At 64.2% G+C, this 108,485-nt stretch carries 85 protein-coding genes, 1 pseudogene and 1 riboswitch; of the genes and pseudogenes, 35 read left to right on the forward strand and 51 right to left on the reverse strand.

Annotated elements, in window-relative coordinates:
* Nucleotides 1-285 (reverse strand): UbiA family prenyltransferase (locus VFW93_RS08625; RefSeq protein WP_414639625.1); only part of this gene is annotated, 285 nt, incomplete at its 3' end.
* A 120-nt stretch (nucleotides 286-405) separates the two neighbouring features.
* Here VFW93_RS08625 and VFW93_RS08630 point away from each other — a divergent pair.
* Nucleotides 406-1,176, forward strand: coding sequence for a SapC family protein (locus VFW93_RS08630; RefSeq protein WP_329693589.1), 771 nt, complete (start codon nucleotides 406-408; stop codon nucleotides 1,174-1,176).
* A gap of 7 nt (nucleotides 1,177-1,183) precedes the next feature.
* On the opposite strand, the gene VFW93_RS08635 is transcribed toward VFW93_RS08630, so the two are convergent.
* Genes VFW93_RS08635 through VFW93_RS08645 form a run of 3 tightly spaced genes read right to left on the reverse strand, consistent with a single transcriptional unit; the run spans nucleotide 1,184 to nucleotide 7,149 of the window.
* Nucleotides 1,184-2,707, reverse strand: coding sequence for an efflux transporter outer membrane subunit (locus tag VFW93_RS08635; protein WP_329693590.1), 1,524 nt, complete (start codon nucleotides 2,705-2,707; stop codon nucleotides 1,184-1,186).
* Nucleotides 2,700-5,840: an efflux RND transporter permease subunit gene (locus VFW93_RS08640; protein ID WP_329693591.1), complete on the reverse strand. Its 3,141-nt coding sequence runs from the start codon at nucleotides 5,838-5,840 to the stop codon at nucleotides 2,700-2,702. The genes VFW93_RS08635 and VFW93_RS08640 overlap by 8 nt, the downstream gene beginning before the upstream one ends.
* 13 nt (nucleotides 5,841-5,853) lie before the next feature.
* Nucleotides 5,854-7,149: an efflux RND transporter periplasmic adaptor subunit gene (locus tag VFW93_RS08645; protein WP_329693592.1), complete on the reverse strand. Its 1,296-nt coding sequence runs from the start codon at nucleotides 7,147-7,149 to the stop codon at nucleotides 5,854-5,856.
* 124 nt (nucleotides 7,150-7,273) lie between these two features.
* On the opposite strand from VFW93_RS08645, the gene VFW93_RS08650 reads away from it, so the two are divergent.
* Nucleotides 7,274-7,882 (forward strand): TetR family transcriptional regulator, encoded by a 609-nt coding sequence (locus VFW93_RS08650; protein WP_329693593.1) that lies wholly within the window; start codon nucleotides 7,274-7,276, stop codon nucleotides 7,880-7,882.
* Here the strand turns inward: VFW93_RS08650 and VFW93_RS08655 are convergent.
* The 3 genes from VFW93_RS08655 to VFW93_RS08665 form a co-directional block, all read right to left on the reverse strand.
* Complete coding sequence (locus VFW93_RS08655) at nucleotides 7,866-8,540, reverse strand: histidine phosphatase family protein (RefSeq protein ID WP_329693594.1); 675 nt, start codon at nucleotides 8,538-8,540, stop codon at nucleotides 7,866-7,868. The two genes, VFW93_RS08650 and VFW93_RS08655, sit on opposite strands and share 17 nt — an antisense overlap.
* Nucleotides 8,541-8,590: 50 nt before the next feature.
* Nucleotides 8,591-8,929: a DUF1840 domain-containing protein gene (locus VFW93_RS08660; protein ID WP_329693595.1), complete on the reverse strand. Its 339-nt coding sequence runs from the start codon at nucleotides 8,927-8,929 to the stop codon at nucleotides 8,591-8,593.
* A 79-nt stretch (nucleotides 8,930-9,008) separates the two neighbouring features.
* Nucleotides 9,009-12,059: a hypothetical protein gene (locus VFW93_RS08665; RefSeq protein WP_329693596.1), complete on the reverse strand. Its 3,051-nt coding sequence runs from the start codon at nucleotides 12,057-12,059 to the stop codon at nucleotides 9,009-9,011.
* Nucleotides 12,060-12,101: 42 nt separating this feature from the next.
* On the opposite strand from VFW93_RS08665, the gene VFW93_RS08670 reads away from it, so the two are divergent.
* Entirely contained in the window at nucleotides 12,102-12,725 is a 624-nt protein-coding gene (locus VFW93_RS08670) for a YqiA/YcfP family alpha/beta fold hydrolase (protein ID WP_329693597.1), read from the forward strand.
* Here the strand turns inward: VFW93_RS08670 and VFW93_RS08675 are convergent.
* Entirely contained in the window at nucleotides 12,706-14,928 is a 2,223-nt protein-coding gene (locus VFW93_RS08675; protein WP_329693598.1) for a right-handed parallel beta-helix repeat-containing protein, read from the reverse strand. The genes VFW93_RS08670 and VFW93_RS08675 overlap by 20 nt on opposite strands.
* 72 nt (nucleotides 14,929-15,000) lie before the next feature.
* Nucleotides 15,001-15,609, reverse strand: a complete 609-nt coding sequence (locus VFW93_RS08680) for a GNAT family protein (RefSeq protein WP_329693599.1) — start codon at nucleotides 15,607-15,609, stop codon at nucleotides 15,001-15,003.
* Between the two features lie 105 nt (nucleotides 15,610-15,714).
* Here VFW93_RS08680 and VFW93_RS08685 point away from each other — a divergent pair, with 105 nt between their 5' ends.
* The 4 genes from VFW93_RS08685 to VFW93_RS08700 are packed head-to-tail and all read left to right on the forward strand — an operon-like array spanning nucleotide 15,715 to nucleotide 20,428.
* Entirely contained in the window at nucleotides 15,715-17,775 is a 2,061-nt protein-coding gene (locus tag VFW93_RS08685) for a ribonuclease catalytic domain-containing protein (RefSeq protein WP_329693600.1), read from the forward strand.
* Between the two features lie 43 nt (nucleotides 17,776-17,818).
* Nucleotides 17,819-18,724 (forward strand): energy transducer TonB, encoded by a 906-nt coding sequence (locus VFW93_RS08690; RefSeq protein WP_329693601.1) that lies wholly within the window; start codon nucleotides 17,819-17,821, stop codon nucleotides 18,722-18,724.
* Between the two features lie 11 nt (nucleotides 18,725-18,735).
* Nucleotides 18,736-19,596 (forward strand): shikimate dehydrogenase, encoded by an 861-nt coding sequence (gene aroE / locus VFW93_RS08695; protein ID WP_329693602.1) that lies wholly within the window; start codon nucleotides 18,736-18,738, stop codon nucleotides 19,594-19,596.
* A 31-nt stretch (nucleotides 19,597-19,627) separates the two neighbouring features.
* A complete protein-coding gene (locus tag VFW93_RS08700) occupies nucleotides 19,628-20,428 on the forward strand; it encodes a transglycosylase domain-containing protein (RefSeq protein ID WP_329693603.1) in 801 nt (266 codons plus the stop codon).
* A gap of 28 nt (nucleotides 20,429-20,456) precedes the next feature.
* On the opposite strand, the gene VFW93_RS08705 is transcribed toward VFW93_RS08700, so the two are convergent.
* The 6 genes from VFW93_RS08705 to VFW93_RS08730 all read right to left on the reverse strand — a co-directional run bounded on the left by VFW93_RS08705 (nucleotide 20,457) and on the right by VFW93_RS08730 (nucleotide 23,647).
* Nucleotides 20,457-20,672, reverse strand: coding sequence for a hypothetical protein (locus VFW93_RS08705; protein ID WP_329693604.1), 216 nt, complete (start codon nucleotides 20,670-20,672; stop codon nucleotides 20,457-20,459).
* Nucleotides 20,673-20,690: 18 nt separating this feature from the next.
* Nucleotides 20,691-21,206 carry a DoxX family protein gene (locus VFW93_RS08710; RefSeq protein WP_329693605.1) on the reverse strand — a complete coding sequence of 172 codons (516 nt, stop codon included), beginning with the start codon at nucleotides 21,204-21,206 and terminating at the stop codon, nucleotides 20,691-20,693.
* A gap of 51 nt (nucleotides 21,207-21,257) precedes the next feature.
* Nucleotides 21,258-21,494 carry a zf-HC2 domain-containing protein gene (locus VFW93_RS08715; protein WP_329693606.1) on the reverse strand — a complete coding sequence of 79 codons (237 nt, stop codon included), beginning with the start codon at nucleotides 21,492-21,494 and terminating at the stop codon, nucleotides 21,258-21,260.
* Between the two features lie 12 nt (nucleotides 21,495-21,506).
* The gene (locus tag VFW93_RS08720) at nucleotides 21,507-22,166 is read right to left on the reverse strand and encodes a sigma-70 family RNA polymerase sigma factor (RefSeq protein WP_329693607.1); all 660 of its coding nucleotides are present in this window, start codon (nucleotides 22,164-22,166) and stop codon (nucleotides 21,507-21,509) included.
* A 42-nt stretch (nucleotides 22,167-22,208) separates the two neighbouring features.
* Nucleotides 22,209-22,379: a rubredoxin gene (locus VFW93_RS08725; RefSeq protein WP_329693608.1), complete on the reverse strand. Its 171-nt coding sequence runs from the start codon at nucleotides 22,377-22,379 to the stop codon at nucleotides 22,209-22,211.
* A gap of 74 nt (nucleotides 22,380-22,453) precedes the next feature.
* Entirely contained in the window at nucleotides 22,454-23,647 is a 1,194-nt protein-coding gene (locus VFW93_RS08730; RefSeq protein WP_329693609.1) for an alkane 1-monooxygenase, read from the reverse strand.
* A gap of 209 nt (nucleotides 23,648-23,856) precedes the next feature.
* Between VFW93_RS08730 and VFW93_RS08735 the strand changes: the two genes are divergently transcribed.
* Nucleotides 23,857-24,840: an AraC family transcriptional regulator gene (locus VFW93_RS08735; protein ID WP_329693610.1), complete on the forward strand. Its 984-nt coding sequence runs from the start codon at nucleotides 23,857-23,859 to the stop codon at nucleotides 24,838-24,840.
* A gap of 50 nt (nucleotides 24,841-24,890) precedes the next feature.
* On the opposite strand, the gene VFW93_RS08740 is transcribed toward VFW93_RS08735, so the two are convergent.
* The 3 genes from VFW93_RS08740 to VFW93_RS08750 form a co-directional block, all read right to left on the reverse strand.
* Nucleotides 24,891-25,514 carry a PEP-CTERM sorting domain-containing protein gene (locus VFW93_RS08740; protein ID WP_329693611.1) on the reverse strand — a complete coding sequence of 208 codons (624 nt, stop codon included), beginning with the start codon at nucleotides 25,512-25,514 and terminating at the stop codon, nucleotides 24,891-24,893.
* 152 nt (nucleotides 25,515-25,666) lie between these two features.
* Entirely contained in the window at nucleotides 25,667-27,259 is a 1,593-nt protein-coding gene (locus tag VFW93_RS08745; protein WP_329693612.1) for a DEAD/DEAH box helicase, read from the reverse strand.
* Nucleotides 27,260-27,328: 69 nt separating this feature from the next.
* Nucleotides 27,329-28,447, reverse strand: coding sequence for an aminoglycoside phosphotransferase family protein (locus VFW93_RS08750; protein WP_329693613.1), 1,119 nt, complete (start codon nucleotides 28,445-28,447; stop codon nucleotides 27,329-27,331).
* A gap of 174 nt (nucleotides 28,448-28,621) precedes the next feature.
* Between VFW93_RS08750 and VFW93_RS08755 the strand changes: the two genes are divergently transcribed.
* The 3 genes from VFW93_RS08755 to rsmA are packed head-to-tail and all read left to right on the forward strand — an operon-like array spanning nucleotide 28,622 to nucleotide 33,432.
* Entirely contained in the window at nucleotides 28,622-31,180 is a 2,559-nt protein-coding gene (locus tag VFW93_RS08755) for an LPS-assembly protein LptD (RefSeq protein WP_329693614.1), read from the forward strand.
* A complete protein-coding gene (locus VFW93_RS08760) occupies nucleotides 31,173-32,603 on the forward strand; it encodes a peptidylprolyl isomerase (protein ID WP_329693615.1) in 1,431 nt (476 codons plus the stop codon). The genes VFW93_RS08755 and VFW93_RS08760 overlap by 8 nt, the downstream gene beginning before the upstream one ends.
* The gene (gene rsmA / locus VFW93_RS08765; protein WP_329693616.1) at nucleotides 32,593-33,432 is read left to right on the forward strand and encodes a 16S rRNA (adenine(1518)-N(6)/adenine(1519)-N(6))-dimethyltransferase RsmA; all 840 of its coding nucleotides are present in this window, start codon (nucleotides 32,593-32,595) and stop codon (nucleotides 33,430-33,432) included. Before VFW93_RS08760 ends, rsmA begins: the two co-directional genes overlap by 11 nt.
* A 6-nt stretch (nucleotides 33,433-33,438) precedes the next feature.
* On the opposite strand, the gene VFW93_RS08770 is transcribed toward rsmA, so the two are convergent.
* Nucleotides 33,439-33,864, reverse strand: a complete 426-nt coding sequence (locus tag VFW93_RS08770) for a PEP-CTERM sorting domain-containing protein (RefSeq protein WP_329693617.1) — start codon at nucleotides 33,862-33,864, stop codon at nucleotides 33,439-33,441.
* A 137-nt stretch (nucleotides 33,865-34,001) separates the two neighbouring features.
* On the opposite strand from VFW93_RS08770, the gene VFW93_RS08775 reads away from it, so the two are divergent.
* Together VFW93_RS08775 and VFW93_RS08780 are read left to right on the forward strand one after the other, a co-directional pair.
* Entirely contained in the window at nucleotides 34,002-35,225 is a 1,224-nt protein-coding gene (locus tag VFW93_RS08775) for a multifunctional CCA addition/repair protein (RefSeq protein ID WP_329693618.1), read from the forward strand.
* 77 nt (nucleotides 35,226-35,302) lie between these two features.
* Entirely contained in the window at nucleotides 35,303-37,090 is a 1,788-nt protein-coding gene (locus VFW93_RS08780) for a long-chain-acyl-CoA synthetase (protein ID WP_329693619.1), read from the forward strand.
* A 139-nt stretch (nucleotides 37,091-37,229) separates the two neighbouring features.
* Here the strand turns inward: VFW93_RS08780 and ftsZ are convergent, their stop codons facing one another.
* The 15 genes from ftsZ to VFW93_RS08855 all read right to left on the reverse strand — a co-directional run bounded on the left by ftsZ (nucleotide 37,230) and on the right by VFW93_RS08855 (nucleotide 56,740).
* Complete coding sequence (gene ftsZ, locus VFW93_RS08785) at nucleotides 37,230-38,492, reverse strand: cell division protein FtsZ (RefSeq protein WP_329693620.1); 1,263 nt, start codon at nucleotides 38,490-38,492, stop codon at nucleotides 37,230-37,232.
* A gap of 57 nt (nucleotides 38,493-38,549) precedes the next feature.
* Entirely contained in the window at nucleotides 38,550-39,779 is a 1,230-nt protein-coding gene (gene ftsA, locus VFW93_RS08790; protein ID WP_329693621.1) for a cell division protein FtsA, read from the reverse strand.
* Nucleotides 39,780-39,792: 13 nt separating this feature from the next.
* Nucleotides 39,793-40,689, reverse strand: a complete 897-nt coding sequence (locus VFW93_RS08795; RefSeq protein WP_329693622.1) for a cell division protein FtsQ/DivIB — start codon at nucleotides 40,687-40,689, stop codon at nucleotides 39,793-39,795.
* A gap of 35 nt (nucleotides 40,690-40,724) precedes the next feature.
* On the reverse strand, nucleotides 40,725-41,696 hold the full coding sequence (locus VFW93_RS08800) for a D-alanine--D-alanine ligase (RefSeq protein WP_329693623.1): 972 nt from the start codon (nucleotides 41,694-41,696) through the stop codon (nucleotides 40,725-40,727).
* 201 nt (nucleotides 41,697-41,897) lie between these two features.
* Entirely contained in the window at nucleotides 41,898-43,307 is a 1,410-nt protein-coding gene (gene murC, locus VFW93_RS08805; protein WP_329693624.1) for a UDP-N-acetylmuramate--L-alanine ligase, read from the reverse strand.
* Entirely contained in the window at nucleotides 43,304-44,413 is a 1,110-nt protein-coding gene (gene murG / locus VFW93_RS08810; RefSeq protein ID WP_329693625.1) for an undecaprenyldiphospho-muramoylpentapeptide beta-N-acetylglucosaminyltransferase, read from the reverse strand. The genes murC and murG overlap by 4 nt, the downstream gene beginning before the upstream one ends.
* Nucleotides 44,410-45,699, reverse strand: a complete 1,290-nt coding sequence (gene ftsW, locus VFW93_RS08815) for a putative lipid II flippase FtsW (protein WP_414639627.1) — start codon at nucleotides 45,697-45,699, stop codon at nucleotides 44,410-44,412. The genes murG and ftsW overlap by 4 nt, the downstream gene beginning before the upstream one ends.
* Nucleotides 45,696-47,528, reverse strand: a complete 1,833-nt coding sequence (gene murD / locus VFW93_RS08820; protein WP_329693626.1) for a UDP-N-acetylmuramoyl-L-alanine--D-glutamate ligase — start codon at nucleotides 47,526-47,528, stop codon at nucleotides 45,696-45,698. The genes ftsW and murD overlap by 4 nt, the downstream gene beginning before the upstream one ends.
* 25 nt (nucleotides 47,529-47,553) lie before the next feature.
* A complete protein-coding gene (gene mraY, locus VFW93_RS08825; RefSeq protein ID WP_329693627.1) occupies nucleotides 47,554-48,732 on the reverse strand; it encodes a phospho-N-acetylmuramoyl-pentapeptide-transferase in 1,179 nt (392 codons plus the stop codon).
* Nucleotides 48,722-51,703 (reverse strand): bifunctional UDP-N-acetylmuramoyl-L-alanyl-D-glutamate--2,6-diaminopimelate ligase MurE/UDP-N-acetylmuramoyl-tripeptide--D-alanyl-D-alanine ligase MurF, encoded by a 2,982-nt coding sequence (murF, locus tag VFW93_RS08830; RefSeq protein ID WP_329693628.1) that lies wholly within the window; start codon nucleotides 51,701-51,703, stop codon nucleotides 48,722-48,724. The genes mraY and murF overlap by 11 nt, the downstream gene beginning before the upstream one ends.
* Nucleotides 51,704-53,656: a penicillin-binding protein 2 gene (locus VFW93_RS08835; RefSeq protein ID WP_329693629.1), complete on the reverse strand. Its 1,953-nt coding sequence runs from the start codon at nucleotides 53,654-53,656 to the stop codon at nucleotides 51,704-51,706.
* Entirely contained in the window at nucleotides 53,653-53,958 is a 306-nt protein-coding gene (gene ftsL / locus VFW93_RS08840) for a cell division protein FtsL (RefSeq protein ID WP_329693630.1), read from the reverse strand. Before ftsL ends, VFW93_RS08835 begins: the two co-directional genes overlap by 4 nt.
* On the reverse strand, nucleotides 53,955-55,010 hold the full coding sequence (gene rsmH / locus VFW93_RS08845; RefSeq protein WP_329693631.1) for a 16S rRNA (cytosine(1402)-N(4))-methyltransferase RsmH: 1,056 nt from the start codon (nucleotides 55,008-55,010) through the stop codon (nucleotides 53,955-53,957). The genes ftsL and rsmH overlap by 4 nt, the downstream gene beginning before the upstream one ends.
* A gap of 4 nt (nucleotides 55,011-55,014) precedes the next feature.
* Nucleotides 55,015-55,452, reverse strand: coding sequence for a division/cell wall cluster transcriptional repressor MraZ (gene mraZ / locus VFW93_RS08850; protein WP_290672910.1), 438 nt, complete (start codon nucleotides 55,450-55,452; stop codon nucleotides 55,015-55,017).
* Between the two features lie 307 nt (nucleotides 55,453-55,759).
* Nucleotides 55,760-56,740 carry a hypothetical protein gene (locus VFW93_RS08855; RefSeq protein WP_329693632.1) on the reverse strand — a complete coding sequence of 327 codons (981 nt, stop codon included), beginning with the start codon at nucleotides 56,738-56,740 and terminating at the stop codon, nucleotides 55,760-55,762.
* 528 nt (nucleotides 56,741-57,268) lie between these two features.
* Here VFW93_RS08855 and VFW93_RS08860 point away from each other — a divergent pair.
* On the forward strand, nucleotides 57,269-58,294 hold the full coding sequence (locus tag VFW93_RS08860; RefSeq protein WP_329693633.1) for an AraC family transcriptional regulator: 1,026 nt from the start codon (nucleotides 57,269-57,271) through the stop codon (nucleotides 58,292-58,294).
* Here VFW93_RS08860 and VFW93_RS08865 read toward each other — a convergent pair.
* Entirely contained in the window at nucleotides 58,275-61,547 is a 3,273-nt protein-coding gene (locus VFW93_RS08865) for a DUF6701 domain-containing protein (protein WP_329693634.1), read from the reverse strand. The two genes, VFW93_RS08860 and VFW93_RS08865, sit on opposite strands and share 20 nt — an antisense overlap.
* A gap of 276 nt (nucleotides 61,548-61,823) precedes the next feature.
* Between VFW93_RS08865 and VFW93_RS08870 the strand changes: the two genes are divergently transcribed.
* The 10 genes from VFW93_RS08870 (at nucleotide 61,824) to VFW93_RS08915 (ending at nucleotide 72,669) form a co-directional block, all read left to right on the forward strand.
* Nucleotides 61,824-62,105 (forward strand): FeoA family protein, encoded by a 282-nt coding sequence (locus VFW93_RS08870; protein WP_329693635.1) that lies wholly within the window; start codon nucleotides 61,824-61,826, stop codon nucleotides 62,103-62,105.
* A gap of 16 nt (nucleotides 62,106-62,121) precedes the next feature.
* Nucleotides 62,122-64,011, forward strand: a complete 1,890-nt coding sequence (feoB, locus tag VFW93_RS08875) for a ferrous iron transport protein B (RefSeq protein ID WP_329693636.1) — start codon at nucleotides 62,122-62,124, stop codon at nucleotides 64,009-64,011.
* A gap of 2 nt (nucleotides 64,012-64,013) precedes the next feature.
* Nucleotides 64,014-64,268 carry a hypothetical protein gene (locus tag VFW93_RS08880; protein ID WP_329693637.1) on the forward strand — a complete coding sequence of 85 codons (255 nt, stop codon included), beginning with the start codon at nucleotides 64,014-64,016 and terminating at the stop codon, nucleotides 64,266-64,268.
* Nucleotides 64,269-64,427: 159 nt separating this feature from the next.
* Nucleotides 64,428-64,667 carry a hypothetical protein gene (locus VFW93_RS08885; RefSeq protein ID WP_329693638.1) on the forward strand — a complete coding sequence of 80 codons (240 nt, stop codon included), beginning with the start codon at nucleotides 64,428-64,430 and terminating at the stop codon, nucleotides 64,665-64,667.
* A 62-nt stretch (nucleotides 64,668-64,729) separates the two neighbouring features.
* Nucleotides 64,730-64,842: riboswitch (TPP riboswitch) on the forward strand.
* Between the two features lie 139 nt (nucleotides 64,843-64,981).
* A complete protein-coding gene (gene thiC, locus VFW93_RS08890) occupies nucleotides 64,982-66,883 on the forward strand; it encodes a phosphomethylpyrimidine synthase ThiC (protein ID WP_329693639.1) in 1,902 nt (633 codons plus the stop codon).
* Nucleotides 66,884-66,885: 2 nt separating this feature from the next.
* Complete coding sequence (locus VFW93_RS08895; RefSeq protein ID WP_329693640.1) at nucleotides 66,886-68,043, forward strand: FAD-dependent oxidoreductase; 1,158 nt, start codon at nucleotides 66,886-66,888, stop codon at nucleotides 68,041-68,043.
* Between the two features lie 8 nt (nucleotides 68,044-68,051).
* The gene (thiS, locus tag VFW93_RS08900; RefSeq protein WP_329693641.1) at nucleotides 68,052-68,294 is read left to right on the forward strand and encodes a MoaD/ThiS family protein; all 243 of its coding nucleotides are present in this window, start codon (nucleotides 68,052-68,054) and stop codon (nucleotides 68,292-68,294) included.
* Between the two features lie 28 nt (nucleotides 68,295-68,322).
* Entirely contained in the window at nucleotides 68,323-69,123 is an 801-nt protein-coding gene (locus tag VFW93_RS08905) for a thiazole synthase (RefSeq protein WP_329693642.1), read from the forward strand.
* Nucleotides 69,124-69,128: 5 nt separating this feature from the next.
* The gene (gene thiD, locus VFW93_RS08910; protein ID WP_329693643.1) at nucleotides 69,129-70,727 is read left to right on the forward strand and encodes a bifunctional hydroxymethylpyrimidine kinase/phosphomethylpyrimidine kinase; all 1,599 of its coding nucleotides are present in this window, start codon (nucleotides 69,129-69,131) and stop codon (nucleotides 70,725-70,727) included.
* A gap of 76 nt (nucleotides 70,728-70,803) precedes the next feature.
* Complete coding sequence (locus VFW93_RS08915) at nucleotides 70,804-72,669, forward strand: PAS domain-containing sensor histidine kinase (RefSeq protein ID WP_329693644.1); 1,866 nt, start codon at nucleotides 70,804-70,806, stop codon at nucleotides 72,667-72,669.
* Here VFW93_RS08915 and VFW93_RS08920 read toward each other — a convergent pair.
* Nucleotides 72,655-73,140, reverse strand: a complete 486-nt coding sequence (locus VFW93_RS08920; protein ID WP_329693645.1) for an AtaL-like protein — start codon at nucleotides 73,138-73,140, stop codon at nucleotides 72,655-72,657. The two genes, VFW93_RS08915 and VFW93_RS08920, sit on opposite strands and share 15 nt — an antisense overlap.
* Nucleotides 73,141-73,397: 257 nt before the next feature.
* On the opposite strand from VFW93_RS08920, the gene bioB reads away from it, so the two are divergent.
* From bioB to ppk2, 3 genes are all read left to right on the forward strand, one after another.
* The gene (gene bioB, locus VFW93_RS08925) at nucleotides 73,398-74,366 is read left to right on the forward strand and encodes a biotin synthase BioB (protein WP_414639630.1); all 969 of its coding nucleotides are present in this window, start codon (nucleotides 73,398-73,400) and stop codon (nucleotides 74,364-74,366) included.
* A gap of 84 nt (nucleotides 74,367-74,450) precedes the next feature.
* Nucleotides 74,451-77,378 carry a PAS domain S-box protein gene (locus VFW93_RS08930; protein WP_329693646.1) on the forward strand — a complete coding sequence of 976 codons (2,928 nt, stop codon included), beginning with the start codon at nucleotides 74,451-74,453 and terminating at the stop codon, nucleotides 77,376-77,378.
* Between the two features lie 108 nt (nucleotides 77,379-77,486).
* Nucleotides 77,487-78,737 (forward strand): polyphosphate kinase 2, encoded by a 1,251-nt coding sequence (gene ppk2, locus VFW93_RS08935; RefSeq protein WP_329693647.1) that lies wholly within the window; start codon nucleotides 77,487-77,489, stop codon nucleotides 78,735-78,737.
* Nucleotides 78,738-78,750: 13 nt separating this feature from the next.
* Here the strand turns inward: ppk2 and VFW93_RS08940 are convergent, their stop codons facing one another.
* The 11 genes from VFW93_RS08940 to VFW93_RS08990 all read right to left on the reverse strand — a co-directional run bounded on the left by VFW93_RS08940 (nucleotide 78,751) and on the right by VFW93_RS08990 (nucleotide 95,945).
* Nucleotides 78,751-79,248, reverse strand: coding sequence for a DUF4442 domain-containing protein (locus VFW93_RS08940; protein ID WP_329693648.1), 498 nt, complete (start codon nucleotides 79,246-79,248; stop codon nucleotides 78,751-78,753).
* Between the two features lie 38 nt (nucleotides 79,249-79,286).
* A complete protein-coding gene (locus VFW93_RS08945) occupies nucleotides 79,287-80,699 on the reverse strand; it encodes a DUF1501 domain-containing protein (RefSeq protein WP_329693649.1) in 1,413 nt (470 codons plus the stop codon).
* 13 nt (nucleotides 80,700-80,712) lie between these two features.
* Nucleotides 80,713-82,392: a DUF1800 domain-containing protein gene (locus VFW93_RS08950; RefSeq protein ID WP_329693650.1), complete on the reverse strand. Its 1,680-nt coding sequence runs from the start codon at nucleotides 82,390-82,392 to the stop codon at nucleotides 80,713-80,715.
* Between the two features lie 105 nt (nucleotides 82,393-82,497).
* Complete coding sequence (locus tag VFW93_RS08955; protein WP_329693651.1) at nucleotides 82,498-83,925, reverse strand: DUF1501 domain-containing protein; 1,428 nt, start codon at nucleotides 83,923-83,925, stop codon at nucleotides 82,498-82,500.
* Between the two features lie 16 nt (nucleotides 83,926-83,941).
* Nucleotides 83,942-85,723 (reverse strand): DUF1800 domain-containing protein, encoded by a 1,782-nt coding sequence (locus VFW93_RS08960; RefSeq protein WP_329693652.1) that lies wholly within the window; start codon nucleotides 85,721-85,723, stop codon nucleotides 83,942-83,944.
* A gap of 113 nt (nucleotides 85,724-85,836) precedes the next feature.
* Nucleotides 85,837-89,148 carry an acetyl-CoA carboxylase family protein gene (locus VFW93_RS08965; RefSeq protein WP_329693653.1) on the reverse strand — a complete coding sequence of 1,104 codons (3,312 nt, stop codon included), beginning with the start codon at nucleotides 89,146-89,148 and terminating at the stop codon, nucleotides 85,837-85,839.
* Nucleotides 89,149-89,285: 137 nt separating this feature from the next.
* On the reverse strand, nucleotides 89,286-91,193 hold the full coding sequence (locus VFW93_RS08970) for a right-handed parallel beta-helix repeat-containing protein (RefSeq protein ID WP_329693654.1): 1,908 nt from the start codon (nucleotides 91,191-91,193) through the stop codon (nucleotides 89,286-89,288).
* 93 nt (nucleotides 91,194-91,286) lie between these two features.
* A complete protein-coding gene (gene metE / locus VFW93_RS08975; protein WP_329693655.1) occupies nucleotides 91,287-93,575 on the reverse strand; it encodes a 5-methyltetrahydropteroyltriglutamate--homocysteine S-methyltransferase in 2,289 nt (762 codons plus the stop codon).
* Nucleotides 93,576-93,697: 122 nt separating this feature from the next.
* Complete coding sequence (locus VFW93_RS08980) at nucleotides 93,698-93,943, reverse strand: hypothetical protein (protein ID WP_329693656.1); 246 nt, start codon at nucleotides 93,941-93,943, stop codon at nucleotides 93,698-93,700.
* A gap of 146 nt (nucleotides 93,944-94,089) precedes the next feature.
* The gene (locus tag VFW93_RS08985) at nucleotides 94,090-94,458 is read right to left on the reverse strand and encodes a hypothetical protein (protein WP_329693657.1); all 369 of its coding nucleotides are present in this window, start codon (nucleotides 94,456-94,458) and stop codon (nucleotides 94,090-94,092) included.
* Nucleotides 94,459-94,478: 20 nt separating this feature from the next.
* Entirely contained in the window at nucleotides 94,479-95,945 is a 1,467-nt protein-coding gene (locus VFW93_RS08990) for a methyl-accepting chemotaxis protein (RefSeq protein WP_329693658.1), read from the reverse strand.
* A 240-nt stretch (nucleotides 95,946-96,185) separates the two neighbouring features.
* Between VFW93_RS08990 and VFW93_RS08995 the strand changes: the two genes are divergently transcribed.
* A complete protein-coding gene (locus VFW93_RS08995; protein ID WP_329693659.1) occupies nucleotides 96,186-96,761 on the forward strand; it encodes a YceI family protein in 576 nt (191 codons plus the stop codon).
* Between the two features lie 22 nt (nucleotides 96,762-96,783).
* On the opposite strand, the gene VFW93_RS09000 is transcribed toward VFW93_RS08995, so the two are convergent.
* The 3 genes from VFW93_RS09000 to VFW93_RS09010 all read right to left on the reverse strand — a co-directional run bounded on the left by VFW93_RS09000 (nucleotide 96,784) and on the right by VFW93_RS09010 (nucleotide 100,378).
* The gene (locus tag VFW93_RS09000) at nucleotides 96,784-97,674 is read right to left on the reverse strand and encodes a plasmid replication/partition related protein (protein ID WP_329693660.1); all 891 of its coding nucleotides are present in this window, start codon (nucleotides 97,672-97,674) and stop codon (nucleotides 96,784-96,786) included.
* Nucleotides 97,675-97,821: 147 nt separating this feature from the next.
* Nucleotides 97,822-99,036: an acyl-CoA dehydrogenase family protein gene (locus tag VFW93_RS09005; protein WP_329693661.1), complete on the reverse strand. Its 1,215-nt coding sequence runs from the start codon at nucleotides 99,034-99,036 to the stop codon at nucleotides 97,822-97,824.
* 31 nt (nucleotides 99,037-99,067) lie between these two features.
* Nucleotides 99,068-100,378 (reverse strand): acyl-CoA dehydrogenase family protein, encoded by a 1,311-nt coding sequence (locus VFW93_RS09010; protein WP_329693662.1) that lies wholly within the window; start codon nucleotides 100,376-100,378, stop codon nucleotides 99,068-99,070.
* A gap of 206 nt (nucleotides 100,379-100,584) precedes the next feature.
* Between VFW93_RS09010 and VFW93_RS09015 the strand changes: the two genes are divergently transcribed.
* Together VFW93_RS09015 and VFW93_RS09020 are read left to right on the forward strand one after the other, a co-directional pair.
* Nucleotides 100,585-101,574 (forward strand): AraC family transcriptional regulator, encoded by a 990-nt coding sequence (locus tag VFW93_RS09015; protein ID WP_329693663.1) that lies wholly within the window; start codon nucleotides 100,585-100,587, stop codon nucleotides 101,572-101,574.
* 58 nt (nucleotides 101,575-101,632) lie between these two features.
* Nucleotides 101,633-102,700, forward strand: a complete 1,068-nt coding sequence (locus tag VFW93_RS09020) for an RNA methyltransferase (RefSeq protein WP_329693664.1) — start codon at nucleotides 101,633-101,635, stop codon at nucleotides 102,698-102,700.
* A 161-nt stretch (nucleotides 102,701-102,861) separates the two neighbouring features.
* Here VFW93_RS09020 and VFW93_RS09025 read toward each other — a convergent pair whose 3' ends face one another.
* Nucleotides 102,862-104,856, reverse strand: a complete 1,995-nt coding sequence (locus VFW93_RS09025) for an acetoacetate--CoA ligase (RefSeq protein ID WP_329693665.1) — start codon at nucleotides 104,854-104,856, stop codon at nucleotides 102,862-102,864.
* A gap of 108 nt (nucleotides 104,857-104,964) precedes the next feature.
* On the opposite strand from VFW93_RS09025, the gene VFW93_RS09030 reads away from it, so the two are divergent.
* The 5 genes and pseudogenes from VFW93_RS09030 to VFW93_RS09050 form a co-directional block, all read left to right on the forward strand.
* Nucleotides 104,965-106,158 (forward strand): serine hydrolase domain-containing protein, encoded by a 1,194-nt coding sequence (locus VFW93_RS09030; RefSeq protein ID WP_329693666.1) that lies wholly within the window; start codon nucleotides 104,965-104,967, stop codon nucleotides 106,156-106,158.
* An 81-nt stretch (nucleotides 106,159-106,239) separates the two neighbouring features.
* Nucleotides 106,240-106,515, forward strand: a complete 276-nt coding sequence (locus tag VFW93_RS09035; RefSeq protein ID WP_329693667.1) for a DnaJ domain-containing protein — start codon at nucleotides 106,240-106,242, stop codon at nucleotides 106,513-106,515.
* Between the two features lie 88 nt (nucleotides 106,516-106,603).
* The gene (locus VFW93_RS09040; protein ID WP_329693668.1) at nucleotides 106,604-107,182 is read left to right on the forward strand and encodes a hypothetical protein; all 579 of its coding nucleotides are present in this window, start codon (nucleotides 106,604-106,606) and stop codon (nucleotides 107,180-107,182) included.
* 14 nt (nucleotides 107,183-107,196) lie between these two features.
* On the forward strand, nucleotides 107,197-107,946 hold the full coding sequence (locus VFW93_RS09045) for a hypothetical protein (RefSeq protein WP_329693669.1): 750 nt from the start codon (nucleotides 107,197-107,199) through the stop codon (nucleotides 107,944-107,946).
* Nucleotides 107,947-107,964: 18 nt separating this feature from the next.
* Nucleotides 107,965-108,485 (forward strand): annotated as a pseudogene (locus tag VFW93_RS09050) (hypothetical protein); the annotation flags it as partial.

The following is a 108,485-nucleotide window of genomic DNA, read 5'->3' on the forward strand; positions in this document are numbered from 1 at the left end:
CTCCTTCACGGACAAGCGCCCGCTGGTGATCGGCCGCTGCGCCGTGCGCGCCACATGCAGATCGAAATCCTTGTCGGCCACATCGTTGACCGCGCAACCCGCGCTGCGCATCAGGATCGTGCCCAGCGTGAACACCAGCAGCAGGTGCCAACCCGGAAAGCCCCCCGCCGCCAGCCACAAGGCGGACAAGGTAGGCCACAGCAGCAGGAGCCAGCCCTGAGGCCGGTTCCAGCGGATCAGATCAAGGTATAGCGACCAGCGGTCGCGCAAGGTCAAGGTGTTCACGGCGCCCATTATCGCGGCCCCGCCGGGCTGCGGCCTGGGGGCAGCACTCATCAATCTGTCATCCAATCGGACTATGCTCGGTGTCCATGCGCCTTGGTGCGCCTACTGCCCGGAACGATCATGAAAACTTTGCTGATGTACGAACGCGTGGCCCCCCTGGACCGCGAGCAGCACCGCAACCTGCGCATTCACCAGGGGCCCAGCCGCCTGGCTTTCGCCCGTGAAACCAATTCCATGTTGATGGCCGCCGCCGAGCTGCCACTGGCCGCGCTGGACTACCCCTGCGTGTTCGTCCCGGCTGGCGACACCCACTCTCTGGTGGCCATCGTGGGCCTGCGCGACAAGGAAAACCTGATGATTGACGGCGCGGGCAACTGGGCTGACGAGCACTACGTGCCCGCCTTCGTGCGCCGCTACCCCTTCGTGCTGGCCGAGCAACCTGGCACCGACCAGATGACCCTGTGCATCGACGAAGCCTTTGACGGCATCGACCAGGCTCAAGGCGAAGCGCTGTTTGACGCCCAGGGCCAGGACACGCCCTATCTGCAGCAATTGCAACAGTTCCTGCTGTCCTTCCACCAGGACATGCTGAGCACCGCCCGTTTTGCGCAGCGCCTGGCCGAATTGGGCCTGCTGGTCGAACGCTCGATCGACTGCCACATCCAGGGCGAAAAACTCACGCTCAACGGTTTCAAGGTGGTCGACGAGAACAAACTGCGCGCCCTGCCCCCTGATACCGTGCAGGAGCTGTTCGGGTCAGGCGCGCTGGGCTGGGTGCACGCCCACCTGCTGTCGCTCAACAACGTGAACAAGCTGGGCAACCGCCTGGGTCAGCGCCTGCTGGCGGCTCGCACGGCCGCAGAAGCCGGCGAGCCGCACCTGACTCACTGAGCCTGACTCACTGAGCCTGACTGCGCGGCGGGGTGACTTCGGTCGGCACTCTGCCGCCCTGCCCCGCCTGCCAGCCACCACCCAGCGCCCTGTAGACACCGATGTGGGCCTGCTGGCGGGCCAGTTGCGCCGCGATCAAGGCCTGCTGAGCCGAGAACAGCGCACGCTGCGCATCCAGCAGATCCAGCTGGCTGGCCACGCCGGCGTCATAGCGCATGGTCGACAAGCGCAGACGCGCCGCTTCTGCCTGCGCCTGAGCCAGTTGAGCCTGAGCCTGATCGGCGTAGGTGCGCCGCGCCACCAGGGCGTCCGAGACTTCCTTGAAGGCCGTCTGGATGGCCTTGTCGTACTGCGCCACAGCGATGTCGCGCTTGACCTGGGCCGACTCGACCCCCGCCTGCGTACGGCCCGCATCAAAGATGGGCACGCTGATGGATGGCGAGAAGCTCCAGGCATTGCGCCCATCGTCAAACAGGCCGGACAAGGAATCGCTGACCACCCCGGCACTGGCCGTCAGGCTGATGCGAGGAAAGCGCGCCGCACGGGCCGCTCCGATGTTGGCGTTCGCACCGATCAGCTGCTGCTCGGCCTGCGCGATGTCCGGGCGCTGCAGCAGCACCTCGGACGACAAGCCCACCGGCAGCTCGCTCAGATCAGGCCACAGGCTGGCCGACACCACTTGCGCGGCTTCGGCGCTGCTCTTGCTGTTGACCAGCACCTGCATCTTCACATCGGGCACAGGCGGCAGAAGATCTGCGGGCGCCGCGCTACCCAGCAGCAGGTTCAAGGCATTGAGATCCTGCGCCCATTGGCGTTGGGCTTGCGCACGGGTCACACGAGCGGCTTCGACCGACGATTGCGCCGAGCGCAGATCCAGCTCGTTGAGCACGCCGTTGTCGAACTTGAGCTGCAGCAGCTTGAACGAGTCCTGACGCGTTTGCAGCGTCTGCTCGCTCAAGGCCACCTGCCAGCGATCTGCCCACAATGCGTAATAGGCATTGGCCACCGAGGCCACCAGGCCGATGTGCACCGTCTTGCGGGCCTCTTCGGACGCCACCACCTGTGCGGCGGCCGCTTCGCTCAGCGCCTTGACGCGGCCAAACAGGTCCAGCTCGAAGGCCGACACAGTGACGCCACCGGTCACCGTGGTGGTCAGCGGATACGGCGAAGCCGATGAAGGCTGGCGCGTGCCACTGATGCTGCCATTGAGCGTCGGGAAGCGATCGGCGTTCTGGACCTGGTACGCAGCGCGCAATTGATCGATGTTGAGCACGGCCACGCGCAAGTCGCGGTTGTGGTCCAGCGCCAGCTTGATCAGGCCTTGCAGCTTCGCATCAGGGAAGTAGCTCGCCCAGGGCAGATCGGCTACCGCGCGCGCTGCCTGGGCATCTGCGGCCTTCGCGTCTTCGGCCGAGAGCTGCGCAGGTACAGCCAGCGCAGGGCGTTCATAGGTCGGGATCAGCGAGCAGCCCGACAAGGTCAGCAGGGCCGCAGCAGCCACGGCATGCAGTGCCGTCAAAGACTTATTCATGAGAAGGCTCCACTGAGTGGCTGGCGGCTTCCACACGAGCCGGCTTGGCGGGGAAGAAGCGGCGCACCACCACAAAGAACACGGGCACGAAGAACACGGCCAGCACGGTGGCGGCGATCATGCCGCTCATCACGCCGGTGCCAATGGCACGCTGGCTGGCCGACCCTGCACCGCTGGACACCACCAGAGGCAGCACGCCCAGGATGAAGGCCACGGACGTCATGATGATCGGGCGGAAGCGCAGGTGGCAGGCCTGCAAGGTGGCGTCCAGCACGCTCATGCCCTTGCTTTGCAGCTCACGCGCAAACTCGATGATCAGGATGGCGTTCTTGGCCGACAAGCCGATGATGGTGATCAGACCCACCTTGAAGAACACGTCATTGGGCAGGTCACGCAGGTTGGCACCCAGCAGCGAGCCCAGGATGCCCAGAGGCACCACCAGCATCACCGCAAACGGGATGGACCAGCTTTCATACAAGGCAGCCAGGCACAGGAACACGGCGAGCAGCGAGAACACCAGCAGCGTCGTGGCCTGCGAGCCAGACAACTGCTCTTCACGCGACAGCCCTGTCCACTCGATACCGATGCCGGCTGGCAACTTGGCCGCCAAGGCTTCCATCTCGGCGATGGCCTGCCCCGTGGAGAAACCCGCAGCCGCATCACCCGCCAGACGAATCGACGGATAGCCGTTGTAGCGCACGGCCTGCATCTGCCCCGTCACCCAGCGTGTGCGCACAAAGGCCGACAGCGGCACGCTCTGCCCTTGCGTGTTGGTCACGTTGAGCTGCAGGATCTGTTCGGGCTGCATGCGTGCCTGGGCATCGGCCTGCACCACCACGCGCTGCAGGCGTGCCTGGTTGGGGAAGTCGTTGATGTAGGCCGAACCCAAGGCGGTCGACAAGGTCGAGCTCAGCGCATCGAAGCTCACGCCCAAGGCATAGGCCTTGTCGCGATCGATGTCCAGTTGCAACTGCGGCGCGTCTTCCAGACCATCCGGGCGCACGCCCGTGACCACCTTGCTCTCGCGCACCATACCCAGCAGCTGGTTGCGTGCGGCCAGCAGGGCGTCATGCCCCAGGCCGGCGCGGTCCTGCAGACGCAGCGAGAAGCCGGTTGCATTGCCCAATTCGCGGATCGGCGGCGGGTTGAGCGGGAAGATAAACGCATCGCGGATGCCCATCAAGGCACCAAACGCACGGCCCGCCAAGGCCTGCGACGAATGCGCCTCACCCTTGCGTTGATCGAAGTCCTTGAGCGTCACGAAACCCAGCGCGGCGTTCTGGCCCGTACCCGAGAAGCTGAAGCCCACCACACCCACAACCGATTGCACCTCGGGTTGCTTCATGAAGTAGTCCTCGACCTGCGAGATCACGGCTTCGGTACGCGGCGCGGTGGCGCCGGGCGGCAACTGCACGTTGACGATCAGGTTGCCCTGGTCTTCATTGGGCAGGAAGGCAGATGGCATGCGCACATACAACCAGCCCACCACGCCCACGATCAGCACATACAGAATCAGCACACGGCCACCGCGACGCACCAGCTTGCCCGCCACGCTTTCATAGCCGTGCGTCGTCGAGGTGAAGAAGCGGTTGAACCAGCCGAAGAAACCACCCTTTTCATGGTGATCGTCAGGCACGGGCTTGAGCAGGGTGGCGCACAAGGCAGGTGTCAGCGACAAGGCCAGGAAAGCCGAGAACAGCATCGAAGCCACCATCGACAGCGAGAACTGGCGATAGATGTTGCCCACCGAGCCGGCAAAGAAGGCCATCGGGATGAACACCGACACCAGCACCACGGTGATGCCGATGATGGCGCCACTGATCTGGCCCATGGCCTTCTTCGTGGCCTCGTAAGGTGACAAGCCCTCTTGCGCCATCAGGCGCTCGACGTTTTCCACCACCACGATGGCATCGTCCACCAGGATACCGATGGCCAGCACCATGCCGAACATGGTCAGCACGTTGATCGAGAAGCCCGCCACCGACATCACGCCGAAGGTACCCAGCAAGGCCACAGGCACCACCAGGGTGGGGATCAGGGTGTAGCGGAAGTTCTGCAGGAACAGGTACATCACCAGGAAGACCAGCACCACGGCTTCGACCAGGGTCTCCACCACCTGGCTGATCGAGATCTGGATGAAGCCCGAGGTGTCGTAGGGGAAGGAGTAGCTCACGCCCTGCGGGAAGTACTTCTGCAATTCGACCATGCGGGCCTTGACCAGCTTGGCCGACTCCAGCGCGTTACCCGTGGGCGACAGCTGCACGGCCATGCCGACAGCCGGCTTGCCGTTCAGGCGCGCATAGGTGCCGTAGGTCTGCGCACCCAGCTCGATGCGGGCCACATCCTTGAGGCGCACGGTCGAGCCATCCGACTTGGCGCGCAGCACGATGTTGGCAAACTGATTGGCGTTCTCCAGCTGGCCATTGACCACCACCGTGGCCGTCATGGTCTGGTCGATCAGATTGGGGCGATCACCCAGTGCGCCAGCCGGTACCAGGGCGTTCTGCGCCTTGATCGCCGCATTGACGTCCGACAGGCTCAAGCCATAGGACACCAGCCTGGCCGGGTCCACCCAGATGCGCATGGCGCGCTCGGTACCGAACAGCTGCACCTGACCAATGCCGGCCACACGCTGCAATTCAGGCATGACGTTGCGAGATGCATAGTCGCCCAGCGCCACCGGATCAAACGCCGGGTTGGTGGACGACAGCATCACGAACATCAGCACGTTGCTGCGTGACTTGTCGACTTTCACGCCTTGCTGCGTCACGGCAGCCGGCAGACGTGGCGTGGCACGTGAGAGGCGATTTTGCACATCCACCTGGGCCAGGTCGATGTTGGTGCCGGTCTCGAACGTCACGGTGATCGAACCCGTGCCATTGGCCTGGCTGACCGATTCGATGTAGGCCAGACCAGGCGAGCCGTTGAGCTCCTGTTCGATCACGCTGATGACGCTCTCGTCCAGGGTCTTGGCGGAAGCGCCGGGGTACGTGGCACTGATGACCACGGAAGGCGGCGCCACCGTGGGGTACTGCGCAATCGGCAGCTTGGTGATCGCGACCCCGCCAAAGACGAGGATGAACAGCGCGATCACCCAGGCAAAGATGGGCCTGTCAATGAAGAAGCGTGGCATGAGGGTGCTCCTCTCAGCGTGAAGCAGCAGCCGATGCCGGCGCAGCGCCTTGCGGCACCCATGGCACAGCCTTCACAGGCGCCTTGGGGTTCATCATCTTCTGGAAGCCATCCACCATGACCTGCTCGCCGGACTTCAAGCCACCGAGCACGATCCACTGGTTGCCACGCGCGCCACCCAGCTTGATCGGGCGGGGCGAGACCTTGCCTTCGGCATCCACCACCATCACGGTGTCACCCTGGCTGCCGCGTGTCACGGCCTGCTGCGGCAGCAACATGCCGCCATCCACTTCGGCCTGCTCCAGACGCACGCGCACATACATGCCGGGCAGCAGCATGCCTTGCGGGTTGGGCAACTCGGCGCGCAAGGACACCTGGCCGGAGCTAGGGTCCACGCTCAGATCCGAGAACAGCAGCTTGCCTTGCAACGGGTACTCGGTACCGTCATCCAGCACCACACGCACGGCCGCAGCCTGATTGCCAGCCTTCTTGATGGTGCCGGCTTCCAGCGCCTTCTTGAGCTTGATGACCTCGTTGGCCGACTGCGTGAAGTTCACATACAGCGGGTTGACCTGCTGGATCAGCGCCAACTGGGTCGCTTCGCCCTGGCCCACCAGGGCACCTTCGGTCACCAGCGCACGGCCGATGCGCCCTGAGATGGGCGCCGTCACCGAGGCGTAACCCAGGTTGATGCGCGCCGTCTGCACGGCGGCCTTGGCGGAGGCCACGTCGGCCTGCGCCTGGCGTTGCGCCACCTGCGCGTTCAGAAATTCCTGCGGGCTGATGGCCTTGGCGGCTTGCAGCGGTTGATAACGGTCCACCAAGGCAGTGGCTTGCGCCAGATTGGCTTCGGCCTTGGCCTGGGTGGCCTGCGCGCTGTCCAGCGCGGCCTTGTAGGTGCTCGAATCGATCTGGAACAGGGGCTGACCGGCCTTCACGTCCGCGCCTTCCGTGAACAGGCGCTGCTGCAGGATGCCGGCCACACGGGCACGGACCTGCGCGATGCGCAAGGCTTCCAGACGACCGGGCAGTTCGGCCATCACCGGCACGCTCTGGGTCTGCACCGTCACCACGCCCACTTGGGCGGGCGGCATGCCCCCACCAGGCTTGGCCGCGCCAGCGCCCGCGCCAGCCGCCTGGTCCTTCTGCCCGCAACCGGTCAGAAAGGAGGCCGCCACGGCGCACAGGGCCAGTACGCCCACGGCGTTGGCCGTCCAGTGCCACAGCTTGTCCTTCTTCAGCAGAGGCGCTCGCACCTCGGAGATCGCGTCATTTTCTTCTTGTTCAACCGTCAGTTCACGACTCGCCATGGGGCACCTCTTCAAATACTTGCCTGGTCAACAATATAGTTGCGGAGTATACATACATGCTTGTATGTATGCACCCGAATCTGCGAGAATCCCCCCGGGAATTCACGGTTTTTCACAACTCGTCATGCGCCGAACCAAAGAAGATGCACAACAGACACGCGAGAGCCTGCTGGACGCGGCAGAGCGCCTGTTTGCCGAGCGTGGCGTGTCCAGAACGTCCCTGCAGGACATCGCCAAGGCCGCCGGCGTGACGCGCGGCGCGGTTTACTGGCACTTCGAAGACAAGACTGAATTGTTCAACGCCATGATGTCGCGCACCACGCTGCCGATGGAAGACACGCTCAAATCCATCGACACGGAACGCGAAGCCCAGCCCCTGGTTGAACTCAAGGCCTCCATGATGGACGTGATGCAGCGCATCGCGCATGACCCGCGAACACAACGGGTCTTTGACATCGCCACGCTGAAAGTCGAGTACATCGACGAGCTGTCAGGCATCCGCGAGCGGCACCTGAACGTGCACGGCTCCTGCCAGAGCCACGTCGAGGCCACGTTCCGCAGAGCGCAGGCGCTGGGCCACATCCGACCTGATCTGAACCTGCATGTGCTGGCCGTGACCTATATGGCGCTCGTCAACGGCCTGATCCACAACTGGATGCTGGATCAGTCAAGGTACGACCTGGTGGCCGCCGCCGATGCCGGCCTCGACGTGTTCCTCAGCGGGCTGCGCTGACGGCGCCATCGCTACGTTCGTCCAGGCTGGCAGCCTCATCTTCTTCCAGATGGCGGTTGTCGGCCCACCCCACCAGGCTGAAGCCTTCGCCATTGAAGATCAGGCGGTTGACGCTGGCATTGGTGATCTTCCAGCTGCGCGGCAGATCCAGCTCCAGGCCATTGGCGGCGCGGTAGAAACAATCGAGCACACCGCCGTGTGCCACCAGGGCGATGTTCTGCCCGGGGTGCTGACGTGCCAGCCGCGTGATGGCCTCGATGCAGCGCTCGTAAAAGGCCTCCAGTGTTTCGCCGCCTTCCGGGCCGTAGGCCGGATCGCGCTCGCGCCACCTGCGCGCCTCTTCAGGCCATTGCGCAGCCACCTCTTCCTGCGTCATGCCCTCGAAACGCCCGAAATGGCGCTCACGCAGGCTTTGATCCAGGCTCAAAGGCAGGCCGACCACCTCGGCAATGGCTTCGGCAGTATGCCGGGCACGTTGCAGATCGCTGCTGTAGATGGCGTGCAACGCTTCATCGGCCAGGGCCTGCGCCACGCGCTCGGCCTGCCAGCGCCCCTTCTCATTCAGGGGGATGTCGATGTGGCCCTGGATGCGGGCTTCGGTGTTCCACGGTGTTTCGCCGTGGCGAATGACGAGCAGGCGGGTGACTTGATCTGGCATGGGAAAGATGATGCCTCAGGATTGCTGCGGCGCACAACTCCCCACCCGATTCACACACCCCAGACGATGGGTTTGTCTGCGGCCAGAGCCTCTTCGATCATCTTGATCAAGGGCCAGGCGCGTTTGCGCAAGCTGACGGCTTCGTCCTGAAAGGACACCGACGCCGGCTCCTCGCGCGGGGCGGCATCACCGCCCCCATCTGCACTGGCGCCCGCCGTCGGGCTCTCGTCGGGCAAGGCCTTCAGCACTTCCAACGCCACCGGCATGCTCTGAGGCTCCAGGATGCCCGGCGCATCAAAGCGCTTGTCGAGCACCTTTGCCAGCGCCTTGGCCAGATCCCCCGTCAACAACAGATCACCCGTTGCCGCACTTCGCAGTTTGACCAGCATGGCCTACCTCCATCAAAAGAGGCAGTTTACGCCCCTCAAGCAGCATGAGGGGCGACGAGGCATGACCACTTAATGCAGGTCAATTGAGGGCGCAACCGTTTTCCTTGACCGACAGGCCATCACCTGTGGACGTGCAGACATCCAGACGACTCGGGTAGGTGATGGCGGTGTCACCGGGGATGCCATCACGATCCTTGTCGACCCACAGCGGATGGGTCGTCACCAGAACCTTGGAAGAGTGCGCAGGCAGGCTCAGGGGGAAACTCACGGCAGCCCCGGTTCTCAGGTCCACATATGAGTTGCACAAGGCGGCGTTCGCATTGGGACAGGCTTTGCTGGCCGCCACGTCGCTCGTGTTGACCATGCCCTTGGGCCCCGCATCAGCCTGCACCAGTTCCGCCTTGGTGAGAGAGAAGTTGGCCACGCTCACCTTGAAGCCGCCTGCGGCCAGGTAGGCCGGCTTGTTCACGTAGACCGGGTCCATGAAGAAGTTCGTGGCCAAGGTCGCGCCGGACAAGGTATTGGGCACATCGGTGACGGCACCCGGCACCTTGATCAGGCGACTGAAGCTCTGCCAGCGCTTGCTCAACACCAACACCGCGGGCGGCGTGAGATCCTGCCAGGGACCGTCGATCTGAGCAAAGCGCAACTCCATACGGGCAAGCGGTGCAGGCGTCACATCCTTGAGCCTGGTCGCATCGGCCACATCCACCTTGGCGTCAAATGTCAGCCAGTAAGACTGACCCTTCTCGATGGTCATCCTGATCCCTGGCGACACAAAGAAGTTGCACCAGCCCACCTCGGTGACCGGACAGCTGGCAGCTTTCCCCAGATAGTCACGCGCGGGATAGATGGACAGCGCATTACCGCCGGGCGCCGGCCCTTCCACATACGTGTTCTTGTCGGAGTACCAGCCATTGCCCCCGGTACTGCTGGAGAACACGCCGTTGGGCAACATCTGCGTGGCACCACTGGCCGGCCTGATGCCGAAGCCAGTCGCCCGCAACAAACCGCCAGATGCCGCGGTATCTCGGCCGCTGGCTTGCCACTGCGCAAACGTCTTGTAGGGGCTGACACCCTTCAGCCCGTTGTCTTCCTCGGCAAACACCGTCGCGCGGTAGCTGGCATAGCGGTTGTTCGAGAACGTGGCCAGATTGGCGGTGCGCCCTGCCTGTCCGGCGGTACTGTCCAGCTTGACCAAGGCATCCGATGACGAGGTGGCAAACACGTTGTCACGCACCGTGTTGCCCTGCATCAGGACGTTGGCAGTGTCCAGGTTCTCCTGCATGAACATGGCCTTGCGGCATGCGCTCACCTCGTTCCTCTCGAAGAGGTTGAAGCTGCCGTGGTGAACCGTGAAGGCGTGATTCACACCCTCCACATAGTTGCCGCTGACGACGTTGGGCGTCGCCGCATCCACACCGCTGGCGTAGTCATCCAGGTAGATGCCGCCGTCGTTGGCATGGCGCGCGCCATCGCCCAATCCATTGCCATAGAAGGAGCCATCCAGCCTGTTGTCACTGGCCAGGTTGCCGATGACCGTGTTGCCGGTGATCGAGGCCCGCACGGCATAAGGACCATCCGTGGTCGAAGGTTCCTCATCCTTGATGTTGTAGTAAGAGCCACTGATGTAGATGGCGCCGCAATCATCAAAGGCCATGCAACTGTTGCGCACCACGTTGCCGCTGATCGTGTTGATCTTGCCGCCATGCAGGCCGATGTAGCCCGAGTTCTCGATGGTGTTGTTCAGTGCATCACCACGGTGGCCCAGCAACAAGGCGCCCCGCGCGTAGTAGGACATGCCGGCGCCACGCACCACACTGTTGGTCACACTGATCTGGTTGCTTCGGGTATCTGCCCAGCGACGATCGCCACTGAGGTCAATGCCCTCGTTGATGCTGCCCTCGACGATGGTGTTGGTGATGCTGCCAACGGGCGTCGACGATGGCTGGGTCGCCATGATGTTGATGCCCTTGCGACCGGCCTGATACGCACGAACACTGGCAATGCTCAAGGATGCCAGTTGACGCGCGCCATCGATCATGATGGCATCGCTGCGTGTCTCGCGCACTTCGATGTTATCGATGTCGACCGAGGTGATCTGATAGCCCGTGATGGCATGCAGGCGCACGCTGGCGGTCAGCTTGGCCCCCACGGGCGAGGCCCCTGCGGCCATCATGATGTACAACTTGCGCGTCGCCGGCTCATAGACCCATTCACCCGGGTTGTGCAGCATCCAGCGCTTGCCCTCCAGCCAGAAGCCGTAGTTCTTGCTGATGCCCTGGTTGCGCACACCAGGCCAGTCCAGCGCACGCGCACTGTATCGATTGGATGTGTAGCACGCGCCGGAGAACCGGTCGGCCACGCAAGCGGCACTTTCTGGCCCGTCATCTTCCAGGACCAGCGTCGTGGAGGCGCTGGTCAAGGAGGTGCTGATCTTGTAGCGCCCCATGAACCAGTCATTGTTCTTGACGAAGGCTTGCGCGCCCTGCAAATCCTTGTCCGCCAGCAAGGCCGCCAGGGTCGGCGCCGTACCGTCGTCCAGTGACTGCGACTGGGTCGCATCCAGGGTCTGGCTGTAGGCATCCGTGTTCGGGGATAGCGGCACGGCGCGCAAGTACCGGTTGGCGCCCAGCTTGAACACCCCGCCACCAGCGTAAGGGAAGCGCGCACGTGCCAGACGCTCGCCATTGAGATACAGCTGCGAGATCCCGGCGGGCAAGACGTTCCCGTAAGCATCCTTGTCGTCCACCAACACGCTGGACGCATCGGCCACCCACACGTTGCCACCTTCTGGCGTCCAGTTCAGCCCGCCCACATGGACCGATCCGCGGATCACTGGCTTGACGGCCGTGCCCGCCCCGACGGGAAAGCTGCTGTACTTGACGCCCGATTGCAAGCGCAAGGTGCCTTCAAATACATCACCGGCACGCAGGTACACCACGTCCCCACTGTTGAAAGTCTTGCCGTTGACTTTGTCCAGCGTGCGCCAGGGTTGCTGCTCGGTCCCGAGCCCGGCGTTGTCGCCACTGGTGGACACGTAATAGCTGGCCGCATGAGCGGAAAGCGCCATCCACAGCGCCGCCAACGGCACCGCACGAAGCCCGAGGGCTGACAAACGTATTTTCATGATTTCCCTTTTTTGAAAATGGCAGGCGCTATGCTGTTTCGCATGCCCGCATCAACGCACATCCTCTATCTGCACGGCTTTCGCTCCTCGCCCCAGTCGTTCAAGGCTCAAATGCTCGCTGGCCACCTGGCGCAACTCAAGCGCCAGGGTGCCGAGCTCGTCTGGTGCTGCCCCCAGTTGCCCCCTTCGCCAGCCGATGCCTGGGCCCTGATCCAGCAGCTCACAGCTTCATGGCCGACGAGCGACATGGTCGTGATCGGGTCTTCGCTGGGTGGCTTCTACGCCACCGTGCTGGCCGAGCAACGCGGCTGTCGGTGCGCCGTGATCAATCCGGCGGTCGAACCTGCCCGCGATCTGGCGCGCTACATCGGCGAACAGACTTCCTTCCACAACCCGGACGATCACTTTTTCTTCCGCCCCGAGTTCATCGAGCAATTCAAGGCCATCGCGCCCTACCCGATCACACGGCCCGAGCGCTACTGGGCCCTGATTGCCAAGGGTGACGAGGTGTTGAGCTGGCCGGAGATGGCCGCCCGCTACCAGGGTGCACAGTTGCACCTGCTGGAAGGCAGCGACCATGCCGTGAGCGACTTCGCCGTGCATCAGGCAAGCCTGCTTGAATGGCTGGGCCTGCCTGACACCCCGATCACATCGGCGCCAGAATGACCGCACCCCATGCAGGCAAACGCAAGGGGAAGACCACCGGGTTGCTCGTCTTCACGTTACGGTACTGCTTGCAGGCCAGCGCATCCGTGACCGGACAGGACACCAGCTTGCTCAAGGCACTGTAGTTGTTGAACGCCACAGGCGGCAGCTTGACCGATCGCAAGTAAGACGAGCCCGCATCCTGACCGGCTTGCTGCCAGCTCTGGAAAGACTGGCGCGTCTGCACACCCTTGACCTCGTTCTGGAAGAACAGCGAGGCATCGCCCAGCACGGCGTACTTGTTGTTGCCATAGCTGGCGAAATCGGCCGTGCCATCGTAATCGGTGGTGTGGCGCAAGAGGCTGGGGCGGCTTTGCGCGGAAGCCATCACGTTGCCGGTGAACCGGTTGAGCATCAGGTAATTGGTGGCATTGCAGGCCTCGCCGCTCACGAGAATGTCTGCACAAGACAAAGGCGTCTGCCCGTCGGGGTTGTCTTCCTGCATCCAGACCTGGCTGCGCGCAGCGCCGAACACCAGGTTGTTCGAGATGGTGTTGGAGCGCCCCAGATGGAGCATGACACCATAGTCGAATCCGCTGACGAAGTTGCTGTCCACCGTGACACGCCCCGCCTTGTCATCCAGGTAGATGCCTTTGACCGCGCCCTCGCCACCGACCACGCCATCACGGCGATCCGGGGCCAGGTTGGTCGTGGCGCCCACCACGTGATTGCCCGTTACCGTGGCCAGGATGTCATGGGTATTGGCGCCAGCCGGCACGCTGGACTTGTAGTCCTTGCCGCGCAGGTAGATGGCCCCGCAATCGTCAAACTCCAGGCAGGCATTGACCACGCTGTTGCGCTTGAGCGTGTCTCGCAGGGTGCCGGTGATGCCCAGGTAGCTGGCACCGTCCACCACGTTGTCCACGGCCTCGGCCTCTTCGCCCATCCAGATCGCCGCAAAGGCGTAGGCACCCACACCTGTGCGGCGAACGATGTTGCGACGAACATGGATGCGCTTGGTGGAGTCGCCGATCAAATAGATGCCGCCAGCCTGGTTGTCACTCACGATGGAATCGGTGACTTCGCCCAGGCCCGCTGTCGCGTTCTTGATGCTGATGCCCGCATCGCCGGCGCGAGACACCAGCAAGTTGCTCAACACGATGTTGGGCGTGGCAGGCAAGGCGCCGGGGTTGGCGCGGTTGATGGCCACGGCATCGCTGCGAGACTCGGCGAACGCCAGGCCTTGCACCTTCACGTTGGCCACGCCGTCAGCGCGCGCGGCATACACACGAACCGAGACACGCAAGTCCCTGGGGGTGTTGGCGCTCAGATCGGCACTGTCGGGCAACCACACGTACAGCAGGCCGCTGGATGCTTCATACACCCACTCACCCGGCGTATCCAGCATCCACCGCTTGTTTTCCAGCCAGTAGCCCCGGCCCGGATTGAGCCCCGAGGCTTCGCCGCCCTTGAGCGGATCCCACGTGAACACGGCCTTGGCAGCCGAGCCGTCCGCAGAGGTGACGTTGAAGCGCTTGAGCTCGTAGTCATGCGTTTTCACGAAGGCGACCGCGCCGTTGAAATCCAGCACTTCGGCCGGGTCCTTCACAAAGGACGTGCGCGCATCGATGCCCAGACAGCCTGTGCTGCATTCACCTGGCAGGTTGGCATTGAGATGCAGGAAACGGTTTTGCCCCAGCCCGAACTCACCTGCACCCGGCGTCGATACCGGCAGGCCCAGGTTCGGATAGCGCGCCCTTTGCAGCCTCACCCCTTTGTAGAACAGCTGATCGACCGCGGCAGGGAAGGTGCGGCCTTCGTTGTCCTGTTCGGCCGGCACCAGCGACCGGGCATTGGCCACGAAGATCTGCCCGCGGTAGCGCGACCAGGCCAGCTGGCCAATATTGGTCGACGCACTGATGAGTGGCGCCGCCAAGGTGCTGCCCGTCTCCGGGTAGCGGGAATAGGTGACGCCATCCTGGATGGTCAGCGTGCCCTCCCAGGTGTCGCCAGACTTGAACAGGACACGGTCACCGGCGCTCAATGCAACCTTGGTGTTGACCTTGTCCAGCGACTTCCAGGGCTGGGCTTCGGTGCCCGAGTTGGTGTCGTCGTTGCCCGTGCTGCTGCTGACGTAATAGGTGTTGGCAGCCAGCCCCAGCGTGTGCGCGCCAAGGCACAGCAAGGCCGCGCCAAGATGGCGCACCTGTAAGCGATTGTTCATCGCGTGTCCTCTCTGAGAATTTATGGATTTATGCGAGCGGCATTGTCGGCAGAACGCCGCCCGAAGGTCAAGTCAGGCAAGCCCTGAATTGTTCCCTGCATGACCGGAGCGCCAATCGTCACGCGACACGGCATACACCCAGGCATCACGCGGCTCATCCGACACGTTGGGATGCACGACACCTCGGCGCATGCAGCCTTCCCTTGCCAGCCCGATGCGCGCCAGCATGGCAGCGGAGGCTTGGTTGTCCACGTCGCACAAGGCGTCCACCCGCCAGACACGAGGCTGCGCAAAAGCGGCATCCAGCACGGCATGCGCGGCCTCGGCCATCAAACCCTGCCCCCAATGGCTCGGGGCCATCAGGTAACCCAGGCGCAAGTGATGGGCCTCATCGGACGGAAAGCTCATGGGCACCAGTTCGATCTGACCAAACACCCGCCCGGCTTGCGGATGAGCCGCTTTCATCGTCAGCCCCCAGACCCAGGCGCTGCCCTTCAGCCATCGGTAGATGTCGAAGCTGATGCGCTGGCGCGTGTCCTCCACCGTCTCGTGGCGGGTCCATCCCAGAAAGCGCAAGACAGCCGGGTCGCTGGCGTAGCGGTCGAACACGTCCTGGGCATCGCCCGCGCGCATGTCACGCAATTGCAGGCGAGGGGTGTCGATCAGACGAGGCCAGTCCATGGGGTGCACGATGCCGCATCCCCGAAGCCCTGTCAGCCCTCTTGCGCATGCCCCAGCGACAAAATGGGACAATCACGGTCTGACACCAGAAAAGACCCCCATTCGATGTTTGCCCTTTTTGACGACGCCGGTAAATTCCAGGCCGGCCGTGTGATGTCCGAAGCCGACAGTTCGATGCAGATCGAGCTCGATTCGGGCAAGCGCGTGAAGGTGAAAGCCGCCAACGTGCTGATCAAGTTCGCCAAGCCCTCACCGTCCGAGGTCCTGGCGCAGGGTGCGGCCCAGGCGGCTGACATCGATGTGGACCTGATCTGGGAAGTCGCCCCGGAAGACGAGTTCAGTTTCGAGGACCTGGCCAAGGAATACTTCAGCGCCAATGCCGACCCCGTGCAGCAGGCTGCCATGCTGATGCGCCTGTTCGACACGCCGCACTACTTCCACCGCCGAGGCAAGGGCCGTTTCCGCAAGGCGCCCGAGGACATCCTCAAGCAGGCCCTGGTGGCCATCGAGCGCAAGAAGCAGCAAGCCTTGCAGATCGCACAATGGGCGCAGGATCTGGCTGCCGGCCAGTGCCCGCAGCCCATCAAGGATCAGCTCTACAAGATCCTCTTCAAGCCCGACAAGAATGGCCCTGAATACAAGGCCGTGGTCGAGGCCGCCAAGACAGCGCAACGCGCCCCGCTGGACCTGCTGAAGGATGCAGGCGCCATCGACAGCCCCTACCAGTTCCACTACAAGCGCTTCCTGTTCGAGCACTTCCCCAAGGGCTCGGGCTTCCCTGCCGTGGAGGCGCCCCCGATCAAGGACGAACTGCCCCTGGCCGCTGTGAAGGCCTTCTCGATCGACGACTCGATGACCACCGAGATCGACGATGCCCTGTCGGTGCAAGGCCTGGGCAGTGGCAGCGTGACCTACGGCATCCACATCGCCGCGCCCAGCCTGGCCATTGCACCGGGCTCGCCCGTGGATGCGCTGGGCCGCGCCCGCATGTCGACCGTCTACATGCCGGGCCACAAGATCACCATGCTGCCCGATGACGTCGTGCAGACCTACACACTGATCGAAGGCCGTGACTGCCCTGCCGTGTCGCTGTACGTCACCTTTGACGAAGCCACGCTGGCCGTGACCGGCAGCGAGACCAAACTGGAGCGGGTGCCCATCGTGGCCAACCTGCGCCACGACAAGCTCGACGGCATCATCACCGATGCCACGCTCAGCGGCGAGGCTCCGGCGGACTACGCCTTTGCGCCAGAACTGGCCTTCGCCTTCCGCCTGGCCAGGCACCTGAAAGCCCAGCGCGAAATCGTGCGCGGCAAGCCCGAGACCTTCAACCGCCCGGACTACAGCTTCAAGCTCATCGGCGCCAATGGCGAGAACACCATGAGCGACGGCATCGAGCCGACCGGGCAAGAGCAGGTGGTGATCGGCACCCGTGCCCGTGGCTCGGCGCTGGACCTGATCGTGGCCGAAGCCATGATCCTGGCCAACAGCACCTGGGGTGGCTGGCTGGCCGAACTGGGCGTGCCCGGCATCTACCGCAGCCAGGCCAGCCTGCAACCGGGCATCAAGGTGCGCATGAGCACGAAGCCAGCACCGCACGCCGGCATGGGTGTGGCGCAGTACACCTGGGCCACCTCGCCCCTGCGCCGCTATGTGGACCTGGTCAACCAGTGGCAGATCGTGGCCTGCGCCAGGAACGGCCGCACCGCCGCCCTGGCCGCGCCCTTCAAGCCGAAGGACGCGGAGCTGTTTGCCATCATCTCGAACTTCGACACGGCCTACAGCGCCTACAACGGCTTCCAGTCCAGCATGGAGCGTTACTGGACGATCAAGTACCTGGGCCAGCAAGGCCTGAGCGAGCTCGATTGCGCCGTCATGGTCAACGGCCTGGTGCGCGCCGACACCCTGCCCCTGGTCTTCAAGGCCATCGGTGCGGACAACCTGCCACGCCATGCCAAGGTGCGCGTGCGCATCACCGGTGTCGACGAGCTGACCCTGGACGTGCACGCCAGCGTGGTGGCGCGTCTCGACGAAGCCACACCCTCCGATCAGGGTGACACCGAAGGTGGTGAAGACGATGAGGTGCTGGACAATGCAGGTCCATTGACCCTGGCCATCGACGTGACCGATGCGGAGCCCTCAGCGGGCGACGCCCCGGCTGCCTGACGGCCTGGCCCCGAAGCCCGACCGCCTCCAAGCCTGAACGCGAATGCTGCAGCGCCTTCGATCCCTGTGGAAAAGCCTGAGCCTCCTCCAGATCTGTCTGGGGATCTCGGCGCTGCTGCACATCGGCCTGTTCAGCTTCCGCTTCATTGATCCGGAAGGCTTCAACCGCACCTTCAAGGACACCCCTCTGGAGGTGATCCTCGTGAACGCCGGCAGCGAAACGCCACCCGACAAGGCCCAGGCCCTGGCTCAGCAGAACCTGGCCGGCGGCGGCGAAGACACCGGCCGTGCCACCTCGCCCCTGCCGCCCTCGCCCGAAGCCGAAGTGGGCGACGCCCTGGAGCAGACCGCTCGCATGATCGAGCAGATGCAGCAGGAGCAGCAGCAACTGCTCACGCAGGTCAAGAACGAGCTGTCGGCCCTGCCCCCGCCGCAACCTCGGGCCAAGGCAGAGACCGCGCAATCGCGCGCCGATGACGAGCGCCGCCGCCAGCTGACCAAGCTGCTGGCCGAGATCGAAAAGCGCATCCGCGAAGAAAACGAACGCCCCAAGAAACGCATCATCAGCCCGGCCACCATGAAGGCGGCCGATGCGATGTACTACAGCCAGTTCCGCACCCTGGTGGAGCGCATGGGCACCGATCACTTTCCCTCGCACAACGGCAAGAAGCTGTATGGCGAGATGTTCATGATCGTGACGCTGGACCGCAACGGCAAGGTGCGTGACACCGAGATCACCATCAGCTCGGGCAACAAGACGCTGGACAAGCGTGCCGCCGAGATCGTCAAGCAAGGTGGCCCTTACGGGCGCATTCCGCCTGAAGTGATCGCCGGCAAGGACCTGCTGCTGATCTCTTCGCGCTTCCGCTTCACCCGTGATGAAGGCATGCAGGCCATCACCCAGGCGCCCGCGCCGGGTCAGATTGCCCCGGCCCCTGCCGCCCCCTGAACCAATCAGACATGACCACCGCAGACCGCTACGCCGTGGCCGGCAACCCGGTTGAACACAGCCGCTCGCCCTTGATCCACGCCCAGTTCGCCCAGCAGACCGGGCAGGCCGTGGACTACGGCCGCCTGCTGTGCCCGCTTGATGACTTCAAGGCCCACATCAAGGCCTTCGCGGCCGGTGGCGCCAAGGGCTGCAACGTCACCGTGCCCTTCAAGTTCGAAGCATTCGAACTCGCCAGCCAGCGAACGCCTCGCGCCGAACTGGCACAAGCCGCCAACACCCTGCGCTTCGATGCCGACAGCGCGGGCGGCTGGGTGGCCGACAACACCGATGGCGTGGGCCTGGTGCGTGACATCACCGTCAACGCAGGTGTGGCGCTTGCAGGCAAGCGGGTGCTGCTGCTGGGCGCAGGAGGCGCCAGCGCGGGCGTGCTGGGCCCGCTGATCGAAGCGCGCCCCACCGAGATCGTGATGGCCAACCGCACCGTGGAAAAGGCCCAGGCCATCGTGGACCGCCACGCCGCATGGGCCGCCCAGCACGGCGTGGCACTCAGCGCCCGGGGCTTGCAAGACCCGGGCACCGCCTTCGATGTGTTCATCAATGGCACGGCAGCCAGCCTGGCCGGCAGCGGTGTGCCCGTCGGGCCCGAGGTGCTGAAGCCCGGCACGCTGGCGCTGGACATGATGTACGGCCCGGCTGCACATGCCTTCCTCGACTGGGCTCGCAGCCATGGCGCGGTGCCTCGCGATGGCCTGGGCATGCTGGTCGAACAGGCTGCCGAGAGCTTCACCCTGTGGCGCGGCGTGCGCCCTGACACCGCCCCGGTGCTGGCCCACATGCGCGCCCTGGTCGACGCCGCCCAGCCTCACTGAACCCCGCAACCCCATCAGCAAGAGCCCACCGATGCGTGCAGTCTGGCGAATCGTCGTCCTGTTGATCCTCAGCGGCCTGAGCCTGCAGCTCTACTTTGCCGCCCGCATCGCGCTGATGCGCTTCGTGGACCCGCAATCCACCACCTTCCAGCGCAGCGAGATGTCGCGCCTGCTGCGCGAACAAGGCCGCATCACGTGGAGCCAGTCATGGCGTGACTACGGCGCCATCTCCGACAACCTCAAGCGCGCCGTGATTGCCTCGGAAGACGGCAACTTCGTCGATCACTGCGGCGTGGAATGGGATGCCTTGAAAAACGCCTGGAAGAAGAACAGCCAGGCCCAGGCCAAGGTCGAGAAGATCCGCCAACAAGCGCAGGAGCGGTATGAGCGCGCCGTGGCACGCGCCAAAGCCAGGGGCCGCGCCGTGCCCCCACCACCCACTGCTGCCACCACGGCTGCGCCCAAGATCATCGGCGGCTCCACCATCACCCAGCAACTGGCCAAGAACCTGTTTCTCAGCAGCGAACGCAACTTCCTGCGCAAGGGTGAGGAGTTCGTCATCACCTTCATGCTCGAAGGCATCCTGGGCAAGGAGCGCATCCTGGGCGTCTACCTGAACAACGTGGAATGGGGCGAAGGCGTGTTTGGTGCCCAGGCCGCGTCACGCCACTACTTCCAGGTCGAGGCCTCTCAACTGAGTGCCATGCAGGCCGCCCGACTGGCCGTGATGCTGCCGGCACCCAAGCGCTTCGAGCAGCAACCACGCTCGGGCTACATCATGAGCCGCTCGGGCGTGATCGCGGCGCGCATGGGCGGGGCCGAACTGCCCTGATCCGCCTCGACGACCAGACACGACGACATCACTTCTTGTTGATGTCGTCCACGCCCTTCTGGTAGGTGTCGTACGGCTGCCCGGCTTCCTTCATGCAGCGCTGGCGATCGTCGATATTGGTCAATGCATTGCACTGGTTCTGGCGCCAGGCCTGCCCCGTGTTGTAGGCCAGCTGTCTGGAACACGCGGTCAAGCTCAAGACCAGCAGCAGACCAACCCCGAATGTGATGCGGTGCTTTTTCATGCGCCACATCTTAAAAGATCAGCCCCGATTCAGCCAACGCCGCCAGGCCAGAGAATCCAGCGACAAACGGCCCGCACCGAAACAGGCCAGCACCAGGGCCAGCACGCCCCACAGGTGATGATCCTTGAGCGCAGCTGGCGCCAGATCCGGGTAGCTGATCACGGCCATGGCGTTCACGAAGAACAGGCCGACCGCTGCCGGCCGGGTCAACAGACCCAGGGCCAGCAAAACCGAAAAACCCAGCTCGCCGCCGGTCCCCATCCAGGCCGCCAGTTCAGGCGGCAAGACAGGCACGTGGTATTCCTCGCTGAACAGGAAGAGCGTGGCGTCCCAATCCCGCACCTTGGTCAGGCCGGATGTGAAAAACACATCGAACAGGTACAGCCGGGCGGCCAACAGGGTCAGGGCCTGAGGCCACACCTCCAGCTTCAGCCAGGCATGCATCAGGGCCAGAACGCGCGGGCGCAGACCCTTGCCCGCTGTGGCGCTGGCAGCAAGAGAATTTGAATCGGACGAAGTAGACGTGGTCAACATGGGAGGCTCCAATCAAGTGCTTCCCGGTTGGTCGTGCGTGCAGGCGATTTCTTACACTGCCCCCGGCGGCGGGCCGGCATCCTCATCCTGCGGCAGGCCGGCATCACCCTCGCGCGCTGCAAAACCCTGCATGGCCTGGCGGATGAAACCGAGCTGGCCGCCAAAGTTGCGGCACCCCTCGCAGATCCAGGTGTGCACGCGCAGCATCGTGCGCTCGGACATGGCCAGATCACGCTCCTGGGATTCGGAGAGCAGGCGGGTAGCTTGTTCGCAGTTCAACTTCAACATGGTGGCGCGTCCTCAAGCTGCCTGCGCAAACCAGCGCTGATTCAGACATTCACGCAAACGCAGGCGCGCCCGGTGCAACTGCACGAACACATTGCTGCTGGTGATCCCCACGGTGCTGCAGATCTCGTCGGTCTCGAAGCCCATGAACTCGCGCATCATGAAAACACGGGCTTGCGAGGCCGGCATGCCATCGAGGCAGACCTCCAGCACGGCCCAGAACTGCTGCTGCTCCAGGCTGGCCTCCGGGCAATGCCAGGCGGTGGGAGAGCTGTCTTGCAGCCAGTGCCCCCGCTCGTCGAACAGGTCACTCATGGACTGCTCTTCGCCTTCCTTGAGCAGGCTGCTGGCGTCCACCATGCGCTGCTTGTGGCGCAGCAGGTCCGCCACCTTGTTCTTGAGGATGGCAAACACCCAGGTCTTGATGGCCGCACGGCCGGCAAAGCGCTGCGCCCCCGTCCAGGCGCCGGCCAGGGCCTCCTGCACCGCGTCCTCTGCCAGGTGCCCGTCGCCCAGATGCAAGCGGGCGAACTTGACCATCTGCGTGCGCAAGGCCGCCAGAAAACCCGGGTCATTGAGCCCCTGGCGATCCGCACCAGAAACGGCAGAAGCCGACGCTATCAGGTCGGCTTCATGATCAGGCTCTGAGCTCAGAGCGGCTTCGTCGCGAGACATGTGGGGGCCTGGCTTGGTGAATAAGCAGCCCCCACTGTAACGTCAGGCGGCGTCGCCTTCCGGCTCGAAATCCACTTTGTCACGCACGGCGCAGCCCGGGCAGGCCCAGTCATCCGGAATCAGCTTCCAGGGTGTGCCAGGCTTGAAGCCCTCGTGGGGTTCGCCTTTCGCTTCGTCGTACACGTAGCCGCAGTTGGGGCAGCGGTAGTTCATGTGGAGGGCTCCTCGGTAGCCGGCGTGGTTCGCCGGTCAGATCTCGATATCGGCCTTGTCATCAGGCCCTTGAATCAGGCCTTCTGCGCAGCCAGTTGGCGGGCATCGTCGGCATAGCGCTTCATCAGCGCTTCGCGGCGTGGTGCATACCAGTTGATGCGGCTCATGTCGCCCTTGTAGTGGGCCAGCACACGCTTGTTCATGACGGCATACCAGATGGGCGGGAAGTAAGCCAGGGTGATCATGCCGGCATAACCGGAGGGCAGCTGAGGGCTGTTCTCGAAGTGGCGCAGTGCCTGGTATTTGCGGGTCGGGTTGGCGTGGTGATCACTGTGGCGTTGCAGGTGATACAGGAAGAGGTTGGTCACCATGTGGTTGCTGTTCCAAGAGTGCTCGGGTTCGCAACGCTCGTAGCGGCCATCGGCCTTCTTCTGGCGGCACAGACCGTAGTGCTCCAGGTAGTTCACCACTTCCAGCAGGTGGAAGCCATAGATGGCCTGGATGATCAGGAAAGGCAGTGCGGCCCAGCCCAGCACGGCGATCACGGCAGCGAACAGCACCACCGACATGCCCCAGGATTGCAGGTTCTCGTTGTCCGTGGTCCACACACCCTTGCCCAGACGTGCCAGACGCTCGCTCTCGAGATGCCAGGCCGAACGCACGCTGCCGATCACGGTACGCGGCAGGAAGGCCCAGAATGACTCGCCAAAGCGCGAGCTGGCAGGATCTTCCGGCGTGGCCACGTTCTTGTGGTGACCGCGGTTGTGCTCGACATAGAAGTGGCCGTAGAAAGTGGGGGCCAGCGAGATGCGCGCCATCCAGCGGTCGAACTTGTCCTTCTTGTGACCCAGTTCGTGCGAGGTGTTGATGGCAATGCCATTGACCATGCCCACGCTCAGGGCCAGGCCCACCAGGTGGTACCAGGGCAGATCGGAGGTCACCGCCAGCCAGGCGCCAAACAGGGTCACGCCCAGTTGCAGCGGCACGAAGGCATACAGCACCCAGCTGTAATAGCGGTCGTTTTCCAGGCCTTGCAGGGCGCTGTCGGGCGGGTTTTCGGCGTCTTCGCCGAAGAGCCAGTCGAGCATGGGCAAAATCACATGCACCAGACCGACGACAAACCACAGGGTCCACACAGCCTTGGTCTGCAGGAACACATACAACATGACCAGGCCGATGGCAGGCACGGCAGGACCGAGCAGCCACAGGAATCGTTTGGGGTCGGCCCACTTCTGTGCGGGGGCCGTGCTGATGCTGGCGTTGGACATCTCTTCAATCTCCTTCAAGTGATGCCAGTGTCATCAATTTGATCTAGATCAGGAAGAGGCAAAAGTCCGCTCAGCCATCGCGATACGCCGACATCAAATCAGGAGAAACCCGAGGTTCATCAAAGTTCGCACAATCTCGGCGTTTGACACCAGAACCCCGGTTTTACGGCATGCGTTCTTTCTGTCATTTCGTGGCATCCTGAGCCAATATGGATAGCCTCAGCCTGATTTTGGACGACATGCACTTTGATGGTGTGGTGTTCGCGTCCACGCACAATGCCACGCCCTGGGCGTGGCATCTGGCGACGCCAGGTCTGGCGGCCTTCCACATGGTCACCAATGGCCAGGCCTGGCTGATCCGCGAAGGCGAAGAGCCCTTGCTGCTTCAGACCGGCGACCTGATCGTGCTGCCTGCAGGCTGCATGCACCGCATCCAGGACAAGCCTCAAACCATGGCCGTGGCCCAGGATCTGGTGCCCTTCATGGCGAAATCCGAACTGGAGCCTCAGCGACACGGCGGCCAGGGCGAACCCAAATGCGACCTGATCAGTGGCCACGCACGTTTCGATGTGGACATGGCCGCCCCCCTGATCGCCGCGCTGCCCAGCACCCTGCACGTGCGCGGCCTGGGCGAAGCGCCTCCGGTGTGGCTGGCCATCGGCCTGCAATTCCTGGCGCACGAGGTGTCCTCACCCCGCCCGGCCCAGCAGGCCATCATCAACCGCCTGGGTGACATCCTCTTCATGGAATGCATCCGCGACTATGTTGAAGCGGTACCCGAGGGCTCGGGCAACTGGCTGGCGGCGCTCAAGGACCGTGCGCTGTCGAACGCACTGGCCAACATGCACCGCGACCCACGTCGCAACTGGACGGTACCCGAACTGGCGCAACAGGCCTGCCTGTCGCGCTCGGCCTTCGCAGACCGCTTCACCCAGACCCTGGGTGAACCACCGCTGACTTACCTGACGCGCCATCGCATGCGTCTGGCTGCGCGCCAGCTGGCCAACTCCGGGCTGTCGATCAGCAAGATCGCCGATCAGGTGGGTTACGCCTCCGAGGCGGCCTTCAGCCAGGCCTTCAAGCGCGAGTACGGGGCCTCGCCCTCGGCGTGGCGCCAACAACGCCTGAGCACCCTGGCCACGCAGCATGCCCAGGGCGACAGTGATCCCCCCAATGAAAAAGCCGCAGCCTGAAGCTGCGGCTCCTGGTGCTGGTCGCTGAAGCGCTACCAGCCGATGGCCAATCAGGCGGCCTTGCGGCGACGCAGCGCCACGCCCAGCACAGCCAGGCCACCAGCCAACATGGCGTAGGCTTCAGGTTCTGGCACAGCACCGGTGAAGCTCAGGTCATCGGCGGCGTAGTAAGGCGTACCCAATTGGGCCGTCAGGCGCACGCTGGCAATGCTTGCAGCGCTCACAGACAGTTGCTGCCAGACCGAAGACGAGGTGATCGACGACGTGGCGACCGAGGCGCCGCTGGCGTCATAAGCCGTCAGGGACACGGCCCCACCAAATTGATTGGCCACCCAGATGGACACATTGCTTTGCAGGCTGCTGAAAGCGATGTCTTCAACGCCACTGATGCCGTTCACGCTGGTGTTGAAAGCCAGGAAGTCCGTGCCGCTGTGGGCATTGAAGCCAAAGTTGCCACTCTGGTTCAGGATGGAGCCGCCGGTGCCACCCACGCCACTGAAGGTCACGCCAAGGCCTGCATAGGCATTGCTCAGGGGGGTCGTCGACACAAAGCAGCAGGGCGCACCCGTGCCTTCAAAATCGATGGTGGTGGTGGCTGCATAGCTGGCAGCCGGCAGTGCCGCGGCAAAGGCAGCCACAGCGGCAATGGAACGCAAAGTCTTGAATGGACGCATGGAAACTCCCGATGAATGAAGAAAGGGCGACCCAAGGCCATGCCCGTCAGATGTCGGTCGGAAAGTAGCACGCCACCTCGCAAAGAGGTAGTGCCATATGTCAATTCTAGGGGGGCGCAGACACCCCGCGAACAGGGGGTGCCGGCAGGCGTTCAGCGGCGCGTGGTCCCGCTACCACCCAACAAGGCGGCCACCTTGCGCTTGGGTTTGATGAAACGCGACAGGCCCGTGCCACCACTGGTAGGCGCCGCAGCCGCCGTCTTGTCTTCCCAGACAGGATCGGCTGAGGGATCGGGCTCGTACGGCTTGTCGAAGAACGGGTCCGAAGGCTGGCGGCGCGGTGCGGGACGCATGGCGCGGGGTGCCTCGCGAGGCTCGCGCGCAGACGATGCGCCCGCAGCAGATGCACCCTCGGTGCGCTCGGCACCTTCCGTCCGCTCACGGCGATAGCCGCCACGTTCGCCACGATCGCCACGATCGCCGCGGTCACCGCGACGGTCGTTTTCCAGTTCGAAGGGCTCGACGTCGATCTTCTTCTTGATCAGCTTTTCGATGTCGGCCATCAGGCGGGCGTCAGAGCCCGTCACCAGCGACACGGCCAGACCACTGGCGCCGGCACGACCGGTACGGCCAATGCGGTGCACATAGTCTTCGGCATTGAAGGGGATGTCGAAGTTGAACACGGCCGGCAAGGCTGCGATGTCGATGCCGCGGGCCGCCACATCGGTGGCCACCAGCAGGTCCATCTCGCCGGCCTTGAAGGCGGCCAGGGCCTTGAGGCGCTCGTCTTGCGACTTGTCGCCGTGCAGGGCGGTGGTGCGCAAGCCGTCGCGTTCGAAAGCACGGGCCAGGCGGGCCGCGCCCAGCTTGGAGTTCACGAAAACGATGCTTTGCGTGATACCGCGGTCGCGCAGGATCTGGCGAATGGCGTAACGCTTGTTGTCGTCATCGACCTTGTAGAAGCGCTGCTCCACATTGGTGGCCGTGGCGTTCGGGCGGGCCACTTCGACCAGCACGGGATCCTGCAGATAGCTTTGCGCCAGCTTCTTGATCTCGGGCGAGAAAGTCGCCGAGAACAGCAAGGTCTGGCGCGCCTTGGGCAGGTAGCTCAGGATGCGTTGCAGATCCGGCAGGAAGCCGATGTCCAGCATGCGGTCGGCTTCGTCGAGCACCACGTACTCGACCTGCGACAGGTTGCAGTTCTTGGCCTCGATGTGGTCCAGCAGGCGACCGGGGGTGGCAATCAGCACCTCGACACCGGCCTTGAGCTCGGCCGTCTGGGGCTTCATGTCCATGCCGCCGAAGACAACCGCCACGCGCAGGCCGGTCTTGGAGGCGTATTTCTTGATGTTGACGGCAACCTGGTCGGCCAGTTCGCGCGTCGGCGCCAGCACGACAGCGCGCACCGGGTGGCGAGCCGGCGACATGCTCATGTTCTCGTGCTTCATCATCTTCTGAAGCAGCGGGATGGAGAACGCAGCCGTCTTGCCGGTACCGGTCTGGGCAGCGCCCATCACGTCACGGCCAGCCAGGACCACGGGAATGGCCTTGGCCTGGATCGGCGACATCGTGGGGTACTCGATCGCCTTGAGCAGCTTGGGGTCCAGCGGCAGGGTGTCAAACCGGGCTGGTGCTGCGGGGGCTTCGGGCGTGGCCTCAACGGGGTTGACAGGCGCCACTGACGTAACGGGCTGGGCGGCGACCGCACCTTCTGGGAGGATCGCTGGAGAGGTATTCGAATTCATCGGTTGCGCATTATCCGCCTGTTGCTGCATTTTTGCGCAATTTAATTCGCCGCAAATGAGGGGCCATTTTCAGAAGGTATAGCCGACCTGGGTCTGGGTGCCACCGTGAGCCGCCTCGGCCTGCTCCAGCAGGTGTGCCAGCGGGCCCAGGCCCTGGTAGCGCGAGGCCACGCGGTGGGCGTAGGTCCAGACGCGGGGAATATCGTCCAGATACTGCTTCTTGCCGTCGCGCAGGGCCAGGCGGGCGAAGATGCCCAGCACTTTCAGGTGGCGCTGCAGCCCCATCCACTCGACATCGCGCCAGAACTCGCCGAAATCCGACGACAGTGGCACGCCAGCCTTGCGGGCCTTTTCCCAGTAACGCACGGCGTAATCCAGCTGGATGTCCTCGTCCCAGATCACATAGGCGTCACGCAGCAGGGACACCAGATCGTAGGTGGCCGGGCCCCAGACCGCATCCTGGAAGTCGATCACGCCGGGGCGGGCCTTGGGATCGGCCGGATCGGCCATGAGGTTGCGCGAGTGGTAATCGCGGTGCACCAGCACGGTGGGCTGACTCAGGACCTGAGCCTTGATCAGGGCGAAAACCTGCGTCAGCTGGGTTTGCTGTTGCGGCGTCAGAACCTGGCCACGCAGCTTGTTGACATACCACTCGGGGAACAGATCCAGCTCGCGCTGCAGCAGGGCATCGTCATAAGGGGGCAGCGCCTGGGCGCCCTCGCCCTGGGCCACGCCCTGCAGGCGCACCAGCTCATCAATGGCGGCCAGGTAGCGGGCCCGGTTGGCCGAAGCCGGCGCGTGCTCGTAATCCGTGGCCTCCAGCGTGGACAGGAATGTGTGCTCGCCCAGGTCACTCAGGAGCATGAAGCCCCGTGGCTCATCCCAGGCCAGGATGTGGGGCACATTGACACCGCCGGCATCCAGCAGGCGGTCCACGGCCACGAAGGGGCGGCAGTCCTCCTTGTCGGGCGGCGCGTCCATGATGATGAAACTGCCTTTGGCACCACCTTGTACGGCATCCACCCGGAAGTAGCGGCGGAAGCTGGCGTCGGCGCTGGCCGAGCGCACCGTTTCGGGCTGGAGGCCATGTGCGGGGGCCACGGCTGCCAGCCAGGCCGCAAACGCCTGCTGTCGGGCCGGATCAGCCCAGTGGATTTCGTGGGAGGCGGTGTTCGACACGTTGGTCATGAGTGGGGCAATCCAGAAAAATACCGGCCCGCCAGCACTGGTCCGAACCAGGGCAGCCGGCAACAGGCGGGCAACATGAAATAATGCGTCGATTCTAGGCAAGGCCGGCTCACTGTGATTGAAGGCCCATGCCGCAGCCCCACACTGCGACACCGACGCGCAACTCCAGTGACCGTGACCACCCGACAGGCCCGCCTCAGCTCCTTGAAGCCCCACAACCCAGCCCGCTCGCTCCGGCGTCTGCGCTGGACACCCGTTGCCGTGGCGGCAGGCCTGCTGGTGGCGCAGATCGCCTGGCCGGATACCGCACAGGCCGATGCCGCCCCGCCGGTTGCGGCTGCACCCGCAGCCAGTGCCCCCGCATCAGCCTCGCCACTGCGCCTGAGCTTCAGTCTGCCGGCGCCGCAAGGCCAGGAGCACAACGGCAAGCTGCCCTTGTACTTCGAGGCTGACAACCTCGAAGGCGAAGCTGATTCACGCACCCGCGCCACGGGTTCAGTCCGCCTGCGCCAGGGTGGCCTGACCGTGCGCGCCGACGAGCTGACCCACACCCAGGCCGACAACACCGCGCGGGCACTGGGCCACGTGGTGATCACGCGCAACAGCAACATCTTCAGCGGCCCCGAGCTGATGCTCAAGCTCGACACACTGGAAGGCGAGTTCATCCGCCCGCACTTCTGGTTTGCGCGCACCAAGGCCGGTGGCCAGGCCGATCTGGTCGAGTTCCTGGGCTCCAATCGCCTGCGCGCCCGCAAGACCACTTACAGCAGTTGCACGCCCGATGACCTGCCCGACGGCACGCCAGGCGAGCCCGATTGGTCGCTCAAGACACGCAGCATCTACCTGGATTTCGATGCCAACGAAGGCACGGCCGACAACGCCGTGATCTGGTTCAAGGGCGTGCCCATCCTGGCCGCCCCGACGCTGACCTTCCCGCTCAACGACGCGCGCAAGTCCGGCTGGCTGCCACCCAGCTTCGACTTCGACAGCAAGAGCGGCTTCGAACTCTCGGCGCCCTATTACTGGAACATCGCGCCGGACCGGGACATGACCCTGGCCCCCACCTTGTCGGTTCGCCGCGGTGCCGGGCTGGATGCCGAATACCGCTATCTGGCCCCGCGCGACGAAGGCTCGGTACACGTGGTGGCCCTGCCCGATGACCGGGTAGCCATGCGCTCGCGCGGCCTGCTGGACTTTGCCCACAAGGGCAACCTCAATGACGGCAATGTGCTGTCGCAGACCAATTACGAACTGCGCTGGCTGCGCGTCTCGGACGACGATTACTGGAAGGACTTCCCGCACGGCCTGCCCTCCCTCACTCCTCGCCTGTACGACAGCCACGCCAACATCGAGCGGCAGCTGAACTCGCGCAACTGGGGGCTGGGCGACAGCCAGACCACCCTGTACGGTGGCGTGCAGACCTGGCAGACCCTGCGCGACCGCGATCCCCTGGCCGATCCGACGCTCAGCAACATCGACACCCCTTACCGCCGCGAGCCCCAACTGGGCATCCGCAGCCGCAGCGGCAATGACACCGGCCTGATCTGGTCCCTGCAAGGCGAGTTCAACCGGTTCACCAACGCCGACACCAACAAGGTGCGCGGCAACCGGCTGCACACCGTGGGCCAGCTCGGCCAGACCTTCAGCCTGGGTGGCCTGAGCCTGACGCCCCGCCTGAGCCTCAATGGCACCAGCTATGACATGGACCAGGCCATGAGCAACGGCAGCCGCAGCGCCACCCGTGTCCTGCCCACGTTCAGCCTGGACTCCGGCCTGGTGATGGAGCGCCCGCTGCACGTGTTCAGCCGCGACCTGACCCAGACGCTGGAGCCCCGCATCCAGTACGTGCGCACCCCGTACAAGGATCAGGGTTTCCTGCCCTTGTTCGACAGCGCCCCGCGCGACTTCAACCAGTACGCCATCTACAGCGAGAACGCCTACACCGGTGTCGACCGCATCTCGGACGCCAACCAGGTGACCGTGGGCGTGACCTCGCGCCTGTTGGACAACACCACGGGCGCCGAAGCGGCCCGCATCGGTCTGGTGCAAAAGCTCCTGCTGGCCGACCAGCGCATCAACCCGGACGGCCCGGACCCGATCACGCAACGCCTGTCCGACCTGCTGCTGCTGGGCTCCACCTCGGTGATCCCCAAGTGGACGCTGGACGGCTCGGCGCAGTTCAACGCCCAGAACCACGCCATGTCGCGTGGCCTGATGGGTGTGCGCTACTCGCCCGGGCCCTGGCGCACCATTGGTGCGGCGTACCGCTACACGCGCGAGGCCAGCGAACAGCTGGATCTGGGCTGGCAATGGCCGCTGGCGGGGCCCGTGCGCTCGGCCACGGCGCAGGTCCGCGACGAGGCCCTCAGTGACCCGCTCAACCTCACCGGGCGTCGCCCCAACAACGGCGCATCCTGCGGCGGCACCTGGTACAGCGTGGGCCGCATGAGCTACAGCCTGCGCGACAGCCGCCTGACCGACTCTCTCATTGGCTTCGAATACGACGCTGGCTGCTGGATCGGCCGCGTGGTGGCCGAGCGGGTGTCCGTGGGTCGCGCCCAGGCATCCACCCGCCTGATGTTCCAGCTGGAGCTCGCTGGCCTGTCGCGCATCAGCCTGGGCTCCAACCCCTTGCGCACCTTGAGGGACAATATCCCCGGCTATCGACTGCTGCACGATGACAGCACCGCGACGGCCTCAACCGGCAATACGCCCTTCACGACAGATGACTGATCACACCCCTTCGTCCCGCAGCGCAGCACGCGCCACCCGCCCAGTGCGCACCAAGGCATTGAGCGCGCTGGTGCACGGCATTTGCCTGAGCCTGCTGGTCGGCACGGTCGCACCTGCCTGGGCCCAGTTCAAGGCCTCGCCCGCCGTTTCACCGCGCATCCCGGGCAACCGCAGCCTGAGCACCGAACTCAAGATCGAAGGCATGCAGGCCACCACGGATTACATCCTGGCCGTGGTCAACCAGGAGCCCATCACCCACACCGATGTGGACAAACGCGTGGCCCGCATCACCGACACGGCACCCGCCGGCTCGAGACTGCCCCCGCCCGAGGAGCTTCGCCAGCAGGTGCTGGACGCCCTTATCGACGAGAAGGTCCAGATCTCCCACGCCAAGACCATCGGCATGGACATCTCCGATCAGGAGCTCGACGCATCAATCGAGAACATCGCCGCACAAAACCAGATGACGCTGGAAGACCTGCGCAACCGCATGCAGTCCGATGGCCTGGACTTCCAGCGCTACCGCAACAGCCTGCGCGAACAGATGTTGTTGCAGCGCCTGCGCGACCGTGAAGTCAACAGCCGCATCCAGATCACGGAAGACGAACTCACCACCTTCATGAAGGAAGATCCGGCTGCGCAGGCCGAGGTGGCCCTCAACGTGGCCCACATCCTGATTGCCGTCCCCGAGAAGGCCACGCAGGTTCAGGTCGCCGCGCTGCTGTCCAAGGCCCAGGCCATTCAGGAGCGTGCAGCCCAGGGCGCCAACTTCGCGCAGCTGGCCAAGGACAACTCGGCCGACACCAAGACCAAGGATCAGGGCGGTGCCCTGGGCCTGCGCCCTGCCAGCCGGTTGCCGGAGCTGTTCGTGGCGACGACCACCAAGCTCAAGGTTGGTCAGGTGGCCCCCGTGGTGCGCTCCAACGCGGGCTTTCACATCATCAAGCTGATCGAACGCGAGAACAGCGCTCAGGCCACCTACACGCAACAGCGCGCCCGCCACATCCTGCTGCGCACCAGCCCGCAGCAACCAGCCCGTGAACAGATCGACCGGATGAACGACATCCGCAAGCAGATCGTGGGCGGCCAGACCAGCTTTGCCCAGATGGCGCGCCAGTACTCCGAAGATGGCAGCGGCGCTCGCGGCGGTGATCTGGGTTGGGCTGCGCCCGGCCAGTTCGTGCCCGAATTCGAAAAGGCGCTCACGGCCCTGCAACCCGGCCAGATCTCCGAGCCCGTGGTCAGCCGTTATGGCGTGCACCTGATCCAGCTGATCGAGCGCCGTGAAGTGCAACTGACCGAGCAACAGCAACGCGAAGCCGCTCGCTCCGTGCTGCGCGAACGCCGCTTCGAGCCCACGTATGAAGAATGGGCCCGCGAGTTGCGCGCAGCCGCCTGGATCGAGATGCGTGATGCGCCCTGATCGCCCGTCTTCCAAGCCCGCCCATCGTCCGGGTGGCAAGCGCCCGGTACAAGGCGGCGGCGGTCACATCGCCCGCAAGCGCTTTGGCCAGAACTTCCTGGTGGACCTGGGCGTCATCGACGAAATCGTGCGCGCCATTTCGCCCAAACCTGGCCAGGCCCTGATCGAGATCGGCCCCGGCCTGGGCGCACTGACCAACCCCGTGGTCGAGCGCTGCGAACAGCTTACCGTGATCGAGCTGGACCGCGACCTGGCCGCCCGTTTGCGCAAGCGCCCCGAGCTGACCGTGATCGAATCCGACGTCCTCAAGGTGGACTTCGGCCAGATTGCACAGGAGCGCGGACAGAAGCTGCGCGTGATCGGCAACCTGCCCTACAACATCTCCAGCCCCATCCTCTTTCACCTGCTGCCCTGGGCCTCGCACGTGGAAGATCAGCACTTCATGCTGCAAAAGGAAGTGGTGGACCGCATGGTGGCCTCGCCAGGCAGCAAGGATTTCGGCCGCCTGAGCGTGATGCTCCAGTGGCGTTACGACATGGAATGCGTCGTGGACGTGCCACCGGAATCGTTCGACCCGCCCCCGAAGGTGGACTCGGCCGTGGTGCGCATGGTGCCCCTGGCCGATCCGCCCAAGGTGGACCCGGACGTGCTCGAGAGCATGGTGGCGCTGGCCTTCTCGCAGCGACGCAAGATCCTGCGCAACACGCTGGGAGCCTGGATCGACGAACACGGCCTGCAGACCGATTTCGATCTGCAACGCCGCGCCGAAGAAGTGCCCGTCAGCGAGTTCGTTGCACTGGCAGCCCTGAAGTCCGCCAGCGGCAACTGAGCCCCATCAGCGCATGCGACGGCGGGCCACGCCTGCCACGATGCCTGCACCGGCCAGCGCCAGTGCCAGCGATTCAGGCTCCGGCACCGTGGTGACGCTGTAGCTGCCTACGAAACTGCCACCGTACGACTTGCCGAACACCGCAATGGTGTGGAAGCCGGCCAGCACAGGCGCGGAGAACTCGTAGTAGTCGTTGTAACCAGGCAGGAGATCCGGCACGCTGTTGCCATCAACCAGCACCTGGAAGATGTCGTAGCCGGCCTTGCCGGTGAACGAGGACATCACGGAACCGGTCAACAGACCTGCATCGGATGCAAAGCCCGTCAGATAGGTGGACGACGAGCTGACGAAGCTGCCATCCACATCCTCGGCCTGGGCACCCGTCGCGGCCACCGCCAGAACCAGGCCCATCAACATTGCTGTACGTTTCATGACACTCTCCAAAAAGGACTACGCGAAATGTCATGCAGATTACATACCAGCGTTTACCCTGAGTTTTTGCACCACAGCGGCGCCCTGAGCCGGCCTGGCGTGACAAAACGCACCACAAAGCTCACTAAACTCACAGCATGAAAACCTACCTTGTTGGCGGTGCGGTGCGCGACAGGCTGTTGGGCCGCCCTTGCGGTGACCGCGATTGGGTGGTTGTGGGCGCCACGCCCCATGCCATGAGCGCCCAAGGCTTCATGCCGGTCGGCAAGGACTTTCCGGTTTTCCTGCATCCGGACACCAAAGAGGAATACGCCCTGGCGCGCACGGAGCGCAAGAGTGGCCACGGCTACCACGGCTTCCACATCCATGCCGCGCCGGATGTCACGCTCGAAGAGGACCTGGCCCGGCGCGATCTCACGATCAATGCCATGGCCCAGGACGAAGCCGGGCTGGTCATCGACCCCTATGGCGGCCAGGCCGATCTGCAGGCGCGTGTGCTGCGCCATGTCTCGCCGGCGTTCGCGGAAGACCCGGTGCGCGTCCTGCGGCTGGCCCGGTTCGCCGCCCGCTTTCACGACTTCACTGTGGCCGACGAGACCCTGAACCTGATGCGCCAGATGGTGCAAAACGGCGAAGTGGATCACCTGGTGCCCGAACGCGTGTGGCAGGAGCTGGCGCGCGGCATGATGGAAGACAAGCCCTCGCGGATGTTCGAGATCCTGCGCGACTGCGGCGCGCTGGCCCGCCTGCTGCCTGAAGTGGACCGCCTGTGGGGTGTGGCGCAACGCGCCGACTACCACCCCGAGATCGACACCGGCGTGCACCTGATGATGGTGATGGACATGAGTGCGCGCCTGAAGGCCTCTCTGGCCGTGCGCTACGCCTGTCTCGGCCACGACCTGGGCAAAGGCACCACACCACCGGACATCCTGCCGCGCCATCTGGGGCATGAGGGCCGCAGCGCCCAGTTGCTCAAGCAGGTCAACGAACGCCTGCGCGTGCCGGTGGAATGCCGGGAACTGGCCGATGTGGTGGCGCGCGAGCATGGCAATGTGCACCGCAGCGCCGAGCTCAACGCGGCGGCCGTGCTGCGCCTGCTGGAGCGCTGTGACGCCATTCGCAAGCCCCAACGCTTCCGCGAGATCCTGCTGGCCTGTGAATGCGACGCCCGCGGCCGGCTCGGCAAGGACGAGGAACCCTACCCCCAGGCTGCGCGCCTCCACCATGCGCTGGACCTGGCCCTCGCCGTCAAAACCGCCGAGGTTTCTGCTGCAGCGCAGCAACTCGGCATGAAGGGTGAAGCCATCGGCAAAGCCATCGCCCAAGCCCGTTGTGAGGCATTGGTTTGTGGGGGTTTCTGACGCGATCGCTTCCTTGCTGTCGTGAGATGTTCAGTCGGCCATTCCCATAAACAGGCCCCGCGCACTAGACTGCCCGGATGGCCAGTCAAACGATCAATTTTTTCCAATGGACAGGCGGTGTCCTGCGTACCGCCCCTGCTCTGCCCAGCGTGGTCAAGGGCTTGTGGAACCTTGTCACGCTCAAGCCGGATCAGATCGGATCGCTGGGGCTGCGCTATGCCGAACTGGCCGCCAGACAACCTGATGCGCCTGCGCTGATCTTTGAAGGTCGCACCTGGACCTACGCGCAATTCAACGCCTGGGCCAATCAGATTGCCCACAGCCTGGAAGCCGCCGGCATCCGCCAAGGTGACTCGGTTGGCGTGCTGATGGAAAACCGGGCCGAGCTGATGGCCTGTGTGCTGGGTATCGTCAAGCTGGGCGCCATCGCCACCTTGCTCAACAACCAGCAACGCGGCGAGCCGCTGGCGCACAGCCTGCGCATCACCAAGCCTCGCGTGGTGATCTTCGGCGAAGAATGCGTCGAGGCCTTTGACAGCATCGTGCCAGCGTTGCGTGCAGAACTCTGCCCGCAATGGTGGTTTGAAGGTGCCTCCGCCGGCCCTGCCGGTACGGACAGCCTGCGTCGCCGCACGCTCAAGGCCGAGACCAGCAACCCGCCGCAAACCGCGCAGATCAAGCTGCGCCAGCCCTGCTTCCACATCTTCACGTCGGGCACCACCGGCATGCCCAAGGCCTCGGTGATGACGCACTACCGCTGGCACCGCTGCATGGCCGGCCTGGGCCAACTCGGCATGCGCCTCAAGTCGGACGACGTGCTGTACTGCCCGCTGCCCATGTACCACAACAACGCCCTGACGGTATCGTGGAGTTCGGTGATTGGTGCGGGTGCCTGCATGGCCCTGGGCCGCAAGTTCAGTGCCACACGCTTCTGGGACGAGATCCGCGCCAACAAGGCCACGGCGTTCTGCTACATCGGCGAGTTGTGCCGTTACCTGCTCAACCAGCCCGCCAAGGCCACGGATCAGCAGCACGGCGTGCGCACCATCATCGGCAACGGCCTGCGCCCTGACATCTGGGAAACCTTCCAGACGCGCTTCAACATCCCGCACATTGCCGAGTTCTACACGGCCAGCGAGTGCAACCTGGCCTTCGTCAACGCCTTCAACTTCAAGGGCACAGCGGGCTATTGCCCCCTGCCCTACGCCATCGTGGCGTTTGACGTCGAGAACGAGACGCCCATCCGTCAAGCTGACGGCACCATGCGCAAAGTGGGCAAGGGCGAATGCGGTCTGCTGCTGACCGAGATCACCGACAAGGCGCCGCTGGACGGCTACACGGACAGCAAGGCCACCGAGGCGAAGGTCTTCCGCCATGTGTTCAAGAAGGGCGATGCCTGGTTCAACACCGGCGACCTGATCCGCGACATGGGCTTCGGCCACATCGGCTTTGTAGACCGCGTGGGCGACACCTTCCGCTGGAAGGGCGAGAACGTGGCCACGACCGAAGTCGAAGCCGCGCTGGGCACGATCGACGGCATTGAAGAAGCCGTGGTGTATGGCGTGGAAGTGCCTGGGGCCGATGGCCGCGCCGGCATGGCCGCCATCCGCTGGGACGACAGCAAGGGCCACATCGATGGTGCGGCGCTGGCAGCGGCCTTGCACAAGGCCTTGCCCAAATATGCCGTGCCCCTGTTCATCCGCGTGCGCGAAGAACACGAAGTCACCGCGACCTTCAAGCACCGCAAGGTGGAACTCAAGCGCGAAGGCTTCGACGTGGACAAGGTCGAAGACGACCTGTATGCCCTGGGTGAAAACGGCTACGAACTGATGCAGCGCGCCCACCCTGTGGCCAGGCGCGCCTGATCCTTCAACCTGATTGTTTGTTGGTATTGCTGCGTTGCCGGCAAAGCCGAAAAAGCCAAAAGCCCCCCGCACCATCAGGCGCGAGGGGAAAAAGACTTGGCAACGGTACGCGCTGACTGACTAGGTCAGCGTCTGGCTATCAGTCAGCCTGCTTGCGCAGAAAAGCCGGGATCTCGATTTCATCCATGCCGTTGCTGGCCAGGGCGTCCACCTTGGCAGCCGCTTGCGTACGACCACTGCGCCACACGCTGGGCGTGTTCAGGCCGCTGAAGTCGTTGCCGCCAGCGCTGGCGTGGCCCATGCCAGCCAGGCCGCCGGCCAGACCTTGGGCGTGACCCGCGTGGCCGATAGGCTGCGTCAGCACGGGGATGTTGTCGGTGCCGGTGCGCTGGAAGACTTGCGTCTGCGGTGCGCTGTGGACCACGGTCATCGGGGCTTGCTGGCGCTTGGAGCCGCACAGGCCGGTGGCGATCACGGTCACGCGCAGCTGGTCGCCCAGGCTTTCGTCGTAGGCCGTACCGTAGATGACGTGTGCATCTTCAGCGGCGTAACGACGGATGGTGTTCATGGCGTTGCGCGACTCGCTCAGCTTGAAGCTGGACTTGCCTGCAGCGATCAGTACCAGCACGCCACGTGCGCCGGACAGGTCGATGCCTTCCAGCAACGGGCAGGCCACAGCGGCTTCGGCAGCCTTGGTAGCACGGTCGGGGCCACCAGCCGTGGCGGTGCCCATCATGGCCTTGCCAGGCTCGCTCATCACGGTCTTGACGTCTTCGAAGTCGACGTTCACCAGACCGGGGATGTGGATGATGTCGGAGATGCCGCCGACGGCGTTCTTCAGCACGTCGTTGGCCTTGCCGAAAGCTTCTTCCTGCGTGACGTCGTCACCCAGCACTTCCAGCAGCTTCTCGTTGAGCACGACGATCAGCGAGTCGACGTTGGCTTCGAGTTCGTTCAAGCCGGTGTCAGCCTGCTTCATGCGGCGGTTGCCTTCGAATTCGAAAGGCTTGGTCACCACGCCCACGGTCAGGATGCCCATCTCCTTGGCCACACGTGCGATCACAGGTGCCGCACCGGTGCCAGTGCCGCCACCCATGCCCGCGGTGATGAACACCATGTGGGCGCCGTCCAGGGCGGCACGGATCTGGTCCACGGCTTCTTCAGCAGCGGCCTTGCCGGCTTCAGGTTTCGCACCTGCACCCAGGCCGGAGTTGCCCAGTTGCAGTTGCATTTCGGCGCTGGAGCGCAGCAGAGCTTGCGAGTCCGTGTTGGCGCAGATGAACTGCACGCCTTGCACGCCTTGCGAGATCATGTGCTCGACAGCGTTACCGCCGCCGCCCCCCACACCGATCACCTTGATCTGTGTGCCCATATCGAAGTTGTCGATCATCTCGATTGCCATGTCGTACCTCTTTTTTAATCAAGCAGTTGCCAATTGAAATCGTACCAAGTTCGGCTCTTAAAAATTGCCGACGAACCAATCGCGTACACGACCAAACAAGGTCTGAACAGACCCGGCTTGTTGTGCCGCCTTCATCCCGCGCATGCGCGCGAGTCTTGCCTCTTCGAGCAAGCCCATGACGGTGGCCGAGCGAGGGCTGGCCACCATGTCGTGCAGTGCGCCTGAGTACAAGGGCGTGCCCTTGCGCACAGGCTTCAGGAAGATGTCTTCGGCCAGTTCGACCATGCCCGGCATGACGGCCGAGCCGCCTGTGAGCACGATGCCGGAAGACAGCAACTCTTCATAACCAGACTCGCGGATCACCTGATGGACCAGCGAGAAAATTTCTTCAACGCGAGGCTCGATCACGCCGGCCAGTGCCTGACGCGAGAGCATGCGTGGGGCACGGTCACCGAGGCCGGGCACTTCAACCTGTTCATTGGGATCGGCCAGCAGTTGCTTGGCCACACCGAAGTCCACCTTGATGTCTTCAGCGTCCTTCGTGGGTGTGCGCAGGGCCATCGCGATGTCGCTGGTGATGAGGTCACCGGCAATCGGGATCACAGCCGTGTGGCGCACGGCACCATCCGTGAAGATGGAAACGTCTGTCGTGCCGGCGCCGATATCGACCATGGCCACACCAAGCGACTTCTCGTCTTCGGTGAGCACGGCTGCAGAAGATGCGGAGGGATTGAGGACCAGCTGTTCGGCCTCCAAGCCGCAGCGACGAACACACTTGACGATGTTTTCAGCAGCGCTCTGGGCCCCGGTCACGATGTGCACCTTGACCTCGAGGCGACCGCCAGACATGCCGATTGGCTCTTTGACCTCATGGCCGTCAATGATGAACTCTTGGGGCTCAACAAGCAATAGGCGTTGATCATTAGGGATGTTGATCGCCTTCGCTGTTTCCACCACACGTTGCACGTCGATGGGCGCGACTTCCTTGTCTCGCACGATGACCATGCCCGTGCTGTTCTGACCGCGGATGTGGCTGCCGGTGATGCCTGTCCACACGCGGCTGATCTTGCAATCGGCCATCAGCTCGGCCTCTTTCAAGGCCTGTTGAATGGACTGCACGGTGGCGTCGATGTTGACGACCACGCCACGCTTGAGGCCATGGCTTGGCGCCACGCCCAGACCTGCCAGCCGCAGGTCTCCACCGGGCATGACTTCGGCCACGACCGCCATCACTTTGGCGGTGCCGATGTCCAGCCCGACGACCAGATCCTTGTATTCCTTGGCCATGGTGTGTGTGGATTTATCTGGTTGAAGACGAAGGTTTGTTGCTGTTCGGCGTGCCATGGGCAGGCACCGGCTTCGCAACGGCGGGTTTCTTGATCACAGGGGCCTTCTGGCCATCCTGCAAGGTGGTCAGGCCGCGCAGCTTGACCGCGTAGCCTTCCGGATAGCGCAAGTCGGCATGAGCCAGCGGCGCCGGATATTGGTGCTTGAGTTCAGGCAGCGTGCGCACGAAGCGTTCGGTTCGCGCCACGACCTCTTCCAGGCTACCGCGGCCGAGTTCGATCGTGGCTTCGTTGTCCATCTCGACACTCCAGGAGCCGCGCTCGGTGAGCTTGAGCGTGTCAATCTCGCCCAGCGAACTCATCACGGGTTGCAGGCGGTGCAGCATGTCGAGCATGGCCTTGGCTTCGCCGGCCGTCGGGTTGGGCGGGGCTTCGAGCGTAGGCAGGTGTTCGTCTTCCACGTCACCCAGGTTGGCATCGAACACTTCACCATAGGTGTTGACCAACTGGTCTTCACGGTCTTCGTGATGCCAGTAGGCGGCCGGGCGATGCTCTTCAAGCACGACGCGCAACTCGTTGGGCCACACGCGGCGCACCACCGCCTTGCGAACCCAGGGCACGGACTCGAAGATCTCGCGGCTGCGGTTGAGGTTGGCGTTGAAGAAGCCGCCATGCATGCGGGGCACGATGTTGGCGCGCACCGTGGCCACGTTGTTGCGTTGCAGGTCGCCTTCCAGTTGCACCTTCTGCAGATTGAAGTACGGCAGACGCGTCAGCTTGGTGACGCCGGCTGCCAGCAACAGCCCGATCGCCACCACCAGCAAGGCGGAGGCGGCAGCGTTCATCCAGAGGACGTCTTGCGGCGTCTCTTCCGATGCGCTGTAGCTGTTGAGGGCGGCGGCGGCCTGCATGGCGGTGAGGGCGGCTTTCTGTCGGTTGTGATCGGTTAGCGGACGCTGTCCAGGCTGGCCGAAGCCAGGAGGTGGACACAGAGTTGTTCATAGCTCAGCCCCGCCACCTTGGCGGACATGGGGACGAGCGAGTGGCCGGTCATGCCCGGCGAGGTGTTGATCTCCAGCAGGAAGGGCTGACGGTCGGACTTGCGGATCATCACGTCGGCACGGGCCCAGCCGCGGCAACCCAGGGTCTTGAAGGCACGGACCACTTCGCGCTGGATCTCGGCTTCCTCGTCGGCATCCAGGCCACTCGGGCACAGGTAGCGCACCGTGTCGGTGAAGTACTTGTTCTGGTAGTCGTAGTTGCCGTCTGGCGCCTGGATGCGGATGATGGGCAGCGCCTTGGCTTCGCCATCCACGATCAGGACCGGGCAAGTGCTTTCTTCGCCATCGATGAATTGCTCGCACAGCACTTCAGGATCGTGCTGGGCGGCAGCGGCATAGGCCGCAGCACACTGGCTGACGTCCGTCACCTTGGTCAGGCCAATGGAAGAACCTTCGCGAGAAGGCTTGACGATCATCGGTGCGCCCAGCGCGGTCAAGGCGTGGGCGCATTCCTCGGCACTCGACACCATGCGCCACTCGGGTGTGGGCAGACCTTCAAAGCGCCAGATGCGCTTGGTCATGATCTTGTCCATGGCGATGCTTGACGCCATCACACCTGAGCCGGTGTAAGGGATCTTCAGTAGCTCCAGGGCACCTTGCACAGTGCCGTCTTCGCCACCGCGGCCATGCAAGGCGATGAAGCAGCGGTCTACGCCTTCGGCCTTCAGCTCCTGCAAGGGACGCTCGGCAGGGTCAAAGGCAAAGGCGTTCACGCCTTGCGATTGCAGGGCCTTGAGCACGCCCGAGCCCGACATGATGGACACATCACGCTCGGCCGAGGTGCCACCGAACAGCACGGCCACCTTGCCCAGGCTGGCCGGGTCGACACGGGGAGGTTGAAGGGAAATCATGCTCATATCAATTGCTCCCTCCGCCGCGCACATCGGTATCACCAAGCGGACGCCGCAGATCCGGCTTTGCCGGGCTGCTGGCGTGCCTTGCAGGCCGCGCCGTGGCCAAAGCCCCGGCTCCTCGCCAGGCACGGAAGGTCCACTGGACCTTCCGTGTCCGCGCTCGGCCCCCTAGAGGGGAAACGCCAAAGGCGCTTCGGAGGTGGTTCATTTCTTGTCCTTCAACAGCTCTGCGACCTTGCCGGCCACGGTGCCGATCGAGCCCGCGCCCATGCAGATCACCACATCGCCACCACGGGCGTTGCTGGCGATGACCTGCGGCAGCTCGGCCACGTCGTCCACGAAAATCGGTTCCACCTTGCCGGCCACTCGCACGGCACGGGTCAGGGCGCGGCCATCGGCTGCCACGATGGGCGCCTCGCCTGCGGCATACACCTCGGTCAGCAACACGGCGTCGGCCGTGCCCAGCACCTTGACGAAGTCCTCAAAGCAATCGCGGGTGCGGGTGTAGCGGTGCGGCTGGAAGGCCAGCACCAGACGTTGACCTGGGAAGGCGCCACGTGCGGCACTGATCACGGCAGCCATCTCGACCGGGTGGTGACCGTAGTCGTCGATCAGCGTGACCTGACCGCCATCCGTGGTCTTGAATTCGCCGTAGCGCTGGAAGCGACGGCCCACACCGGTGAACTCGCCCAGGGCCTTGATGATGGGCTCGTCGGGCAGTTCGATTTCGGTGGCCACGGCGATGGCCGCCAGCGCGTTGAGCACGTTGTGCACGCCGGGCAGGTTCAGCGTGACGGTGATGTCGGGCATGACCACGCCGTTGCGACGCTGCACCACAAAGCGCATCTGCCCACCGGCCAGGGCTTCGACGTTGACCGCACGCACCTGGGCGTCTTCACCGAAACCATAGGTGATCACGGGGCGCGAGATGAACGGGATGATGGAGCGCACACCCGGATCATCGGCACACAGGATGGCCGAGCCGTAGAAGGGCATGCGGTGCAGGAAGTCCACGAAAGCCTGCTTGAGCCTGGCGAAGTCGTGGCCATAGGTGTCCATGTGGTCGGCATCGATGTTCGTGACGACCGACAGCACGGGCAGCAGGTTCAGGAAGGAGGCATCCGACTCATCCGCCTCGACCACGATGTACTCGCCCTTGCCCAGCGCCGAATTGGCACCGGCACTGTTGAGCTTGCCGCCGATCACGAAGGTCGGGTCCACGCCGGCTTCGGCCAGGATGGAGGTGACCAGCGAGGTCGTCGTGGTCTTGCCATGTGTTCCGGCTATCGCGATGCCTTTGCGCAGGCGCATCAACTCGGCCAGCATCACGGCGCGCGGCACCACGGGAATGCGTTTGGCACGGGCCGCGATGACCTCGGGGTTGTCGCCCTTCACGGCGGTGGAGGTGACCACGGCCTCGGCGCCTTCAATGTGCGCGGCGTCATGCCCGACATGGACATGGATGCCCAGCGAAGCCAGGCGGCGCGAAGTGGCGCTGTCGGACTGGTCAGAACCTGAGACGGTGTAGCCCAGATTGTGGAGGATCTCGGCGATGCCGCTCATGCCGGCACCACCGATGCCGACGAAGTGAATGTGTTTCACGGCGTGCTTCATGGGGACGCCTTTGCTTTGGTTTGGGGTTTCACGTTTTGCTCGATGGCATCGGCCACAGCGGCGGCCGATTGCAGACGGGCCAGACCACGAGCCTTGATGGCCATCGCGGCCAGACCGGTGCGGTTGAGCGACTGGATCAGCTCGGCCAACTTGGCGGGATTGAGTTCGGCTTGCGGCAAGTGAATGGCTGCACCGTTGTCGGCCATGTACTGGGCGTTGTCACGCTGGTGGGCCGTGGTCGACACCACCAGTGGCACCAGGATGCTGGGCACGCCGGCCGCACACAACTCGCTCACCGTGATGGCGCCCGCACGGCCGATGATCACGTCGCACTCGGCCAGGCGTTGCGGCATGTTGTTGATGAAGGGCAGGACTTCGGCATCCTTGCCAGGGTTCAGGCCTGCCTTGACGTAGTCGGCCTTGACCGCTTCGAAGTTGGCCATGCCGGTCTGGTGTGTGATCAGCGGGCGCTGTTCAGGCGGGAGCATGGCCAGCGCAGCGGGCACGGCGTCGTTGAGCGCCTTGGCGCCCAGGCTGCCACCCACGATCAACACGCGCAGCGGGCCAGTTCGGTTGGCAAAGCGCTCGCTCGGGTGAGCGATGGCCTCGATGTCGGCGCGCACGGGGTTGCCGGTCACGCGGGCCACCTTGTGTTGCGCAGCAGGGCCGTCAAAGCCACATGCCAGCACATCGGTGATGGGCAACAGCGCACGGTTGCTGAGCAACATGGCTGCATCGGCATTAACCAGCACCAGGGGCAGGCCGCGCGCCACACCCATCAGGCCACCAGGGAAGCACACGTAACCACCCATACCCAGCACGGCATCGGCCTGGCGGGTCTTCAGAATCTTGAAGCAATCCGCGAAGGCCTTGAGCAGGCGCACGCCACCAAACAGCGTGTCCTTCATGTTCTTGCCGCGCAGGCCATTGAAGGCGATCGCGTCCATGGGGATGCCAGTGGGCGGCACCAGGCGGTTTTCCATGCCACCCGTGGTGCCCAGCCAGCTCACGGTCCAGCCGCGGCGCTTCATTTCATCGGCCACAGCCAGGCCGGGCATGATGTGCCCGCCGGTGCCGGCCGCCATGATGACGAGGTGACGGCTCATGCTCGGCCTCCGCGCATGAGTTGGCGGTTCTCGATGTCGACCCGCAGGCAAATCGCCAGCGCAATGCAGTTGAGCATCACGCCCGAACCGCCGAAACTCATCAAAGGCAAGGTCAGCCCCTTGGTGGGCAGCACGCCCAGATTCACACCCATGTTGATGAAGGCCTGGCCTCCCATCCACACCGCCACGCCTTGCGCGACCAGGCCGGCAAACACACGGTCGAGCGCGATGGCCTGGCGGCCGATGTTGAACAGGCGCACCACCAGCCAGAAGAAGGCCAGGATCACGATGGCCACACCGATGAAGCCCAGTTCCTCGCCGATCACGGCCAGCAGGAAGTCCGTGTGGGCTTCGGGCAGGTAATGCAGTTTTTCCAGGCTGGAGCCCAGGCCTTCACCAAAGATCTCGCCACGGCCAAAGGCGATCAGGGAGTGGGTCAGCTGGTAGGCCTTGCCCAAGGCGTTCTTTTCCGACCAGGGATCCAGATAAGCAAAGATGCGCTCACGACGCCAGGGGCTGAGCGTCACCATCAGGGTGAAGGCGCCCAGCAGCACGGCCGTGATCAGGAAGAACATGCGGCCGTTCACCCCCCCCAGGAAGAGAATCGCCATGGCGATCGTGGCGATCACCATGAAGGCGCCCATGTCGGGCTCGGCCAGCAGCAAGAGGCCCACCACGCCCACCGCTACCGCCATCGGGGCCACGGCACGGAAGAAGTGCTCCTTCACGTCCATCTTGCGCACCATGTAGTCGGCCGCGTACAGCGTGATGGCCAGCTTGGCCAGCTCGGATGGCTGGAAGTTCATGATGCCCAGCGGCAACCAGCGCCGCGCGCCATACACCACCTTGCCCACATGCGGGATCAGCACCAGGATCAGCAGGATCAGGGACACGACAAACAGCCACGGCGCCATCTTTTCCCAGGTGGACATCGGTATCTGCGTGACCACTGCTGCCACAGACACGGCCATGATGATGGACACCAGGTGGCGCGTGAAGAAGAAGGTTGGTGTGTAGTTCGAGAAGCGCGGGCTGTCCGGCAGGGCAATGGTGGCCGAATAGACCATCACCAGGCCCATGGCCAGCAAGGCGATGGTCAACCACACCAGCGGTTGGTCGAAGCCCATGACCTTGGATGGCTGCGAGGATGTCACGTTGACGAAGTCACGCACCGGCAGCGGGCCGGCGCCCTCGTTGTCGCCGCGCTTGCCCAGCAGGCCGCGCAGCTTGCTCATCAGGCTCAGGCCTGTTGCTGAAACTTTGGTTTGAACGGTGGCGTCGCTCATGCGATGTCTCCTCGTTCGTGGATCAGTTCCTGCACGGTGTTGACGAACACCTCGGCACGGTGGCCGTAGTTGCGGAACATGTCCAGGCTGGCGCATGCCGGGCTCAACAACACGGCATCACCTTGTCGAGCCTGCTCGAAGCACCAGCGGGTCGCGGCTTCCAGGCTGTCATGGCGCTGCATGGGCAGCTTGTCGCCGCCAGGGGTCAAGGCGTCAGCCAGTGCGGCTTCAATGGCTTGCGCGTCACGACCGATCAAGGCCACGGCGCGCGCATAGCGGCCAACCGGATCGGCCAGCGGCGCGAAGTCCTGCCCCTTGCCATCACCACCCAGAATCACCACCAGCTTGCCGCCAGACAGATCGGAGCCCAGGCCTTGCAGGGCGGCCACGGTGGCCCCCACATTGGTGCCCTTGCTGTCATCGATCGCATCGATGCCGCCCATCGTGGCCACATGCTCGACACGATGCGGCTCGCCGCGGTATTCGCGCAGGCCATGCAGCATTGGCGCCAGGGGGCAGCCAATCGCCGTGGCCAGCGCCAGCGCAGCCAGTGCGTTGGATGCGTTGTGACGACCACGGATGCGCAAGGCATCTGCAGGCATCAGGCGCTGCAGCACGATCTCGACTTCTTCGCCCTTCTTGAGCTTGATCGTCGGGTCGGCTTCGCGGGCACGCATCAGCCACGCCATGCCCGCTTCGGTCACCAGCCCAAAGTCGCCAGGGCGACGCGGCGCATCCAGGCCAAAGTACACGACATCGCGGTACACGGTCTTCGCAGGACGACCACGCACACCGGACTTGATGACTTCGGGCGGCGGCACCATGTCCATCACGACCGGGTCATCGCGGTTGATCACCATGATGCCGTTCTTGCCGAAGATACGGGCCTTGGCTGCCGCATAGGCCGCCATGCTGCCGTGCCAGTCCAGGTGATCCTGCGTGATGTTGAGTACCACGGCGGCATCCGGCGCGAAGTTGCTCACGCCATCGAGCTGGAAGCTGGACAGCTCCAGCACCCAGGCCTGGGGCAAAACTTCAAAGGTGGGCGCAGCCGGTGGCGGTGGTGCCAGTTCGATCAGGGGCGCATCCGCGTCGTCAGACAAGGGGGTGACAGGCGGCTCGGCATCCTCGGGTTGCTCGATGTCTGTTGGCTCAGTCTCAGGCTGCATCTCGTCGATCGCCTCGGCATGCGCATCCGCTTCGACCGGGGCATCCAGCGCGGCGTCCGAAGGCTGCGAAACAGCATCCGGCTCGACGACCTCTGCAGCCGTGTCACCTTCAGCCGCCTGGCCTGCAGCCTCTTCCTGCAAAGGCTGCGGCTCCTGCTCCAGCGCAATGCGCAAGGTGTCGAGCAAGGTCGGGCCGATGTTGCCAGCCAGCCCCACACGCAAGCCAGCACGCTCGATCAGCCTGGCCGTGAGCGAGGTGGTGGTGGTCTTGCCGTTGGTGCCGGTGATGGCCACTACCTTGGGCGCATAACCCATGTCGGTCTTGAGATCGGCCAGCGCCGTGGCGAACAGCGACAGCTCGCCGCGCACCGGAATACCCAGTTCATCCGCCCGGGCCATCAAGGCCGACACATCGGGGGCGTTGGGCATCAGGCCCGGGCTCTTGAGCACAAGGTTGACGCCATCGAGCAAGGCCACATCCAGACCATGATGCAACGTGGCCGCGGGCACATCGTTGCGCAGCGTCGCAGCCTGTGGCGGGTTGGCGCGCGTATCGGCCACGCGCACCGTCGCACCGCACCGGGCGCACCAGCGCGCCATGGCCAGGCCTGAGTCACCCAGACCCAGGATCAGCACGGTGAGATCACGTAAGTAGTGCATGGTTGGCTAGAACTCGATATCGCGATCAACGCAGCTTGAGGGTGGACAGCCCCAGCAGGCACAGCAGCATGGTGATGATCCAGAAACGGACCACGACCTGCGTCTCTTTCCAGCCGGATTTTTCGAAGTGGTGATGCAGCGGCGCCATCAGCAAAATACGACGGCCTTCGCCGTATTTCTTCTTCGTATATTTGAAGTAGCTCACCTGCACCATCACTGACAAGGCTTCGAGAACAAAAACCCCGCCCATCAAGGCCAGCACGATCTCTTGCCGCACGATGACCGCGATGGTTCCTAAAGCACCGCCAAGTGCCAAGGCCCCCACGTCGCCCATGAAGACCTGGGCGGGGTAAGCGTTGAACCAGAGGAAGGCCAGGCCCGCTCCGGATAGGGCCGCGCAGAACACCAGCAGTTCACCTGCGCCCGGAATGTGCGGCAGCAACAGGTACTTGGCGAACACGGCGTTGCCCGTGACATAACAGAAGATGCCCAGCGAGGCCGACACCATCACCACCGGCATGATGGCCAGACCATCGAGGCCGTCGGTGAGGTTCACGGCATTGCTGGTGCCCACGATCACGATGTAGGTCAGCACCATGAAGCCCCACACGCCCAGTGGGTAGCTCATGGTCTTGAAGAAGGGCACGATCAGGTCGGCCTTCGGCGGCAGGTCGTTGGAGAAGCCCGACTGGATCCAGCGGAAAAACAACTCGATCACGCGCAGATTGTTGGTCTCCGACACGCTGAAGGCCAGGTAGATGGCGGCGATCAACCCGATGATGGATTGCCAGAAGTACTTCTCACGCGAAGGCATGCCCTCGGGGTCCTTGAGCACCACCTTGCGCCAGTCATCGACCCAGCCAATGGCGCCAAAGCCGGTGGTCACGATCATCACGATCCACACGAAGCGGTTGGCCCAGTCGAACCACATCAGCGTCGACAGGCCGATGGCCAGCAGGATCAAGGCGCCACCCATGGTGGGCGTGCCGCGCTTCGTCAGGTGCGTCTCCATGCCGTATTCACGGATGGGCTGACCGATCTTGAGCTCGGTGAGCTTGCGGATCACAAAGGGCCCCAGGAACAGACCGATCAGCAGCGCCGTCATGGCCGCCATGACCGAACGGAAGGTCAGATACTGGAAGACACGCAGGAAACCCCACTCGGGGTGCAAGCCTTGAAGCCACAGTGCAAGACTAAGCAGCATGGGCACCTCCCGCCTGAGCACTCAGGACAGCGACAACTTGTTCCATCTTCATGAAGCGTGAACCCTTGACCAGCACCGAGGCCGCAGCCGGGGCCTGGTTCAAGGTGGGCAGCGCAGCGACGATATCGGCCGCACTGCTGAAATGACGGGCCGTCTGCCCTTGATGCTCGCCGTAAGCCTGCGCTGCATGCGCGCACAACTCACCAGCCGTCCAGACATGTTCGATGCCACGTTCGCGGGCATAGGCGCCGACTTCCCTGTGGAAAGCCGGGCCTTGCGTTCCGACCTCGCCCATGTCACCCAGCACCAGCCAGCGCGGACCAGGCAGACCCGCCAGCATGTCGATGGCCGCACGCACGGAGTCGGGGTTCGCGTTGTAGCTGTCGTCCACCAGCGTGACAGGGCGACCTTCGATGCTGACGCAGCGCAGTTGCGAACGGCCCTTGACGGGCTCGAAGGCCTCCAGGCCTTGTGCAATCACCGGCAGCGGCACGCCGGCACCCAGCGCCGCGGCGGTGGAGGCCAGCGCATTGCGCACATTGTGCGCACCGGCCATCTTCAGGTTCACCCGGGCCGCGCCTTGCGCCGTGCTGATCTCGATCACCCAATGTGGCGTGGGCTCGGCCATCCAGGTGGCACGGCCTGTGACGGCGGCCGGGCCCTGCGTGGCGAAATCGAACTTGGGATAACCGTTGGCCTGCTCGCGCCAGATGGCGGCGAACTCGTCGTCGGCCGGGAACACGGCCACGCCGCTGCGCGACAGGGCCTGCAGCACGGTGCCGTTTTCGCGGGCCACGGCCTCGACCGTGTGCATGAACTCCTGGTGCTCGCGCTGCGCGTTGTTGACCAGGCCCACGGTGGGCGCGGCAATCGCGGCCAACTGGGCGATCTCGCCCGGGTGGTTCATGCCCAGCTCGACCACAGCACAACGGTGCTGCCCTTCACGCAAGCGCAGCAAGGTCAGGGGCACACCGATCTCGTTGTTGAAGTTGCCTTGTGTGGCCAGCGAGGCCTCAGGCGCACCTTGCGACACCACCCAGGCCTTCAGGATCGACGCGATCATCTGCGTGACCGTGGTCTTGCCATTGCTGCCGGTCACGCCGATCAGCGGGATGTCGAAGCGCGCACGCCAGCCGGACGCCAGCCAGCCCAGTGCGGCGCGCGTATCCGGCACGATCAGGCCAGGCAGGCCGCAGGTGTCCACACCATGCTGGGCCAGCACGGCCACGGCACCGGCGGCCTTGGCCTGCGGCAGGAAATCATGCGCATCAAAGCGCTCACCACGCAGCGCGACAAACAGATCGCCTGGCTGCAAGGTGCGGGTATCGGTGTGCACGCGGGCAATCGGTGTGGCGGGGTCACCCGACAACACCGAACCCGGCAGCAACTCATGGGCCAGGCCCAGGGTCATCATCATGGGAATAACTTGGCTAGGGACGGCGGGCGCGCGGCGCTTGAGCGCGGCTGCTGCCTCGTCCACATCTGAAAAAGGTGTCTTGACGCCAGCCACGTCTTGCGTGGCCTCATGGCCCTTGCCGGCGATCAGCACCACGTCACAGGCATCAGCCTGTTCCAGCGCATGCGCAATGGCGCCATGGCGGTCTTCGATCACATCAACCGTGTCTCGCCCGGCCACGCCGGCCAGGATCTGAGACAGGATGAAAGCGGGTGGCTCGCTGCGCGGGTTGTCGCTGGTGAGCACGACGCGGTCGGCGTGCTGCTCGGCCATGGCCCCCATCAGCGGGCGCTTGATCGGATCGCGGTCACCACCACAGCCGAACACGCACCACAGACGGCCACCACGCGCTTCGGCCACGGGGCGCAATGCCTGCAGGGCCTTGTGCAAGGCGTCGGGTGTGTGGGCGTAGTCCACCACCACCGTGGGCAACTCGATCTGTGGGTTGGGCGAAGCCACGATCTGCATGCGCCCCGGCACAGGCTGCAAGCCACTGCACACGCGAGCCGCATCGGCCAGCGGCACACCGAGCGCACGCAAGGCCCCCACCACGGCCAGCAGATTGGACACATTGAAAGTACCGATGACCGGCGCATGCACGGTGGCTCGGGCGATCTCGTGCGACAGGGCCTCATCACGCTCGATCAGGTCAAACACGATGCCTTGCTGCTGATAGCGGATGTGGGCGGCCTGCAAGCGGACCGCATCCTGCAAGCCATAGGACCAGCAAGCCAGACGACGACCACGTGCGTGATCCTGCAGGGCATGACCCATCGGATCATCGAGGTTCAGCACGGCGGCTTGCAAGCCTGGCCAATCGAACAGGCGACGCTTGGCCTGCCAGTAGGCCTCCATGCTGCCGTGGTAGTCCAGATGGTCTTGCGTGAAGTTGGTGAACTGAGCCACCTTCACATGCGTGGCATGCAGGCGCAACTCCTCAATGCCGATGGACGAAGCCTCGATGGCTGCGGCCTTCAGGCCCTGATCCACGAAGTCGCGGAAGGTGGCATGCAGCGTGATCGGATCGGGCGTGGTCAGCCCCGTGGGCTTGAACTCACCGGAACCGACTTGCCCCACACCCAAGGTACCGATGACGCCGCAGCCCTTGCCCAGGGCAGTCAGCGCCTGAGCCGTCCACCATGAGGTGGAGGTCTTGCCATTGGTGCCGGTCACGGCCACCACATCGAGTTCGGCGCTGGGCTCGGCATAGAAGCCGTGCGCGATCTCGGCACTGCGGGCCTTCAGGCCCGGCAAGGCGGCCACACGCGCGTCAGCAAATGCAAAGGCCTGCACGCCGTCGGCTTCGACCAGGCAGGCGCGTGCGCCGTCTTTCAGGGCCTGCTCGACAAAGGCACGGCCATCACGCGCCGCACCGGGCCAGGCGATGAAGCAAGCGCCCTCGGCGGCCAGGGCCTTCACCTGGCGGCTGTCCACCGTCAGGCTGGTGACGCCCCACTGGCGCAGCCAGCTCAGGGCTTCGTCGGTGGTGTGCAAGTGCAAAGTGGTCTGGCTCATTTAAAAGCTCTCCACTTCTGCGGGCTCGGTGCTGATGATCTTGGGCTGCACTTCCATGTCAGGCAGCACGCCCAGGCGAGCCAGAGTCTGTTGCACGACCTGGCTGAACACGGGCGCCGCCACATCGCCACCGAAGTACACGCCATTGCCGGGCTCATCGACCATCACGGCCACGACGATGCGCGGCTTGCTGATGGGCGCGATGCCCACGAACCAGGCGCGGTACTTGTTGCCCGCATAGCCCTTGCCTTCAACCTTGTGCGCCGTACCGGTCTTGCCGCCCACGCTGTAGCCCTGCGTCTGCGCCTTGGGCGCGGTGCCGCCAGGGCCGCACACCAGGTTGAGCATCTTGCGCACGGCACGCGCCGTTTCAGGCGAGATCACGCGGGTACCGCGCACTGGCACCAGCTCATCGCTGCCAACAGGCGCGGCATCAGCCACAGACGACGAAGCCGCCCCCGGACGGAAGGCGGTCTTGAAGGCCAGCACAGGGCGCTCGCTGTCATCCGATGTAGCTTTCGCCACTTTGCGGGCAGGGTCCCGGTCGTCACCTGGACCTTCCCGCTTCAGCAGCGAAATCGGGATCAATTCACCATCGCTGGCGAAGATCGTGTATGCGTGAGCCAGCTGGAACAAGCTGGCTGACAGGCCGTAGCCGTAACTCATGGTGACCTGCTCGATGCGACGCCAGGATTTGTAGGGGCGCAAACGCCCCGTCACCACACCAGGGAAGCCGATCTGCGGCTTCTGCCCCAGGCCCACCGAGGTGAACATTTCCCACATCTCGCGAGGCTGCATCTGCATGGCCATCTTGGCCGTGCCCACGTTGCTCGACTTCTGAATGACCTGCTCCACCGTGAGGTCGCCATGCGGATGGGAATCCGAAATGGTCGAACCGTCGATGGTCAGCTTGCCTGGCGCGGTGGAGATGATGGTCTCGGGCGTCACACGCCTGGTTTCGAGCGCCAGCGACACCACGATGGGCTTCATGGTCGAGCCCGGCTCGAAGGTGTCGGTCAGGGCGCGGTTGCGCAACTGCGCGCCCGTCAGGTTGCGGCGGTCATCGGGTGTGTAGCTGGGCACATTGGCCAGGGCCAGCACCTCGCCGGTCACGGCATCGAGCACCACCACGCTGCCAGCCTTGGCCTTGTGCAAGGCCACGGCATCGCGGATGCGTTGATAGGCATAGAACTGGATCTTGGCGTCGATCGACAGGCGAATGGCCTGGCCATCTTCAGCCGGCACGAGATCGCCCACCGACTCGACCACCCGACCCAGCCGGTCCTTGATCACATGGCGCGCGCCATCGCGGCCAGACAGCTGCTTCTGGTAGGCCAGCTCGATGCCTTCCTGGCCTTCGTCTTCGATGTTGGTGAAGCCCACGATGTGCGCGGCGGCCTCACCTTCAGGGTACTGACGCTTGGACTCGCGCAGCTCGTACACACCCTTGATCTTGAGCTCGGCCACCTTCTCGGCCACGCTGTCATCCACCTTGCGACGCAGCCACACGAAGTTGGGGCTGGAAGCCAGGCGTTTTTGCAGATCCACCAAAGGCATGCCCAGCAGCTTGGCCAGGGCGCGCAGCTCATTGGTGGAGGCGTCCATGTCCTTGGGGATGGCCCACAGGGACGGTGCCGGCACGCTGGAAGCCAGCATCTCGCCATTGCGATCCAGGATGCGACCGCGGTTGGCCTGCAGCTCGATGCGGCGCTCGTAGCGGCTGGCCCCTTGCTGCAGATAGAAGTCGTTGTGGACGATCTGGATCCAGGCGGCGCGCCCGATCAGCACGGCAAAGCCCAGGCCGATGGCGCCGATCAGGAACTTGACGCGCCAGGGCGGCGTGCGCGAAGCCAGCAAGGGGCTGGTGGCGTACCGCACCGTGGGCATGGCACCCGAGCCCTGCCGACGCGGCTTGCCACGAAGCTTGCGCATCAGATCGCCCAGGCGGCTCATGGCTGGCCTCCCTGGGTGGCCGCTGCCACGCCGGACGCAGACGTGTTCACGTAATGAGTGACAGCCGGGCTGTTGTTGAACATGCGCAGCTTCTCGCGCGCCAGCTTTTCAACACGCAGCGGCGTGGCCTGCGCGCGCTTGTCGAGCTGCAGACGCTCGAAATCGATCTGCAGCTCGTGCGATTGCGACTGGGCTTTCTCCAGCTCGACAAACAGATGGCGCGACTCATAGCTGGTGCGGACGAGCCAGAAACAGCTCAGCAGCAGCACGATGGCCAGCAGGATGTTGAGGCGCGCCATCATCGACGCCCCCCCTTCCCGCCAGCCTTGGACGATGACTTGCCGCCTTTGACCTTGCCACCTTTGGCGGGCCCCGCGACCAGCGCCTCGGACCAGGGCACATCGGTGCGCTCGGCCACACGCAGCACGGCCGAGCGTGAGCGTGGGTTGCCCGAGATCTCTTCAGCCGACGGCTTGATGCGCGCAATGGCGTCCAGCATCAAGGGTTTGGGCTGCGCGAACGGCACACGACGATCGACCTCCTCGCGGCTGTGCTTCGCGATGAAGGTCTTGACGATGCGGTCTTCCAGCGAATGGAAGCTGATGACCGAGAGGCGTCCGCCGGGCAGCAAGGTGGTCAAGGCAGACTCCAGCGCGTCTTCCAGCTCACCGAGTTCACGGTTGACGTGAATCCGAAGAGCCTGGAAGGTTCGGGTTGCGGGGTCTTGCCCGGCTTCACGGGTTTTGACCGTACGAGCCACGACCGCCGACAGCTCGGCGGTGGTTCGCACAGGGTGACCTTCATCGCGGCGAGCGACAAGCGCCTTTGCAATGGGCCAAGCAAACCGTTCTTCGCCGTAATCACGGATGACCTCCGCGATCTCGTCCGCCGAAGCGTGCGCCAGGTAGTCGGCTGCGCTCTCGCCTTGCGTCGTGTCCATGCGCATGTCCAGCGGCGCATCGAAGCGGAAGCTGAAACCGCGCGCCGGGTTGTCGATCTGCGGCGACGACACGCCGATGTCCATCAGCAGACCGTGCACACCAGGCAAGCCCAGATCGGCCACCACATCGGCCCACGACGAGAACGGTGCGTGCACGATCTGAAAGCGCGGATCGTGGATGGCATCGGGGCCCTGCGTGGCATGCGCGATCGCCTCCGGATCGCGATCCAGCGCAATCAGACGAGCCTGCGGACCCAGCTTCGACAACAGCAGACGCGAGTGCCCGCCACGCCCGAAGGTGGCATCCACGTAGACGCCCTGAGGATGCGGGCCGACGGCTGGATCCCACAAACCCTCGACCGCCTCGTGCAGCAGGACAGTTTGATGCTGCCAAGGTGTGACTCCTTCCTGCATCGCGTCAGAAGGTGAAGTCTTGAAGGGCCTCGGGCATGGGCTGAGCCATGACCGCGGCTTCGTGCTCGGCGTACTTCTGGGCATCCCACAACTCGAAGTGGCTGCCCATGCCCAGCAGCATCACTTCTTTGGTGAGGCCCGCTGCGGCACGCAGTTCAGGCGAGATCAGGACGCGCGCAGCGCTGTCGATCTCGACATCCATGGCATTGCCCAGAAAGATCCGCTTCCAGCCTGCTGCCGACATGGGCAGCGCGGCAACCTTGTCGCGGAAGGTTTCCCACGCGGGGCGCGGGAACACCATCAGGCAGCCATCGGGGTTCTTGGTGATCGTCAACTGGCCTGCGCAAAGAGCTTGCAAAGCGTCGCGATGGCGCGAAGGGACGGCCATGCGCCCCTTTGCGTCCAGCGACAACGCTGATGCTCCTTGGAAGACGAGACTCACACAAAACCCCACGAATTTGCACTAAATCCCACTTTACCTGATCCGCATCCCCAAAACAAGGAAAAAGCGAAAAAAAGTTCAATGAAATCAAAGACTTAGATGCGATTCGAATGGAAAAATGCAGAAAAAAAGTCCTTATAAATCAAGGACCTGCAAAGGGGTGTGGAAGTGGAAAATGAGGAGTCTCCCCCTTTGGGGCTGGGATATTCCCGATCCGTTTGACAAAGCACAAGGGCCAGCCGACCGGGTGCGAACACCTGGTCGACCGGCCCTTGCGCCAGTCAGGAAGCGAATTGTGACAGGTGGATCAGGCCTGCTTGCGCGCCTTGCGTACACGCGAGGCCACCAGCCCCCCGCCGATCAGCCACAAGGCCATGGTGGAGGCCTCAGGCACCGAGGAGACGCCAATGATCACCGGCCCCAGGTCCCACCCGATATAGGTATGGCCCTGTACCTTGCCATCGATGACATCGGCCAGCGAGCGCCCCGCCAGGTCGCCATTGAAGCTGAACTGATCGGTGCGCACGAAGCCTAGGTCATAGTTGAACACCTGAACGGTATTGGCCCCTTCCAGGAAATACAGCCGCCCCTCTTCGTAGCCAATCAGGTTGCCCACCTTGCTCTTCAAGGATGCACCGTTCCAGCCGGCAGGACCGGTGGTGAAGCCTGTCTTCTTCGAATCGAACTCCAGCGTACCTGTGGGGTAGTTGTAATAGCTCAGGGTGCCATCGGCGTCCAGCCACAGCGAGTTATCGTCGCCCATGGCCAGCAGATTGTTATTACCCAGGAGGGACTGCCCCGCCTGAGGGCCACCGGTCAGCGTCAAGGGAAACACGGCCCGATCAACGTAGGTGATGGGCTTGTCGATGTAGAAGTCCGCCCAATAGTTCTTGTTGGCCACCTTGGGATCAACGAAGTTGATGTCCCAGTCTTCCGAGATGTCTCGTGCACGGGTCAGCGTGGTCGAGTTGCCAATCACATTGGGCGAGGTGATCAGGGCCGCCCACAGGTTGTTGCTGGTCTGCTGGTTGTTGCCATCGCCCACCACCAGCGAGGGGAACATGCTGTAGAGCTGCGCGTGCGGACGCACGTCATAACCCTTGGCCGGATACCACTCCTGCGGGTAGACGGTCGCGCCTCCCGTGGTGGTGTAGCGATCCTCTTCCTGCCAGCGAGATGCCTGGGTCCAGTTGTAGGTGCCGGCCGTGGTGGCCTGCGCCTGCGTCACACCAGCCGCAGCCAGCGCCAGGATCGCCACCGTGCGCACGACCTTGGATTCATTGCTCATGAACTACTCCAATCAAATACTTCAAATACCCGCCAATCAACATCACATACCGCAGAGAAACTGCCACCACAAATGGAATGTGAAAACATGAATACTCAATTCAAATGCAAGAAGGCAATCAGGCATTCAAAAAAAGAACGGCGGCACATTTCGAGTCAATGCCCCGCCTTCAAACCAGCGCCCTTCAGCGAACATCACTCGCCAGAGGACGCCAGAGTCGCGCTTCACACTGCAGCTTTCATCAGCATGTCGAGATGGTATTGGCGGGAAAGATTCCAGCCTTGACAAGGCCTGCCTGAGGAAGGCAGCAAATATCAAACCGACCTGAATACGTTAATTAATACCGGACAGCACCCTCGATCGCGGGGCGGTATTTACACCTAGTACTCAAGTATTAGAATTCGGCCGAAAAGTCTGTCGGCTTGCTTACACTTCCCGGTCAAGGTTCGGCCATATTTGATGACACGCCATCGCAAATATTGACAATATCAGCCTTAATTTGACATTGACTGCCACCATTTCCTGAGAATGACCCACGCCTCGATCTACGTTGCCGGCACCGCCGTCAGCCTGCTGCTTGACTACATGGATCAGGCCGGGCTGAGCTTGCCGGCGTTTCGGTCTCGACTTGAAGGGCTGAAGGCCACGCCACGCATGCCCATTGCCACCTGGTGGGACATCCTGGCCGAACTCGAGCGCGCCCACCCTGTGCCAGCGCTGGGCATCCGGATTGGCGCGGTCACACACGCCCACCACATCGGCATGCTGGGCTACCTTGGCATTTACAGCGAGACACAGGTTCAGGCGCTCATGCGTTTCAGCCGCTTCCAGCGCCTGTTGCACAACATGGCCCCGTCCAAGGTGTACGTGGAAGGCGACGACCTGTTCGTCTGGTGGGACCCGGCCGCAGGCATCTCTCCCCTGTCGTCGGATGAGGTGCTGGTGTCAGGACTGATCACGCTGATCAGACGCCATGGCGTCGACCCGGATGCCGCCCCGCACCTGGTCGAGTTTCCGCAGCCTCAACCGGCTGACACATCGGCCTACGAGGCGTTCTTCAAGTGCCCGGTGGTGTTCGGTCGTGAGGCGCTCGCCGTGCGGCTGCCTGCCCGCAACATGAACCAGCCGGTGAGAACCAGCGACCCGCATCTCATGAGCCTGCTGGAGCAACAGGCCGAAGCCATGCTCCAGGAACTGCCGGATCGCGACGCGCTGCTCAAGCGCCTGCGGCATCACATCTCCATGTCGCTGCAGGATGGCACGCCCGAGTTCGGCGAGGTGGCCGCCCGCATGGGCATGGCAGAGCGCACGCTCTATCGCTACTTGCAAGAACGCGGCTTGCGCTACAAGGTCATCCTCAACGAGTTGCGCTTCCAGCTTGCCCGGGACTACATGCAGGATCCCAAGCTCTCGCTGCCCGAGATCGCCCTGCTGCTGGGCTACGCCGAACAAAGCGCGTTCTCGCGGGCCTTCAAGGAGTGGTCGGGCGAAACACCGGCCAGCTACCGCCGCGTACGTGCGGGCAACCCGCCGGTCAGTACATCTCGCGCGTGAACACCACTTTCCTGGACTCTGACGAATAAACGCCGAAGGTCGCTCGGGCGGACGGATCACGGTCATACGTGGTCACACCTGCACAGGCGTTGGTGGTGCCGTTTTGTGCTCTCAGCCAGCTCAGGCCAGCGCCTGTCGAACTCGGGTGGCTGGCCAGGCAGGACTGGTCCGTCGTGCTGCTCCCCAGATTGAGGGCGAAATCCACGCTGCCTGTGCCATTGGCGCTGGGTGCACTCAAGGTCAGCGTACCGTTGCCCGCGAGGATGGTGATGGCCGACGGCGTGGTGGACCAGGCGGAAGTAGACGCCCCCTTGCTGTCCACATAGTTGCTGCGCACCACCGAAGCGGCCGGGATGCTGGTGCAACTGTCATCGCCGTTGACCACCCACGCTCTGCCATTCCAGTACTGAGCCTGAACCGGGATGGCCAGGCTGCTTTTCTCGGAACCGAACGCATTGGAGATCCGGAGCCGCCCGCTGCGTACCGACATGGCCTGCTCGGACCCGGCGCTGGAGGACACGCCCGAGGTATCCGTGGCGCGAACGACCACGGACGTAGGTGCCGTCAGCTTGTTGGAAAAAGTGAAGGTCGGCAAGGTCGCTGTGGCCGACGTGAAGGTGGCCACGCCACGCGTGAAGTCACTGGCATTGATGGTCGCCGGCGACAGGGATCCGCTCGCGCCCACAGCCGTCAGCGTCACCGCCTTGGCGTAGTTGGGCGAGGTGTTGGCGGTCCCATCGTAGTTCACCGTGGTGCCACCCGATGCATTGGCGGCCGTTACCGTGAGCGCATCCATGGGCTGGCCGCTGTAGACAAAGGAGCCGCAACTCAAACCGCGCGTCACATTGAAATGGTGCGGCACAAAAGGCCCCACCGCCCCCGTGCTGCCTGTGCTGCCCGACACGGCCGAGCCGGAGCCCAGGTAGCTGCCGCTGACCAAGGTCGCGCTCAGGTCACCCGTCCCCACCTCGGACCACTTCAGATCGCTGATCGTGATGGCCCCCAGATTGAAGCCCGTCGAAGAGATGTAGGGAGAGGCGCCCGTCGTGCCGCTGCCGGTCAAGGCCCCTGCGGCAGAGTGGCTGCCCGTGGGTCGGTACTTGCTCCAGGCCAGGCGCACATAGTCGGTGGTGACGGCCGTTTCCTTGCCGAAGTTGGGTGTGGCCGCACCGGCGCTGTTGCGGGCCGTGACGGTTGCCGCAAACGCGTTGCCAGCCACCAGCGAGGACGCCGTCACCCCGCTGAACCCGAACGAAGCCGGGGAGGCAATGAAAGAGCTGGTGCCGGACATGCTCAGGCCCGCGTCGGCCCCGGAGCCACTGTAGCTGGCCGTCAGCGACACCTGCCCCACGTCGGCGTACAGGACATTGGTGGTGGCCATGCCGGTCGCATCAAAACTGAGGCTGATGTTCGCCCCCGTGCCATCGCAGGCAGAAGAGACGCTGCCGCCCGCATTGAGGGCCGTGCCCGCCACACGAACCGGCAAGGTGCCGCTGCTCGGGTTGCTGTAGGCACACTGGATGTTGATGGACTTGCTGACGCTGGCGAACGCCGGCACACACGAGGCCGTGCTGGTACCTTGTTTGACCGCAGTCACGGTCATGGTGGCGGAGGCCTCCGACAGGTGATTGGGCACGGACAACAGCAGCCCAGCCGTGTTCACGCTGTAATTGCACGAGCCCCCGGCAGAGGCCGCAGCCCCCAGGCCGCAATACAAGGAGGGCGAGGCTGAGGGGGTCATCGTCAGGCCGCTCAAGCCGACCGTGACGTAACCCGTGGCCGGCACCGTGGTGACCTGCGCGCTGACCGTCGTGCTGCTGGCGCCACCGCTGATGCTGAAGGCGTTGGTTGCCGCGGGCTTGACCGTCGCCCCCGTGCCCGACAAGGTCAGGTTGCCCGACACCGAGCCGGAGAAAGTACCCGTGCAAGCCGCATCTGCACAGGCCACGATCGTGAAGGTGGTGGGCGTGCAGGTCATGCCCGCGCTGCTGCTGGTGGTGACAGCCAGATGATGCAGCGGCGACGTGATGGCAAAGTTGCACGAGGCCACGCTGGTCGCCGTCACGCCAAAGCCGCAGTAAATCGAGGGGGAGCCGATCGGCGTGACCGTCAGCCCGGACAGACTCGCCGTCACATAACCCGCCGCCGGTGCCGTGGCCACCGTGAGTGAGGTGCTGACGGTGGAGCTACCCGAGGCGATGCTGAAGGCCACATTCGTGCCGTCTGACATCATCAGATAGCCGCTCACACCGCGTGTGTACAAGGTGCTGCAATCAGCCGTGGCGCACGCCCGGAGCGTGAAACTGACGGCCCCGCCTGCCAGCGCAGACGAGGACGAAGACGTCACCTCGATGTGATCCAGCGGACGCAGGGCCGTGACACCGATCACGATGGGCCCGGCATCCCAGCCTATATAGGTATAGCCCGGGATCTTGTTGTCGACCAGATCGCCCAGCGAATAGCCCGACAACTCGTTGCCCAGCGAGACCGTGTCTGTCCGCGACCAGGTCATGTCCCGGTTGTACACATGCAAGGTGTTGGCACCGACCAGGAAGTACAGATTGAACTCCTCGTAGCCGATCAGGTACTGCAACTTGCTGCTCAAGGTCTGACCGGCAAAGGCCCCGCCCGAGAAGGTCGTGGTGCTCGGGTTGTACTCCAGCAGCCCCCCGACGCCATACCAGTAAAAGCTCAGGGAGCCATCGTTGTCCAGCATGACGAAGCGCTTGTCGCCAAAGGCCAGCAACTTGCCATTGCCCAGCACGGACTCCCCGTTGTGGGGCCCACCCGACAGCGTGAGCGGGTAGACCCAGCGCAACACGGAGGGATCCCCCCAGGCCCAGGAAAAGCCGAAGTACTGGTTGGCATACCAGTTGAAGTAGTAGTTGTTGGTCGAGTCGTTGGGATCAACGTAGTCGATGATCCAGTCCTCCGACAGGTCCTTGGCCCTCACCAGCGAGCTGGAACTGCTGAGGATGTAGCTCGATTCGATGAGCGACTTCCACAGGTTTGCGCACGTCTGCTTGATGTTGCCCGACACCACCGCACTGGGAAAGATGACGCTGGTCTGTTGAGGCGGGCAGACGTCGTACTCGTTGAAGTTGCCGAACTCCTCCGGGTAGACCACGACACCGCCGGATGAATAGCGCCCCCACTCGTTCCAGCGGGCGGCGAAGGTGTAGTTGCCTGCGTAGTTGTACGCCTGCGCCGCACCGCCCCACCAAAGGGTCAGCAGGCAGATCAACCACCTCATCCTGACCAACACATCGCTCGGCATCATGCCAACACACTCGGAACGAAGAACGTTATTCAACATAACAAAGATCTTCGCTGACCGTCAAGCCACCGTCTTGCCCGCATTGACCAATATTTGGCAAAACCTGCCTTTTCCGCAGATTTGACATGCTGGAAATGGCATGAAGTATGCACATGCACCCAGCCCCTGAATGCGGGAGTCATACCCGAGTTCCGTGACATGGATCAATGAAAGTCATTGCGAATCGTTCGCATTTAAACTTAGAATGGGCTCATGAAATCGCAACGCCACCCTCATCACAGCAAGTCGCCGGCCATCACGCTGGACAAGCTGCCCGTGCGGGCGGTGGCGACTATCCAGGACATCAAAGCCGGCCACCACGATGGCGGCGCGCTCAAACGGCGCCTGATGGAGTTGGGCTTCGTGCCCGGCGAGCGCGTGCAGGTACTGCGTCGCATCTTTTTCGGGCGGGGCCCCCTGGCTGTACGCGTGGGCACCAGCACCTTTGCCATGCGCAAGCTGGAATCGTCTCTGATCGAAGTTGTGCTGGCCTGACAGCAGGAGTTGTGTCATGGCCGCAGCGACACCCGACGTGTCAACCTCCCCGCTGATCGCACTGGTCGGCAACCCCAACTGCGGCAAGACGGCGCTGTTCAACCGCTTGACGGGCGCCAAACAAAAGGTTGGCAATTACGCTGGCGTCACGGTCGAGCGCAAGGAAGGCCAGTTTGTCTCGCCCGCCGGCCAGAGCTGGCGCCTGCTGGACTTGCCCGGCGCCTACAGCCTGCTGGCGGCCACGCCCGATGAAGCCATCACCCGCGATGTGATCGCCGGCGTGCGTGCGGGCGAATCGGCGCCCGTCGGCCTCGTGTGCGTGGTGGACGCCACCAACCTGCGCCTGAACCTGCGCATGGTGCTGGAGTTGCAGACTCTGGGCGTGCCCATGGTGCTGGCCATCAACATGATGGACCTGGCCACCAAGCGCGGCATCCACATCGACACCGCGAGGCTGCAGCAGGAACTGGGCATCCCCGTGATCGAAGCCGTGGCCGTGCGCACCGGTGGCGAGCGCGCCCTGCTTGAACAGCTGGACAAGCTGGACTGGGGCAAGCTGCCCAAGCCCTCGGCACCGCGCCCGATGGAACGCATTGCCCAGGCCTCGGTGGAAGAAACGCACAAACGCGTCGGCCAGTTGCTGGCGACCTGCGTGACCATGCCCGAACATGGTTCGCGACTGACTGCCGTGCTGGACCGCTATGTGCTGCATCCGGTCATGGGCCCGCTGATCCTGGCGGCGCTGATGTTCCTGGTGTTCCAGGCCGTGTTCACCTGGGCCGCCGTGCCAATGGACCTGATCGACGGCGCCATGGGCCAGATCGGTGATCTGGTGAAGACCCACATGGCCGACGGCATGCTGCGCAGCCTGCTGGTGGATGGCGTGATTGGCGGGGCTGGCAGCGTGCTGGTCTTCCTGCCCCAGATCGTGATCCTGTTCGGCTTCATCCTGGCCCTGGAAGACTCGGGCTACCTGCCTCGTGCGGCCTTCCTGCTGGACCGCATCATGGGCAGCGTGGGCCTCTCCGGCCGCGCCTTCATCCCGCTGCTGTCGAGCTTTGCCTGCGCCATCCCCGGCATCATGGCCACGCGCACCATCGCCGATCCGCGCGACCGCATCGTCACCATCCTGATCGCCCCCCTGATGACCTGCTCGGCCCGCCTGCCGGTCTATGCCTTGCTGATCGCGGCCTTCATCCCCGAGCGCACGGTGGGCGGCATCTTCAATCTGCAGGGGCTGGTGCTGTTTGCGCTGTACATGGCCGGCATCCTCTCGGCGATGCTGGTGGCGCTGGTGCTCAAGAAGTTCATGAAGCAAGGCGGCGCACAGCCCCTGCTGATGGAACTGCCGGATTACCACGTGCCGCATCTGCGCAACCTGGCCCTGGGCCTGTGGGAGCGTGCCAGCATCTTCGTCAAGCGGGTGGGCACGATCATCCTGTCGCTGATGATCGTGCTGTGGTTCCTGTCGAACTTCCCCTCGCCACCCGATGGCGCCACAGGCCCGGCCATTCAATACAGCCTGGCCGGCATGGCCGGGCGTGCGCTGGAAGTGATCTTCGCGCCCATCGGCTTCACCTGGCAGATCTGCATCGCACTGGTGCCCGGCATGGCCGCACGTGAAGTGGCCGTGGCTGCGCTGGGCACGGTGTATTCGATGTCGCAAACAGGTGATGAGTTGAGCAGCGCGCTGCAAGGCCTGATCGGTCATGCCTGGTCCCTGCCGACGGCCCTGTCGCTGATGACCTGGTATGTGTACGCACCGCAATGCCTGTCCACGCTGATCGTGACACGGCGTGAAACGAATGGCTGGCGCGTGCCGATGATCATGCTGGGCTATATGTTTGCCCTGGCATATGTGGCTTCGTACGCGGTCTATCACCTGGCCCTCAGGTGGGGAGCCTGATCATGCGCGCGGACTGGCAAAGCCTCGTCACCCTGGCCATCGGCCTGATGGCGGCTGCCTACCTGATGCGGCGCTGGTGGCCGGGGTTCAAGGGCCTGTTTGGCAACCCAGCTACCGCGGCGTCATCCGGCTCGACTGCCTGTGGCACCAAGACCACCTCTTCGGCGTCGTGTGGCAGCGGGTGCGGCAACTGCGGCCACAGCGCCGCCCCCGGCAAGGATCACCGCATCCGCATCGTGGCGCGGGACCAGGCCTGAGCCGGTCAACCCTGCTTCCCTGAGTGCCTTCCTGGGGTTTTTGTCCCCCATGGTCGAGGGATATGGCCCCCCTGTGCCGGGGATGGCCCCACCTCCCCCCGCTTCCTACACTCAATCCATTCAGAAATATTTCAGGCATTCACTGTCATTGATCACCCCATGCGACCGTTGTACGCCATCGCGCCCCTTGCTTTGCTGCTGGCACTCATTGGCCCCACGCCCAATGAAGCCAACCAGGCCCTCACGGCATTCAAGGACCGCTTCATGACTCCCAAAACGCCGCAACGCGTGGAGTCCGCCCATGATCTGGCTGTCATCAAGCCCGCCATCGCAGGCAATGGCAGCAGCTTCAGCGCCATGCACAAGAACGGCGTGATTGAAGCCAGCTTCCATCACTGATCGCTGATTTCCCTTATTTCCTGACAGGCATTTCATCTACCCCTTCGCTTGCGCTTACACTCTGCGCTGCTCCGGGGTGTGCCTCACGAGATTCGTGCTGGCGCTGAGATGGAATACCGAACCCGCTGAACTTGATCCGGTTCATACCGGCGAAAGAAGAGCTGTACCTGATGCGAGTGGTCCGCCCTCGCCCCTTCTGTCCACCTCAAGTGGACGGGCCTGGGGCCTGATCACACCTCGCAGCGCCTGACACCCGTCAGGTTCCAGGCACCCCTCGGAGCATGTGTTGCCACTGCCATCCGATGGAGCTGCCGATGAACGCCCCCGATCCTGCCGTCGCCACCGCTGCCCTGCAAGCGCTCGATGAACTCACGCGTCTGACCCGCGAACCCCTGCCTGCTTCCCGCAAGGTGTACGTGCAAGGCAGCCACCAAGGCGTGCGCGTGCCCATGCGCGAGGTCAGCCTGACCAACGGCGAGTCCGTGACGCTGTACGACTGCTCGGGCCCGTATACCGATCCGAACGTCAGCATCGACGTCACCAAGGGGCTGCCGCCTGTGCGCGAGGCCGCCGTGATCGCCCGTGGTGACACGGAAACCTACGAAGGTCGCTCCATCCAGGCCGTGGACGACGGGCTCAAGCCCGACGAACGCCATGACGAGCGCATGGCCGCCCTGCGCGCCGCCGCCGCCGGTCTGCAACGTACACCACGTCGCGCCAAGGCCGGCCACAACGTGACGCAGATGCACTACGCGCGCAAAGGCATCATCACGCCCGAAATGGAGTTCGTGGCCCTGCGCGAAAACCAGCGCAGACTGGATCTGGCCGAAGACTGGCGCAGCAAGTACGGCGTCGATGCCGAACGCGAGACCCGTCTGCGAGGCAACCCGATGGGCGCGGCCATCCCGCGCGAGATCACGCCCGAGTTCGTGCGCGAAGAAGTGGCCCGTGGCCGCGCCATCATCCCGGCCAACATCAACCACACCGAGCTGGAGCCGATGGCCATTGGCCGCAACTTCCTGGTCAAGATCAACGCCAACATCGGCAACTCGGCGGTCACATCCAGCATTGAAGAAGAAGTGGAAAAGCTCGTGTGGGCCATCCGCTGGGGTGCCGACAACGTGATGGACCTGTCCACCGGGAAGCACATCCACACCACGCGCGACTGGATCGTGCGCAACAGCCCCGTGCCCATCGGCACCGTGCCCATCTACCAGGCGCTGGAAAAGGTGGGCGGCGTGGCCGAAGACCTCACCTGGGCCATCTACCGCGACACCCTGATCGAGCAAGCCGAACAGGGCGTGGACTACTTCACCATCCACGCTGGCGTGCGCCTGCCTTTCATCCACCTCACGGCCAACCGCCGCACCGGCATCGTCTCGCGTGGGGGCTCGATCCTGGCGAAGTGGTGCATCGCGCACCACAAGGAGAACTTCCTGTTCACGCACTTCGAAGAGATCTGCGAGATCATGAAGGCGTACGACGTGAGCTTCTCGCTGGGTGATGGCCTGCGCCCGGGCTCGCTCAGCGATGCAAACGACGAAGCCCAGTTTGCCGAGCTGAAAACGCTGGGCGAACTCACGCAGATTGCGTGGCAGCACGACGTGCAGACCATGATCGAAGGCCCTGGCCACGTGCCCATGCACATGATCCAGGCCAATATGGACGAGCAGCTCAAGCACTGCCACGAAGCGCCCTTCTACACCCTGGGCCCGCTGACCATCGACATTGCTCCCGGCTACGACCACATCGCCAGCGCCATCGGTGCAGCCATGATCGGCTGGATGGGCACGGCCATGCTGTGCTACGTCACCCCCAAGGAGCACCTGGGCCTCCCCAACCGCGACGACGTCAAGCAAGGCCTGATCGCCTACAAGATCGCCGCGCACGCCGCCGACATCGCCAAGGGCCACCCCGGTGCCCGAGCCCGTGACGATGCGCTCTCGCAAGCCCGCTTCGACTTCCGCTGGCAGGACCAGTTCAACCTGGGTCTGGACCCCGAGACCGCGCGCGACTTCCACGATGAGACGCTGCCGAAGGACGCCTCCAAGGTGGCGCACTTCTGCTCGATGTGCGGCCCCAAGTTCTGCTCGATGAAGATCACGCAGGAGGTGAGGGAGTTTGCGGCGCAAGGCATGGCCGCCAAGTCCGAAGAGTTCAAGACCGTGGGTGGCGAGCTCTACATCCCCATCAAGGCAGACAAACCGGCGGCCTGATCATGTGCAGCGCAAGCCATGCGGGAGACCGCAAGCTGAAGATCGGCATTGCCGGTGCGGGTCTGCTGGGCCGACTGGTGGCCTGGACCCTGGCCCACCAAGGCCACCAGGTCAGCGTGTTCGACCCCGCCCCCGGCCCGCAACCGGCCTATGACGGGCACGGCGCAGCCGGCTTCACCGCGGCCGGCATGCTCAGCCCGCTGGCCGAACTGGAGTCGGCCGAGCCTGACGTGGCCGAGCGCGGCTGGCACTCGATCACGCGCTGGGAGCAGATCACCGGAGCGCTGGCTCGGCGTACCTACAAGCCACCATATTTCGCACAACGCGGCAGCCTCATGGTGGCGCACGGCACCGATCTGGGCGCGGCAAAACGGGTGTTGAGCCGCCTGGACGATGGCCTGCACACCCCGGCCCGCCGCACCACGGCTGCGCCCAGACAACCCGAGCCCTTGAGTGCCGGCCAGTTGCGACAGGTCGAGCCCTGCCTGCATGGCAGCGCCGGCCCTCTGCATGCCTGGATGCTGCACGGCGAAGGCCACATCGACACCGTGCGCACGCTGCAATGCCTCTTTGAAGATGCGCCCCATGTGCAGTGGCACTGGGCGCAACCGGTCAAGCACGTCAGCCCGCACAGGCTGGACGTGGCCGGCTGCCACAACCATCAGGCCGATCACTTCGACTGGGTCTTCGACCTGCGCGGCACCGGCGCCAGACCGGACGCCCCCGTGCGCGGTGTGCGAGGTGAGGTGGTGTGGCTGCATGCCCCAGGTGTGGAGCTGCAACGCCCGGTGCGGCTGCTGCACCCACGCCATCGCGTCTATATCGTGCCCCGGCCGGGCGACATGGTGCTCATCGGTGCCAGCGAAATCGAAAGCGAGGATCGCTCGCCCATGTCCCTGCGATCAGCCGTCGAATTGATGGCCGCTGCGCACAGCGTGATCCCCGCACTGGCGGAGGCCCGCATCGTGCGCATGGACGTGAACCTGCGCCCCGCCCTGCCCGACCACCGTCCCGAGATCCACATTGAACCCGGCATGGTGCGCATCAACGGCCTGTACCGCCACGGCTGGCTGCTGGGCCCGTCTCTGATCGACGAGGCCTTGGCACGCATCGGCCTTGCCAGCACGACAGCCTGCGATGACCCCGCCCTGGCCATCTGATTGACCCCATGAACATCGCTGCATCTCCAGCCCTGCACATCACCGTGCACACGGACCAAGGCCCTTTGAGCCTGCCACCGGGCAGCACCCTGAGCGACGCGCTGGCGCACTTGCTGCCGCTGATGAACAAGCAAGCAGAACAGGTGGCCACGGCCGTCAACGGCGAGTTCGTGGCACGTGGCGCACGCGCTGCGCACCTGCTGCAGGACGGCGACGCCGTGCTGTGCTTTTCCCCCATCACCGGCGGATAGATGCCTCACGCTCACAAGGAGACCCGACATGACAGACACCTGGCAGATTGGTGACACCACCCTGCACAGCCGCTTCCTGCTGGGCACGGCAGGCTACCCTTCGCCACAGGTGCTGCGCGAAGCCATCGACGCCTCCGGCTCGCAAGTGCTCACGCTGGGCCTCAAGCGGACGCTGGCCGTGCCGGGCAGTGGCGACAACGGCTTCGTGCAGATCATCCGGGACACGGCCAGAGAACGCGGCGCCCATCTGCTGCCCAATACTGCCGGCTGCCGCAGCGCACGCGAGGCGATCAACCTGGCCTACATGGCGCGCGAGCTACTGGGCACGCACTGGATCAAGCTGGAAGTCGTGGGCGATGAGCAGACGCTGCAACCCGACCCCTTCGAGCTCGTGGAAGCTGCACGCCAGCTGATCAGCGATGGCTTCGAGGTGCTGCCCTATTGCACCGATGACCTGGTCAGCGCACAGCGCCTGGTAGACGCTGGTTGCCGCATCCTCATGCCATGGGCTGCGCCCATTGGCTCCGGCCTGGGGCTGCTCAACCCCTGGGCGCTGCGCACCTTGCGTGCCCGCCTGCCGCACATCACCTTGATCGTGGACGCGGGCCTGGGGGCCCCATCACATGCCGCGGCCGCGATGGAGCTGGGCATGGATGCCGTGCTGTTGAACTCGGCTGTATCGCAGTCAGGCAACCCGGTGGCCATGGCGCGCGCGTTTGCCCATGCCGTACAAGGCGGCCGCACCGGATTCCAGGCCGGCCTGATGGCCACGAGTGACGTGGCCGTGGCCACCACGCCTGTGGGCGGTCAACCTTTCGTCTTGTTGTGATGCCCATGCCTCCTGCTGCTCGTCCCCCCGTTGTATGGAGCATCGCCGGCCACGACAGTGGCGGCGGCGCCGGCCTGAGTGCCGACCAGCGCGCAGCCGACGCCATGGGCGTGCACCTGTGCCCGGTGGTCGCCAGTGTCACGGCCCAGAACTCGACGGGTGTTCAGGCGGTCTATCCGCTGTCACCCGCCCAACTCGACGCCCAACTCAAGGCCCTGGCCCAGGACATGCCGCCTGCGGCCATCAAGACGGGCTTGCTGGGGGACACCACCTTGATCGAGATGGTCGCCAGCTGGGTCAGGCAACTGCGTGAACACAACCCCGATCTGCCCCTGGTCATCGACCCGGTGCTGGGCGCGTCGGCCGGTGGTGCCGCCTTCTGCAATGACGAGATTCTGTGGGCCTACCGGCGCCACCTGCTGCCACTGGCCACGCTGATCACACCGAACCGGGCAGAAGCTTGCCGCGTGCTGGGGCGGCCTGGCCGCCACGATGGCCCCCAGCAGGATCTGCCTGATCTGGCCTTGCGCCTGCGCGAGCTGGGTGCACGCAACGTGGTCATCACCGGCGGCGATGCGCCCCTGGCCGATTGGGCCCTGGACTGGATGGATGCGGCGCCTCATGCGCATGGCTGGCTGTGCAACCGCCGTATCCCCACCCCCCATCACCATGGCAGTGGATGCACGTTCGCGGCCGCCGCGGCCAGTGCCCTGGCGCTAGGGCATGTGTGCGCTGACGCCATCGTGCTGGCCAAGATGCTGACCACCCAGGCGCTGCAAAGGGCACACGAGGCCGGTCAAGGCCCCGGCCCCGTCATGGCCTCAGCCGCACAAACGCTGGGCCCCCTGCCCTGGCTGGGCATCGGCCGCGCCTTGCCATGGCAGCTCACGCATGGCCAAGGTGAGACCACGCCCTTGTTCAAGCCCTTCGAGCCCCCTGCGGACGGCCTTTACGGCATCTTGCCTGACAGCGAGCGACTCCGCAGTGCCGTGGACGCAGGACTGCAATGCCTGCAGTTGCGACACAAACCATCAGATGGTGTGGCAGCCCACATGCGCGCCAGCGCAAGCGCCTGCGCCCAACAGGGTGCCTTGCTCTTCATCAATGACCACTGGCAGCAAGCCTTGGCCATGCAGGAAGACACTGGCCTCCACCTGGGGCAAGAGGATTTGCAGGCGCTCGACGAACCATCGTGCGAGCGCCTGCTGAACGCACGCCACCGCGTCGTGCTCGGGTTGAGCTCCCACAGCGTCTGGGAGCTGGCACGTGCGGCAGGTTGTGGCGCCAGCCTCATCGCTTGCGGCCCGGTGTTGCCCACCACCACCAAGGACATGCCCTGGGTGCCTCAAGGCGAAGACAACCTGCGATGGTGGGTTGCGCACAGCCCTGCCCCGGTGGTGGCGATCGGCGGCTTGCTGACACCACAGGACCTCAGCCGGTATGCGGCCTGCGGCCCTGCAGCCTTGTGTGTGGTGCGCGGGCTGGGTGACAGTGCTGACGCCATGCGTACCACCGTACCCACCTTGCGCCAGGCTGTATCAGAGGGCCGGGCTCGCGTTTTCCCGCCATCAGATCGGCTGATGCTGCCGCACCCTGTGCTGTAGTTGCGCAACGCCAGGCACGCTTAAGGTCCGCTTGCTTTTCTTCACGAGGCCTTTCTGATAGCGTTGATGCACTCCCATGGTGCAAACATTCCTGATGACGCCTGCATCGGTCCGTCGCCCGCCCGCGTGGCGCCTGTACGTGTATGTACTGGCGCCCTCCGTGGTGGTGGTGAGTCTCGCCGGCGCGCTGGCCATCACCACCATCATGCTGCTGGGCGCGGTGCGCGCTTATGTGGGCGGCGAAAGCCTGTGGTCCAAAGCGCGCAACGAAGCGGTGCAACACCTGCGTGACTACGCCAGCAGCCACGACCCCGCCGACTACGCATTGTTCGAACAGGCGCTGCGGGTTCCTCTGGGTGATCGGCGGGCCCGCGAAGGCATGAGCAACCACTCGACAGACACGCAAGCCATCCGGCAAGCATTCCGGGAGGGGGGCAATCACCCGGATGACATCGACGGCATGATCACCCTGTTCCGTCATTTTGGCAGCCGCGATCTGTTCAAGGACTCGCTGGCCGCCTGGGAAGAAGGCGATGAGCTGATCGCGCAACTGCAATCCAGAGGGCAGGCTTTGCGCACAGCCGTGTTGCAGGGCTCGCCGCCCGCGGACCTGCGCGCCATCCTGCAAGACATCCGGGACATCAACACGGCGCTGTTCCAGGCCGAGATCCGCTTCAGCGCCAACCTGGCCCGCGCCTCTCGTGTCACCGAGAACCTGTTGACGGGCTCCACGCTGCTGGCGATGGCCGCCCTGTCGCTCACGGGCTACCTGATCATGCGACAAGGCCTGATGCGCCAGCAACGTTATCAGCAGGCGCTGTCTCGCGCCAATCGCAAGCTCGAACTGGCCGTGCTGGGCGCCCGAATGGGCTTGTTCGAACTGAGCGCCGATGGCAGCGTCGTGACGCTGGACGCCCATGCCGCGGCCTTGTACGGGCTGGAGGAGCGCGCCATCACCCTGCCCGGGCGCGCGCTCATGGAACGTGTGGTGCCCGAAGACCGCGGCCTGGCTGAACAAGCCGTGAAGGCCGCCCTGGCAGGCGAGGACCTGTTTCGGCTGACCTTGCGCGTCATGGTGCCGGGCCAGTCCCAGGCGCGCTACCTCGAAACCATTGGCAGCCTGCCCGATCATGGCGCAGACCCCGCCTTGCGCCTCATTGGCGTCGTGCGCGATGTCACCCAGGCGCACCACCAGCAGCAGTTGCACATCGAGCGCGACGCCGCAGAGAAGGTGGCACAGTCACAGCGCCAGTTCCTGTCCCGACTCAGCCATGAGTTGCGCACCCCGCTCAACGCCATCCTGGGCTTTGCACAACTGCTGTCCATGGATCGGCAGCACACCCTGCCACCACCTCAGCAGAAGCAGGTGGAGTGGATTCTGGATGCGGGGCAGCAACTGCTCAAGCTGGTCGAAGACGTGCTGGACCTCAGCAAGGTGGAAGCTGGCGAGATCGGCATCCACCCGAGTCCGACCGAGCTGTCGGGCATCGTGCACGCCAGCCTGGTACTTGTGGAAGCGGCACTGCAGCGTTATGAGGTCACCGTCGTCAACCGCATCCCGGCGCAACGCTTTCATGTCCTGGCGGACAGCGCCCGCCTGCAACAGGTGCTGGTCAATTTGCTGAGCAATGGTTGCAAGTACAACCGCCCTGGTGGCCACATCACGCTGGACGCCAACGAAGAGGCCGACCACATCAGCCTCGTGATCGCCGACAACGGCGTGGGCCTGACGCCGAAGGACACGGCCGAGCTCTTCCACCCCTTCAGTCGGGTTCAGGCCATGTCGGCCAAGGTCGAGGGCACGGGGCTGGGCCTCTACATCGTCAAGCAACTGGTGGAGCGCATGGGCGGCAGCGTGACCGTCTCCAGCGAACTGAATGTGGGCTCGCGCTTCACAGTGCGGCTGCCCAAAGCCCCGCCAGCGCCATCAGTGGCTGTTTGAGGCGAACTCGCCGTTGTCCAGCCACTCGCGCAGGCTTCGCACCATGTCCCGGTCGTTGTGCAGCCAGGCGTTGTGGCGGTAGTCGTTGTAATAGGCCTCTTCGGCCGTTTGCTCACCCATGGCCACGTAGACGAAACGCAGCACCATCTGGTGAGGCTGCGGCTCTTCGATGCTGATCGTCAGGCGGATGGGCGCGGTCTCGCCATGCGGCTCGGGCGTGAACTGCATGCTTTGCTGAGGCACAGTGTGAACCTCATCCTTGAACGCGTGCTGACCAAACTTCAGCGTGCGGCTGAAAACGCCCGGCGCCGTTTCCTGCCAGTCGCACGATTCGGGGCCATTGGGGAAGCGCTGCGGCGTCTGGACGCGCGCCATCAGGCCACGCCACAGTTGCTCGCGGGTGAAGACGGACACCACCGTCTGCACGGCGACCTTGGGTGAATTGATCTCGATGAGGTGTTCAAAACGCATGGCGCGAGCTTACATTGACGCAAAATCAATTCACGTCATCAGACTGATTTTAACGTCACCCATGTCATGCGCACGGCAGACTACACTCGCATCTGCTTGCTCCGTCAACTCATGCCGCGCCCGGGCGCGGTCGTCAGTCCATGTCTTCTCAGTGCTCGACCCCCTCTTCGACTGAATCCAAGCCGATCCAGATCGTCCCCAAGAAGGCCATCCTCAACAGCCACGGCTGTGGCGGCGACTGCACCGATCCGGACGGGCTGGACGCACGCTGGCCCCGCGCCAAGGTGCTGGAACTGCTGAACCTGCCCTTCAACGATCTGCTTTGGCAGGCCCAGCAGGTGCACCGCGCCAACTGGGACGCCAACGAAATCGAGCACGCCACGCTCTTGTCGGTCAAGACCGGCGGCTGCCCTGAAGACTGCGGCTATTGCCCGCAATCGGCCTCGCACGACACCGGCGTGGAAGCCAGCAAGCTGATGTCGCCCGACGAGGTGCGTGAAGCCGTGGTGGCCGCACGTGAAGCTGGTGCCAGCCGCTTCTGCATGGGCGCCGCCTGGCGTGCCCCGAAAGACCGCGACATCGAGAAAGTGGCCGAGCTGATCGGCGTGATCAAGGACGAAGGCCTGGAAGCCTGCTGCACCCTGGGCATGCTGACCGACACGCAAGCCCGGTCGCTCAAGGATGCCGGCCTGGATTACTACAACCACAACCTCGACACGGCGCCCGAGCTGTACGGCGACATCATCTCCACCCGCGATCTGCAGGACCGCCTGGACACCCTGGGCCACGTGCGCAGCGCCAATATCAAGGTTTGCAGTGGGGGTATTGTGGGCATGGGCGAAACCCGCGAAGGCCGCGCCGGCCTGATCGCCCAGCTTGCCAACCTGCCCACCTACCCCGAATCCGTGCCCATCAACGATCTGGTGCGCGTGCCAGGCACCCCGTTGGCCGACACGCCGCCGCTGGACCCCCTGGAGTTCGTGCGCACCATCGCCGTGGCGCGCATCACCATGCCCAAGGCCCGCGTGCGCCTCTCCGCTGGCCGCCAGGCCATGAGCGAGGCCGTGCAGGCGCTGTGCTTCCTGGCCGGCGCCAACTCCATCTTCTACGGCGACAAGCTGCTGACCACCGGCAACCCGGCTTTCGACAACGACCAGGCCTTGCTGAAGAAACTGGGCCTGCGCAGCGGCAAGGCCGTGACGGCCCGGGTTGACGCGAGCAACTGACACCCGGTTGAACCCTAGCGCGGCGCATCGGGCGCCGGGCGCCATAATCATGTGACCCCCTATCCTCAGGGGCGGAGCACATGGATGCAGGTCACGCGACGAACACTGTTCAGCCTTCGGGCCACTGTGGGCTACGCCGTGTTCGCGGGCGCCTGGATCCTGCTGTCGGACCGGGTGCTGGAACTGTTTGCAGACCCGCACCTGCTGGCCCGTTTCTCCACGTTCAAGGGCCTGGTCTTCATCGCTGTCACGGCCGCGATGCTGTGGGTCACGCTGCAGAACGCACCCGCCGAGGTGGACGTCCATCTCACCGATGAGGCCCCGACACCATTGACCCTGAGCGGCGTGCTGTGGGGTCTCCTTCCCCCACTGCTGGCGTCATCCCTCCAGTGGGCGTTCTGGGGTCAGCTCGACCCCTACGCCTGGCTGCTTTACTACCCCGCCGTGTTCACCGCGGCCTGGCTGGGAGGGTGGCTCGCCGGTTTTCTGGCCACGACCTTGTCGACGGCGTTGAGCTGGTACATCTTCGTGCCACCTTACATGTCATGGCAGCTGGCCAAGCCATCGTGGATCGTGGCCATCGGTGTCTTCTTTGCCATGGGCATGCTCATGAGCATGATGATCGAGTGGCTGCGCCGGCTGGAACACCGCACCAGCAACCGCAAGTTCGAAGCCCTGGTCGAACAGACCCTGGCGGGCATCTACATCATCCAGGGCGATCGATTCCGGTATGTGAACCCGGCATTCGCCAGGATGCTGGGCTACGACGATCCCGATGACATCGTCCATCGCCTGCCGGTGAGCGCGTTGGTCTCTCCGCAAGACAGAGACCGCGTCACCCAGCATCTTCAGGCCCGTTTCGACGACCCCAGGCAGGAGGTTCGATATGGCTTCACCGGGCTGAGGCGAGACGGCTCGCCCATCGAACTCGAAGTGCACGGACGTGGCCTGAAGACCTCATCGGGGCATGCCGTGATCGGTCTGGCCCTGGATGTCACCGAGCGACGTCGCACCGAAGCGGCCTTGCGCCAGAGCGAACAACTGCTTCGCTCCGTGATCGAGGGCACCACGGACGCCATCTTCGTCAAGGACAGGGAAGGCCGCTACCTGATGGTCAACCAGGCCACCAGCGACATGACGGGCATACCAATCGAACAGTTGCTCGGCCAGGACGACAGCGCGCTGTTTGATGAAGCCTCGGCCCGCAAGATCCGGGAAGTCGACCAGGCCATCATGCAATCGGGCACGACGCGAACCGATGAAGAACAACTGACTTTCCGCAACGGCAAGCGCCGCACCTTCCTGGTGACCAAGGGCCCCATCAAGGACGACGCAGGTCAGTTGACGGGCATGTTTGGCTTGTCCCGAGACGTATCGGACATGGTGGAGGCCCAGGCCGCCCTGCGCGACAAGCAAGCCCTGCTCGACCGCATGAGCCTGCTGGCCAAGGTGGGGGGCTGGAGCCTGGACGTGGCCACCATGATCGGCACACGCACGGACGGCGCCGCCCGCATCCTGGACCTCGATCCTGCACGCCCTGAATCACTGCGCATCAACGACGGGCAGCGCTTCTTCCGGGGCGAGCACCTGGACAAGATCATGCAGACCATCCGACATGCGGTCCTGGAGGGCAAGCCGTATGCGCTGGAACTGGAGCTGATCAGCGCCAAGGGCGTAGCCAAATGGATCCGCACACAGGGCGAGCCGATTGTGCAAGATGGCCAGGTGGTCCGCATCGAAGGTGCCATCCAGGACATCAGCGAAGTACACCAGGCTCGCTCGGCGCTGCAGGCCCATCAGGAGCATCTGGAGCAGATGGTGCAAGAGCGAACTGCCGAGCTGGAAGCCGCTCGGCAGGAGGCCGAACAGCTGGCACGCATCAAGAGCGAATTCCTGGCCAACATGAGCCACGAGATCCGCACACCACTCAATGGCGTGCTGGGTCTGGCCCAGATCGGCGCCCGCGACCACACAGGCTCGGCACGCCAGGTGTTCGAGCAGATCAACGCATCGGGCCGACTGCTGCTGGGCATCATCAATGACATCCTGGACTTCTCCAAGATCGAGGCGGGCAAGCTGCACATCGAGATGCAACCCTTGCGCATCCATGATGTGCTGGCACGGGCGGTGGCCATGGTGCAGGAACGCGCCCGCGAAAAAGGTTTGCCGCTGTTGATCGAGGTGGACGACACCGTGCCCGCAGCCTGTGTGAGCGATGCCCTCCGGCTGGAGCAGATCCTGCTGAACCTGCTGTCCAACGCCGTGAAGTTCACGGCACGCGGCGAGGTACGGGTGCGTGCCAGTGCCAGGGATGATCAGCTCGTGATCGATGTGATCGACACCGGCATCGGCATGACATCCACGCAGATCGAGGGCCTGTTCAGGCCTTTCGAACAAGCCGACGGCTCCACCACGCGCCAGTACGGCGGCACGGGGCTGGGCCTGACCATTTCCAAGCGCCTGGTCGAATTGCTGGATGGCCGCATCCGGGCCTTCAGTGAGCCGGGCCAGGGCACACGCTTCGAGGTGAGCCTGCCTTTGATCCTCCCCCCCTCCACACAGACGCCCCCCACAAGCACCACGCCAGACGAGCCATCACACAGCAAGCGCCCTGCGGGGCGCCTGGCCGGGCTGCGCGTGCTGGCTGCCGAAGACAATCTGGTCAACCAGATGGTGCTGTCGGAACTGCTGGGCTACGAAGGGGCGCAGGTCACCATGGGCGACAGCGGCCTGGCCGTGATGAACCACCTCACCCAAAGCGGCGCCGATGCCTTCGACGTGGTGCTCATGGACATCCAGATGCCGCAGATGGATGGCTACGAAGCCACCCGACAGATCAAGCAGATCGCACCGAACCTGCCCGTGATCGGACAGACCGCGCACGCCATGTCGGAAGAGCACGCCAAGTGCCTGGAAGCGGGCATGGTCGATCTGGTTGTCAAGCCCATCGATCTGGAGGCGCTGGTTGGCACCATTCTTCGCCATGTGCCTCGTGCCAGGTCGGCGTCGTGAAGCGGCAATTTGCACGCGAAAAGCTGCACTACTCCGCTTATTCATTCCTTGCCCTGTGCACGCCAAAGGCGTAGCGTTGTCGGATACCGAAAACAACACCACAACGCCATGGAAAAAACCGCGATCGCATCCCGCAAGACGACTGGCAAACCCGGCGGCAAGGCCGCCAGCAAGTCCACCACGAAGGCCAGGCAGCCCGGCAACCGCACCGCGGGCAAGACAGCCAGCAAAGTGGCCCGGACATCCGGCGCCGCCATTGGAGAAACACCGCGCCGGGCCAGCAAGGGGGATGTGATCGCTGCCAGCACACGCCAGCGCATCGAGGCTGTTGTGGCCAGACAAGCGACCGAAGGCGCGCAACAAGCCAAAGTGGCCGCCTTGCACGACATCGTGCGCCAGACCCCGCCAGAAGACCTGGCGCAGGCCCTGGACGCCGTGCTCAAGGGCTCATCGCCTGACGATGCCGCCGTGCTGCGCGCGGCGCTGCTGGGCAAGCTGGAAAAGACGGCCCCCAAAGGCAACCCCGACGATGAACTGGCCCCGCACTGGCGAGATGCCACCACCTACCCATACAAGAACCTCATGGTGCGCAAGAACTATGAGAAACAGAAGTACCGGCTGCAGGTGGAGTTGCTCAAGCTGCAGGCCTGGGTGAAGGCCACGGGCGCCAAGGTGGTGATCCTGTTTGAGGGCCGCGATGCGGCCGGCAAGGGCGGCACGATCAAACGCATGATGGAGCACCTCAACCCACGGGGCGCCCGCGTGGTCGCGCTCGAAAAACCCAGCGATGTCGAGAAAGGTCAGTGGTACTTCCAGCGCTACGTGCAGCACCTGCCCACGGCCGGCGAGATCGTGCTGTTCGACCGCAGCTGGTACAACCGCGCCGGCGTCGAGCACGTGATGGGCTTTTGCACGCCCGAGGAATACCGCGAGTTCATGCGCCAGGCACCCGAGTTCGAACGAAATCTGGTGCGCTCAGGCGTGCACCTCATCAAGTTCTGGTTCTCGGTGAGCCGCAAGGAACAGCGCCGCCGCTTCAAGGAGCGCGAGACGCATCCGCTCAAGCAGTGGAAGCTCTCGCCCATCGACCTGGCCTCGCTCGACAAGTGGGACAGCTACACGCATGCCAAGGAGGCGATGTTCTTCCACACCGACACGGCCGATGCACCCTGGACCGTGATCAAGAGCGATTGCAAGAAACGCGCACGCCTCAATGGCATGCGCTATCTGCTGCACAAGCTGCCCTATGCCAACAAGGATCTGACCAACGTGCCGCAGCCTGATCCCCTGCTGGTGGGGCGTGCGAACGTGGTCTACGAGCGGGGCGAAACGCCCGCTGTGGCGCACGACGAGACTTGATCGGACAGGCTGATCAGCGTTTCTTGGGCACCCAGGCCCAGATCATTTCGCACTGGATGGGTTCCTGACCGGACTCATCCGTGATCGTCACTGGCACGGTCACCTCGCCCTTGTCCTGCGTGAGGATCTGCTGGATCTGTTCGGGGCGCAACTGGGCCACGGCCTTCATGTCGCCCACCGAGCGCTTGAGGTAATCCACCTTCAGCGTCTTGATCAGCGGTAGCTTGTCGTCGGGTACGTTCATGCCCACGCAAAAGCCCGTGGCCGTTTCAGCCAGCAAGGCCATGGCCGCGGCGTGCACGCCCTTGATGTGGTTCTGCACCTTGCGGCGATTGCGGATGCTGACCACCACGCGCGCGTGGCTGATCTCTTCGAAGCGCAGGCTGGCCGTGCCCACGAGTGGCACCACATTACCCAGGATGAAGCTGGTCAGCCAGGGGCTCAGGTTGCCAGGCAGGCCCTGAAGCTTGGCGACGGTGCGGCTGAGTTGGTTGGGCTTGCTGCTGCTCATGCGGACTCCATGTGAACTGGGGTCGCATGGTAGCGGATTCAGAGCGACGCCGACGCCGCTGGAAGCAGAAGATCAGCCAGAACTTGTGGGTCAAATGATGACAGATGGGGGGCGATCAATGCACGTTGATCAACGCTACTCACGCCCATCCAGTTCGCCAGTGCGCCTGCCAACTGGTCCACGGCCATCGTAGGCAGCAGGCGGCCCTGACCGATGTCCTGCGCGCCGTTGAGCCCTGCGTCAGGCAGCGCGCCGTAGAAGCGCCCGCCTTGCACGGCCCCACCCAGCACCAGGTGATGGCTGCCCCAGCCGTGGTCAGAGCCATCGCCGTTGCTGCTGAGCGTGCGCCCGAAATCGCTGGCCGTGAAGGTGGTGACGCGATCGGCCACGCCCAGCTCATTGGTGGCGTCGGCAAAGCTCTTGAGCGCATCGGCCACCTGGCCCAGCAAGACCGGATGCTGGCTGCCCAGGTTGTCGTGCAGGTCAAAGCCGCCCAGCGTCACGAAAAACACCTGGCGGCTCAGGCCCAACTGGCTGCGGGCCGCCACCATGCGCGCCACCATCTTCAACTGCGCGGCCAGGCGATTGCCTGCCGTGAAAGGCGTGCTCAAGGGCTGCACGCCGGCCAATGCGGCGCTGAGGTCGGCCTGGGCCTCCACGGCACGGCTCATGGTGCGCGCGTGCATCTGCGCCATCACATGCGTGCTGGCGGGCTGGGTGACCACACGCTTGAACAGGTCTGAACACGCGGCGGAACCGTACATCAGACCATCGGCTGCCCGCAAAGGCGCAGGCCCCGCCAGATCCAGCGTGTAGGGCGTGCTTTGATCCCCTGACAGAAACACCGCATTGCCCGCCATGTTCACGCAGGTGAACGCGGCCTTGCCATTGCCTGACAGGAACAGATCCCCCAGGCGCCCGCCCCAGCCCGACTGCGCGCCCTCGTGCGCATACGACTGCCAGACCGATTGCTGGTCATTGTGCGAAAACAGCTTGGGCGGCAAGGGCACACGATGGGCGCGGAAGTCGTCCAGCGTGGTGGGCTGAACCAGCGGGCCGATGTTGAGCAGGACCGCCAGCTTGCCCATGTCGAAGTAAGGCTTGATCGGGGCCAGTGCCGGTGCCAGAGCCATCTGGCGGGCATCGGGCAAGGCTTGCGCCGGCGTGAGCGCGGTGGCCTGCAAACTGGCTTGCGTCATGGCCAGTGTGGGCCGTGCCGCGCTGTAGCGCAGGTAGCTGGGTGTATCGAAGGGGATCAGGGTGTTGGCCTGGTCATTGCCGCCTTGCAGGAACACGCACACCAGGGCCTTGTAATCGCCGCTGGATGAGGCGGCCGCAGCCGCGTCGGCCATGGCCGCCAGATTGAAGGCCCAGGGCGCAGCCGACCCCAACATGGACAGGGCACCTGCGCGGCGAAGGAAAGCACGGCGGCTCGAATGGATGGCAGACATGTCCAGCGCTTTCTCAGACTTGAACCAGGTATTCGGGCGAGCACAGCACGATCAACATCGCCGTGATCACGCGTCGCAAGGCGCCATCGTTGAGGCTCACGGGCAAGGTCGTGATGGCCGCAACCAGATCGGAGACCAGGCCGGCTGACAAGGCCCGTCCGGTGAACACGAGGTTGATGCGGTCAACCAGCGCAGCAGGATCGCTGGCCAATGGCAGCCAGTCGGCGTAGTCAGGCTTCACCCCTGCGGCACCGGCAGGCAGCACCTGGAACATGAAGTTGGCGTAGCCGATCACCGTGCACTCATCGATGATCTGGAACTCGGGGGCCACCAGCCCTTGTTGCGCCAGCGCCGACTGTGGCGGCACATACGCAGGCCGAAAGAAGTTGAACACCGACGGTGATCGCATCGGGCTTTGCCCCAGCCTGTCGGAGGCGGACAAGTCGCCCACGTTCCACAAGCCATCGGCACATTGGGGTCGCACCACGCGCGCCCACTGCAGGAAACGCAGCACCGGCTCACGCAGCTTGCCCGACACGTCATGGCTCAATGGCAGCAAGCCCATGCGCATGTCGAAATCCAGCAAGATGGCACGGATCACGGCTTTCATGTCGCCACGCACACCCTGCCCGTTGTCCTGGAACACCGCGGCCACGCGGCCCACATAGTCCGCGCTCGGGTTGCTGCTGGTCAGGCGTTGAATGAGCCGGCGCGCCACGAATGGCGCCACATTGGGGTGCTGGCAGATGGCGTCCAGCGCCATCTTCAAAGCCTGCTCGCCCGGTGTGCTGCCGGCAACGGTGGTGCCCAGAAAGGCCTTGTCCGCCGTGCTGTGGGCTGCCTGAGTGAAGACCATGGCACGCTGTGTGTAGGCCGGGCTGCTGGCGTCGAAGCGATCGAAATCCCAACCGGTGAACACACGCGCCAGGCCCGTGATGTCATCGTTGCCATAGGTTTCCATGGGCTGCCCGCTGGCGTCCAGCTGCGGTGCGCCATCCGCTTGCAGTTGCACCAGGCCGATGGTGAACAGCTGCAGCAACTCGCGCGCGAAGTTCTCGTCGGGCCGCCGCCCGAAGGCGTCTTCCTTGCTGCTGCCGCGCATGCTGAGGTAGACGCCCATGGCCGGGCTCAAGGTGATGCGCTCGATCAGCGTGCGGAAGTTGCCGAAGCACTCGGCCTCCAGCAGATCCCAGTAGGCGGCACACGCGAACTGCCCCCAGGGCACCGGCATGTTGCGCACCGACACGACGAAGATCTCGGAGAGCGCCAGCACCACGCGCTGGCGCAAGGTGTCCGGGCTGTTGAGCAGGCGATACCAGATGGCGTTGTCGATGCCAACATCGGTGGACTTGTACTGCGCGGCGCCGAAACCCTTGGCCATCATCCAGCCCCAAAGTGAATCGGAGACCGGCATGGCGAACTGCTGATCCAGCCAGGCATCCCAGCCGAGTTGCGTCAGCTGATCGATGTCCTGGGGCGTGGCTGCCAGCGTGGCCTGGCCCAGAAAGCGCGCGGCACTATCGGAGGTGGGCGGCGGCAACTGATCCGGCGTGCAGGCACTCAGGGTGGCGGCGGCCAGCGCGGCGCGCGTCAGCCCTGGCAGGCACTGCGCCCGGCTCGCTGCTTGCACGGCCTCATGCCGCGCGGGCTGAACTGGCGCAGCCACCTCCGGCCAGGCACTTTGACCATCCATTGCTCGATACCCGCTTCACGTTGAAAGCGGCGAATCTACGCACATTCGGCCTGCTTGTGCGGCTCAACTCGTCTCAAGCCGCAAACAAGCGCAACCGAATGTTGATCAAAACAGATTGGCCAATGGCGACGCGCCAGGGAAATTGGCCAGATGCGGTGCGATCTGTTTCAAAGCTGCGGGGTCTGTTACGCCCATCCAGCCTGCCAGGGAAACCGCCAGGTGATCGACCGACATCGTGGGCAGCAAGCGCCCCTGGCCGATGTTGTGCGCACCGGCTTCGTGGTCGGACACGTCCGGCCATTCCCCGTAGAAGCGCCCCCCCTGCACCGCACCGCCCATCACCAGGTGGTGGCTGCCCCATCCGTGGTCCGAACCATCGCCATTGCTGCTGAGCGTGCGCCCGAAATCGCTGGCGGTGAAGGTCGTCACCTGCTTGCTCATGCCCAGGTTGAACAGGTCGGTGTCGAACTGCAGCAAGGCGTCGCCCAGCTTGGTCAACAGATCCTGATGCTGCGTGCTCAGGTTGTCGTGCATGTCAAAGCCACCCAGGGACACGAAGAACACCTGTCGCTTGACGCCGCCGTTGGCACCCAAACTTTGATGCGCTGCGATGATGCGGGCAGCCGTATTGAGCTGATAAGCCAGCGGGTTGCTGCCGCCAGGCGCCAGGGCGGCTGGCGTGCTCACCTGATCCAGTTGGGCGCGCAACAACTCGTTGGTGACAATGGCGCGACTCATGATCGCACTGTGCTCCTTGGCCAGCCTGTGCACGCTGGGCTCCTCGGTCTGAGCCAGCTTGAGGAAGGCATTGGTGCAGGCTTGAGAACCAAACACATTGGCCGCCGCCTTGGCCAGCAAGGCATCCGGACCATGCGGATTGACCATGAACTGCCCGGCTTGCGCACCAGCCACGAAGACTGTGTTGCCCGACAGGTTCACGCAGGTCAGCGACGCGGCCGCATTGCGAGCCAGCCCGGCATCGCCGATCAAACCGCCCCAACCCAAGGTAGCGCCTTCAGCCGAATACGACTGCCAGACCGACTGCTGGTCATTGTGCGAAAACAGTTTGGGAGGCAGGCCGACGCTGCGTGACCGGAACTGCGCGCGGCTGGTTGGCTCGACCAGGGGCCCGATGTTGAGCAGCACGGCCAGGCGCTTGTCATCATTGAACAGACGGCTCAAGGTACTCAGGCCGGGCGCCAGGGCCAGTTGACGCCCGTTGAGCCCCGCCGATGTGGAAGGCGTGAGGTGGCTTTGCGCCATCTGGCTCAGAGGCAAGGCCAGCCCACCTCGCAGACGCGCGTACAGCTGGTAGCCGGCATCGTCGACGGGCACGATGGTATTGCCCTGGTCATTGCCACCTTGCAGGAACACGCAGACCAGCGCCTTGTAGTCATCTGTCTGATCGGCTTGCGCGGCGGCGGCCTCGGCCAGCCCGGCCAGGTTCATCGCCCAAGGCACCGTCAGGGCCCCTGCAGAAAGGGCACCGCTGCGACGCAGAAAGCCACGGCGATTCATGTTGTCATGGTTCATGGTGCGATGGTCTTTCTCAACGTTGAACCATGTAGTCGGGCGAGGTCAGCATCAGGAAGAAGGCTGCCTTCACACGCACGGCCTGATCAGCTGCTGTGGCAGCCGGCAGGCTCTGGATGGCGTTCACGATCACGTCCACGGTCACCTGGGCCAGCGCCCGGCCCGTGAGCACCAGGTTCAACTGGTCAACCAGTTGCTTCGCATCCGGCGCATAGGCCAGCCAATCCTGGTAGTCCACGGCGATGTTCACTTCGGGCGCACCATCCATGTGTCGCAGCATGAAGTTGGCATAACCGATGACCGTGGACTCGTCGGTGATCTGGAACTCCGGGGCCACGAAGCCATCTGCGCTCACCCCGGAGTTCAAAGGCACATAGCCGGGCCGGAAGAAGTTGAACACCGATGGCGAGCGCAAGGGGCTCTGCCCCAGGCGATCGGATGCGGACAGATCGCCCACGCCCCACAGGCCATCGGTCGACCTGATGCGGGCCAGACGGCCCCATTGCACGAAGCGCAGCATGGGCTCGCGCAGCTTGCAACGCCGCACGGCCGCATTGCCAGTCAGTGGATCACGCGCCAGGGGATCGGTCAGCACGGCCGTGATCACCGCCTTGAGATCGCCCCCCGTGTCCTTGAACACCTGGGCGACGCGCGACACATGCAAGGGCTCGGGGTTGCTGCATACCAGGCGCTGGATGAGCTGCCTGGCCAGGAAGGGCGCCACATTGGGGTGGGCGCAGATGCCATCGAGCACCTGCTTGAGCTCGTCGGCAGGGGTGGCCGCACCGGCCTGCACCTGAATGGCATACGGCTTGCCCGCGAAGATGGTCTTGGCTGTTGCATCGTGCAGCTCGCCTTGCGCCACCATGGGCCTGGCGGTGTAGTCAGGCGTGGTGTTGTCGTCATAGGCGGGCACACGGGGCGAATCCATGTCCCAGCCTGTCATCACCTTGGCCAGCTGGGTGATGTCGTCGTTCGTGTAGGTTTCGATCGGCTGACCTTGGCCATCCCTGGCCAGCGTGCCATCCTGATTGAGCAGGTACAGCCCGATCGTGAACAGCTGCAACAGTTCGCGCGCATAGTTTTCATCGGGGCGCCGGCCCGAGGCGTCATCACCCTTGCGGCTACCCCGCATGCTCAGGTAGACACCCATGGCAGGCGACAAGGTCACGGCCTCGATCAATTGCCTGAAGGTGCCAAAGCAGTGCGACTCCAGCAAGTCCCAGTACGCCAGGCAGGCGAACTGGCCCCAGGGAATCGGCATGTTGCGGACCGACACCACGAAGATCTCGGACAAGGCCAGCGTCACGCGCTGACGCAGCACGTCATCAGCGGTGAACAGGCGAAACCACAGCACGTTGTCCAGGCCGTAGTCGGAGCCCTGGTAGCGCTTGAAGTCGCTGGTCAGGCCCAGGTCATGGCCGAGCTGCCAGGCGGTCCTGTCTTCGGGCCGAATGGCGTTCGCGCTGCGTGCAGGCTTGGCGAACTGGGCATTCAACCAGGCGCGGTAATCCAGCTTGCCCGCCACCAGCGCAGTGATGTCATCAGGCGTGGCGCACAAGCCGGCCTGCGACAGGAAACGCGATGCGGCCTCGTTGTCCGCGAGTGGTACCGGCTGGTCCGAGGTCGAGGGCGCGGCCGTGGCGGGCGCACTCTGGCCACCACCGCCGCCACCACATGCCGTCAAGGCCGATGTGCCGACCATCAAGGCCGCTACGCCTGCAGCCCTGCTCATGGGCAACGCGCTGCCGGCCCCGGCGTCACGCTGCTCGGGGGCGTTCTCCCTGATATCGCTCATCGTTATCGCTTCCCTGTTCGATCAGGCGCGACTCTAGCGGATTCAAACGACCGCTTCAATGACTTGTCCGCAAAGCCCCGCCCCCTGATTGAGGCCTGTATCAGGATGCAAAATCACCAGGCATCCACAAAGGGGCGTTTGCGACCATCACGGGGCGCCACGGGCGGCATGGCGGCCAGACCACGCACCAGCCAGCGGCGGGTATCTGCGGGGTCGATCACGTCATCGAGTTCGAGGTGCGCGGCCATGTTCAGGGCCTTGCCCTTCTGATAGGCCGCCGCCACCAGGCCATCGAACAGCTGTTGACGCTGAACAGGATCTTCAATCGCCTCAAGCTGCTTGCTGAAGCCCAGGCGCACCGCGCCTTCAAAGCCCATGGGGCCGAACTCGCCGGTGGGCCAGGCAACGGTGAAGTCCGGCGCCAGCAGGCTGCCCGCCGTCATGGCCTGCGCCCCCAGCCCGTAGCCCTTGCGCAAGACGACGGTGAAGTAGGGCACGGTGATGCTGGCGGCCGCCAGGAACATGCGCGAGAAGTGCCGCACCGTGGCCGTCTTCTCGGCATCGGGCCCAACCATGAAGCCCGGGGTATCGCACAGGGCGATCAGCGGGATGTCATAGGCGTCGCACAGCTGCATGAAGCGCGCGGCCTTGTCGGCGCCAGGCGCGTCGATGGCACCACCCAGGTGACGTGGGTCGTTGGCGATCAGGCCTACAGGGCGCCCTTCCAGTCTGGCCAGCGCCGTGATCATGCCCGGCGCAAAGTCGCGACGCAGCTCCAGCACGGAGCCGGTGTCGCACACGGTGTGGATCACGTCGCGCACGTCGTAGACGCGGGTGCGCTTTTCGGGCACCACGTGGCGCAGGCTGCGCTGATCGGCACAGTGCCAGTCGGTGGTGCGGCCCTGGAAGTAGCCGATGTACTGCTTCGCCACCCGGGCGGCGTCCTGCTCGTTGTCCACCACGATGTCGATGACGCCATTGGGAGCCTGCATGCTCACAGGCCCCACCTCTTCAGGTGCGAACTTGCCCAGACCGCCGCCTTCGATCATGGCAGGCCCGGCCATGCCGATGGTGGTGTCGCGGGTGGCGATGATGACGTCACAGCAGCCGGCCAGAGAGGCATTGCCGGCAAAGCAGCGGCCATTGACGATGGCGATCGTGGGCGCCTGGCCGCTGAGGCGCGCCAGGCCCAGGAAGGTCATGTTGTCCAGCAGGCTGACGCCGGGGTATTCGTCATTGGGCCGGCCACCGCCGCCTTCTGCCCACAGGATCAGGGGCAACTGGCGCTGCAAGGCCAGATGCAGCATGCGGTCGGTCTTCTTGTGGTTGATGATGCCCTGGGTGCCGGCAAACACCGTGTAGTCGTACGCCAGCACCATGCAGCGACCGGCCTGCTCGCCAAACTGCCTGGCGTTGACCGTGCCCAGGCCCGCGATCAGGCCGTCGGCGGGGCTGCGCTGGATCAGCTCGGCCTCCTTGTGGCGGATGCGTTGCGAGGCCAGGGCCAGCGCGCCGTATTCGATGAAGCTGCCCTCGTCCAGGAAGTCGGCCACGTTCTCACGCGCGGTGCGATGGCCCTTGGCATGGCGCTTGGCCACCGCGTCAGGGCGACGCTCGTCCAGCGTGACGGCATGGCGCTCGATCACTTCGGCCAGATCGGGCCGGATGTGATCGGGGTCGAGCGCCTGTTCGCCAGCCGCATGGGCCTGCCCGTCGTCGGCAGAAGGATCGATGGCCAGCAAGGCCTGCCCTTCATTGACCACGGTCCCGACTTCGGCCAGCACGGCCTCCACGCGGCCGCCCTGCGTGGCCAGGATCTCGAACTCCATCTTCATGGCCTCGATCACCGCCAGCTTCTGGCCATGGCGCACCACCTCACCTGGCTGCACCAGCAGGCTGACCAGGGAGCCAGGCACATGCGCCTTCACCGCCACGCAACCTTCCGGCAAGGCCTCGCCACCTGCAACCACGGACAACTGATCGGGGTGCCAGGCATGTTGCAGCTCGCGAGGTCGAGGCTGCTGCCCGGCCGCCTGAAGCAGGCTCGCCACGTGCAAGGCCAGCCAGCGCGTGCTGACCTGGTAGGCGGGCAGATCTACGTGAGCCAGCAAGGCCTGGGCGAACGCGATGTTGTGGTCCACGCCATCCAGGCGGAACTCGGCCAGGGCCCGGCGCGTGCGCTGCAAGGCGGCATCGAATCCCTGCGTGTGATGCACGATGACCTTGGCCAGCAAGGTGTCAAAGCCGGGGTGCGGCTGCATGCCGGCATGGCCACAACCATCCACGCGGATGCCCGGGCCGGCAGGAGGTTCGTAAGCGCGGATGGTGCCGCCGGCCGGTAAGGCCTTGCCATCGGAACCCATGCGCTCCACATTGATGCGCACCTGAATGGCCGCTCCACGCGGGCGGGCGATGTCGGCCTGCTGCACCTGCAAGTCGGCCAGCGTCGCACCCTGGGCCAGGCGCAACTGCGTCTGCACCAGGTCCAGGCCGGTGACGGCCTCGGTCACGGTGTGCTCGACCTGCAGACGCGGGTTGGCCTCCATGAAGTAGAAGGTGCTCGATCCCGGATGGTCCAGGTCCAGCAGGAACTCGAAGGTGCACAGACCACGCAGCTTCACGGCTTGCGCCATGGTCACCGCGGCATCCAGCAAGTGCTGGCGCAAGGCGGGATCCAGATTCGGTGCCGGTGCGATTTCCACCAGCTTCTGGTGGTTGCGCTGCACGGTGCAATCACGCTCCCAGGCATGGCTGACGGCGCCTGTGCCATCGCCCATCACCTGCACTTCGATGTGGCGAGCCCGCAGCACCAGTTGCTCGATGTACAGATCACCACGCCCGAAGGCGGCCTGCGCTTCGGCCTGGCAGCGCTCGAAACCGGGTGCGATGTCCTCAGGCTTGTCGACGACGCGCATGCCACGGCCACCGCCGCCCGCCAGCGCCTTGATCATCACGGCGGCATGCCCCTGGGCCGCCACTTGTTGATAGAAGGCCTGCGCCTGGCTCAAGGTGATGGCACTGTCGATGCCCTCGGTGACCGGCACCTTGCAACGACGCGCCAGCGCACGGGCCTGGGCCTTGTCGCCCAGCAAATCGAGCACCTCGGGCGCAGGGCCCACAAAGGTCAGGCCGGCTGCGGCACAGGCGCGCGCAAAGTCGGCGTTCTCGCTCAACAGGCCGTAGCCAGGGTGCACATGGGTACAACCCTGGGCCAGCGCGGCGGCCACCACCTGCTCGATGTGCAGGTAAGCCGGCACGCCCTTGCCCGGCAGGGCCTGCACCGCATCCATGTGACTGGCGTGCAGCGCATCGTGTTCATCCTGCGCGACCAGGCCCACGGTGCGCCAGCCCAGCTCGAAGGCGGCACGGGCAATGCGGATGGCAATCTCGCCACGATTGGCAATGAGCAGAACGGGTCGATCCATGGTTTCTGACATGAGGCACACCTGATGAACTCGCCCACCCAAGAAAAAACCGGCGAGCCCGAAGAGGCTGCGCCGGTTGCAGATGGGCAGACCGGACTGATCCCGATCATGCCAGGGAGCAGGCGCGTGGCCTGCCCTTACTTGCACTTGTTTTTCACATAAGTGGCCAAGGCGCCGCTGGACGCATCCAGGATCAGCTGGTTGCTGCGCTGGTCAACCAGATCACCCAGTTCCGGAGGCTGGGTCGATGAAGTGGCCCGTGGATAGGGCGCCTGGTACGACGTGGAAAAGAGATCGATGACCGGCGTTGTGCCGCCCAGCTTCTGCCAGGCCGGCAAGCTGAAGTAGCTCGCAGAATCCATCTGCCAACGGCGGCTGGTGGCGCAGTAGGTATTGAAGGACGCCGCATTGGCCTGCCCGGAGACCATGACCTTCTGGTTGTTGTTCTTGGGGTCGCCATTCAGGGACAGCACCGGCTTGCCGGACAACCACTGCACGTTGTAGCCATAGGCATAGGCAGGGCGCGACTCATGGTTCCAGGCGAAGGTGTTGCCCTGGAAGGTGTTGCGCGTCCAGGTCTTCACACGGTAGTCGGGCAATTGCGAGATGCCTGGTGATCCATTGGCCACCAGCAGATTCGAGTAGACGAGGTTGCCGCCACCAATGATCTGGATGCCGTGGTTGGCATTGCCCAGGATCTTGTTGTTCTTGACAATGTGGCCGCCGCTGACCTCCAGGTGCACACCGATGCCGATCGTGCCGCCCATGCCATTGAAGGCGATGACGTTGTTGTCGATCGTGATGTGCTGCGGGTTGGTGTCCAGCCAGATGCCATCGCCGTAGTTGTAGGCCATGACGTTGCCGCTGAAGGTCGAATCCGACAGGGGGATGTCGCCCAGGATCTTGATCCCGCCGGCAGCCCAGTCTTCTGCATAGCCCTTGGCATTGTTGTAGGTGAAGGTGTTGCCGGACACCGTATGCCGGGCTCCGGCTGAGGCCAGACCCATCTGGCCGTTGCGTTGCACCGTCGAGCCCCGCAGCGTCATGTCATCGCCCGAGATGATCAGGCCGATCGCATCGGCATCCTGCACGGTGATGCCGTCCAGCACGATCTTGTTGCCCTGCACGGCCACCGCCACGTTCTGAGGTGAGTAGGCACTGCCGTTGCTGCGCTCGAAGACCAGGTCCTTGACCGTCAGGTTGTGGACTTTCGTGGCCCAGAACAGGAACTGTTGAACGCTGGCCTCCAGCAATTCGTTGGCAGCCAGCGCCGAGCTCAGACGCACATACAGCTTCTGGCCATCCGGATCGTAATAGAACTGATCAGGCGCCAGATTCAACCAGGGCTGAGCACCTTGAGGCGTGATGCGGCCCACCGTGCGGTCTGCCGTGCGAGTGGGCCAGGTCCAGGCGGCTTCTTCATACGTCTTCAGGTTGTAGAGCAGGCCACCCACCTGTTGCAGCTTGCTGTTGCCACGGTAGACCTGCTGTGGCCCCACCACGGGGTAGGTATATTGTTTGGTGACTTCGTCATAGCTCGCCAGGCCCTGCCCGACCATCTTCCAATCGATGGCATACAGATTGGTACTGCCGGCCACCGCCTGCCAGCCGCCAAACTTCAAGGTGCCGCGAATCAGCGGCTTGGCCATGCCTTGCCAACCGCGGATGATTGCCGGGCTCTGGGAGGGCCCCGTGCCCGGGTTGCTGGCCGTCATCTCCAGTTGTGGCACGGTGACGAATTGCTGCGCAGCAAAGTTGTCGGCCGGCTGCAGGCCATCCACCGTGGGGTAATAGGGCGCATCGGCATAGCCGGCCACCACCAACTCCTGCCCTGGCTTGAGCAGGGCCAGCGCATCCTTGATGTTGCGGTGCGGTGAGGTCTGTGCGCCACAGGCGCTCTGGCATGCGGACTTGATGTCCACATAGATGGCGGTCATGCCTGCGGTGGGCGTGTCAACCGGATTGGCGAACGCGCCCTGGTGGGCAACAAGTGCACAAGCAAGGGCGACAACGCCCTGCCGTGCGCGAACATGGTGTCTGCGCATGGGAACTCCCGATTTTGTTTGTGGTGCCGCGCCACTTGGTTGGCGGCGGCCCAGTCTACTCACGGCGTTTCCCGCACCGAAGCCCCAGATACCCTAGGTCACAGGCACCTCCAGGCGTCGCCTCATGGTTTGGGCTGCGGCCACCATGTTCTCGAGTGCCCGCTCCGTTTCGGGCCACCCACGGGTCTTCAAGCCACAGTCCGGGTTGACCCACAGGCGCTCGGGCGGGATCACCTCACAGGCCCGCTCCAGCAACTTGAGCATGGCGTCCACACCGGGCACCCGAGGTGAGTGGATGTCGTACACGCCGGGCCCGATCTCATTGGGGTAGCGGAACTCGCCAAAGCCATCGAGCAACTCCATGGCCGAGCGCGAGGTCTCGATGGTGATGACATCGGCGTCCATCGCGGCGATGGCGGGCAGGATGTCATTGAACTCCGAGTAGCACATGTGGGTGTGGATCTGGGTGTCATCACGCACACAGGCGGCAGAGATCTGGAAAGCGCGGACAGCCCAATCCAGATAGCGTGGCCAGTCGGCCTGCCGCAAGGGCAGGCCTTCACGGAACGCAGGCTCGTCGATCTGGATGATGCGGATGCCGGCCTTTTCCAGATCGGCCACCTCGTCGCGGATGGCCAATGCCAGTTGCAAGGCCGTGGTTTCTCTTGGCTGGTCATCGCGCACGAAGGACCATTGCAGCATCGTGACCGGGCCAGTGAGCATGCCCTTCATCAGCTTGCCTGTGAGTGACTGGGCATACCGCGTGGTCTCCACCGTCATGGCCTCCGGGCGGAACACATCGCCATAGATGATGGGCGGCTTGACGCAGCGCGAGCCGTAGCTTTGCACCCAGCCGTTGTCGGTGAAGGCATAGCCCCACAGCTGCTCGCCAAAGTACTCGACCATGTCGTTGCGCTCGGCTTCGCCATGCACCAGCACGTCGATGTCCAGGGCCTCCTGCTTGCGCACGGCCAGCTCGATCTCCGCACGGATGGCGGCCAGATAGTCCAGGGCGCTCAGTTCGCCACGCTTGTGTCGCGCACGCAGTTGCCGGATGCCGGCGGTTTGCGGGAAGGACCCAATGGTGGTGGTGGGCAGAAGCGGCAGCTGCAGGCTGTCGCGCTGTACGGCGATGCGTTGCACGAAGGGGCTCTGGCGTTGCGCCATTTCCGGCGTCACCTTGCGCAAGCGTCGTTGCACCAACTCATGCGTGACGCGGCCCGACTGACGTCGGGATGACTGGGCTGCATCACTGGCTTGCAGGGCCAGCGCGACGGCTTGTTCACCCTGGTTGAGCCCCTGTGCGAGATCCGCCACCTCCTGCAGCTTCTCGGTGGCAAAGGCCAGCCATGAACGGATCTCGGCGTCGAGCTTGTCCTCATCTTGCAAGGACACGGGCACGTGCTGCAAGGAGCACGACGGCGCCACCCACAGGCGCTCACCCAGTCGGGCATGCAGGGGCTGCAGACTCGCCAGGGTCACGCGGAGATCGTTGCGCCAGATGTTGCGCCCATCGATCACCCCTGCGGACAACACGGCCTGTTCAGGCAAGGCGGCCAACCAGGCATCGAGCTGCTGCGGCGCCCGCACCAGGTCGATGTGGAAGCCTTGAACCGGCAGCTGGCAGGCCAGCAAGGCATGGTTGGCTGCGGTGTCAAAGTAGGTCGCCAGCAGGATCTTCAGATCGGTGTCGGCCAGTTCGTCGTAAGCAGGCTGGTAAGCCGCCAGCCAGTTGGCGGGCAGGTCCAGACACAGCGCAGGCTCGTCGATCTGCACCCACTCCACACCGCGCTGACGCAGGGCCGACAGCAGGCCTTGATAGGCCTTGATCACACGAGGCAGAAGGCTCAGTCGATCAAATCCCACAGGGGCACCCGGGCACTTGGAAAGCCACAGATAGCTGACAGGCCCCAGCAGCACAGGCTTGACCCTCAGGCCCAACGCGCGAGCTTCGTCGACCTCGTCCAGCAACCAGTTGACCCCACCTTCGAACGCCGTTTGCGGGCCCAGCTCGGGCACCAGATAGTGGTAGTTGGTGTCGAACCACTTGGTCATCTCCATGGCCGGCTGCGCAGCATTGCCTCGCGCCAGCTCGAAGTACTGCGCGAGGCTCAAGGCGCGCGCATCGAAACCAAAGCGGGCGGGCAAGGCACCCAGTGCCGCCGACAAGGTCAACGTCTGGTCGTACCAGGCGAAATCGCCCACGGTAACGAAGTCCAGGCCGGCCGCCTGTTGCGCCTGCCAATGCCGCTGCCGCAAGCGCTGGCCAACATCCCGCAAGGCGGCTTCGTCGATGTCACCGCGCCAGAAAGCCTCTTGAGCGAACTTGAGTTCACGCTGTGCGCCGATGCGCGGAAAGCCCAGTATGTGTGTGCGAGCCATGCTTCGCCTTCTTCCAATTTGTCTGAATGCGCAGCAGTGTGCGGACTCGACAACATTGAATCAAGCGACATGTTTTCACTCGAACATGAATGAAATTCATGCCAAACAAGGAGCGGTGGGCACTACAACCTGGCCAGGGCCTGACGGATGCGTTCGACGGTCTGGTCGATGGGCGCGCGGCTCGACACGTCCAGCCCCAGCGAACGAGCGATCTGGTTGACGATGGCCGGGTTCAGCGGCAAGCCACCTTTGTCGACCGCGGCAATCAACTGCCGGGCGCGCAGCACTTCGGGTGGGCCGTCCTGAGGACCGTGCCGCCACTGCAGCCACTTGCGCTGAAACCAGGCGGACCAGGGCAAGGCCATCATGAGGGGCTCCCGCACAGGATGGACGCAGGCCGGGCCATCTGGCTCGCAAGCTGGCAGGCAAAAGGCAAGATGACGGGCATGGTGGGCATGATGGGGCTCTGAACGGTATATCGGTCGTCATCCCCAGGGCTTGAGTGCCCGGCGTATCAATCCAGATCGAATTGCGCCCGCAAGGCCTCGCAGAAAGCGGAAGATCCACTGATCGACAAGGTCACAGTGTAGCGAGGCGCCCCCGCCTGGCCTGTCTGCGTCCGCACTCGGCCCGAAAGGGGGTCGAACACCGGGTGCTCGTTGACCGTGAATTCCTGCTGGGCCTGCAGATCATGGTGCCACTCGAAGCCCTCGTCCACCGGGCCACACTCGCGGCCGAAATGTCGGGCCGCCCATGCCAGCACCTGCTCGACCTCGGCGTACACCGCGCCGACTTGCGCCGCCCCGACGGAGGCCATGGCATCGAAGGTGCCGATGCCCTCCGTGTCTTCACTGTATTCAAAGTCCAGATAGTTCAAGGTCATGACGTGTGCCGTCCAGGCTGTCAGATCAGGCGGCCCGAATCAAAACCGACGCGCACGGCGCCCCAATGCTGGCCGTTGATGTAGATCGGCATGGACAGATCGTTGATCACCTCACCAGTGTCTCGCAGATAGCTCTGGAACAGGAAGGGCTTCGTGTTCTTCGCGAGCTTCTGCCCCACAGGGTCGTCAAAGATGCGCTTGGATCGGCAATGAAGCAGGTCCGTCTCGTAAACCCCGGTCGGAGCCTGCGAGAACTTCGCATTGTGCGCCGGGGCGTAGCCCTTGTTGTCCACGGCCAGGGCATACACACAGCCAGGCAAGGTAGACAAGACCTTGTCGAACAGGGCCTGCAGCGCCCCTTCCACGGCATCGTCATAGCTCACGTGGTAGCGCGGCGGGTTGGAGCTTTCAATCTGGCGATAGGCCTGGTCAAACACGTTGGCACCTCGAGACGCGCAGCCATGGAGGTACTTGCACACATCGTCACGCAGGCCTTCCGTGGCCAGCACGAGGGTATCAAACACCGTGCCGCCCGTGCGGAACTCGGCCAGGGAGGTCTGGATGTCTTCCGTGTTGATGCGCAACTGGTCCACCCGCCGGGCCGAGTTGCTCATGGCCTCGTGCACTTCGTTGGCCACCCTGGCCACGCCACCAATGCGCTCATTCATGTCGCGGTTGACACCAGCCAGTTCCTGAACGGATGTGCCAATGGCCTCCACGGTGGCCGTCATCTGGCGGAAGTCGGTAACGAAAGCCTCGAAGCGCGTCACGGTGGCGGCGATCTCGCCGACGGACTCCTCCACCCCGCGCTGGATGAGGGCTGTGCCGTCTGCCGTCGAATCGACCAGCTTGATCATTTCGTCGCTTCGGTTGCTGATCTCCTTGGTCTCGGCGTTGACCTGCTCGGCCAGCCCTCGCACTTCCTTGGCGACCACAGAAAAGCCGCGCCCTGCCTCGCCCGCCCTCGCCGCCTCGATGGCCGCGTTGAGCGCCAGCAAATTGGTCTGCATGGCGATCTTCTGGATGATGCCGCCGATCTCGCCAATCGCCTTGGCACGATCGGCAAGCTGCCTGACCGTCTGTGAGAACTCGTCCACCGATTGCTCGATGCTCAACATGCGCGCCTTGACCCGCTCCAGCTCTTCCATTGAGGCCACGGCCGACGAGAGGTTGCGCGATGCGGTGTCGGCCACGCCCAGTGCGCCAGCCTCCACGCTGCCGGACAGCGCCATCACGCGTGCCGCCGACGCGGCCAGGGCTTGCGCATCCTCACGCTGCTGCTCGACTTTGAGCGAACTGGAGTCCACCTCCTTCTTGAGATGCGCCACATTGATGGCGGTTTCAATGCTGCCGCCTCGGGCCGTCAACACCAGCTCACGAATGCGCTTGAGGAAACGCCCGAACTGGATGGCTGCGGGCGTGAAGGCCGGCACCCTCGAATCCAGCGCCGCGGAACCCCTGTTCAAGGCCGACAACACCGCCGTCATGGAACCCGATCTGACAAGGCGACTCAACCAGGATCCCTGAGGCATGGCGTGACACTCCGCTCGACACGATAGCCCTCAAGATAACGAAAGCCCGGGAATCCGGCCAGCGCAGCGACGTGATTTACCGCAACCATTTCGGCCGAACAAGCCCACGCCGTTCACATGGCGCAACAATTCCACAAACACGGCCTCAGGGTATGCGAGACACAATGCCAGGCCCCTAATGACGCAGGAGTCAACATGAAGAGATTGTTCCCGATGGCCTGTCTGGCCCTGTTCATGGGCGCAGCGTGCGCCGCCCCCGTCTCATATGTGATCGACCCCAGTCACACGTTCCCCAGCTTTGAGGCAGATCACATGGGTGGCCTGTCGGTCTGGCGCGGCAAGTTCAACAAGTCCTCAGGCAAGGTGGTGATGGACCGCGCGGCATCCAGCGGCGAAGTCGAGATCGTGATCGACATGGACAGCATCGATTACGGCTTTGATCTGATGAACACCAAGGCCAGAAGTGCTGAGCTGTTTGATACTGCGCGCTATCCGCAATCGGTCTACAAAGGCAAGCTGGATGGCTTTGTGAATGGCGCGCCGACCAAGGTGTCAGGCGTGCTGACCATGCACGGCGTGAGCAGGCCGCTGACGCTACAGATCAACTCGTTCAAGTGCATCCCTCACCCCATGCTCAAGCGCGAGCTGTGCGGGGCCGATGCCCTGGCCACCTTGAACCGCGCCGACTATGGCATTGACGCCGGCAAGCCCTGGGGCTTCAGCATGGACGTGACGCTGCGCATCCAGGTGGAAGCCGTGGCCGCCGAGTAATCGGCGCCTGATGCACAAAAGATCAGGCCGACAGCTCGGCCACACGGGCCTTGAGCCGGAGGTTCTCGGCCTGCAGGTCCTGCAGGATGCGTTGCAGGCGGGCGATGAACTGCTGGTCCGTCTCGTCCGGTTGCTGGTTGGCCAGAAATGGCCTGGAAGGCGCAGGCTCTTCGCCATCCAGGCCGGCTTCACCTGACTCCAGCATGGCGCCCACGGCTGCCGCGCGCGCCTGGGCCTTGGCCTCGCGGATCTGCTTGGCAGCCTGGCGCAACTCCTTCTTGCCACCCGCCGCCGCCGCCACCTGCTCCTCAACCGGCAGGGTGGCCACGATGGCAGCGGCATTGATCGAGATGTCACCGGCCTTCACGGCGGCCACCAGTTCAGGGGCCGCTGTCTTCTGGATCTTCTCGATCTGGCTGATGGTCGTGGCGCTGATGCGGGCGGCCTTGGCCAAGGCTTCGCGACTGGTCAAAGGCTCGGTGGTTTTGGCCGCGGCCCCTTGGTCGGGCAGGGCCGCCTCATCGGCCACAGGTGGGGCCGTTGAAGCGGCTGCGTCCGCCGGCTGCGCCTGGGCCTGCGCCTGTTGAGCGCGCGCGCTGAGGATGTCCTTCTTGCGCAAGGCCAGCACGCCGCGCTGGAAGTCCGACACGCTGCGGCGCCCCAGATGCTGGTCGATCATCCACAGGTGCACATCCTCCATGGACTTGAAAGCCGGATGCTGGATGGTCTGGAAGGGGATGCCATGCTTCTGGCAGATGCCATAGCGGTTGTGACCATCCACCAGCACCTCGCCCCACAGCACGAGAGCATCACGACAACCCTCAGCCAGGATGCTGCGCTCCAGCGCTTCGTGTTCTTCCGGCGTGAGCGGGTCGATATAGGCACGCAGTTCTTCGAGGACCGTGATGTTCATGACGAGTGGGCGGGGTACTGCAGAGGATCGGGAGGGCGCACGGCAAAAAAAGATGGCGCCACGAGGGGCGCCATTCTAAGTGGCCGGTTCTGGTGCCTTGCAGGCTGCCCCATCACCGACCGACGTGAAATCTTTTCAGTCTGCCATTTACTTCAGCTCCGCCGACGACTTGCCCAGCAGACGACGGGCGATGATCAGCAACTGGATCTGCTGCGTGCCTTCGAAGATGTCGAGGATCTTGGCGTCACGCGACCACTTCTCCAGCAAGGCGGTTTCGGTGTAGCCGATGCTGCCAGCGAGCTCCACGCACTTGAGCGCCACGTCCACACAGGTGCGACCGGCCTTGGCCTTGGCCAGCGAGGCCTCCAGCGAGTTGGGGCGCGCGTTGTCGGCCATCCAGGCCGCCTGCATGGTGAGCAGGCGTGCCGCTTCGTAATCCGACTGCATGCGGATGTACTCGGCCACGGCCGCAGGCTGGCGGGCTGCCGGCTTGGCGTAATCCACGGCCATGCCGCATTCCTTGAGGATCTTGCCCATCTCTTCGATGCAGGCGCGGGTCAGGCCCACGGCCATGGCCGCCACCAGAGGACGCGTGTTGTCGAAGGTCTGCATGACCCCGGCAAAGCTCTTCTCCGGGTTGATGGACGGATCGCCCATCAGGTTCTCCTTGGGCACGCGGCAATCCTTGAGCAGGAAGGCGGCTGTATCAGAGGCGCGGATGCCCAGCTTGTGCTCCAGGCGCACCAGCTCGAAACCGGGTGTGCCTTTTTCCACCACGAAGGACTTGATGGCGGCGCGGCCCAGGCTCTTGTCCAGCGTGGCCCAGACCACCACCAGATCGGCGCGGTCGCCCGAGGTCACGTAAATCTTTTCGCCGTTGAGCACATAGTGGTCGCCGTCCAGGCGGGCCGTGGTGCGGATGGCGGCGGAATCAGAGCCGCAACCGGGCTCGGTGATGGCCATGGCGGCCCAGCGCCCCTTGAAGCGCTTGAGCTGCTCGTCATTGGCCACCGAGGCGATGGCCGAGTTGCCCAGGCCCTGGCGTGGCATGGACAGCAACATGCCCACATCGCCCCAGCACAGCTCCATGATGGACAGGGCCGTGGACAAGTTGGTGCCGTTGCGGTTGCCCTGCGACTGGTCATTGGCGTCACGGCGCACGCCGGTGGCGCCGGTGCCCCCCACTTCGCTGTTGCCTTCGTTCATGCCGTCGATCACGGCGGCCAGCATGTCGAGCTCTACAGGGCGCTCGTGCTCGGCCTGATCGTACTTGCGCGAAATGGGGCGCAGCACCTCGGCGGCGGTTTCGTGGGCCTGGCGCACCAGGGGTTTGAACTTGCGTGGAACTTCAAGATTGATCATGGGAATGTCTCGTAAGGCGTTGGGAGCGGGTTCAGAGCAACAGGCCGCCTTCCATCACGCCGACGGCGCGCAGATCACGGTACCAACGCTCCACCGGGTGCTCCTTCACGAAACCATGACCGCCCAGCAACTGCACGCCATCGCTGCCGATCTGCATGCCCTTGTCGGCACACAGGCGGCGCGCCAGGGCCACGGCCTGGCCAAACTCTTGATCCGCGTCGATCAGGCTGGCCGCGCGCCAGGTCAGCAGGCGCATGCCACCCAGCTCGATGGCCATGTTGGACACCGCAAACGCCACGGACTGACGATGGCTGATGGGCTCACCAAAGGCCTCACGCTCATTCACGTAGGGCACGATGTAATCCAGCACGGCCTTGGCACAACCGGTTCCCAGCGCACACCAGGCCAGGCGGCTCAACTGGATGCATTCCTCGTACACGGCCGCACTGCCTTCACCCAGCAGGTTGCCAGCAGGCACCGACACCGATTCCAGACGCAAGCGTGCGGCACCCGCGGCACGCAGGCCCATGCTGCGGTCTTCTTCCACCGACAAGCCCTTGCTGGACGACTCGACCAGGAACAAGGCCGGGCCGGTACCTTCCAGATGGGCCGCCACGACGAACAGCTCGGCCGACTTGGCCAGTGGCACCATGGCCTTCACGCCGGACAGCACAAAGCCACCGCCGGAGCGCGTGGCACGGGTCTGCAAGGCGAAAGGATCGAACAGGGCGACGGGCTCCTGCACGGCCAGTGCGGCAGCCGGCGGCTTGTCGCCTGCAAAGTCAGCCAGATAACGTGCCTGTTGATCAGCGTTACCCCACAGCACCAGGGCCGTGCTCACAGCCGATGGCGCCAGCGCGGCAAAGGCCAGGCCCATGTCACCCTCGGCCATGGCTTCTGCGATCAAGGCATTGGTCACGGCCGAGCGCTCGGCGCCCATGCCCCCCAACGATTCGGGGATGCCCAGTGCCGTGAACCCCAGCTCGGCGCACTGCGCCAGCAAGGCGTCCGGTGCGGCGTAAGCGGTATCGGCAGCCGACGCGGCGGGGCGCAGTTGCTCCATGGCGAAGGTGCGTGCCGCATCCTGCAAGGCGCTCTGGTCGTCGCCGGGCGTCAGGTCAAACAGATCCCCGCCCCCGCCGCTCTTGGGCAGGCGCTGCGGAGAACCCAGGTTCTTGACCGCCTTGAAGGCGCGGTTGGCCGCCGTGACCGTCTTGAAGCCGGCCTTGGTGCCGTGATAGAGCACTTTTTCGGTAGGTTTGCGCAAGTTGAGCTTGTCAAGTTGGGGGTTGGCCGCCATGCGGCTCAAAGAACGCAGGCCGAGACGTGTGAGCGAGGTCATGGGTTGGATAAGATGCCGGATGTGAATGGATGATCTGGCGGGCATCTTGCCGAAAGCGCACCGCCAGGACTTGCCTTTACGCGCCAGTCAAGTTGACCGGCCTTGCCAGACAGCACAACAGCGCCTGCGAATGGCGCCACAGGAGTACCCCCGCTTTGCCGCCCAGGACGCCAGATCCCAACGCTTCAGCCTTGCGCAGCTGGCTGATGGCCGCCAAAAGTGCGGTCGAACAGCGTGGTGTGGATGCCAACGCCCTATTGCAGCAGGTCGGCCTGGACCTGTCCAGCGCCACAGACCCCATGGCGCGCTTTCCCGCCCACCTGGGCCTGGCCTTCTGGCAGAAAGCCCTGGCCCAGATTGACGAAGAGCTGATCGGCATGGAAGTGGCGCTGCAGCAGTTCATGCCGCTGAACTTCAACGCCCTGGGCTACGCCCTGATGGCCTCGGAAAACCTGGGCCAGATGTACTTGCGCCTGTCCCGCTACGCCCACATCGTGACCGATGCCGCCGATATCCGCTTCGAGGTGGACGAAGGTGCCGGCCGCCTGAGCATCAGCGGCGACACCACCCTGCTGGGAACCGTCGACGACGCCACACGCTGGAGCATCTTCGACTACGCCGTGCTGACCGTGGTACGTGGCTCGCGCCTGCTGTACGGCCGCGATTTCATGCCCCTGGAGATCCGTCTGCAGCGCCGTCAGCCCAAGGCACACGCCAAGCTGGAGAAGGTGCTGCGCTGCGTGCCCATCTACGGCAGCGACACCAACACGCTGGTGGTGGACCTGGCCACACTGAACAAGCCGCTGTCGTTTGCCAATCTGGATGTTGTCAAGGCCAGCGAGACCATGCTGGACCGCTATCAGTCCAACATCAGCGAGCGCCCCTTGAAAGAGCAGCTGGCCACCGTGTTCAAGGAGCTGCTGCCCAGTGGCGAGCCACGCCAGGAAGACGTGGCCGAGCGCCTGTCCATCACGCTGCGCACCTTGCAGCGGCGACTGAGCGAAGAGCAGACCTGCTACCGCGATGTGCTCAACGACACCCGTCATCAACTTGCCTTGAGCTACCTGGCCGGCGAGCAATACTCGATCGGTGAAGCCGCCTTCCTGCTGGGCTTCTCCGAGGTCAGTGCCTTCACCCGCGCCTTCAAGCGCTGGACGGGCACCTCGCCGCGGGAATGGCGCAATCAGGCCGAATAGGCGCATCGACGCCATCGCCCTACACTGTCGCCCTGCCCCCCGCGCCCCGAATTTCGCCATGCGCATTGAAGACATCCGCCAGCGCCTGCACACACTCGGCGCCAAACCCATTCACGTCCAGCGTGTGCTGCGCCTGTGGTCGCAAGCCCTGCCTCAGGAAGGTGGCAAGCGCCGCCCCGAAGACTTCCTGCCGCTGGAAGTGCGTGAAGGCCTGCCCGCCGTGCTGGCCGACATCGACGGCCTGGCCCGCATCCGCTCCGAACACCCCGGTGAAGACGGCTCGGCACGGCTGCTGGTGGCGCTGGCCGATGGCCAAACGGTGGAAAGCGTGCTGCTGCCGCGCGGTGGCCTGTGCGTGTCATCACAAGTGGGCTGCGCCGTGGGCTGCGTGTTCTGCATGACGGGCAAGGAAGGCCTGCTGCGGCAGTTGGGCAGCGCCGAGATCGTGGCCCAGGTGGCCCTGGCCCGCACGCGCCGCAAGGTCAACAAGGTCGTGTTCATGGGCATGGGCGAGCCTTCGCACAACCTGGACAACGTGCTCGAAGCCATCGACCTGCTGGGCACCATCGGCAACATCGGCCACAAGAACCTGGTGTTCTCGACCGTGGGCGACCCGCGCGCCTTTGACCGCCTGCAAAGCCTGGAGATGGGCCGCGTCAGGCCCGCGCTGGCCCTGTCGCTGCACACCACCAAGGCCGATCTGCGGGCGCAGTTGCTGCCCCGCGCCCCGCGCATGACACCCGAAGAACTGGTGGAGCGCGCCGAGGTATACGCCCGCCAGACCGACTACCCGATCCAGTACCAATGGACGCTGATCGAAGGCGTGAACGACAACGAAGAAGAGATCGAAGGCATCGTGCGCCTGCTCACAGGCAAGTACGCGCTGATGAACATGATCCCCTACAACACGGTAGACGCGCTCGACTTCAAGCGCCCCTCATGGGAGCGCGCCGCCGAGATCGCCCGCACATTGCACCGCCGCGGCATCCTGACCAAACTGAGGCAATCGGCCGGGCAGGACGTGGATGGGGGGTGCGGGCAACTCAGGGCCCGCGATTTGAGCGGGGCCAACCAACCTCGCCCTGTGCGCATCGTCAGGCCAACGGCACACAACGCAACCGACTAAACCAAGCGCACAAACCTGCCCTCGCCACGGAACAGAAACGCCTCCAAACACAAACAGGCGCGAGGTGGGCAACGCAGCGAAGTAAAGGAAGAGGGACCGGCGCAGCCGGGCACGGAGGACATGAGCGGAGTTGCCCACCTCGCGCCGCTCTCGCCGACGCGTCAACCTTCCTGCGCCAACCTGAACTGCGCCACATACCAATCCAGGCACCCCGGATTGGCCATCGCATCCTTGTTGACCACCTTGGCCAGCGGCTGCCCCAGGAACACCTTCTTGATCGGCACCTCCTGCTTCTTGCCCGACAAGGTGCGCGGGATCTCGGGCGCCTGCAAGGTCAGATCCGGAATGAAGCGCGGCGACACCGCCGTCTTGATGGCCTCGTTGATGCGCCCCTGCATCGCGGCATCCAGCGCATGCCCCTCGCGCAGCACCACGAACAGGATCATGCGGCTCTCACGCCCCAGGTATTCCAGGTCGATCACCATCGAATCCAGCACTTCCGGCAAGGCCTCGACCGCCGCGTAGAGCTCGCTGGTACCCATGCGCAAGCCGTGGCGGTTGATGGTGGCATCACTGCGGCCATAGATCACGCAACTGCTGTCCGCATCGATCTTGAGCCAGTCGCCATGGCGCCAGACACCGGGGTACACATCGAAGTAGCTCGACAGATAACGGGCATTGCCCTCGTCGCCCCAGAAGAACAAGGGCATCGACGGAATCGGCCTGGTGCAGACCAGCTCCCCGACCTCGCCCATCACAGGCTGCCCCTGCTCGTTCCACGCCTCGACCGAAGCGCCCAGGTAGCGGCACTGCAGGCGCCCCGGCACCAGCGGTAACTCGCGATGCCCGCCGATGAAGACGCCGCAGAAGTCCGTGCCGCCCGAGATGTTGCTCCACCAGATGTCGGGCGTGCCGATGCGGGCGAATTGATCCGTGCCCCAGCGCTGCGTTTCTTCCGACAAGGGCGAGCCGGTTGAGCCCAGGGCGCGGATGCGCGACAGATCGCCGCACTGGCTGATGTCCACACCGGCCTTCATGCAGCCCGCATAGAAGGCGGCACCCGCGCCAAAGTAAGTCACCTTGTGGCGCGCGGCAAAGCGCCACAGCACCGTCCAGTCGGGCGACTCCTTGCTGCCGCCCGGGCTGCCATCGAACAGGCAGATGGTGGCCCCACCAAGCAGCCCGCCGATCTGGCTGTTCCACATCACCCAACCTGTGGAGCTGTACCAATGAAAGCGCTCACCCAGGCTGTTGGGTGCGTAACTGCAGCCCACATCACCATGCTTGTTGCCGGCCGCATTCACCATCAGGATGCCGCCATGCCCGTGCACCAGTGGCTTGGGCAGGCCCGTGGTGCCACTCGAATACACGATCCACAAGGGATGATCGAAGTCCAGCCACTCTGGCTCGAACTCGCGCACGGCCGCGTCATCACGAGCGATGGCCTGGGCAAAGCTCAGATCGGCTTTCACGGGCTGGGCCGCAAATGGGCTTTCCAACACGATGACTTTCTCAACAGAAGGCAAGGCGGCACGCAAGCCCTCGACCACCGTGCTGCGGTCCAGGCCCTTGTCGGCATAGTGCACGCCATCGGCCGCGATCAACACCCGAGGTGTGATCTGCTGGAAGCGATCGGTCACGGCTTGCGTGCCCATGTCGGGCGCACACACGCTCCAGATGGCGCCCACGCTGGCACAGGCCAGAAAGGCCACGACTGTCTCGGGCACATTGGGCAGGTAGGCGGCCACGCGGTCGCCCTTTTGCACGCCCAGGTCCTTCAGGGCCAGCGCCATGGAAGCGACCTGGCGGCGCAGCTCGGGCCAGCTCAACTCACGCGCCCGCCCCAGTTCGTTGTCGCTGATGATGGCTGGCACACCTGCCGCCTGCGCGGCATCGACATGCCGCAAGACGCGCTGTGCGTAATTGACCTGGGCGCCCGGAAACCATCTGGCGCCCGGCATGCGCGCCTCACTCAGCACCGCCTCATACGGCGTGGGCGATTGCATGCCTTCGTAGTCCCAGATGCTTTGCCAGAAGGCCTGCTGATCGCTCACGGACCACTGCCACAAGGCATCGTAGTCATCGAAGCTCAGGCCATGCTGCGTGCGCAGCCAGTCTTGATACAGGCGGATCTGGGGAATGTGGGGAGGGCGCATGCTGTGAACGTGCCGTGTCGAGATGAAGTTCATTATGTCCGCGCGCATGGCGGAACATCCCCCACAATTTACCTACCTCGACAACAGCAAGGCCTGCACATGACCGGTATGACGACTCCCACAGGCTACGACTTCAGCTCGGTTCATGCCGCCATGCAGCGGTATGTGGATGGCGACATCCTGGCGGGCGTGTCCTCTGCCGTGCTGGTCGGGCAGGATCTGGTGGACATCCATTGCGCAGGCTGGGCCGACAAGGAGAACCAGATCCCGATGCGGGCGGATCACATCTTCCGCGTGTACTCGAACTCCAAGCTGATCACCAGCTGCGCCGTGCTGCTGCTGTGGGAAGAAGGCCGCTTCGAGCTCGATGAGCCGGTCGAACGCTTCATCCCCCAGCTGGGCAAGCGCCTGGTGCTCAAGCCCGGCGCCACGGAGCTGAACGATGTCGAGCCTGCAGAGGGGTCCATCACCATCCGTCACCTGCTGACCCACCAGTCGGGCCTCAGCTATGGCCTGCTCGACCCGGGCACCTTGATCTACAAGGCTTACAGCGCACGCAAGCTACTGAGCCCCAACACGACACTGGCCGAGAAGATGGACGCCCTGGTCGATCTGCCCCTGCTGTTCCATCCAGGCAAGGGTTGGGAATACTCCTTTGCCACCGATGTCTTGACCCACCTGATCGAGGTCGTCAGCGGGCAGCGCTTCGATGCCTTCATCCAGGCTCGCATCCTCGGGCCGCTGGGCATGGTCGACACCGGCCTCGTCATCCCGCCCGAGAACCAGCACCGACTGGCCACCTTCTACATGGGCGCCGATCTGACCAAACCCATGCTGCCCGGCCTCACGCGCAACGACAACGCGCCCTTCCCTCAGGCCAACCTCAAGCCCTTCCCCTGGCAGTCGGGCGGAGGCGGCCTGGTCTCGACCCTGCCAGACACGCTGGCCTTGCTGCGCAGCCTCATGCCCGGCGGCCCGGCACTGCTCAAGCCCGACACCATCGCCATGATGATGCGCAACCAGCTGCCCGATCAGCGCTGGATCAAGTTCCCGCGCTTTGGCGAGCTGCCGGGCAAAGGCTTCGGGATGGGGGGCGCCGTGACCCTGGCCCCGCTGCCCTTCGACCCACCCGAATCCATCGACGAATTCCAGTGGGGCGGGCTGGGTGGCACCCATTGGTGGATCTCACCTCGGCACAACATGGCCGGCGTGCTGATGACGCAGCGCCACATGGCCTTCTGGCACCCTTTCTCGTTCGAATTCAAGCAAGGGGTGTATCAGGCCGTTCTGAAGGGCCGCTGAGGCCCTGGTGCCAGCGCAAAAGGTACCACCTGCCGCGCACATCCAGTACAGTTCAGCTCCAGACACATTTTCGCGGCAACCATGACCGATCACTACGCCGCCCTCGGCCTGGGCAGCGCGGCCACGCTGGCCGACATCAAGAAGGCCTTCCGCCAGAAGGCCTCGCTCTATCACCCGGACCGCAACACGGCCCCGGACGCCCCTGCACGTTTTCGCGCTGTGCAAGAAGCCTACGATGTGCTGTCCGACGCCGACAAGCGCCAGGCCTACGACGACAACCGCCGCCGCAACCTGCTCGACAGCCCCATCGATACCGCGCGCGACATCTGGCTGAACTACTTCAGCGCCCTGCTCTGAGCCTGGCTCGCCCGGCTTGCTGCCCTCGGCAAGATCCCCAGCCCCTCAGCGCCCACCTCGACATCCTTTCGCGCCCGCCTGACACACCATGATCCTCTCCCCCGCCTTCCACGACCTGCGTGCCGCGTACCAGTCCGAGATGGACGACCTGACCTCCGACACGGAAGGCCGCGACGTGCTGCGCAAGCGCCTGGCCGACAAGCGCAAATCGCTGGACTTCCTGCTGCAGATGACCGAGACGGCCCCGGAAATGGTGGCCGTGGTCTTCCACCAGGGCTTTCGCTTCACCGAACCCGCCGTGATGGACCAGGTCGTGAGCCTGGAGATCGACGATGTGCCCGACTGGGACGAGCTGCGCGGCGCCGTGCAGGTGCTGCCCTCGGCCCAGTCGCTGGCCGAGACCTTCCTGCAGCAGGCCGATGGCCAGCGCTTCATGACCATCGCCGCCGCCCTGGTCTACCTCTACGAAAAGCCCGACGGGCGCGTGCAAGCCGCCGCAGACGATGCCGATGAGGAAGACGCCGACAAGGACGACGACCGCGAACACGATAACCACGACGACGAAAGCCGTGAATACGTGGACAACGACGACGATGACGACGCCCGCGCCCGCGATGAAGCCGGCGCAGACTGGCTGGCCGAACAAGGCTTTGACCGCAAAGACTGAAGCGAACCCACACCATGAACGAGATTGCACTCATCCAGCAGACCCAGAGCCTCATCGCCGCGGGCGACATCGTTGGCGCCGAAGCCATCCTCGTGGACCTGGCCGACAAGGAGGGCGACAAGGCCCTGATGGTCGTGCTGGAACAACTGCCGCCCAAGGACATCCTGGCCGTGATCCGCGAGTACGACCCGTCCAAGGACTCGGTCATCAACATGCTGATATCGCCCGAGCAGTTCGCCCGCGCCGTGGTGATCGAAAAGCGCTACAAGGACCTCAAGCACGTCCACCTGCGCGGCATGGTCAATTCCATCATCTTCCGCGAAGATGCCGATCCCATCGAGTTCCTGCAGGCGCTCGGCGATCTGGAAGGCGGCAGCGAAGCCCTGGCCAATTACTTCGCCGACAAGTGGAGCCGCGTGGAAGCCTTCGCGCGCGCCGGCAACTTCGACACCATGGAAGACGACGGCCAGATGCTGTCGGAGCAAGCCTTGCTGGCTTCCGCACACGTGCGCCCCGTGCTGCAACACGACGAGGTGGCCGACAACGACTGGATGGAACTGGCCTGGCTGCTGCGCTACCAGTGCCCGGATCTGTTCTGCGAGATGCTGCTGGTGCTGCGTGCCAAGGCCCTGCGTGGCGAAGATGCCCCCGGCGACGATGAAGAAGAAGCCGAAGAGAGCGACGGCAAGGTCGAAACCGGTGACACCGACCGTGGCCGCATCACCCAGGCCGCCATCGACCCGGACGAAGAATCCGCGATCTGATCAGCAAAGCGCCCAGCCATGACCGAGCCTTCCACCGACACCGCACAGCCCGGGGCCGCACCCGCGGCGATCTCGCTCTACGACGCCCGGCCCTTCTTTGAAAAAGCCCTGCAATACGGCGTGGCCAATGGCCTGATCAACCAGGCCAAGCTGGACGCCATCTGCGTGGAAGCGCCCAAGGGCATGGTGCAGATCGCCGCCTACTTCGGCAGCGAGTTCCTGCGCCCGGAGCTCGAAAAGGCCCGCGAGCGCATGATCAACCTGGTCAGCATCTTCCTGGAAGAGTCCTGCCAGGGCGATGTGCACCGCGCCGCCGAAGCCCTGCGCGACCACTCGCTGCTGTCGCGCTCCAAGGGCGGCTCGGACATGCTCAAGAAGTTGATTGCGATGCCGCAAAGCTCGCACTTCGGCATGAGCGAGCGCAAGGGCTTCACCGACGACATGATCCCGCACCTGGCCAAGTGGACCTTGCGCCCGCTGGCCGACTACCGCGCCGAGCTGGCCACCCGCCGCCATGCCGCCGACCTGATCGAAGCCGC

The organism is Aquabacterium sp. (assembly GCF_036279675.1).
In the GTDB taxonomy this organism is placed as follows: domain Bacteria; phylum Pseudomonadota; class Gammaproteobacteria; order Burkholderiales; family Burkholderiaceae_C; genus Aquabacterium.

Bases quoted from the DNA above. Each gene is read 5' to 3' on its own strand.
- rsmA (WP_329693616.1), top strand. From the start codon at position 32,593: ATGCGCCCTGATCGCCCGTCTTCCAAGCCCGCCCATCGTCCGGGTGGC.
- VFW93_RS08660 (WP_329693595.1), bottom strand. From the start codon at position 8,929: ATGCTGGTCAAACTGCGAAGTGCGGCAACGGGTGATCTGTTGTTGACG.
- feoB (WP_329693636.1), top strand. From the start codon at position 62,122: ATGGCCGCAGCGACACCCGACGTGTCAACCTCCCCGCTGATCGCACTG.
- VFW93_RS09025 (WP_329693665.1), bottom strand. From the start codon at position 104,856: ATGCGCCCTCCCCACATTCCCCAGATCCGCCTGTATCAAGACTGGCTG.
- VFW93_RS08915 (WP_329693644.1), top strand. From the start codon at position 70,804: ATGGTGCAAACATTCCTGATGACGCCTGCATCGGTCCGTCGCCCGCCC.
- VFW93_RS08860 (WP_329693633.1), top strand. From the start codon at position 57,269: ATGACCCACGCCTCGATCTACGTTGCCGGCACCGCCGTCAGCCTGCTG.
- VFW93_RS08800 (WP_329693623.1), bottom strand. From the start codon at position 41,696: ATGAGCATGATTTCCCTTCAACCTCCCCGTGTCGACCCGGCCAGCCTG.
- VFW93_RS08770 (WP_329693617.1), bottom strand. From the start codon at position 33,864: ATGAAACGTACAGCAATGTTGATGGGCCTGGTTCTGGCGGTGGCCGCG.
- VFW93_RS08650 (WP_329693593.1), top strand. From the start codon at position 7,274: ATGCGCCGAACCAAAGAAGATGCACAACAGACACGCGAGAGCCTGCTG.
- VFW93_RS08775 (WP_329693618.1), top strand. From the start codon at position 34,002: ATGAAAACCTACCTTGTTGGCGGTGCGGTGCGCGACAGGCTGTTGGGC.
- VFW93_RS08955 (WP_329693651.1), bottom strand. From the start codon at position 83,925: ATGAACCATGACAACATGAATCGCCGTGGCTTTCTGCGTCGCAGCGGT.
- mraY (WP_329693627.1), bottom strand. From the start codon at position 48,732: ATGCTGCTTAGTCTTGCACTGTGGCTTCAAGGCTTGCACCCCGAGTGG.
- VFW93_RS08725 (WP_329693608.1), bottom strand. From the start codon at position 22,379: ATGAACTACCGCTGCCCCAACTGCGGCTACGTGTACGACGAAGCGAAA.
- VFW93_RS08880 (WP_329693637.1), top strand. From the start codon at position 64,014: ATGCGCGCGGACTGGCAAAGCCTCGTCACCCTGGCCATCGGCCTGATG.
- VFW93_RS09005 (WP_329693661.1), bottom strand. From the start codon at position 99,036: ATGATCAATCTTGAAGTTCCACGCAAGTTCAAACCCCTGGTGCGCCAG.
- VFW93_RS08760 (WP_329693615.1), top strand. From the start codon at position 31,173: ATGACTGATCACACCCCTTCGTCCCGCAGCGCAGCACGCGCCACCCGC.
- VFW93_RS08870 (WP_329693635.1), top strand. From the start codon at position 61,824: ATGAAATCGCAACGCCACCCTCATCACAGCAAGTCGCCGGCCATCACG.
- VFW93_RS08690 (WP_329693601.1), top strand. From the start codon at position 17,819: ATGCTGCAGCGCCTTCGATCCCTGTGGAAAAGCCTGAGCCTCCTCCAG.
- murC (WP_329693624.1), bottom strand. From the start codon at position 43,307: ATGAAGCACGCCGTGAAACACATTCACTTCGTCGGCATCGGTGGTGCC.
- VFW93_RS09030 (WP_329693666.1), top strand. From the start codon at position 104,965: ATGACGACTCCCACAGGCTACGACTTCAGCTCGGTTCATGCCGCCATG.
- VFW93_RS08720 (WP_329693607.1), bottom strand. From the start codon at position 22,166: ATGTCTCGCGACGAAGCCGCTCTGAGCTCAGAGCCTGATCATGAAGCC.
- VFW93_RS08950 (WP_329693650.1), bottom strand. From the start codon at position 82,392: ATGGATGGTCAAAGTGCCTGGCCGGAGGTGGCTGCGCCAGTTCAGCCC.
- VFW93_RS08665 (WP_329693596.1), bottom strand. From the start codon at position 12,059: ATGAAAATACGTTTGTCAGCCCTCGGGCTTCGTGCGGTGCCGTTGGCG.
- VFW93_RS08780 (WP_329693619.1), top strand. From the start codon at position 35,303: ATGGCCAGTCAAACGATCAATTTTTTCCAATGGACAGGCGGTGTCCTG.
- VFW93_RS08980 (WP_329693656.1), bottom strand. From the start codon at position 93,943: ATGATGGCCTTGCCCTGGTCCGCCTGGTTTCAGCGCAAGTGGCTGCAG.
- VFW93_RS08735 (WP_329693610.1), top strand. From the start codon at position 23,857: ATGGATAGCCTCAGCCTGATTTTGGACGACATGCACTTTGATGGTGTG.
- thiC (WP_329693639.1), top strand. From the start codon at position 64,982: ATGAACGCCCCCGATCCTGCCGTCGCCACCGCTGCCCTGCAAGCGCTC.
- VFW93_RS08940 (WP_329693648.1), bottom strand. From the start codon at position 79,248: ATGAGCAGCAGCAAGCCCAACCAACTCAGCCGCACCGTCGCCAAGCTT.
- VFW93_RS08960 (WP_329693652.1), bottom strand. From the start codon at position 85,723: ATGAGCGATATCAGGGAGAACGCCCCCGAGCAGCGTGACGCCGGGGCC.
- VFW93_RS08680 (WP_329693599.1), bottom strand. From the start codon at position 15,609: ATGGACTGGCCTCGTCTGATCGACACCCCTCGCCTGCAATTGCGTGAC.
- murF (WP_329693628.1), bottom strand. From the start codon at position 51,703: ATGAGCCAGACCACTTTGCACTTGCACACCACCGACGAAGCCCTGAGC.
- VFW93_RS08675 (WP_329693598.1), bottom strand. From the start codon at position 14,928: ATGAACAATCGCTTACAGGTGCGCCATCTTGGCGCGGCCTTGCTGTGC.
- thiS (WP_329693641.1), top strand. From the start codon at position 68,052: ATGAACATCGCTGCATCTCCAGCCCTGCACATCACCGTGCACACGGAC.
- murD (WP_329693626.1), bottom strand. From the start codon at position 47,528: ATGCACTACTTACGTGATCTCACCGTGCTGATCCTGGGTCTGGGTGAC.
- ftsL (WP_329693630.1), bottom strand. From the start codon at position 53,958: ATGATGGCGCGCCTCAACATCCTGCTGGCCATCGTGCTGCTGCTGAGC.
- VFW93_RS08700 (WP_329693603.1), top strand. From the start codon at position 19,628: ATGCGTGCAGTCTGGCGAATCGTCGTCCTGTTGATCCTCAGCGGCCTG.
- VFW93_RS08740 (WP_329693611.1), bottom strand. From the start codon at position 25,514: ATGCGTCCATTCAAGACTTTGCGTTCCATTGCCGCTGTGGCTGCCTTT.
- ppk2 (WP_329693647.1), top strand. From the start codon at position 77,487: ATGGAAAAAACCGCGATCGCATCCCGCAAGACGACTGGCAAACCCGGC.
- VFW93_RS08970 (WP_329693654.1), bottom strand. From the start codon at position 91,193: ATGCGCAGACACCATGTTCGCGCACGGCAGGGCGTTGTCGCCCTTGCT.
- VFW93_RS08835 (WP_329693629.1), bottom strand. From the start codon at position 53,656: ATGAGCCGCCTGGGCGATCTGATGCGCAAGCTTCGTGGCAAGCCGCGT.
- VFW93_RS09015 (WP_329693663.1), top strand. From the start codon at position 100,585: ATGGCCGCCAAAAGTGCGGTCGAACAGCGTGGTGTGGATGCCAACGCC.
- VFW93_RS08795 (WP_329693622.1), bottom strand. From the start codon at position 40,689: ATGCAGGCCGCCGCCGCCCTCAACAGCTACAGCGCATCGGAAGAGACG.
- rsmH (WP_329693631.1), bottom strand. From the start codon at position 55,010: ATGCAGGAAGGAGTCACACCTTGGCAGCATCAAACTGTCCTGCTGCAC.
- ftsZ (WP_329693620.1), bottom strand. From the start codon at position 38,492: ATGGCAATCGAGATGATCGACAACTTCGATATGGGCACACAGATCAAG.
- VFW93_RS08685 (WP_329693600.1), top strand. From the start codon at position 15,715: ATGTTTGCCCTTTTTGACGACGCCGGTAAATTCCAGGCCGGCCGTGTG.
- VFW93_RS08905 (WP_329693642.1), top strand. From the start codon at position 68,323: ATGACAGACACCTGGCAGATTGGTGACACCACCCTGCACAGCCGCTTC.
- VFW93_RS08635 (WP_329693590.1), bottom strand. From the start codon at position 2,707: ATGAATAAGTCTTTGACGGCACTGCATGCCGTGGCTGCTGCGGCCCTG.
- VFW93_RS08965 (WP_329693653.1), bottom strand. From the start codon at position 89,148: ATGGATCGACCCGTTCTGCTCATTGCCAATCGTGGCGAGATTGCCATC.
- VFW93_RS08645 (WP_329693592.1), bottom strand. From the start codon at position 7,149: ATGGCGAGTCGTGAACTGACGGTTGAACAAGAAGAAAATGACGCGATC.
- VFW93_RS08670 (WP_329693597.1), top strand. From the start codon at position 12,102: ATGCCCGCATCAACGCACATCCTCTATCTGCACGGCTTTCGCTCCTCG.
- metE (WP_329693655.1), bottom strand. From the start codon at position 93,575: ATGGCTCGCACACACATACTGGGCTTTCCGCGCATCGGCGCACAGCGT.
- VFW93_RS08705 (WP_329693604.1), bottom strand. From the start codon at position 20,672: ATGAAAAAGCACCGCATCACATTCGGGGTTGGTCTGCTGCTGGTCTTG.
- VFW93_RS08715 (WP_329693606.1), bottom strand. From the start codon at position 21,494: ATGTTGAAGTTGAACTGCGAACAAGCTACCCGCCTGCTCTCCGAATCC.
- VFW93_RS09035 (WP_329693667.1), top strand. From the start codon at position 106,240: ATGACCGATCACTACGCCGCCCTCGGCCTGGGCAGCGCGGCCACGCTG.
- VFW93_RS08640 (WP_329693591.1), bottom strand. From the start codon at position 5,840: ATGCCACGCTTCTTCATTGACAGGCCCATCTTTGCCTGGGTGATCGCG.
- thiD (WP_329693643.1), top strand. From the start codon at position 69,129: ATGCCTCCTGCTGCTCGTCCCCCCGTTGTATGGAGCATCGCCGGCCAC.
- ftsW (WP_414639627.1), bottom strand. From the start codon at position 45,699: ATGAGCGACGCCACCGTTCAAACCAAAGTTTCAGCAACAGGCCTGAGC.
- VFW93_RS08930 (WP_329693646.1), top strand. From the start codon at position 74,451: ATGCAGGTCACGCGACGAACACTGTTCAGCCTTCGGGCCACTGTGGGC.
- ftsA (WP_329693621.1), bottom strand. From the start codon at position 39,779: ATGGCCAAGGAATACAAGGATCTGGTCGTCGGGCTGGACATCGGCACC.
- VFW93_RS08855 (WP_329693632.1), bottom strand. From the start codon at position 56,740: ATGAGCAATGAATCCAAGGTCGTGCGCACGGTGGCGATCCTGGCGCTG.
- VFW93_RS08995 (WP_329693659.1), top strand. From the start codon at position 96,186: ATGAAGAGATTGTTCCCGATGGCCTGTCTGGCCCTGTTCATGGGCGCA.
- VFW93_RS09045 (WP_329693669.1), top strand. From the start codon at position 107,197: ATGAACGAGATTGCACTCATCCAGCAGACCCAGAGCCTCATCGCCGCG.
- VFW93_RS08730 (WP_329693609.1), bottom strand. From the start codon at position 23,647: ATGTCCAACGCCAGCATCAGCACGGCCCCCGCACAGAAGTGGGCCGAC.
- VFW93_RS08945 (WP_329693649.1), bottom strand. From the start codon at position 80,699: ATGTCTGCCATCCATTCGAGCCGCCGTGCTTTCCTTCGCCGCGCAGGT.
- VFW93_RS08895 (WP_329693640.1), top strand. From the start codon at position 66,886: ATGTGCAGCGCAAGCCATGCGGGAGACCGCAAGCTGAAGATCGGCATT.
- VFW93_RS08630 (WP_329693589.1), top strand. From the start codon at position 406: ATGAAAACTTTGCTGATGTACGAACGCGTGGCCCCCCTGGACCGCGAG.
- VFW93_RS09040 (WP_329693668.1), top strand. From the start codon at position 106,604: ATGATCCTCTCCCCCGCCTTCCACGACCTGCGTGCCGCGTACCAGTCC.
- VFW93_RS08750 (WP_329693613.1), bottom strand. From the start codon at position 28,447: ATGACCAACGTGTCGAACACCGCCTCCCACGAAATCCACTGGGCTGAT.
- VFW93_RS08990 (WP_329693658.1), bottom strand. From the start codon at position 95,945: ATGACGGCGGTGTTGTCGGCCTTGAACAGGGGTTCCGCGGCGCTGGAT.
- VFW93_RS08745 (WP_329693612.1), bottom strand. From the start codon at position 27,259: ATGAATTCGAATACCTCTCCAGCGATCCTCCCAGAAGGTGCGGTCGCC.
- VFW93_RS08865 (WP_329693634.1), bottom strand. From the start codon at position 61,547: ATGAGGTGGTTGATCTGCCTGCTGACCCTTTGGTGGGGCGGTGCGGCG.
- VFW93_RS08710 (WP_329693605.1), bottom strand. From the start codon at position 21,206: ATGTTGACCACGTCTACTTCGTCCGATTCAAATTCTCTTGCTGCCAGC.
- aroE (WP_329693602.1), top strand. From the start codon at position 18,736: ATGACCACCGCAGACCGCTACGCCGTGGCCGGCAACCCGGTTGAACAC.
- VFW93_RS09020 (WP_329693664.1), top strand. From the start codon at position 101,633: ATGCGCATTGAAGACATCCGCCAGCGCCTGCACACACTCGGCGCCAAA.
- VFW93_RS08985 (WP_329693657.1), bottom strand. From the start codon at position 94,458: ATGACCTTGAACTATCTGGACTTTGAATACAGTGAAGACACGGAGGGC.
- VFW93_RS08920 (WP_329693645.1), bottom strand. From the start codon at position 73,140: ATGCGTTTTGAACACCTCATCGAGATCAATTCACCCAAGGTCGCCGTG.
- VFW93_RS09010 (WP_329693662.1), bottom strand. From the start codon at position 100,378: ATGACCTCGCTCACACGTCTCGGCCTGCGTTCTTTGAGCCGCATGGCG.
- VFW93_RS08655 (WP_329693594.1), bottom strand. From the start codon at position 8,540: ATGCCAGATCAAGTCACCCGCCTGCTCGTCATTCGCCACGGCGAAACA.
- VFW93_RS08885 (WP_329693638.1), top strand. From the start codon at position 64,428: ATGCGACCGTTGTACGCCATCGCGCCCCTTGCTTTGCTGCTGGCACTC.
- murG (WP_329693625.1), bottom strand. From the start codon at position 44,413: ATGAGCCGTCACCTCGTCATCATGGCGGCCGGCACCGGCGGGCACATC.
- VFW93_RS09000 (WP_329693660.1), bottom strand. From the start codon at position 97,674: ATGAACATCACGGTCCTCGAAGAACTGCGTGCCTATATCGACCCGCTC.